The 115,343-nt window shown below is 59.1% G+C and carries 92 protein-coding genes, 1 tRNA gene, 2 pseudogenes and 1 riboswitch (2 of these 96 only partly in view); of the genes and pseudogenes, 45 read left to right on the plus strand and 50 right to left on the minus strand.

Annotated features, from left to right (window positions below; translation table 11 throughout):
• Positions 1 to 69: riboswitch (TPP riboswitch) on the minus strand (it extends 29 nt beyond the left edge of the window).
• A 239-nt stretch (positions 70 to 308) separates the two neighbouring features.
• Complete coding sequence (locus tag ACOI7Z_RS09575) at positions 309 to 2,285, plus strand: alkyl/aryl-sulfatase (RefSeq protein ID WP_023290409.1); 1,977 nt, start codon at positions 309 to 311, stop codon at positions 2,283 to 2,285.
• A gap of 67 nt (positions 2,286 to 2,352) precedes the next feature.
• On the opposite strand, the gene ACOI7Z_RS09580 is transcribed toward ACOI7Z_RS09575, so the two are convergent.
• Positions 2,353 to 2,988, minus strand: coding sequence for a helix-turn-helix domain-containing protein (locus ACOI7Z_RS09580; RefSeq protein ID WP_032453493.1), 636 nt, complete (start codon positions 2,986 to 2,988; stop codon positions 2,353 to 2,355).
• A gap of 201 nt (positions 2,989 to 3,189) precedes the next feature.
• Between ACOI7Z_RS09580 and ACOI7Z_RS09585 the strand changes: the two genes are divergently transcribed.
• Positions 3,190 to 5,166: an alkyl/aryl-sulfatase gene (locus tag ACOI7Z_RS09585; RefSeq protein ID WP_087849501.1), complete on the plus strand. Its 1,977-nt coding sequence runs from the start codon at positions 3,190 to 3,192 to the stop codon at positions 5,164 to 5,166.
• 140 nt (positions 5,167 to 5,306) lie between these two features.
• Positions 5,307 to 5,729, plus strand: coding sequence for a universal stress protein (locus ACOI7Z_RS09590; protein ID WP_087849502.1), 423 nt, complete (start codon positions 5,307 to 5,309; stop codon positions 5,727 to 5,729).
• On the opposite strand, the gene ACOI7Z_RS09595 is transcribed toward ACOI7Z_RS09590, so the two are convergent.
• On the minus strand, positions 5,726 to 6,640 hold the full coding sequence (locus ACOI7Z_RS09595) for a LysR family transcriptional regulator (RefSeq protein ID WP_137916363.1): 915 nt from the start codon (positions 6,638 to 6,640) through the stop codon (positions 5,726 to 5,728). The two genes, ACOI7Z_RS09590 and ACOI7Z_RS09595, sit on opposite strands and share 4 nt — an antisense overlap.
• 120 nt (positions 6,641 to 6,760) lie before the next feature.
• Between ACOI7Z_RS09595 and ACOI7Z_RS09600 the strand changes: the two genes are divergently transcribed.
• Together ACOI7Z_RS09600 and ACOI7Z_RS09605 are read left to right on the plus strand one after the other, a co-directional pair.
• On the plus strand, positions 6,761 to 8,572 hold the full coding sequence (locus ACOI7Z_RS09600; RefSeq protein WP_137916364.1) for an adenine deaminase: 1,812 nt from the start codon (positions 6,761 to 6,763) through the stop codon (positions 8,570 to 8,572).
• 2 nt (positions 8,573 to 8,574) lie between these two features.
• Positions 8,575 to 9,918 carry an NCS2 family permease gene (locus ACOI7Z_RS09605; RefSeq protein ID WP_023290415.1) on the plus strand — a complete coding sequence of 448 codons (1,344 nt, stop codon included), beginning with the start codon at positions 8,575 to 8,577 and terminating at the stop codon, positions 9,916 to 9,918.
• On the opposite strand, the gene ACOI7Z_RS09610 is transcribed toward ACOI7Z_RS09605, so the two are convergent.
• Positions 9,908 to 10,807: a LysR family transcriptional regulator gene (locus tag ACOI7Z_RS09610; RefSeq protein ID WP_032453496.1), complete on the minus strand. Its 900-nt coding sequence runs from the start codon at positions 10,805 to 10,807 to the stop codon at positions 9,908 to 9,910. The genes ACOI7Z_RS09605 and ACOI7Z_RS09610 overlap by 11 nt on opposite strands.
• Positions 10,808 to 10,990: 183 nt before the next feature.
• Here ACOI7Z_RS09610 and ACOI7Z_RS09615 point away from each other — a divergent pair, with 183 nt between their 5' ends.
• Positions 10,991 to 11,308, plus strand: coding sequence for an RcnB family protein (locus ACOI7Z_RS09615; RefSeq protein WP_004201590.1), 318 nt, complete (start codon positions 10,991 to 10,993; stop codon positions 11,306 to 11,308).
• A complete protein-coding gene (locus tag ACOI7Z_RS09620; RefSeq protein WP_087849504.1) occupies positions 11,283 to 11,744 on the plus strand; it encodes a GNAT family N-acetyltransferase in 462 nt (153 codons plus the stop codon). The genes ACOI7Z_RS09615 and ACOI7Z_RS09620 overlap by 26 nt, the downstream gene beginning before the upstream one ends.
• On the opposite strand, the gene apbC is transcribed toward ACOI7Z_RS09620, so the two are convergent.
• Complete coding sequence (apbC, locus tag ACOI7Z_RS09625; protein ID WP_023290418.1) at positions 11,741 to 12,850, minus strand: iron-sulfur cluster carrier protein ApbC; 1,110 nt, start codon at positions 12,848 to 12,850, stop codon at positions 11,741 to 11,743. The genes ACOI7Z_RS09620 and apbC overlap by 4 nt on opposite strands.
• A gap of 153 nt (positions 12,851 to 13,003) precedes the next feature.
• Between apbC and metG the strand changes: the two genes are divergently transcribed.
• Entirely contained in the window at positions 13,004 to 15,037 is a 2,034-nt protein-coding gene (gene metG / locus ACOI7Z_RS09630; protein ID WP_087771690.1) for a methionine--tRNA ligase, read from the plus strand.
• A gap of 110 nt (positions 15,038 to 15,147) precedes the next feature.
• Here the strand turns inward: metG and ACOI7Z_RS09635 are convergent, their stop codons facing one another.
• Genes ACOI7Z_RS09635 through ACOI7Z_RS09645 form a run of 3 tightly spaced genes read right to left on the minus strand, consistent with a single transcriptional unit; the run spans position 15,148 to position 18,067 of the window.
• Positions 15,148 to 15,618, minus strand: coding sequence for a DUF1456 family protein (locus ACOI7Z_RS09635; protein ID WP_023290420.1), 471 nt, complete (start codon positions 15,616 to 15,618; stop codon positions 15,148 to 15,150).
• A 47-nt stretch (positions 15,619 to 15,665) separates the two neighbouring features.
• Positions 15,666 to 16,385, minus strand: a complete 720-nt coding sequence (btsR, locus tag ACOI7Z_RS09640; RefSeq protein WP_087849505.1) for a two-component system response regulator BtsR — start codon at positions 16,383 to 16,385, stop codon at positions 15,666 to 15,668.
• On the minus strand, positions 16,379 to 18,067 hold the full coding sequence (locus tag ACOI7Z_RS09645) for a sensor histidine kinase (RefSeq protein ID WP_004189065.1): 1,689 nt from the start codon (positions 18,065 to 18,067) through the stop codon (positions 16,379 to 16,381). Before ACOI7Z_RS09645 ends, btsR begins: the two co-directional genes overlap by 7 nt.
• A gap of 229 nt (positions 18,068 to 18,296) precedes the next feature.
• Here ACOI7Z_RS09645 and ACOI7Z_RS09650 point away from each other — a divergent pair, with 229 nt between their 5' ends.
• The gene (locus tag ACOI7Z_RS09650; protein ID WP_002912762.1) at positions 18,297 to 18,410 is read left to right on the plus strand and encodes a protein YohO; all 114 of its coding nucleotides are present in this window, start codon (positions 18,297 to 18,299) and stop codon (positions 18,408 to 18,410) included.
• On the opposite strand, the gene ACOI7Z_RS09655 is transcribed toward ACOI7Z_RS09650, so the two are convergent.
• The 5 genes from ACOI7Z_RS09655 to bglX all read right to left on the minus strand — a co-directional run bounded on the left by ACOI7Z_RS09655 (position 18,385) and on the right by bglX (position 24,562).
• The gene (locus ACOI7Z_RS09655) at positions 18,385 to 19,122 is read right to left on the minus strand and encodes an ABC transporter permease (RefSeq protein ID WP_023290422.1); all 738 of its coding nucleotides are present in this window, start codon (positions 19,120 to 19,122) and stop codon (positions 18,385 to 18,387) included. The two genes, ACOI7Z_RS09650 and ACOI7Z_RS09655, sit on opposite strands and share 26 nt — an antisense overlap.
• Positions 19,106 to 20,053 (minus strand): ABC transporter ATP-binding protein, encoded by a 948-nt coding sequence (locus ACOI7Z_RS09660; RefSeq protein ID WP_023290423.1) that lies wholly within the window; start codon positions 20,051 to 20,053, stop codon positions 19,106 to 19,108. Before ACOI7Z_RS09660 ends, ACOI7Z_RS09655 begins: the two co-directional genes overlap by 17 nt.
• Positions 20,046 to 21,203: an ABC transporter permease gene (locus ACOI7Z_RS09665; RefSeq protein ID WP_044524199.1), complete on the minus strand. Its 1,158-nt coding sequence runs from the start codon at positions 21,201 to 21,203 to the stop codon at positions 20,046 to 20,048. Before ACOI7Z_RS09665 ends, ACOI7Z_RS09660 begins: the two co-directional genes overlap by 8 nt.
• A 7-nt stretch (positions 21,204 to 21,210) precedes the next feature.
• Positions 21,211 to 22,128 (minus strand): ABC transporter substrate-binding protein, encoded by a 918-nt coding sequence (gene osmF / locus ACOI7Z_RS09670; RefSeq protein ID WP_023290425.1) that lies wholly within the window; start codon positions 22,126 to 22,128, stop codon positions 21,211 to 21,213.
• A 136-nt stretch (positions 22,129 to 22,264) separates the two neighbouring features.
• Positions 22,265 to 24,562, minus strand: a complete 2,298-nt coding sequence (bglX, locus tag ACOI7Z_RS09675; RefSeq protein ID WP_087849506.1) for a beta-glucosidase BglX — start codon at positions 24,560 to 24,562, stop codon at positions 22,265 to 22,267.
• A 194-nt stretch (positions 24,563 to 24,756) separates the two neighbouring features.
• On the opposite strand from bglX, the gene dld reads away from it, so the two are divergent.
• Both dld and ACOI7Z_RS09685 read left to right on the plus strand, forming a co-directional pair.
• Positions 24,757 to 26,502 (plus strand): D-lactate dehydrogenase, encoded by a 1,746-nt coding sequence (gene dld / locus ACOI7Z_RS09680; protein WP_065812292.1) that lies wholly within the window; start codon positions 24,757 to 24,759, stop codon positions 26,500 to 26,502.
• A gap of 85 nt (positions 26,503 to 26,587) precedes the next feature.
• Positions 26,588 to 27,142 carry a GNAT family N-acetyltransferase gene (locus ACOI7Z_RS09685; RefSeq protein ID WP_002912829.1) on the plus strand — a complete coding sequence of 185 codons (555 nt, stop codon included), beginning with the start codon at positions 26,588 to 26,590 and terminating at the stop codon, positions 27,140 to 27,142.
• A gap of 511 nt (positions 27,143 to 27,653) precedes the next feature.
• Here ACOI7Z_RS09685 and pbpG read toward each other — a convergent pair.
• Together pbpG and ACOI7Z_RS09695 are read right to left on the minus strand one after the other, a co-directional pair.
• Entirely contained in the window at positions 27,654 to 28,604 is a 951-nt protein-coding gene (gene pbpG / locus ACOI7Z_RS09690; RefSeq protein ID WP_168377440.1) for a D-alanyl-D-alanine endopeptidase, read from the minus strand.
• A 188-nt stretch (positions 28,605 to 28,792) separates the two neighbouring features.
• Positions 28,793 to 29,380, minus strand: a complete 588-nt coding sequence (locus ACOI7Z_RS09695) for a Yip1 family protein (RefSeq protein WP_023290429.1) — start codon at positions 29,378 to 29,380, stop codon at positions 28,793 to 28,795.
• A gap of 153 nt (positions 29,381 to 29,533) precedes the next feature.
• Between ACOI7Z_RS09695 and ACOI7Z_RS09700 the strand changes: the two genes are divergently transcribed.
• Positions 29,534 to 30,103: a DedA family protein gene (locus ACOI7Z_RS09700; protein WP_080901713.1), complete on the plus strand. Its 570-nt coding sequence runs from the start codon at positions 29,534 to 29,536 to the stop codon at positions 30,101 to 30,103.
• A 32-nt stretch (positions 30,104 to 30,135) separates the two neighbouring features.
• On the opposite strand, the gene mdtQ is transcribed toward ACOI7Z_RS09700, so the two are convergent.
• Positions 30,136 to 31,575 (minus strand): multidrug resistance outer membrane protein MdtQ, encoded by a 1,440-nt coding sequence (gene mdtQ / locus ACOI7Z_RS09705; RefSeq protein WP_032453513.1) that lies wholly within the window; start codon positions 31,573 to 31,575, stop codon positions 30,136 to 30,138.
• Positions 31,576 to 31,703: 128 nt separating this feature from the next.
• On the opposite strand from mdtQ, the gene ACOI7Z_RS09710 reads away from it, so the two are divergent.
• Complete coding sequence (locus tag ACOI7Z_RS09710; RefSeq protein WP_087849507.1) at positions 31,704 to 32,438, plus strand: class I SAM-dependent methyltransferase; 735 nt, start codon at positions 31,704 to 31,706, stop codon at positions 32,436 to 32,438.
• 33 nt (positions 32,439 to 32,471) lie between these two features.
• Here ACOI7Z_RS09710 and ACOI7Z_RS09715 read toward each other — a convergent pair whose 3' ends face one another.
• The 5 genes and pseudogenes from ACOI7Z_RS09715 to dusC all read right to left on the minus strand — a co-directional run bounded on the left by ACOI7Z_RS09715 (position 32,472) and on the right by dusC (position 39,525).
• Complete coding sequence (locus tag ACOI7Z_RS09715; protein ID WP_080901711.1) at positions 32,472 to 33,866, minus strand: glycoside hydrolase family 1 protein; 1,395 nt, start codon at positions 33,864 to 33,866, stop codon at positions 32,472 to 32,474.
• Between the two features lie 15 nt (positions 33,867 to 33,881).
• A pseudogene (gene bglF, locus ACOI7Z_RS09720) lies at positions 33,882 to 35,853 on the minus strand (PTS beta-glucoside transporter subunit IIABC).
• Positions 35,854 to 35,882: 29 nt separating this feature from the next.
• Complete coding sequence (gene bglG, locus ACOI7Z_RS09725; protein WP_087849509.1) at positions 35,883 to 36,716, minus strand: transcriptional antiterminator BglG; 834 nt, start codon at positions 36,714 to 36,716, stop codon at positions 35,883 to 35,885.
• Between the two features lie 155 nt (positions 36,717 to 36,871).
• Positions 36,872 to 38,236 carry a carbohydrate porin gene (locus ACOI7Z_RS09730; RefSeq protein ID WP_087849510.1) on the minus strand — a complete coding sequence of 455 codons (1,365 nt, stop codon included), beginning with the start codon at positions 38,234 to 38,236 and terminating at the stop codon, positions 36,872 to 36,874.
• Between the two features lie 356 nt (positions 38,237 to 38,592).
• On the minus strand, positions 38,593 to 39,525 hold the full coding sequence (dusC, locus tag ACOI7Z_RS09735) for a tRNA dihydrouridine(16) synthase DusC (protein WP_086075544.1): 933 nt from the start codon (positions 39,523 to 39,525) through the stop codon (positions 38,593 to 38,595).
• A 358-nt stretch (positions 39,526 to 39,883) separates the two neighbouring features.
• Between dusC and ACOI7Z_RS09740 the strand changes: the two genes are divergently transcribed.
• From ACOI7Z_RS09740 to sanA, 4 genes are all read left to right on the plus strand, one after another.
• Positions 39,884 to 40,288, plus strand: coding sequence for a CidA/LrgA family protein (locus ACOI7Z_RS09740; RefSeq protein ID WP_023290438.1), 405 nt, complete (start codon positions 39,884 to 39,886; stop codon positions 40,286 to 40,288).
• Positions 40,278 to 40,973, plus strand: a complete 696-nt coding sequence (locus ACOI7Z_RS09745; RefSeq protein WP_004201621.1) for a CidB/LrgB family autolysis modulator — start codon at positions 40,278 to 40,280, stop codon at positions 40,971 to 40,973. Before ACOI7Z_RS09740 ends, ACOI7Z_RS09745 begins: the two co-directional genes overlap by 11 nt.
• A gap of 128 nt (positions 40,974 to 41,101) precedes the next feature.
• Positions 41,102 to 41,986, plus strand: a complete 885-nt coding sequence (gene cdd, locus ACOI7Z_RS09750) for a cytidine deaminase (protein WP_053810132.1) — start codon at positions 41,102 to 41,104, stop codon at positions 41,984 to 41,986.
• Between the two features lie 345 nt (positions 41,987 to 42,331).
• On the plus strand, positions 42,332 to 43,048 hold the full coding sequence (gene sanA / locus ACOI7Z_RS09755; RefSeq protein ID WP_004201624.1) for an outer membrane permeability protein SanA: 717 nt from the start codon (positions 42,332 to 42,334) through the stop codon (positions 43,046 to 43,048).
• A gap of 70 nt (positions 43,049 to 43,118) precedes the next feature.
• Here sanA and mglC read toward each other — a convergent pair whose 3' ends face one another.
• The 6 genes from mglC to folE all read right to left on the minus strand — a co-directional run bounded on the left by mglC (position 43,119) and on the right by folE (position 50,098).
• On the minus strand, positions 43,119 to 44,129 hold the full coding sequence (gene mglC, locus ACOI7Z_RS09760; RefSeq protein ID WP_002912871.1) for a galactose/methyl galactoside ABC transporter permease MglC: 1,011 nt from the start codon (positions 44,127 to 44,129) through the stop codon (positions 43,119 to 43,121).
• Between the two features lie 15 nt (positions 44,130 to 44,144).
• Positions 44,145 to 45,665 (minus strand): galactose/methyl galactoside ABC transporter ATP-binding protein MglA, encoded by a 1,521-nt coding sequence (mglA, locus tag ACOI7Z_RS09765; RefSeq protein WP_002912876.1) that lies wholly within the window; start codon positions 45,663 to 45,665, stop codon positions 44,145 to 44,147.
• A gap of 118 nt (positions 45,666 to 45,783) precedes the next feature.
• On the minus strand, positions 45,784 to 46,782 hold the full coding sequence (mglB, locus tag ACOI7Z_RS09770; protein WP_023290441.1) for a galactose/glucose ABC transporter substrate-binding protein MglB: 999 nt from the start codon (positions 46,780 to 46,782) through the stop codon (positions 45,784 to 45,786).
• 296 nt (positions 46,783 to 47,078) lie between these two features.
• Positions 47,079 to 48,101, minus strand: a complete 1,023-nt coding sequence (gene galS / locus ACOI7Z_RS09775; protein WP_023290442.1) for an HTH-type transcriptional regulator GalS — start codon at positions 48,099 to 48,101, stop codon at positions 47,079 to 47,081.
• A gap of 155 nt (positions 48,102 to 48,256) precedes the next feature.
• Positions 48,257 to 49,414 carry a DUF418 domain-containing protein YeiB gene (gene yeiB / locus ACOI7Z_RS09780; protein ID WP_087849511.1) on the minus strand — a complete coding sequence of 386 codons (1,158 nt, stop codon included), beginning with the start codon at positions 49,412 to 49,414 and terminating at the stop codon, positions 48,257 to 48,259.
• A gap of 15 nt (positions 49,415 to 49,429) precedes the next feature.
• Positions 49,430 to 50,098, minus strand: a complete 669-nt coding sequence (gene folE, locus ACOI7Z_RS09785) for a GTP cyclohydrolase I FolE (RefSeq protein ID WP_023290444.1) — start codon at positions 50,096 to 50,098, stop codon at positions 49,430 to 49,432.
• Positions 50,099 to 50,458: 360 nt separating this feature from the next.
• Between folE and fghA the strand changes: the two genes are divergently transcribed.
• On the plus strand, positions 50,459 to 51,292 hold the full coding sequence (gene fghA / locus ACOI7Z_RS09790) for an S-formylglutathione hydrolase (protein ID WP_087849512.1): 834 nt from the start codon (positions 50,459 to 50,461) through the stop codon (positions 51,290 to 51,292).
• A 57-nt stretch (positions 51,293 to 51,349) separates the two neighbouring features.
• On the opposite strand, the gene cirA is transcribed toward fghA, so the two are convergent.
• The 3 genes from cirA to yieE form a co-directional block, all read right to left on the minus strand.
• Positions 51,350 to 53,323, minus strand: a complete 1,974-nt coding sequence (cirA, locus tag ACOI7Z_RS09795; RefSeq protein ID WP_121935848.1) for a catecholate siderophore receptor CirA — start codon at positions 53,321 to 53,323, stop codon at positions 51,350 to 51,352.
• 499 nt (positions 53,324 to 53,822) lie between these two features.
• Entirely contained in the window at positions 53,823 to 55,292 is a 1,470-nt protein-coding gene (locus ACOI7Z_RS09800) for an amino acid permease (RefSeq protein WP_023290447.1), read from the minus strand.
• A gap of 179 nt (positions 55,293 to 55,471) precedes the next feature.
• Positions 55,472 to 56,338, minus strand: a complete 867-nt coding sequence (gene yieE / locus ACOI7Z_RS09805; protein WP_004201638.1) for a DNA-binding transcriptional regulator YeiE — start codon at positions 56,336 to 56,338, stop codon at positions 55,472 to 55,474.
• A 265-nt stretch (positions 56,339 to 56,603) separates the two neighbouring features.
• On the opposite strand from yieE, the gene ACOI7Z_RS09810 reads away from it, so the two are divergent.
• Both ACOI7Z_RS09810 and nfo read left to right on the plus strand, forming a co-directional pair.
• The gene (locus ACOI7Z_RS09810) at positions 56,604 to 57,653 is read left to right on the plus strand and encodes a YeiH family protein (protein ID WP_060590045.1); all 1,050 of its coding nucleotides are present in this window, start codon (positions 56,604 to 56,606) and stop codon (positions 57,651 to 57,653) included.
• A 71-nt stretch (positions 57,654 to 57,724) separates the two neighbouring features.
• Positions 57,725 to 58,579, plus strand: coding sequence for a deoxyribonuclease IV (nfo, locus tag ACOI7Z_RS09815; RefSeq protein ID WP_023290450.1), 855 nt, complete (start codon positions 57,725 to 57,727; stop codon positions 58,577 to 58,579).
• 52 nt (positions 58,580 to 58,631) lie between these two features.
• On the opposite strand, the gene fruA is transcribed toward nfo, so the two are convergent.
• Genes fruA through fruB form a run of 3 tightly spaced genes read right to left on the minus strand, consistent with a single transcriptional unit; the run spans position 58,632 to position 62,412 of the window.
• Positions 58,632 to 60,326, minus strand: a complete 1,695-nt coding sequence (gene fruA / locus ACOI7Z_RS09820; protein WP_044524221.1) for a PTS fructose transporter subunit IIBC — start codon at positions 60,324 to 60,326, stop codon at positions 58,632 to 58,634.
• A 16-nt stretch (positions 60,327 to 60,342) separates the two neighbouring features.
• Positions 60,343 to 61,281 (minus strand): 1-phosphofructokinase, encoded by a 939-nt coding sequence (gene fruK / locus ACOI7Z_RS09825; protein WP_002912941.1) that lies wholly within the window; start codon positions 61,279 to 61,281, stop codon positions 60,343 to 60,345.
• Positions 61,282 to 62,412: a fused PTS fructose transporter subunit IIA/HPr protein gene (gene fruB, locus ACOI7Z_RS09830; protein WP_023290452.1), complete on the minus strand. Its 1,131-nt coding sequence runs from the start codon at positions 62,410 to 62,412 to the stop codon at positions 61,282 to 61,284. It abuts the gene before it with no gap.
• A 336-nt stretch (positions 62,413 to 62,748) separates the two neighbouring features.
• Here fruB and setB point away from each other — a divergent pair, with 336 nt between their 5' ends.
• Complete coding sequence (gene setB / locus ACOI7Z_RS09835; RefSeq protein ID WP_137916365.1) at positions 62,749 to 63,930, plus strand: sugar efflux transporter SetB; 1,182 nt, start codon at positions 62,749 to 62,751, stop codon at positions 63,928 to 63,930.
• A 34-nt stretch (positions 63,931 to 63,964) separates the two neighbouring features.
• Here setB and ACOI7Z_RS09840 read toward each other — a convergent pair.
• Together ACOI7Z_RS09840 and ACOI7Z_RS09845 are read right to left on the minus strand one after the other, a co-directional pair.
• Positions 63,965 to 64,057: pseudogene (locus ACOI7Z_RS09840) on the minus strand (hypothetical protein); the annotation flags it as partial.
• Positions 64,058 to 64,091: 34 nt separating this feature from the next.
• Positions 64,092 to 64,346 (minus strand): YkgJ family cysteine cluster protein, encoded by a 255-nt coding sequence (locus ACOI7Z_RS09845; RefSeq protein WP_023290454.1) that lies wholly within the window; start codon positions 64,344 to 64,346, stop codon positions 64,092 to 64,094.
• A gap of 147 nt (positions 64,347 to 64,493) precedes the next feature.
• On the opposite strand from ACOI7Z_RS09845, the gene yeiP reads away from it, so the two are divergent.
• Positions 64,494 to 65,066, plus strand: a complete 573-nt coding sequence (gene yeiP / locus ACOI7Z_RS09850; RefSeq protein ID WP_002912951.1) for an elongation factor P-like protein YeiP — start codon at positions 64,494 to 64,496, stop codon at positions 65,064 to 65,066.
• A gap of 71 nt (positions 65,067 to 65,137) precedes the next feature.
• On the opposite strand, the gene uxuA is transcribed toward yeiP, so the two are convergent.
• A complete protein-coding gene (gene uxuA, locus ACOI7Z_RS09855) occupies positions 65,138 to 66,328 on the minus strand; it encodes a mannonate dehydratase (protein WP_023290455.1) in 1,191 nt (396 codons plus the stop codon).
• A gap of 207 nt (positions 66,329 to 66,535) precedes the next feature.
• On the opposite strand from uxuA, the gene ACOI7Z_RS09860 reads away from it, so the two are divergent.
• From ACOI7Z_RS09860 to yejF, 9 genes are all read left to right on the plus strand, one after another.
• Positions 66,536 to 68,002 (plus strand): mannitol dehydrogenase family protein, encoded by a 1,467-nt coding sequence (locus tag ACOI7Z_RS09860; RefSeq protein WP_137916366.1) that lies wholly within the window; start codon positions 66,536 to 66,538, stop codon positions 68,000 to 68,002.
• Between the two features lie 120 nt (positions 68,003 to 68,122).
• A complete protein-coding gene (locus ACOI7Z_RS09865) occupies positions 68,123 to 69,100 on the plus strand; it encodes a CobW family GTP-binding protein (RefSeq protein ID WP_023290457.1) in 978 nt (325 codons plus the stop codon).
• Between the two features lie 37 nt (positions 69,101 to 69,137).
• Positions 69,138 to 69,851 carry a phosphatase PAP2 family protein gene (locus tag ACOI7Z_RS09870; protein ID WP_420702185.1) on the plus strand — a complete coding sequence of 238 codons (714 nt, stop codon included), beginning with the start codon at positions 69,138 to 69,140 and terminating at the stop codon, positions 69,849 to 69,851.
• Between the two features lie 426 nt (positions 69,852 to 70,277).
• On the plus strand, positions 70,278 to 70,847 hold the full coding sequence (gene mepS, locus ACOI7Z_RS09875) for a bifunctional murein DD-endopeptidase/murein LD-carboxypeptidase (RefSeq protein ID WP_004201653.1): 570 nt from the start codon (positions 70,278 to 70,280) through the stop codon (positions 70,845 to 70,847).
• A gap of 187 nt (positions 70,848 to 71,034) precedes the next feature.
• A complete protein-coding gene (locus ACOI7Z_RS09880) occupies positions 71,035 to 72,597 on the plus strand; it encodes a cyclic di-GMP phosphodiesterase (protein WP_080901701.1) in 1,563 nt (520 codons plus the stop codon).
• 68 nt (positions 72,598 to 72,665) lie between these two features.
• Entirely contained in the window at positions 72,666 to 74,471 is a 1,806-nt protein-coding gene (locus ACOI7Z_RS09885) for an extracellular solute-binding protein (protein WP_137916368.1), read from the plus strand.
• A 9-nt stretch (positions 74,472 to 74,480) separates the two neighbouring features.
• Positions 74,481 to 75,575, plus strand: coding sequence for a microcin C ABC transporter permease YejB (locus tag ACOI7Z_RS09890; RefSeq protein ID WP_137916369.1), 1,095 nt, complete (start codon positions 74,481 to 74,483; stop codon positions 75,573 to 75,575).
• A complete protein-coding gene (locus ACOI7Z_RS09895) occupies positions 75,575 to 76,600 on the plus strand; it encodes a microcin C ABC transporter permease (protein ID WP_023290463.1) in 1,026 nt (341 codons plus the stop codon). Before ACOI7Z_RS09890 ends, ACOI7Z_RS09895 begins: the two co-directional genes overlap by 1 nt.
• A gap of 1 nt (position 76,601) precedes the next feature.
• Positions 76,602 to 78,191 carry a microcin C ABC transporter ATP-binding protein YejF gene (gene yejF / locus ACOI7Z_RS09900; protein WP_049013695.1) on the plus strand — a complete coding sequence of 530 codons (1,590 nt, stop codon included), beginning with the start codon at positions 76,602 to 76,604 and terminating at the stop codon, positions 78,189 to 78,191.
• Positions 78,192 to 78,194: 3 nt separating this feature from the next.
• Here yejF and ACOI7Z_RS09905 read toward each other — a convergent pair whose 3' ends face one another.
• From ACOI7Z_RS09905 to rsuA, 3 genes are all read right to left on the minus strand, one after another.
• Positions 78,195 to 78,539 carry a YejG family protein gene (locus ACOI7Z_RS09905; RefSeq protein ID WP_002912974.1) on the minus strand — a complete coding sequence of 115 codons (345 nt, stop codon included), beginning with the start codon at positions 78,537 to 78,539 and terminating at the stop codon, positions 78,195 to 78,197.
• A 330-nt stretch (positions 78,540 to 78,869) separates the two neighbouring features.
• A complete protein-coding gene (locus ACOI7Z_RS09910; protein ID WP_023290465.1) occupies positions 78,870 to 80,066 on the minus strand; it encodes a Bcr/CflA family multidrug efflux MFS transporter in 1,197 nt (398 codons plus the stop codon).
• Positions 80,063 to 80,782: a 16S rRNA pseudouridine(516) synthase RsuA gene (rsuA, locus tag ACOI7Z_RS09915; RefSeq protein WP_023290466.1), complete on the minus strand. Its 720-nt coding sequence runs from the start codon at positions 80,780 to 80,782 to the stop codon at positions 80,063 to 80,065. Before rsuA ends, ACOI7Z_RS09910 begins: the two co-directional genes overlap by 4 nt.
• Positions 80,783 to 80,929: 147 nt before the next feature.
• Here rsuA and ACOI7Z_RS09920 point away from each other — a divergent pair, with 147 nt between their 5' ends.
• Positions 80,930 to 82,687 (plus strand): DEAD/DEAH box helicase, encoded by a 1,758-nt coding sequence (locus ACOI7Z_RS09920; RefSeq protein ID WP_087849520.1) that lies wholly within the window; start codon positions 80,930 to 80,932, stop codon positions 82,685 to 82,687.
• Between the two features lie 136 nt (positions 82,688 to 82,823).
• On the plus strand, positions 82,824 to 83,108 hold the full coding sequence (gene rplY, locus ACOI7Z_RS09925) for a 50S ribosomal protein L25 (RefSeq protein ID WP_004201664.1): 285 nt from the start codon (positions 82,824 to 82,826) through the stop codon (positions 83,106 to 83,108).
• Between the two features lie 58 nt (positions 83,109 to 83,166).
• On the opposite strand, the gene ACOI7Z_RS09930 is transcribed toward rplY, so the two are convergent.
• Positions 83,167 to 84,054: a LysR family transcriptional regulator gene (locus tag ACOI7Z_RS09930; protein WP_420702188.1), complete on the minus strand. Its 888-nt coding sequence runs from the start codon at positions 84,052 to 84,054 to the stop codon at positions 83,167 to 83,169.
• 103 nt (positions 84,055 to 84,157) lie between these two features.
• Here ACOI7Z_RS09930 and ACOI7Z_RS09935 point away from each other — a divergent pair, with 103 nt between their 5' ends.
• Positions 84,158 to 85,444: a serine hydrolase domain-containing protein gene (locus ACOI7Z_RS09935; RefSeq protein WP_087849521.1), complete on the plus strand. Its 1,287-nt coding sequence runs from the start codon at positions 84,158 to 84,160 to the stop codon at positions 85,442 to 85,444.
• A gap of 20 nt (positions 85,445 to 85,464) precedes the next feature.
• Here the strand turns inward: ACOI7Z_RS09935 and ACOI7Z_RS09940 are convergent, their stop codons facing one another.
• Positions 85,465 to 86,061 (minus strand): NUDIX domain-containing protein, encoded by a 597-nt coding sequence (locus ACOI7Z_RS09940; RefSeq protein ID WP_087849522.1) that lies wholly within the window; start codon positions 86,059 to 86,061, stop codon positions 85,465 to 85,467.
• A gap of 81 nt (positions 86,062 to 86,142) precedes the next feature.
• Between ACOI7Z_RS09940 and ACOI7Z_RS09945 the strand changes: the two genes are divergently transcribed.
• Positions 86,143 to 86,910, plus strand: coding sequence for a DeoR/GlpR family DNA-binding transcription regulator (locus ACOI7Z_RS09945; RefSeq protein WP_049013174.1), 768 nt, complete (start codon positions 86,143 to 86,145; stop codon positions 86,908 to 86,910).
• Positions 86,911 to 86,923: 13 nt separating this feature from the next.
• Here ACOI7Z_RS09945 and yejK read toward each other — a convergent pair whose 3' ends face one another.
• Positions 86,924 to 87,931 (minus strand): nucleoid-associated protein YejK, encoded by a 1,008-nt coding sequence (yejK, locus tag ACOI7Z_RS09950; protein ID WP_004144267.1) that lies wholly within the window; start codon positions 87,929 to 87,931, stop codon positions 86,924 to 86,926.
• A gap of 186 nt (positions 87,932 to 88,117) precedes the next feature.
• Here yejK and ACOI7Z_RS09955 point away from each other — a divergent pair, with 186 nt between their 5' ends.
• The 5 genes from ACOI7Z_RS09955 to eco all read left to right on the plus strand — a co-directional run bounded on the left by ACOI7Z_RS09955 (position 88,118) and on the right by eco (position 92,240).
• Complete coding sequence (locus tag ACOI7Z_RS09955) at positions 88,118 to 88,345, plus strand: YejL family protein (protein WP_004195346.1); 228 nt, start codon at positions 88,118 to 88,120, stop codon at positions 88,343 to 88,345.
• Positions 88,346 to 88,363: 18 nt separating this feature from the next.
• A complete protein-coding gene (gene yejM / locus ACOI7Z_RS09960; RefSeq protein WP_049013176.1) occupies positions 88,364 to 90,124 on the plus strand; it encodes an LPS biosynthesis-modulating metalloenzyme YejM in 1,761 nt (586 codons plus the stop codon).
• 76 nt (positions 90,125 to 90,200) lie between these two features.
• Positions 90,201 to 90,277, plus strand: a tRNA-Pro gene (locus tag ACOI7Z_RS09965).
• A 187-nt stretch (positions 90,278 to 90,464) separates the two neighbouring features.
• Positions 90,465 to 91,574, plus strand: a complete 1,110-nt coding sequence (locus ACOI7Z_RS09970) for an AI-2E family transporter (protein ID WP_087849523.1) — start codon at positions 90,465 to 90,467, stop codon at positions 91,572 to 91,574.
• Positions 91,575 to 91,748: 174 nt separating this feature from the next.
• Complete coding sequence (gene eco / locus ACOI7Z_RS09975; RefSeq protein ID WP_023290474.1) at positions 91,749 to 92,240, plus strand: serine protease inhibitor ecotin; 492 nt, start codon at positions 91,749 to 91,751, stop codon at positions 92,238 to 92,240.
• A 55-nt stretch (positions 92,241 to 92,295) separates the two neighbouring features.
• Here eco and mqo read toward each other — a convergent pair whose 3' ends face one another.
• Positions 92,296 to 93,930, minus strand: coding sequence for a malate dehydrogenase (quinone) (gene mqo, locus ACOI7Z_RS09980; RefSeq protein WP_032453547.1), 1,635 nt, complete (start codon positions 93,928 to 93,930; stop codon positions 92,296 to 92,298).
• 281 nt (positions 93,931 to 94,211) lie between these two features.
• Here mqo and ACOI7Z_RS09985 point away from each other — a divergent pair, with 281 nt between their 5' ends.
• Positions 94,212 to 95,450 carry a SulP family inorganic anion transporter gene (locus ACOI7Z_RS09985; RefSeq protein WP_023290476.1) on the plus strand — a complete coding sequence of 413 codons (1,239 nt, stop codon included), beginning with the start codon at positions 94,212 to 94,214 and terminating at the stop codon, positions 95,448 to 95,450.
• Here the strand turns inward: ACOI7Z_RS09985 and mgtE are convergent.
• The 6 genes from mgtE to ACOI7Z_RS10015 form a co-directional block, all read right to left on the minus strand.
• A complete protein-coding gene (gene mgtE / locus ACOI7Z_RS09990; protein ID WP_080901692.1) occupies positions 95,413 to 96,849 on the minus strand; it encodes a magnesium transporter in 1,437 nt (478 codons plus the stop codon). The genes ACOI7Z_RS09985 and mgtE overlap by 38 nt on opposite strands.
• Positions 96,850 to 96,998: 149 nt before the next feature.
• Complete coding sequence (locus ACOI7Z_RS09995) at positions 96,999 to 98,642, minus strand: multidrug ABC transporter permease/ATP-binding protein (protein WP_087849524.1); 1,644 nt, start codon at positions 98,640 to 98,642, stop codon at positions 96,999 to 97,001.
• A 74-nt stretch (positions 98,643 to 98,716) separates the two neighbouring features.
• Positions 98,717 to 99,370, minus strand: coding sequence for a DNA oxidative demethylase AlkB (alkB, locus tag ACOI7Z_RS10000; RefSeq protein ID WP_087849525.1), 654 nt, complete (start codon positions 99,368 to 99,370; stop codon positions 98,717 to 98,719).
• Positions 99,370 to 100,434: a bifunctional DNA-binding transcriptional regulator/O6-methylguanine-DNA methyltransferase Ada gene (gene ada / locus ACOI7Z_RS10005; protein ID WP_072422099.1), complete on the minus strand. Its 1,065-nt coding sequence runs from the start codon at positions 100,432 to 100,434 to the stop codon at positions 99,370 to 99,372. Before ada ends, alkB begins: the two co-directional genes overlap by 1 nt.
• A 73-nt stretch (positions 100,435 to 100,507) precedes the next feature.
• On the minus strand, positions 100,508 to 101,560 hold the full coding sequence (gene apbE / locus ACOI7Z_RS10010) for an FAD:protein FMN transferase ApbE (protein WP_023290481.1): 1,053 nt from the start codon (positions 101,558 to 101,560) through the stop codon (positions 100,508 to 100,510).
• Between the two features lie 103 nt (positions 101,561 to 101,663).
• Positions 101,664 to 102,776 carry a porin OmpC gene (locus ACOI7Z_RS10015; protein WP_065812277.1) on the minus strand — a complete coding sequence of 371 codons (1,113 nt, stop codon included), beginning with the start codon at positions 102,774 to 102,776 and terminating at the stop codon, positions 101,664 to 101,666.
• Positions 102,777 to 103,547: 771 nt separating this feature from the next.
• Between ACOI7Z_RS10015 and rcsD the strand changes: the two genes are divergently transcribed.
• Both rcsD and rcsB read left to right on the plus strand, forming a co-directional pair.
• Entirely contained in the window at positions 103,548 to 106,205 is a 2,658-nt protein-coding gene (gene rcsD, locus ACOI7Z_RS10020) for a phosphotransferase RcsD (protein WP_087849526.1), read from the plus strand.
• Positions 106,206 to 106,220: 15 nt separating this feature from the next.
• Entirely contained in the window at positions 106,221 to 106,871 is a 651-nt protein-coding gene (rcsB, locus tag ACOI7Z_RS10025; protein ID WP_002913007.1) for a response regulator transcription factor RcsB, read from the plus strand.
• 44 nt (positions 106,872 to 106,915) lie between these two features.
• On the opposite strand, the gene rcsC is transcribed toward rcsB, so the two are convergent.
• Both rcsC and gyrA read right to left on the minus strand, forming a co-directional pair.
• On the minus strand, positions 106,916 to 109,756 hold the full coding sequence (gene rcsC, locus ACOI7Z_RS10030) for a two-component system sensor histidine kinase RcsC (RefSeq protein WP_087849527.1): 2,841 nt from the start codon (positions 109,754 to 109,756) through the stop codon (positions 106,916 to 106,918).
• Between the two features lie 131 nt (positions 109,757 to 109,887).
• The gene (gene gyrA / locus ACOI7Z_RS10035; protein ID WP_004201688.1) at positions 109,888 to 112,521 is read right to left on the minus strand and encodes a DNA topoisomerase (ATP-hydrolyzing) subunit A; all 2,634 of its coding nucleotides are present in this window, start codon (positions 112,519 to 112,521) and stop codon (positions 109,888 to 109,890) included.
• Positions 112,522 to 112,667: 146 nt separating this feature from the next.
• Here gyrA and ubiG point away from each other — a divergent pair, with 146 nt between their 5' ends.
• On the plus strand, positions 112,668 to 113,396 hold the full coding sequence (ubiG, locus tag ACOI7Z_RS10040) for a bifunctional 2-polyprenyl-6-hydroxyphenol methylase/3-demethylubiquinol 3-O-methyltransferase UbiG (RefSeq protein ID WP_064157266.1): 729 nt from the start codon (positions 112,668 to 112,670) through the stop codon (positions 113,394 to 113,396).
• A gap of 344 nt (positions 113,397 to 113,740) precedes the next feature.
• Positions 113,741 to 115,343, plus strand: partial view of a class 1a ribonucleoside-diphosphate reductase subunit alpha gene (gene nrdA / locus ACOI7Z_RS10045; protein ID WP_048297918.1) — the 5' portion only. It continues 683 nt past the right edge of the window; only the first 1,603 of its 2,286 coding nucleotides appear in the window; its start codon is at positions 113,741 to 113,743; the stop codon falls past the right edge of the window.

A 115,343-nucleotide genomic window follows, 5' to 3' on the forward strand; every position in this document is an offset into this window, starting at 1 on the left:
CATTATCCAGATCAGGTGGTACGGGTATTTCTCAGCCTTCATTTAAGAAGGGCACCCCGAGTCATAAAAGCGGTACAACATTTTCCTGAAGCAGGGTACGAAATGTGGCGGTGTAACACAAGCTGACCGGCTTTTTTTCCCCGTTCGCCAGCTAATACAAAAGGCGTAATTTCTGATTAAAAATGTGTTTTTTGCAAGCAAAACTGGATGAATGTAAATGTGTGGTTATATTTAAAAAATCTGTAACAAACAGTCACCTGCGTTAAATCGGTAAAACCGAACGAACCATGCAATAAATGAGGATTGCAATGAAATTAACCCCGATAGTGAAAGGGTTAGCGTTAGCGGGCATGTTAAGTAGTCTCGCTTTCGCCGCCTGGGCAGATACGTCAGCCAAAGAGGCAACCGAAGCGACCAAAAAAGCGAACGATGCCCTCTACAACCAACTCCCCTTCTCCGATAACACCGATTTCACCAATGCGCATAAAGGCTTTATTGCCGCCCTGCCGCCAGAAGTCATCAAAGGCGAACAGGGCAATGTCATCTGGGATCCGGGCCAGTACGCCTTCATTAAAGAAGGGGAAAAAGCGCCAGAAACCGTAAACCCGAGCCTGTGGCGCCAGTCGCAGTTGATCAACATCAGCGGCCTGTTTGAAGTCACCGACGGGGTCTACCAGATCCGCAACCTCGATCTCTCCAATATGACAATCATCGAGGGCAAAGAGGGGATCACCGTCGTAGACCCGCTGGTCTCGGCTGAAACCGCCAAAGTCGGGATGGATCTCTACTATAAAAACCGGGGTAAAAAACCGGTCGTCGCGGTGATCTACACCCACAGCCACGTTGACCATTACGGCGGCGTGCGCGGCGTGGTTGATGAAGCCGACGTCAAAGCGGGTAAAGTCAAAATCTACGCGCCGTCCGGATTTATGGAAGCGGCGGTGGCGGAAAATATCATGGCCGGGAACGTCATGAGCCGCCGCGCCAGCTATATGTACGGCAACCTGCTGAAGCCGGACGCTAAAGGCCAGGTGGGCGCGGGCCTGGGGACTACCACCTCGGCAGGCACCGTCACCCTGATTGCGCCAACCAACATCATTGATAAGGATGGCCAGAAAGAGGTGATCGACGGCCTGACCTATGACTTCATGCTGGCGCCAGGCTCCGAAGCGCCGTCAGAAATGCTGTGGTATATCGAAGAGAAGAAATTGATCGAATCCGCAGAGGATGTCACCCACACCCTGCATAACACCTACTCGCTGCGCGGGGCGAAGATCCGTGAGCCGCTGCCGTGGTCGAAATATATCAACCAGGCGATCGTTCGCTGGGGCGATAAGGCTGAGATCATAATGGCCCAGCACCACTGGCCGACCTGGGGCAACGAGAACGTGGTTAACCTACTGAAGAGTCAGCGTGACCTGTATCGTTACATCAACGACCAGACCCTGCGGATGGCTAACGAAGGCCTGACCCGCGATGAAATCGCCGCTAACTTTAAACTGCCGGACGGCCTCGCCAATACCTGGGCTAACCGCGGCTACTACGGCTCGGTCAGCCACGATGTGAAGGCCACCTACGTGCTGTATCTCGGCTGGTTCGACGGCAACCCGGCCACCCTTGACGAACTGCCGCCAGAAGAAGCGGCGAAGAAGTTCGTCGAGTACATGGGCGGCGCGGATGCCATCCTGAAGAAAGCGAAAGAGGATTACGACCAGGGTAACTACCGCTGGGTTGCCCAGGTGGTGAGCAAAGTCGTTTTCGCCGACCCTAACAACCAGCAGGCGCGTCATCTGGAAGCCGATGCCCTGGAGCAATTAGGCTATCAGGCGGAGTCCGGCCCGTGGCGTAATTTCTACCTTACCGGCGCCCAGGAACTGCGCAATGGCGTGGTGAAAGGTCCGACCCCGAACACCGCCAGCCCGGACACCGTCCGCGCCATGACCCCGGAAATGTTCTTTGATTATCTGGCGGTCCATATCAATGGCGAAAAAGCGGGCAATGCGAAGTCGGTCTTCAATATCGATCTGGGCAATGACGGCGGTAAATATAAACTGGAACTGGAAAATGGCGTGCTGAACCACACCGCCAATGCGCAAGCCAAAGAGGCGGATGCCACCCTGACGCTGGATCGCGCTACCCTGAATAAAATCATTCTCAAAGAAGAGACCCTGAAGCAGGCGGAAGATAAGGGGGAAGTTAAAATCAGCGGTAACGGGGCTAAACTCGATGAAATGTTAGGCTATATGGACCCGTTTGACTTCTGGTTTAACATCGTGACGCCGTAATGATTCGCTGACAGGCGTCGTGGGTAACAAGACAGAGCATTCTGCCTTGTTACCCTCTCCTGCCCGGTCAGTACTCCGCAGGCAGCGGTCGATCGATAGAGATCAGTTTGCCACGTTTCATCGTGATATATCCCCCCGCCTTTAAGTCCGCCAGCACGCGAAACACATGAGTGCGCGAAAGATTGGTACGCCGGATGATAAATAACGCCAGCCCCTCATTTTCACCCTCATGCGTATGCTGCCGATACAAATAGCGATACAGCATCGGACGAATCGTCTGGTAGCTGGTGACCTGGCGACGTTCATTGTGCAGGTCGATGGTAAAGATACTCATGAACACCAACACCTGCGCCAGCGCCTCGACGCGCTGCGGGTGGGTAGCAATAAAAAGGCGATCAAAAGTGGCATAGGAAATTTTACGCAGCGTCACGGTTGCGCTTCCGGTATATTCAAATTTCGCCAGCGGGCAATACCGCTCCATCAGGCCAATAGGCATATGCTCAATAGTATTACCGATATTCAACCCATCATCCGGCATTAATATGGATAGCGAACCCTCGGTGCAAAAATAAATATACCCCGGTTGCGGGCACCATTTTTTATTGGCGGCGAGAATAACCTCTTCACCTTCCACGAGGATATCGGCAAAAAAGTCGGCTATGGCTAACGTCTTATAATAACTATGTATTTCCTGGAAATTCATTCTCTGCCCTCGCCTGCGCCGTTAGCGACAGTATAGCAGTCCTCGCCTGCTAAAGACGAGGGGATCCTTTGGCGGCGCCGCGCCAGTCCCATATGGGACTATTCAGCGGAATATTAGTCTTTAGAATAAACGACAAGCCATTCACTTTTTAAGCGGGAGATATTTTTTATTTCCGCAAAATAAATTACCTGAGAGGTAGTGATGAAATTAAATCAGATAGCCAAAAATCTGGCGCTGGCCGGAATGTTATCGTCTTTGTCGGTAACCGCCTTTGCCGCCGCGCAACAACAGGATGCCACACCGGCCACGCGGGAGGCGAACCAGGCGCTATACCGTAAACTGCCGTTTGCGGATAAAACCGACTTTAACAACGCCCATCAGGGATTTATCGCGCCCCTGCCGCCGGCGATGCTCAAAGGTGACCAGGGAAATATTATCTGGGATCCGGCCAAATATAATTTCGTCAAAGAGGGCGAAAAGGCGCCGGACACCGTCAATCCCAGCCTGTGGCGACAGTCGCAGCTGCTGAATATCGGCGGTCTGTTCAAAGTCACCGACGGCGTTTACCAGATCCGTAATCTCGATCTTTCCAATATGACCATTATTGAAGGCAAAACCGGGATCACCATCATCGACCCGCTGCTAAGCGCCGAACCGGCTAAAGAGGCTCTGGCGCTCTATTTTGCCCACCGGCCGAAAAAACCGGTGGTGGCGGTGCTGTTTACCCACAGCCATGTGGACCACTACGGCGGTATCCGCGGGGTGGTGGATGAAGCCGATGTCAAAGCCGGAAAAGTGAAGATTTACGCCCCGGACGGCTTTATGAAAGAAGCGGTTTCCGAAAATATCATGGCCGGTACCGCGATGAGCCGCCGCGCCAGCTATATGTATGGCAACCTGCTGAAGCCGGACTCCAAAGGTCAGGTTGGCGCCGGTCTCGGCACCACCACCTCGGCGGGTACCGTCACGCTGATCCCGCCGACCAACTACATTACCCATACCGGTCAGCAGGAAGTGATCGACGGCCTGACCTATGACTTTATGATGGCGCCGGGCTCGGAAGCGCCGTCTGAGATGCTGTGGTATGTCAAAGAGAAGAAAATGATCGAGGCGGCAGAGGATGTCACCCATACCCTGCACAACACCTACTCGCTGCGCGGCGCCAAAATCCGCGATCCGCTGGCGTGGTCGAAATACATCAATGCCGCCATCGACCGCTGGGGCAACGATGCGGAAGTGATTATCGCGCAGCACCACTGGCCGACCTGGGGCAACGACAATATCGTTAAGCTGATGAAAGGTCAGCGCGATATGTATCGCTATATCAACGACCAGACTCTGCGGATGGCGAATTTGGGCATGACCCGCGATGAGATCGCCGCCAACTTCAAGCTGCCGGAGTCCCTTGAGAAACAGTGGTCCAGCCGCGGCTACTACGGTTCCGTCAGCCACGATGTGAAAGCGACCTACGTCTTCTACCTCGGCTGGTTCGACGGCAACCCGGCCACCCTCGACGAGCTGCCGCCAGAGCAGGCGGCGAAGAAGTTCGTGGAATATATGGGCGGCGCCGATGCCATCATGCAGAAAGCCAAAGCCGACTACCAGCAGGGGAACTACCGCTGGGTGGCGCAGGTGACCAGCAAAATCGTCTTCGCCGATCCGAACAATCAGCAGGCGCGTCATCTGGAAGCCGACGCCCTGGAGCAGCTCGGGTATCAGGCGGAAGCCGGGACCTGGCGCAACTTCTACCTCACCGGCGCTCAGGAGCTGCGTAACGGCGTGCAGAAACTGCCGACGCCGAACACCGCCAGTCCGGATACCGTGCGGGCGATGACGCCGGAAATGTTCTTCGATTATCTCGGGGTGCATATCAACGGCGAAAAAGCCGGGGCGGCTAAAGCGGTCTTTAACATCGACTTGGGTAAAGACGGCGGCAAGTACAAACTGGAGCTGGAAAACGGCGTGCTTAACCATACCGCCAATGCGGTAGCCGACAACGCAGACGCCAGCATCTCGCTCAGCCGCGACACCCTGAATAAGATCATCCTGAAACAGGAGACGCTGAAGCAGGCTCAGGCTAACGGCGAGGTTAACATTAGCGGCAATGGCGCTAAGCTCGACGAAATGCTGAGCTATATGGACACCTTTGCCTTCTGGTTCAACATCGTCACCCCATAAGCGCCACGCGCCCCACGCTCCCCCGCCGCCCGTCAGGCCGCGGGGGAACTTTATCTTCAGGCAAACGCGCCGAGGGTTTGCCATCCCCCCGCCCGCGGCTCAAAATACGCTGAGGACAACTTTTTTGCGCGGAGGTATTTATGACGCTTTATCACCATGCGCTGGTACTGATTAACAGCAGTCAGGACGGCGTCCCGCTGCTCGAGCATGCCGCCAGAATGGCGGAAGAGAACGGCATGCGCATCACTATCGCCCACATCAGCACCGACTACCGGGCGCTGAACTATGTTTCCGACAGCCTGCGCGACGATCAGGTCTCGCAGGAGGTGATCCAGGCCAAAGCCCTGCTCAACGAGCTGGCCTGCACCGTCTCCCTGCCGGTGGATACCCTCTCGCTGGTGACCACCCGCCGCTTTGAAGATGTCGAAACCTGCGTTCGACAGCGGCAGATCGATTTAATTATTGCCGGGCACCATAACCGGCTGCTGGGCGTCCTCTCCTCACACTCGCTGGAGTACATCAACCACTTAACCATAGACGTGCTGATCAAGCACCTGCGCTAGCGCAAGGCGGCCTGTAGCAGGGAAAAACAGTCTTCGATAAGCGGCGGCAGCGCCTGCGGCCCGCGCATCAGGGCCACCGTGCGGGTCAACGCCGGCTGCTGCAGCTCGGCGACCTTGAGCGCCGGGTCCTGCAGATGGGTGGTGTACAGCTCCGGCAGTATCGCCACCGCTAAGCGCGAGCGCACCAGGCCATACAGGGTTTCGATATAGTCCACCTGGTAGCGGGTGGTCAGCGTCAGGCGATGGCTCTCCACTAATGCCGCCACCAGCCGCTGAATATTGCCCTTCGAGAAGACGGCAATGTCCCGCCCCACCAGCTGTTTCCACGGCAGATGCGCCTGCGCGGCCAGCGGATCGTCGCGGTGCAGCACCGCCACGAAGGGATCGTCGCGCAGCGGATAGATCAGCAGTTCTGTGGGCAGTGAGCTGTCGATCGCCCCGATGCCGAAATCAATCTCGCCGCGCAGCAGCGCCTGGATGAGCGCATCGTTAGTCTGATCGTGAAATTCAATACGCAGGCGGGGAAAGGCCTGGGCCAGGGCCTGCGGCAGCAGCGGAAACAGAAGCGAACTGACCGACGGCACCAGGCCGATGCGCACCGTCCCGTCGCCGCCCGCCTCGACGATCTGCTGCATATCGAAAAAGGCCGCCTGCGCCACGCTGAGGATCCGCTGGGCGTGGGGTAAAATCGCCGCCCCCAGTTCAGTCAGGGTGACCGCCGAAGCGGTGCGGTTGACCAGCTTGCCGCCGAGCACCGTTTCAATCTGCCGCAGAGCGCTGCTCAGCGCCGGCTGGCTAATCGCCAGCCGACTGGCGGTATCGGTAAAATGGCGCAGCTGGGCCAGGGTGACGAAATACTGAAGCTGTTTAAGAGAGAGCGCGGGCAGCCGCTGCCAGGGTTCGTTCATCATCGGGTTCGCTACGGTGGTCCTGCACAATAACCCGAGCTTATCGGGTGATAAATTTATTCATCTGGGCAAACGTTTGCTGTGCCCCTAGAGTATCCGCATTATCCTTGTGCCGGAGTGGTTATGTCCAGCAATGCTCAAGTCCGCCGTCGCGCCGTGCAGGCCGCGCGCGGCGAATCCCCGTTTGATCTGCTGCTGGTCGATGCGCAGATCGTCGATATGGCCACGGGCGAAATCCGCCCGGCTGACGTCGGTATCGTCGGCGAGATGATCGCCAGCGTCCACCCGCGCGGCAGCCGCGTCGACGCCCATGAAGTGCGTTCCCTGTCCGGCGGCTACCTGTCGCCCGGCCTGATGGACACCCACGTGCACCTTGAAAGCTCCCACCTGCCGCCCGAGCGCTACGCCGAAATCGTCCTCACCCAAGGCACCACCGCGGTGTTCTGGGATCCGCATGAGCTGGCTAATGTGCTCGGCGTCGAGGGCGTGCGTTACGCGGTAGACGCCAGCCGCCACCTGCCGCTGCAGGTGATGGTCGCCGCGCCGTCGAGCGTGCCCTCCACCCCCGGCCTCGAAATGTCCGGCGCCGATTTCGCCGGCGCGGAAATGGAGACCATGCTCGGCTGGCCGGAAGTGCGCGGCGTGGCGGAAGTGATGGATATGCATGGCGTGCTGCACGGCAGCGAGCGGATGCAGGAGATTGTCCAGGCCGGTCTCAACAGCGGAAAACTGATCGAAGGCCACGCCCGCGGGCTGAGCGGCGCCGACCTGCAGGCCTACCTCGCCGCCGGCGTCACCTCCGATCATGAACTGACCTCGGCGGACGACGCGCTGGAAAAACTGCGCGCCGGGCTGACGATCGAGATCCGCGGCTCGCACCCCTACCTGCTGCCAGATATCGTGGCTGCGCTGAAAACGCTGCCGCACCTCTCCTCGCAGATCACCGTCTGCACCGATGACGTGCCGCCGGATATGCTGCTGGAGAAAGGCGGGATCATCGCCCTGCTCAACCTGCTGATCGAGCATGGATTACCGGCGGTCGATGCGCTGCGTTTCGCCACCCTCAACGCTGCTATTCGCCTGCAGCGCCACGATCTCGGGCTGATTGCCGCCGGGCGACGCGCCGACCTGGTGGTGTTTGATTCCCTGGAGAAGCTGGCGGCCCGCGAAGTCTACGTTGGCGGGGAACGGCTGGCCCATGCCGGCCGCCTGCTGAAGCCGATCGCCCCGGCGCCGGGCGTGACGCCGCCGCGCGATACCTTGCAGATAGCCCCCCTCGCCGCCGATGACTTTATCCTGCGCATCAAGGGCATTCGCCACGGCGTCGCCCGCCTGCGCCATATCCGCGGCGCGCGCTTCACCCAGTGGGGTGAGGTCGAGGTGCAGATCCGCGACGGCCAGGTCCAGCTGCCCGTCGGCTTCAGCCTGATCTGGGTCAAGCACCGCCACGGCCGCCATCAGGCGACGCCGCAAATCGCCCTGCTTGAAGGCTGGGGCGAGCTGCGCGGCGCCATCGCCACCAGCTATTCCCACGATTCACACAATCTGGTGGTGCTCGGGCGCAATGCTGAGGATATGGCGCTGGCGGCTAACCAGCTTATCGCCTCCGGCGGCGGGATGGCGCTGGCGCAACGGGGCGAGATCCTCGCCCATGTGGCGATGCCGATTGCCGGCATGCTGTCGGATCTCCCGGCCGCCGAGCTGGCGCGTCAGTTCCGCGAGCTGCGCGATCTGAGCAGCAAAGTCGCCGACTGGGAGCCGCCATACCGGGTCTTTAAGGCCATTGAAGGCACCTGTCTTGCCTGTAACGCCGGGCCGCATTTAACCGATTTGGGTCTGACCGACGGCGGCAGCCGCCAGATAGTCGACCCGTTGATAGCCTGCCGGGAAACCCCGGTACCAACGCCTCACAACAATAATCCTCAGGGAGCCTGAGCATGGCCGATAACACACTTCACTCTTCCGCCCGCGATAACTGGCTGGAGCGCCGCTTTGCGCTGCGCTCGCGCGGCGGCACGCTGCGCAGCGAATGCCTGGCCGGGATCACCGGTTTTCTCGCCGCCGCCTATTTACTGGTGGTCATCCCGGGACTGCTGGCGATCGGCGGAATGGACAAAGGCGCCGCCACCACCGGCACCATTCTGGTCTTCGTCGTCGGCTCGCTGCTGATGGCGTTTTACGCCAACCTGCCGTTTATCGTCGGCCCGGGCATTGGCGGCTCAGTGCTGGTGGGGGTCACGCTGGCCGGTAGCGAGGGGATTGGCTGGCAGACAGGCCTCGGGATCGCCTGCTGGTCGGGGGTTCTCTTCTTCCTGCTGACCCGCTTTGGCCTGCGCGAAGTGGTCACCCGCTCGGTGCCGCAGTCGATCAAGCTGGGGCTGACGGCCTCCATCGGCCTGTTCGTCGCCGTCCTCGGCTTTCGCAACGCCGGGCTGGTGCTCGCCAATGCCAAAACCAACGCCCTGATGCTCGGCGACTTCCTCGCCCCCGGCGCGCTGGTAGCGCTGTGCGGCCTGTTCCTGGCGATAGCCCTGCAGGCGCGTAAGGTGCCGGGCGCCATTTTGTGGGCCATTCTGTGCGCTACCCTGGTGGGGATCCCGTTCGGCGTCACGAAACTGCCGACGCATTTTATCGATGTCCCCCACTCGCTGGCCCCGGTGCTGGGAGAGGTTGACCTGCTGGGGGCGTTAAACATCGCCTTCCTGCCGTTCCTGTTCGTCTTTTTCGCTTCTGAGTTTTTCTCCACCATGGGGACGACGCTGGCGGTGGGCGGCGAGGCGGGTCTGCTGGATGAAGAGGGCAACATGCCGCAGATTAATCGCCCGTTTATGGTCGATTCGATTGCCGCGGCGCTCGGCCCGTGGGTAGGTATTCCGGCGGCGACGGCGCTGATTGAGTCCTCGGCGGCGGCGGAAGCCGGGGGCAAAACCGGCCTCACCGCGCTGTCGGCGGCGGTGATGTTCCTGCTGATGCTGCTGTTCACGCCGGTGGCGCTGATGATCCCGAAGGAGGCCACCGCCCCGGCGCTGATCCTGATCGGCCTGAACATGTTCAGCGGCCTGCGCAAAGTGGATCTTGGCAACTTCACCGACGGCCTGCCGGTGCTGATGATGGTGATGATCACCCTCATCGCTAACAGCTTCGGCACCGGCATCGCCGGCGGGCTGCTGTTTTACATTGTGATCAAGGCCATCGCCGGCAAGTGGCGGGAAATCCCGATTGGCCTGTGGGTGCTGGCCGTCCCGCTGGTCTACTACTTCGCGACCTTAGTTAGACATTAAGCCCTTCACAATGTGATTTCACCTCTTCATATAACAAACGCACCGCAGCAGAGAGCTGTTTGCGGTGCGGACAAATCAGGTTCAACGGCACCACATCCCCCTGGTAACGCGGCAGCAGGCGCCGCAGGCGGCCCGCCCGCAGATCGTCGCTGACGTCGAGCATCGATTTATAGGCAATGCCCTCCCCGGCCACCGCCAGCCGGCGGATCACCTCCGCGTCATCGCTCATCACCGTGCCGGAGACCTTCTGCTGCAGGACTTCGCCGTCGAGGCTCAGCGACCAGCGGTCGAACGGGCGGCCGCGCAATATGTAGATCAACGCATTGTGCTGGCCGAGCTCCTCAAGGGTCTGCGGCTCGCCGTGGCGGGCGATCCACTCAGGAGAGGCCACCAGCACCCGACGATTTTCCGGCGCCACCGGCAGCGAAATAAACGAGGCGTCATCGTTATTGCCATAGCGAAACGCGACGTCCACCGGATCTTTAAACACGTCGGTCAGCTGGTCGGAAAAGAGCAGCCGCAGGCGCAGCGCCGGGTGGCGTTGCCGAAAGTCGCGGAACAGGGTCAGGAGCAGGTTACGCCCGAGATCCGACGGCACGGCGATCTGCAGCATGCCGCGAATTTCATCGTCCGGGGTCTGGATCTTCTGCAGGCCGGCCTCGAGGGTATCGAGCATCTGGGTGGCATACGGCAGCCAGGTCTCCCCCTCCGGCGTCAGGCGCAGGCTGCGGGTCGAGCGGGCGAACAGGCGAATATTGAGGATCGTCTCCAGACGCTTAATCGCCGCGCTCACCTGCGCCGGTTGCTGCCCCGCCTCGCGCGCGGCGTCGCTAAAACTGCCCAGTGCCGCGGCGCGGACAAATAAGGTCAGATCTTCCAGCCTGAACATGCCGATACTCCCCTGCTTCAGATTGCTCCCAAAATAGGCATCACCGTCGCTGCAACGCAAGCGGCGCAGGACTTGCGCCGTGTTTTGCTTACACTTTTTAAAAATCCAGTGCTTGCCATTTCAGCAACGCATCAGGAATGATACGAGGCTGCTATTTTGAGTCCAGGTAATATTGAGGAAACTATGCGTAAAACAAAAATGATGCTTCTGGGCGTACTCCTTGCCACCGCCGGCGCCAGCTGGACGGCTTCTGCCGCGGGGATCGATCAGTATGCGCTGAAAGAGTTCACCGCCGACTTCACCCAGTTTCACATTGGCGACACCGTTCCGGCGATGTACCTCACCCCCGAATACAACATCAAAGGGTGGCAGCAGCGTAATCTGCCCGCGCCGGACGCCGGCAGCCACTGGACCTATATGGGCGGTAACTACGTGCTGATCACCGACACCGAAGGCAAAATCCTCAAGGTGTACGATGGCGAGATCTTCTATCATCGCTGATCCGCTTACACTCCGCATCCGCCCCGGCGAACCAGCGGACTTTCCGGCGCTGCGCCAGCTCTTTCTGCGGGCGCGCAGTATGTCGTGGACCTGGCTTCCCTCCACGACGTGGCGGCTGGAAGATTTCGATGCCGCCACCGCGGATGAACAGCTGTGGGTCGCGGAATACGACGGCCTGCCGGTGGGCTTTGCCGCCGTATGGACCGCCGATAACTTTCTTCACCATCTGTTCGTCGACCCGGACTGGCAGGGCAAACATATCGGCAGCGCGCTGCTGGCGCAGGTCGAACAGACCTTTACCGCCAGCGGGACGCTGAAGTGCCTGATGGAAAATAAAAACGCCCTGCGCTTCTACCAGCGTCACGGCTGGACCATCGAAGCACAGGGCGCCTCGCCCGAGGGCGGATACTGGCTGATGCGCTCGCCGCGGCCTTAAACGGCGCGGAAGGCAATCTCACCCGGGATCACTTCTCCCTGCCAGTACATCTGAGCCGCCACCCGACCCGCCAGCTGGCGGTAGATGTCGGTAAATTCGCTTTCCGGACGCGCCACCACCGTCGGCGTGCCGTTATCCAGATCTTCCCGCAGCGTAATATGCAGCGGCAGCTGGCCCAGCAGCTGGGTGTGGTATTTCTCGGCCAGTTTTTGCGCGCCGCCGGTGCCGAAGATCGGCTCATGGTGCCCGCAGTTGCTACAGATATGCATGCTCATGTTTTCCACGATCCCCAGCACCGGCACTTCCACTTTTTCGAACATCACTATGCCTTTTTTGGCGTCGATCAGCGCGATATCCTGCGGCGTGGTGACTACCACCGCGCCGGTGACCGGAATGTTCTGCGCCAGCGTCAGCTGGATGTCGCCAGTGCCCGGCGGCATATCCAGCACCAGGTAGTCGAGATCCGGCCACAGGGTCTCCTGCAGCATCTGCATCAGCGCCTTGCTGGCCATCGGCCCGCGCCACACCATGGCGTTGTCGTCGGTCACCAGGTAGCCGATGGAGTTGGTGGCCAGACCGAACTTCATGATCGGCGCCATATGGGTACCGTCCGGCGAAGTCGGGCGGCTGTCTTCCGCGCCAAGCATGGTCGGAATCGACGGGCCGTAGATATCGGCATCCAGAATGCCCACCTTCGCCCCTTCCGCGGCGAGCGCCAGCGCCAGGTTTACCGCCGTGGAGGATTTACCGACGCCGCCTTTCCCGGAGCTGATGGCGATAATGTTCTTCACGCCGTTGATGCCGGGCTGGTTTTTCACGCGCTTGAGGGTCGCGATGCTGTGGGTCAGCTTCCAGTCGATGGCCTTCGCGCCAGTGATGCGCAACAGCTCGGCGCTGCACTGCTCTTTGAGCGCTTCGAAGGCGCTGCTCCAGACGAACGGCATTTGTAGCTCGATATGAACGGTATCGTCCAGCCAGGCGACATGGTGCAGCGCCTTGAGGGTGGTGAGATTATGCTTCAGGGTTGGGTGCTGGAAATTGGCCAGCGTCCCGGCGACCATCGCGCGGAGGCGCTCGGGGGATTTGGCCTGGGATTGCGAATTCATCCCGACTCCTTTGTTGTTTTGAGATGCTTTCAGTAATCACAGAGTTTATCACAGGAAAGGATTATCCATATATGGGCAGCCATTTATGGCGCACCCACAGCCCTTTTGGTAATATCGGAAGCCCTTTTTACAACAGAAGATGTAATGCTCACTATGACTCAAGTCGCGAAGAAAATTCTGGTAACGTGCGCCCTGCCGTACGCCAACGGCTCCATCCACCTCGGCCACATGCTGGAGCACATCCAGGCTGATGTCTGGGTCCGTTACCAGCGAATGCGCGGCCACGAAGTCAACTTCATCTGCGCCGACGACGCCCACGGCACGCCGATCATGCTCAAGGCGCAACAGCTCGGTATCACTCCGGAGCAGATGATTGGCGAGATGAGTCAGGAGCATCAGACCGATTTTGCCGGCTTCGACATCAGCTATGATAACTATCACTCGACGCACAGCGACGAGAACCGCGAGCTGTCGGAGCTTATCTACACCCGTCTGAAAGAGAACGGTTTTATCAAAAACCGCACCATCTCTCAGCTCTACGATCCGGAAAAAGGCATGTTCCTGCCGGACCGTTTTGTGAAAGGCACCTGTCCGAAGTGTAAATCTCCGGACCAGTACGGCGATAACTGCGAAGTGTGCGGCGCGACCTACAGCCCCACCGAACTGATCGACCCGAAATCGGTGGTCTCCGGCGCCACGCCTGTGATGCGTGACTCCGAACACTTCTTCTTCGACCTGCCGTCGTTCAGCGAAATGCTGCAGGCGTGGACCCGCAGCGGCGCGCTGCAAGAGCAGGTGGCGAACAAAATGCAGGAGTGGTTCGAATCCGGCCTGCAGCAGTGGGACATCTCCCGCGATGCGCCGTACTTCGGCTTCGAAATTCCGAACGCGCCGGGCAAATATTTCTACGTCTGGCTGGACGCGCCGATCGGCTACATGGGCTCTTTCAAGAACCTGTGCGACAAGCGCGGCGACACCACCAGCTTCGACGAATACTGGAAGAAAGACTCCACGGCCGAGCTGTATCACTTTATCGGCAAGGACATCGTCTACTTCCACAGCCTGTTCTGGCCGGCGATGCTGGAAGGCAGCCAGTTCCGTAAACCGACCAACCTGTTCGTGCATGGCTACGTGACGGTCAACGGCGCGAAGATGTCTAAGTCGCGCGGCACCTTCATTAAGGCCAGCACCTGGCTGAAGCACTTTGATGCCGACAGCCTGCGCTACTACTACACCGCCAAGCTCTCTTCGCGCATCGATGATATCGACCTCAACCTGGAAGACTTTATCCAGCGCGTTAACGCCGACATCGTCAACAAGGTGGTTAACCTCGCTTCGCGCAACGCCGGCTTTATCAGCAAGCGTTTTGACGGCGTGCTGGCCGCTGAGCTGGCCGACCCGGCGCTGTACAAAACCTTCACCGACGCGGCGGAAAGCATCGGCGAAGCGTGGGACAGCCGCGAGTTCGGTAAGGCCATCCGCGAAATCATGGCCCTCGCCGACGTGGCCAACCGCTATGTCGATGAGCAGGCGCCGTGGGTGGTGGCGAAACAGGAAGGCCGCGACGCCGACCTGCAGGCCATCTGCACCATGGGCCTGAATATGTTCCGCGTGCTGATGACCTGGCTGAAGCCGGTCCTGCCGCAGCTGGCCGCGCGGGCGGAAGCGTTCCTCAACAGCGAGCTGAGCTGGGACGCCATCCAGCAGCCGCTGCTGGCGCATAAGGTCAATCCGTTTAAGGCGCTGTACAACCGCATCGAGATGAAGCAGGTGGAAGCCCTGGTGGAAGCCTCTAAAGAAGAGGTGAAAGCCACCGCGGCGCCGGTCAGCGGCCCGCTGGCGGACGATCCGATTCAGGATACCATCACCTTTGACGATTTCGCCAAAGTCGACCTGCGCGTGGCGCTGATTGAAAACGCGGAATTCGTCGAGGGCTCCGACAAGCTGCTGCGCCTGACGCTGGATCTTGGCGGCGAGAAGCGTAACGTCTTCTCCGGCATCCGCTCCGCTTATCCGGATCCGCAGCCGCTGATTGGCCGCCTGACGGTGATGGTCGCCAACCTGGCGCCGCGCAAAATGCGCTTCGGCATCTCGGAAGGGATGGTGATGGCCGCCGGCCCTGGCGGGAAGGATATCTTCCTGTTAAGCCCTGACGACGGCGCGAAGCCGGGTCAGCAGGTGAAATAATAAAAAAGCCGGAGAATATCTCCGGCTTTTTTTTGCCCGCCAGCGCTACGCTTGCACGGGCCGACGGGTTTTGTAGGCCGGGTAAGGCGAAGCCGCCCCCCGGCTAACCATCACGCCTTCGGGTTATGCACCCGCTGGGTCAGGCCGCGCAGGAAATTGCGCAGAAACTGGTCGCCGCACTCGCGGTAGTTTTTGTGGTCAGGCGACCGCATCATGGCGGTCACTTCCGGCACCGAGACGCGGTATTTCTGCTCGCTCATGATCGCCACAATATCGTCCGTTTTCAGCGAGAAGGCGATCCGCAGCTTTTTCAGCACCGTATTGTTATTCACCCGGCGCTCCAGCGCCAGCTCCGGCGCTGAATCGTCTTTACCGCGCTTGTCATAGATAAGGCCGTTGAGGAAACCCGACAGGATAATGTCCGGGCAGCGGACAAAGCCCTCTTCATCCTCTTTCGTCGTCCAGGTGTCAAAGCTGGCGGAGGTGGATTCCATATCGGATAGCGCAAGAATGCGCACCATATCGTTATTATTGACTTTCAGGGTGTAGCGCAGGCTACGAAGAATATCATTACTGAGCATGAGTGCCTTTTACTGTCGATGATGCAATGGGGCGCAGTGTAGCAGCTTTACAGGCCAATCGCCTCTTTCAGGCTTTTTAAATAGCGCCGGCTCACCGGCACCGTTTGCCCGGCGCGCATCAGCAGCTCCGCCTGACCATTCTCCTCCAGGCGAATCTCCTTCAGGTGCGCCATATTCACCAGATACTGGCGATGACAGCGCAGCAGCGGCGTGCGGCTCTCAAGGGTGCGCAGGGTTAGCTCGGTAAACCCCTCCTTGCCCTCGCGGTCGGTCACGTAGATCCCGCTCATCCGGCTGCTGACGAAGGCCACATCCTCCATCTGCAGCAGCCAGATACGGCTGTGGCCGGTACAGGGTATGTATTTCAGCGTCTGCCGGGCGTCATCCAGCAGCGACACATCCTGCAGATTACGCTCATGGCGCAGACGGGCGAGGGTTTTCTCCAGCCGGGCAGCTTCAATCGGCTTGAGCAGATAGTCAAAGGCGTGCTCCTCAAAGGCTTTCACCGCGTATTCATCAAAGGCGGTGAGAAACACGATATAGGGGCGGTGCTCCGGGTCGAGCATCCCGACCATCTCCAGGCCGCTGATGCGCGGCATCTGGATGTCGAGAAACAACACGTCGGGACGCAGCTTATGGACCGCGCCAATCGCCTCCACCGCGTTGCCGCATTCGCCGACGATCTCGATATCGCGCTGAGTCTCCAGCAAAATACGCAGGTTTTCCCGCGCCAGCGGCTCATCATCGACGATCAATACTCTCAGCATGCATTCTCCTCCAGGGGCAAACGTAGGGTGACACGGGTAAAGCGCTCCGGTTCGCAGGTGACGCTGATGCCGCAGTCGGCGCCAAAACGCGCCCGAAGCCGCCTGTCCACCAGATTCATCCCCAGCCCGCTGGCCTGAGGGTTGGCCCGGTACAGCCCGGCGTTATCTTCGATATCCAGCTGCAGCCAGCGATCGTCCTGGCTGGCGCGAATGGTAATTTCGCCGACGCCAAGATGTTGCGATGTGCCATGCTTAATGGCGTTCTCCACGATCGGCTGCAGGGTAAAGGCCGGCAGCTGGTGATGCGCCAGCCCTTCCGGCACCGCCATCTGGATCTGCAGGTTAGCCTGAAAGCGGGCCTTCTCAATCTGCAGGTAGGCGTTAACATGCTCGATCTCATCGGCGAGGGTGACGATTTCTGTCGGCCGCTTCAGGTTCTTGCGAAAGAAGGTCGACAGATACTGCACCAGCTGGCCGGCCTGCTCGCTGTCGCGACGGATCACCGCCTTCAGGGTGTTAAGCGCGTTAAACAGGAAGTGCGGGTTGACCTGGGCATGCAGAAGCTTGATTTCGGATTGCGTCAGCAGCGCCTTCTGCCGCTCGTACTGCCCGGCGAGGATCTGCGCCGACAGCAGCTGGGCAATCCCCTCCCCCAGGGTGCGGTTGATCGAACTGAACAGGCGGTTTTTCGCCTCATACAGTTTGATGGTGCCGATCACCCGCTGGTTCTCGCCGCGCAAGGGGATCACCAGCGTCGACCCCAGCTTACAGTGCGGATGAATCGAGCAGCGGTAGGGCACCTCGTTGCCGTCGGCATACACCACCTCGCCAGTCTCAATCGCCCGTTGCGTATACGAGGAGGAGATAGGTTTGCCCGGCAGGTGATGGTCGTCGCCGATGCCGGTAAACGCCAGCAGCTTGTCGCGGTCGGTGATCGCCACCGCGCCGATATCCAGCTCCTGGATCAGCACCTGGGCCACCTTCATGCTGTTCTCTTCGTTGAACCCCTGACGCAGGATCCCCTCGGTGGACGCCGCCACCTTCAGCGCCGTGGCGGAAAAGGCGGAGGTGTACTTCTCGAACATCGCCCGCTTGTCCAGCAGAATGCGCATAAACAGCGCCGCGCCGACGGTATTGGTCACCATCATCGGCGCGGCAATGCTCTGCACCAGATGCAGGGCGTCCTGGAACGGGCGGGCGATCAGCAGAATAATCATCATCTGCACCAGCTCGGCCACGAAGGTGATCGCCCCGGCGGTCAGCGGGCTAAAGACTTTGTCCGGCCGGCCGCGCTTGACCAGCACGCTGTGCACCAGACCGCCCAGCAGCCCCTCGACGATAGTGGAGACCATGCAGCTTAAGGCGGTCATCCCCCCCAGCGAGTAGCGGTGCAGGCCGCCGGTCAGCCCCACCAGCCCGCCGACCACCGGGCCGCCGAGCAGGCCGCCCATCACGGCGCCGATAGCGCGGGTGTTGGCGATAGAGTCTTCGATATGCAGACCAAAATAGGTCCCCATAATGCAGAAAATGGAGAAGGTGACGTAGCACAGCAGCTTGTGCGGCAGGCGAACGGTGACTTGCATCAGGGGGATAAACAGTCGGGTTTTGCTCATCAACCACGCGATGACCAAAAATACGCACATCTGCTGAAGCAGCAGCAACACCAGATCAAACTCGTACATACCCGCAAACCACACATTCCTGAAAGCGCGTACCTTACACTGCCTGGCGGAGACTTTCTTTGAAGCCCTGCATAAAAATGAAAAATGACGGGCAGGATCACACTTTTTTGCGGCGCGTGACGCAGCGAAAGCGGCAAAAAGCCCGGCGCGGCGCGCTAAACCGCAATTAATGTTTCATTAACACCTGTGCTTCACCGTATAATCCCCCTGTTAACATCAGGAGTCTATTATGAAGCCAGCGAAAATCGCGGTCGTCACTCTCTTCTTACTTATGGCCATCGGCGGGATCAGCGGCGTGATGCTGGCCGGCTATTCCTTTATTGTACGTGGCGGTGTCGGCTGAGCCAGCGGGCCAGGCGCTCAAACGCGCGGTCGACAATAATCGCCGCCAGCGCCACCAGCAGCGCCCCCTGCACGATATAGGCGGTATTAAACCCGCTCAGGCCGATGATGATCGGCGTCCCAAGCGTATTGGCCCCCACCGTCGAGGCTATCGTCGCGGTACCAATATTGACGATGACCGAGGTGCGGATCCCCGCCAGGATCACCGGGGCCGCCAGCGGCAGCTCCACCTTGCACAGACGCTGCCAGCCGGTCATGCCCATCCCTTCTGCCACATCTGACACGCCCGACGGTATCGACCCCAGACCGGCCAGAGTCCCTTGCAGCACCGGCAGTATGCCATACAGCGCGAGGGCGATCAGCGCCGGCAGCCAGCCAAAGCCCAGCACCGGCACCGCCATCGCCAGCACCGCCACCGGCGGAAAGGTCTGCCCGATAGCGGCGATGGTCTCCACCAGCGGACGAAACGCGCTACCCGCGGGCCGGGTGACCGCCACCCCTGCCCCCAGCCCGACAGCGGTCGCCGCGAGGCTGGACGCCGCCACCAGCCAGCCGTGATCGACAGTGAGCGCCCAGAAGCTCTCCTGCTGGTAGACCGGCCGCGGCAGTTCCGGAAACAGCCGGCTGAACAACGGCGCGCTGTAGGGCAGCCCCGCCAGCAGGCCGATAAACAGCGCGCTAAGCCACCACAGCGGCTCACGAAGCGCCTTCATGACTCGCCTCCTGGCGCAGCAGATCGGCAAAATGCAGCGTGCCGCAGGGTTGCCCCTCGGCATCCACCACCGGCAGCGCCTCGCAGCGCCGGGCGACAAACTGCGACAGCGCTTCCCGCAGGGTCATGGTGACGGTCAGCCCCTCGCCCGCCAGCCGCTCGTCGGGACGCAGATAGTCCCGCACCTCGCGCAGCGACAGCAGGCGCACGCCCAGCTCGCTGCGGCCAAAAAAGGTTTGCACAAAGCGATTCTCTGGCCGCATGAGCATCTCAAGCGGCGCCCCCTGCTGGACCACCTCGCCGCCGTCCATCAGCACCAGGTGGTCCGCGAGACGCAGCGCTTCGTCAATATCATGGGTCACCAGGACAATCGTCCGCCCCAGCAGGCGATGGATGCGCAGCATCTCCTGCTGCAGCGCCTCACGGGTCACCGGGTCGAGGGCGCCGAAGGGCTCATCCATCAGCAGTACCTCCGGGTCTGCCGCCAGCGCCCGCGCCACCCCGACCCGCTGCTGCTGGCCGCCGGAGAGCTGATGAGGGTAGCGGTCGCGCAGCGTCGCCTCCAGCCCCAGCAGCGCCATCAGCTCGTCGACCCGGTCGGCGATCCTCCCCCGCGGCCATTTTTGCAACTGCGGCACGGTGGCGATATTCTGCGCCACCGTCCAGTGGGGAAACAGGCCGATGGACTGGATGGCATAGCCCATCCGCCGCCGCAGGGTCAGAAGCGGCTGCTGGCGGATGTCTTCGCCGGCAAAGCGAATCATGCCCCGGTCCGGCTCCAGCAGGCGGTTGATCATTTTCAGCGTCGTCGACTTGCCCGAGCCGGAGGTTCCCACCAGCACCGAGAAAGCGCCTTCGCGCAGCTGCAGGGTCAGATCCTTCACCGCCGGGTGACCGGCAAACGCTTTGCTGACCCCTTCAAATTCAATCATTAGCCTCTCCTTTCAGCCAGGCGCCCCACAGGGCGAACAGGGCATCCACGACCACCGCCAGGGCAATGGTCGGCACGACCCCGAGCAGCACCAGATCCAGCGCGCTGCTCAGCAGCCCCTGGAACACCAGCGCGCCAAAGCCGCCGGCGCCGATCAGCGCCGCCACCACCGCCATGCCGACGGTTTGCACGCTGACCACCCGCAGGCTGCGCAACAGCACCGGCATCGCCAGCGGGAGCTGTACCTGACGAAAGCGCTGTCCGGCGCTCATGCCCATCGCCGTCGCGCTCTCCAGCGCATCCCGCGGCACCTGCTGCAGGCCGGTCACCACCCCGCGCACCAGCGGCAGCAGCGCATACAACGTCAGGGCGATCAGGGCCGGCGCCACGCCGGTCCCGGAGACGCCCAGCTCGCCCAGCGCCGGGAAATAGCGCGCCAGACCGGCAAGCGGGGCAATCAGCAGGCCGAACAGCGCCACCGACGGGATAGTCTGGATCACATTGAGCACGGTGAAGGCCGGCGCCTGCCAGCGCGGACGCCGCCAGAGCCATACCCCCAGCGGCAGGCCAATGATCAGGCCCGGCAGCAGGGTGCCAAACAGCAGAAGCAGATGCTGGCGCAGGGCGTCGTCAAACACCTCCTGGCGGTTGGCATACTCCTTCAGCAGCGAGAGCTGATCGAGCGCCCCGGCGGCGAGCAGGATGATGGGCAGAAGCCAGACTTGCGCATTGAGCAGCCAGCGCCACAGCGGCCGGGCGGTAAGATGACGAATGGCCTCGCTGGCCAGCAGCAGGCAGAGCGCCAGCGACAGCCACAAACCGCTGCCGGGCGAGGTGCGCGCCAGCGGCGAGCCGTGCCGGGAGAGCTCAATCGCCGCCTGGCCGCTGCCCCAGATAAGCAGCGGGAAGAGCAGTTCGGCCAGCAGCAGATGGAGAAGCGGCGCAACCCTGCCCGGCAGCCAGCAGAGCAGGATCCCGGCGAGGGCTGCCGCCAGCTGAACGCCGGCGAGCCAGGGCATCACCTGCCACAGCCCGCGCCCTTCCCCGGAGAGTAAGCGATTCGGCGCGTAAGCGATAAACGGCAGCGCCAGCGTAACCAGCAGCAGGCCTGTCAGCAGCAGGCCGACGCGGTGAGTACAGCGAATGGTCACCGGTGGCTTACTTCAGCAGGCCTTTCTGCTGCAGATAATCTGCCGCCACGCGCTTCGCATCCTGGCCTTCCACCGCGATGCGGGCGTTGAGCTGTTGCAGGGTCTTTTCATCGAGGCTGGCGAAGACCGGCTTCAGCCAGTCGGCGATCTGCGGGTAGGCTTTAAGCACCGCCTCGCGCACCACCGGCGTCGGGGCGTAAATCGGCTGCACGCCCTGCGGGTCGCTCAGCGTCTGTAACCCCAGAGCCGCCACCGGGCCGTCGGTGCCGTAGGCCATCGCCGCGTTGACGCCGGAGGTCTGCTGCGCCGCCGCTTTGATGGTCACCGCCGTATCGCCTCCGGCCAGCGACAGCAGCTGGTTCTGGTTGAGTTTGAAGTCATACGCTTTTTCAAACGCCGGCAGCGCGTCCGGGCGTTCAATAAACTCCGCCGAAGCCGCCAGCTTAAATTCGCCGCCCTGCTGCAGATAGCGGCTGAGGTCGGCCAGCGAGGTCAGATGATTTTTCTCCGCCAGCTCCTGGCGCACGGCGATGGTCCAGGTGTTGTTAGCCGGCGCCGGGGTGAGCCATACCAGCTGATGTTTCTCCTGATCCAGGCGTTTCACCTTCTCATAGCCCTGCCGGGCATTCTTCCATGCCGGGTCATTTTCATCTTTAAAGAAGAAAGCGCCATTGCCGGTATACTCCGGGTAGATATCCAGCTCGCCGGCGACAATCGCCCCGCGCACCACCGGCGTGGTACCGAGCTGGATTTTATTAATCGTTTTGACGCCGTGGTTTTCCAGCACTTGCTGGATCATATTGCCCAGCAGCGCCCCTTCGGTATCAATTTTCGAGCCGACCTTCACCGGCTCCGCCGCCTGCAGCGGCACACTTATCAGGGCGGCCAGCGCCAGCGCGCCGGACCATTTCGTCGCCATCTTCATCCCGCTTCCCTCAGTTCTTTTGCGCTTCGCTTACAGAAGCTTAAGAGAAAAGCGTAGTCCATTTGCCAGCGATACGAAAAAGAAAAGGCCGATTAATCGGCCTTTAACGTGTGACGTTGGGCTTAAGGGCTCTGCCTTACAACAGCTCAAACTCGCTCTGCTTCACGCGGGCGGAGTCCACGCCGATAAAGACATTGAATTTGCCCGGCTCAGCGACGTATTTCATCTGCTGGTTCCAGAACTTCAGCGCGTCGACGTCGATCGGGAAGCTGACGGTTTGCGTTTCACCCGGCTTGAGGGTGACCTTTTTAAAGCCGCGCAGCATTTTCACCGGCCGGCTCATGGAGGCGGTGACGTCCTGCAGATACAGCTGAATGACCGTCGCCCCTTCGCGTTTGCCGGTGTTGGTCACCTGCACGCTGGCGGTCACGCTGCCGTCGCGCGGCAGGGTGGCCGACGACATGGTGACATCGGAGACGCTAAAGGTGGTGTAGCTCAGGCCGTAGCCAAACGGGTACAGCGGGCCGTTGGCCTCATCGAAGTAACGCGAGGTGTACTTGTTCGGCTTCTCCGGATTATACGGCCGACCGGTATTGAGGTGGCTGTAGTAGGTTGGGATCTGCCCCACCGAGCGCGGGAAGGACATCGGCAGCTTGCCCGACGGGTTATAGTCGCCAAACAGCACGTCGGAGATGGCATGCCCGCCTTCGGTGCCGGCAAACCAGGTCTCCAGCAGCGCATCGGCTTGCTGATCCTCTTTCACCAGCGCCAGCGGACGGCCGTTCATCAGCACCAGCACCAGCGGTTTGCCGGTGGCTTTGAGGGCGGCAATCAGATTGCGCTGGCTCTGCGGCAGGGTGATGTCGGTCCGGCTGGAGGCCTCATGGGCCATCCCCTGCGCCTCGCCCACTACGGCGACCACCACGTCGGCTTGCTTCGCCGCCGCGACGGCTTCGTCGATCATTTCCTGCGGCGAGCGCGGGTCAACCTGCACTGCTTTCTCATACAGATTGAGGAAATCAACAATGCCTTTGTCGTCGGTAACGTTCGCCCCTTTGGCGTAAATCACTTTGCCGTTATCGCCCAGCGCTTCTTTGATGCCGGTCAGGACGGTCACCGACTGATCGGCCACGCCCGCCGCCGACCAGCTGCCCATCATGTCGCGTTTGCTGTCCGCCAGCGCGCCCACCACCGCGATAGTGCCGGATTTTTTCAGCGGCAGCGTATCGAGAAGGTTTTTCAGCAGCACCAGGCTCTCGCGGGCCACTTCGCGCGCCTCTTTACGATGCAGACGGCTTTCCGCGTTGGTGTCCTGCGGGTCAGAATCTTTTGGTCCCAGGTGGCTGTACGGATCGTTGAACAGCCCCATGTCATATTTGACGTTGAGCACGTGACGGGTGGCGTCATCCAGCTCAGCCATGGTCACCTTGCCGGATTTCACCAGCCCCGGCAGGTATTTGCTGTAATACTCGTCGCTCATGCTCATGTTGATGCCGGACTTCAGCGCCACGCGCACCGCGTCTTCCGGGTCGGAGGCCACGCCGTGCTTGATCAGCTCTTTGATGGCGCCGTGGTCGGAAACCGTGATGCCTTTAAAGCCCCACTGGTCGCGCAGGACATCTTTCAGCAGCCAGGAATCGGCGGTCGCCGGGGTGCCGTTCAGCGAATTCAGGGCCACCATCACCGCGCCGCTGCCGGCATCGAGTCCGGCTTTATACGGCGGCATATAGTCGTTGAACAGACGCTGCGGGCTCATGTCGACCGTGTTGTACTCTTTCCCGCCCTCCACTGCGCCGTAGGCGGCGAAGTGCTTGACGCTGGTCATCACCGAATAGCGATCCGCCGGGCTCTTGCCCTGCATCGACTCCACCATCGCCTGGCCCATCATCGTGGTCAGATACGTGTCTTCCCCGAAGCCTTCGGAAGCGCGTCCCCAGCGCGGGTCGCGGGAGACGTCGACCATCGGCGCCCAGGTCATGTTCAGCCCGTCATCGGCGGCTTCATAAGCTGACACGCGGCCCACGGTTTTCACCGCGTCGAGGTTAAACGACGAGGCCAGACCGAGGCTTATCGGGAAGACAGTGCGCTGACCGTGCAGCACATCGTAGGCAAAGAACAGCGGGATCTTCAGGCGACTAAGCTGCATCACCTGATCCTGCATGACGCGGATATCCGGACGGGTGACGGTGTTAAAAATCGCTCCCACCTGGCCCGCTTTGATCATCTCGCGGATCGCTTCTTTCGGGTTATCCGGGCCGACGCTTATCAGACGCAGCTGGCCGATTTTCTCGTCCACGGTCATTTTTTTCAGCAGGTCGGTAACAAAGGCATCCCGCGCCTGCGGGGTCAGGGGGTGGTTACCAAACAGTTCATCCGCCAGCGCGGGTTGCAGCGCCAGACTCACGGCGACGCCTACAGTGCAGAGCCATTTCATTGTTATCTCGCTTTTTCTCAGACGGGGACTTGGTAAAACATAATAAAAACCGCAGTTTGCCATATATATAAACAACGCGCCCGCAGAATGCTAAGGTTCTTCTCTGATTTTTGCGAAACATTCATGCATCAAATTGTCATACAAAGCGCTATGCTTATCCTCGATATTTCGCGCACCACCACAAGGAGTGGAACATGTCATCTGCACCCACTAACACGCATAAAACGTTTCTGGCTGACCTGGCGCGCCTGGTTGGCCCTGCGCATCTGCTGACCGACCCGGCAAAAACCCAGCGCTACCGCAAAGGCTTCCGCTCCGGCCAGGGCGAAGCGCTGGCGGTTGTCTTTCCCGGCACCCTGCTGGAACTCTGGCGCGTGCTTAACGCCTGCGTCGACGCCGATAAAATCATTTTGATGCAGGCGGCCAACACCGGCCTGACAGAAGGCTCCACCCCCAACGGAAATGATTACGATCGCGAGATCGTGATTATCAGCACCCTGCGCCTGGATAAGCTGCATCTGCTGGACAAAGGCGAGCAGGTGCTGGCCTGGCCCGGCACCACTCTCTATTCACTGGAAAAAGCGCTGAAACCGCTGGGGCGCGAGCCGCACTCGGTGATCGGCTCATCGTGCATCGGCGCGTCGGTGATCGGCGGGATCTGCAACAATTCCGGCGGCTCCCTGGTGCAGCGCGGGCCAGCCTATACCGAGATGTCGCTGTTCGCGCAGATTGACGCCGACGGTAAGCTAAAGCTGGTCAACCATCTGGGCATCGATCTCGGCAGTACGCCGGAGCAGATCCTCAGCCGACTCGACGACGAGCGGATCAGCGATAGCGATGTGCTGCACGACGGCCGCCACGCCCACGATCACGACTATGTTACCCGCGTGCGCGATGTCGATGCCGACACCCCGGCGCGCTACAACGCCGACCCGGACCGCCTGTTCGAATCCTCCGGCTGCGCCGGTAAACTGGCGGTTTTCGCCGCGCGTCTCGATACCTTCCCGGCGGAAAAGCGCCAGCAGGTGTTTTACATTGGCACCAATCAGCCGCAGGTTTTGACCGAGATCCGCCGCCATATCCTCGCCGAGTTCCAGCACCTGCCGGTGGCCGGGGAATATATGCACCGCGATATTTACGATATCGCCGAGAAGTATGGCAAAGACACCTTCCTGATGATCGACAAGCTCGGCACCGACAAAATGCCGTTCTTCTTCACCATGAAGGGGCGCACCGACGCGATGCTGGAGAAAGTGTCGCTGTTTAAGCCGCACTTTACCGACCGCTTTATGCAGAAGCTCGGCCACGTCTTCCCGGCGCATTTACCGGAGCGGATGAAAACCTGGCGCGACAAATATGAACACCATCTGCTGCTGAAGATGGCCGGCGACGGCATCGAAGAAGCGCAGCGCTGGCTGACGGCGTACTTCCAACAGGCCGAGGGGGAGTTCTTCGCCTGCACGCCGGAGGAAGGCAGCAAAGCGTTCCTCCATCGCTTTGCCGCCGCGGGCGCGGCGATCCGCTATCAGGCGGTGCATGCTGACGAGGTGGAAGATATTCTGGCGCTGGATATCGCCCTGCGCCGCAACGATACCGAGTGGTTCGAACATCTGCCGCCGGAGATCGACAGCCAGCTGGTGCATAAGCTCTACTATGGCCACTTTATGTGCCATGTATTCCATCAGGATTACATCGTCAAGAAAGGGGTCGACGCCCATGCGCTGAAGGAGCAGATGCTGGCGTTGCTGAAAGCCCGCGGCGCCCAGTACCCGGCGGAGCATAACGTGGGTCATCTGTATGAAGCGCCGGAGAGCCTGCAGCAGTTCTATCGCCAGAACGATCCGACCAACAGCATGAACCCGGGGATCGGCAAAACCAGCAAGCAGAAATACTGGGGTGAAGCGGCCCCGGCGCCAGTCTCCCCGACAGATCCGCAATAATCGGCGGCAGGACTATTCAGCCTGGCGCTTCTGTATTACGCTGCACGCCGGAGAATGTCTCTCCGGCAGATTCAGGAGCGCCGCCATGCCTGCAGAGGCCCCGTTACTCGACAGTGATTTAGAAATTCGTGAAGCGCTGCCCGACGATGCCCACGCCATCGCCGCGCTGTATGTCTGGCACGTGCTCAATGGCCGCGCCTCCTTCGAAGAGATCCCCCCCACCGTTGACGAAATGCGTAAACGGATCCAGACCGTGCGCGATAACGGGCTGCCCTGGCTGGTAGCGCTGTGGCGCGGGGCTATCGTCGGCTACTGCTACGCCACTTTCTATCGCCCGCGCCCGGCCTATCGCTACACCCTCGAAGAATCGATCTACGTGGAATCCGGAATGGGCGGGCGCGGCATCGGCAGCGCGCTGCTGTCGCGGCTGATCGCCGAATGCGAGAAAGGCCCATGGCGGCAGATGCTGGCGATCATCGGCGATGGCCATAATAATGCCGGCTCGCTGGCGATCCATAAAAAGTTCGGTTTTACCGTGGCAGGTCAGCTGCGCAGCGTCGGCTATAAGATGGGCGACTGGCGGGATACGTTGATTATGCAGCGCGCGCTGGGTGACGGCGACTGGACGCTGCCGGAGTAATATTCGGCGTCACATCCCGCGGCTCGCGGTATAACCCCCCCCAGCCCGATCGCCCGGCGGCGCTGCGCTTGCCGGGCCTACTAAGGGGCGGAACCCGGCGCCAAATAATGTAGGCCGGATAAGGCGTCCGCCGCCATCCGGCACAAACGCGGCACGGTGCCGGGTATATTGCCCGGCGGCGCTGCGCTTGCCGGGCCTGCGAAGAAGGCAAACCCGGCGCCAAATAACGTAGGCCGGATAAGGCGTTAGCCGCCATCCGGCACAAACGCGACACTCGGCGTGATTGCCCGGCGGCGCTGCGCTTGCCGGGCCTGCGAAAGGGGCGGAACCCGGCGCCAAATAATGTAGGCCGGATAAGGCGTCAGCCGCCATCCGGCACAAACGCGGCACTCGGCGTGATTGCCCGGCGGCGCTGCGCTTGCCGGGCCTACAAGCCCTGATAACCCTTTGATATAAATGCATCTTTAGCCCGGATAAGGCGCAATGCGCCGTTATCCGGGGCATATGCAGATTAATCGTTCTGCGCGGTCTGGGCGCCGCCTTTCAGCATCGTCTCCGCCATCTGCGCTTCGCGCTGCTTTTTATAGCTCAGCGCCGAAGCCGGGACCGGCATCACCTTCCCCGTCTCGATCCACGTCCGCAAACGGCTGGCGTCGGCGAAGTGGGTATATTTGCCGAAGGCATCCATCACCACCAGCGCCACCGGACGTTGGTTAATCACCGTGCGCATAATCAGGCAGTGGCCGGCAGCGTTGGTGAAGCCGGTTTTGGTCAGCTGGATGTTCCAGTTGTCGCGATACACCAGATGGTTAGTGTTGCGGAACGGCAGGCTGTAGGCCGGATGGGCAAAGGTGGCGGTCTCTTCTTTGGTGGTGCTCAGCTGGCCAATCAGCGGGTACTGCTCGCTGGCGATCAGCAGTTTGGTCAGATCGCGGGCGGTGGAGACGTTATGCACCGACAGACCGGTGGGCTCCACATAGCGGGTATGGGTCATACCCAGCGCCTGCGCTTTGGCGTTCATCGCGCGAATAAAGGCGTCGTAGCCGCCCGGATAGTGATGCGCCAGGCTGGCGGCCGCGCGGTTCTCGGAAGACATCAGCGCCAGCAGCAACATATCGCGGCGGCTGATCTGGCTATTGAGACGCACGCGGGAGTAAATCCCCTTCATTTCCGGAGTATGGCTGATATCCACCGTCAGCATTTCGTCCAGCGGCAGATGGGCATCGAGTACCACCATGGCGGTCATCACCTTGGTAATCGACGCCATCGGGCGCACCAGATCCGGCTGGCTGGCGTAGATGATTTTTTTAGTGGCCAGATCGACGATCATGGCGCTGCCGGAAGCGATGTCCGGCTGCGAGGCGGTTACCGCCGTCGGGGTTTTTGCTAACGCCTGGGGCGCAAAAGGCACAGCCAGCAGCAAGGTCAGGCTGAGCAAAGAGACTCGGAATTTCGGCATCATGGGCATTCTGAAAAGTATTTTTGCACGTTATGGAACGTACGCCGCGAGGTTAAGTGGGCAACTTCGCTGGCAAACGCCATCATACCGCGCCGTAAGGCCCTGTGCCTAATAAGAATCGTGAAGAAATGCTGCATTGCCGACATAAAATACATATTTGCCGGCAATGCATATTGACCCGTTTCGTCCGATCAGAACAGTCGGTAGCCATACCCCCATAGCACCACGGTGATCGCCAGCAGTACTTCCAGCACCAGCACCCCGATGGCCAGGGTCGAGCTGGCGAAACTGAGCCCCTCTTCCCGGTTAATGCTCAGGAAGGTCGGGATCCCGAGATAGAGCAGATAACCGGTATAGAACAGGGCAACGGTACCGATCAGCGCGCACAGCCAGACCAGCGGATAGAGCGCCACAATCCCGCTCAGGAACAGCGGCGTGGCCACATAGCCGGCAAAGACCATGCAGCGTTTCAGGGAAGGCTGCTGCGGATATTGCCTGGCCATCCACCAGATAACCCGCCCCATGATCGCCACCCCGGCCAGCATCACGGCATAAAACAGGACAGCCAGCGCCAGCCCGGTCCACATCGACAGTTTAATAACGGTGCCGTCGCCGAAGTTCCAGCCCAGCTGCGTGGTGCCGATAAAGGCGCAAACCACCGGAACCGCCGCCATCAACAGCACATGGTGCGTATAGTGATGAGAAATGGTTTCATTCTCGCTCTTTATCACGCTCATCTCCCGGTTGGGATGAGCGAAGAGCCCCCAGACATGGTTCATAGCGTCCCCCTTGTCACGGCTTCGTACTGCACTGATCCAAGTATAATTCACCCTGTAGATTATTTTGTGTACAGCACAAAAAATCTGCGTCGACGCGTTTTGGCCTGCAGGGTGTATGATTAACAGGTGATGAGGTAAGGAGATAAGCTGTTTATGGATATCAATCACCTGATTTCCCAGTATGGCTACGCGGCGCTGATCGTCGGCAGCATGGCGGAAGGTGAGACCATTACCCTGCTGGGCGGCGTCGCGGCGCATCAGGGGCTACTGAAGTTTCCCCTGGTGGTGATCGCTGTCGCCCTCGGCGGGATGATTGGCGATCAGTTGCTCTATCTGCTTGGTCGCCGCTTCGGCGGGCGCATTCTGCGCCGTTTCGCCAGCCAGAAGGCGCGGATCAGGAAAGCCCAGCGCATGATCCAGCACCGGCCGTGGCTGTTTGTCATCGGCACCCGCTTTATGTACGGCTTCCGGGTGATCGGCCCCCTGCTGATCGGCGCCAGCCGCCTGCCGCCGCGCATTTTCCTGCCGCTGAATATTGCCGGGGCGCTGGTGTGGGCTCTGCTGTTTACCACCATAGGCTATCTTGGCGGCGAGGTGGTTGGCCCGTGGCTGCACCACCTCGACGCCCATCTGAAGCACTGGATCTGGCTGATCCTCGCGATGGTGGTGGTCGTGGCCGCCCACTGGTGGTTCAGGCGGCGCGAAGGGAAGAAGAAAGACTGAGCGGCGCGCCCGCTGACGCGCCGGGGGGCCGGTTACTTCACCGCCTGGTGGTAGCCGCCGCCGAGGGCCGAGGTCAGCTGAATGCTGGCGTCAATCCACTGGCCGTGCAGGCGCAAGGCGGTGATACGCTCCTGCAGCGCCGGGAGCTTCGCCATACTGACCCGGGAGCCGGGCAAGATCCCCGCCGCCATTCGGGCCTGCGCCAGGTCCACCACCCGCTGGGCGTCTTTTTCAACCTGCTGCTGCTGTTGGCTCTTGGCCATCAGCGTCTCGACCTGGCTGGCGGTTTTCGCCACCTGGTTGACGGCGTCCACCACCGCTTTGTTGTACTGGGCGATGGACAGGCTGTTCTGCGCGCTGGCGATATCCAGATTGGCATTGAGGCGACCGCTGTCGAAGATCGGCAGCGTCAGTCCGGCGGTGACGCCCATCTGCTGCGCCGAATGGCGGAAAAGATCGCTTAAGTGCAGGGCATCCTGCTGCAGGAACGCCATCAGATTGATGTCCGGGTAAAACGCCGCCTTCGCCGCGTCCACCTCGCTCAGCGACGCCTCAATATACCAGTGAGCGACCTGCAGATCCGGGCGACGCGCCAGCAGCTCATAGCCAAGGGTGTCCGGCAGCTGCGCGCTGACCGTCGGCAGGCTGGCGGGTTTGAGGTTTAGCGACTGGCTCTGGCTGTTGGTCAGGGCCATCAGCCGCGCTTCAATCTCTTTCATCGTGCCCGCCACGTCCGCTAGCTGCTGGTCGGTTTTGCTGACGTTAATATCGTTTTCCGCCCCTTCGGCGGAGTTGGTGATCCCGCGCTGATACAGGGCCTTGTCGACCGTCACGATATTATTTTGCTCGTTTTTCACCTGCTGCAGCACCGCTTTGATCGCCGCTTCCGTCTGCCACTGCCAGTACAGGCGCGCCACGCTGCCGGAGAGCAGCTCGCGGGTCTGAGCCTGCTCGGCCACCTGGGCTTTCAGCTCGCCGATGCGGGCTTTCACTAGCGCACGGTTTTTGCCCCACAGATCGAGATCCCAGCCGGCGGTCAGGCCGAAGGTACCGTTGGTGTACCACGGGCCGGTATTGCCGTCGGTGTCGGTGGCGAACGGCCCCATCAGACCTTCGGCCGACATGCGTTGACGTTCGATGTCAGCGGAGAAATCCATCTCCGGGCCAAGATTCGCCTGCGACATTCTGGCCTGCGCTTCGGCAAGCCTGATGCGCTGTTCGGCAATCTGCATATCCGGCGCGTTGGCGAGCGCGCGCTGAATCAAATTATCCAGTTGGGCATCGTGGTAGTCTTTCCACCAGTCGGTCTGCGGCCAGCCGTTTTTGACGGCGGCGGGGAGATCCATGGCAACGTGGGAAGCCGGAATTTGCTGCTGCGGCGGACGAGCAACCTCATGGGAAGGCGCGCAGCCTACCAGCGCGATGGCCAGGGGCAAGGCCGCCAGCACGCTATTATTTAATCTCAATTTCATTAGACAGGTCAGATAATATAATCAGGTGAGTGATCATAAGTTAATTGAATTAAACGCGTTTAGTAAAGCGTGTGACTAAATTATTAGTTTGCTAAAAATAAACAAACTTATCAATTCAAGGGATGAATATGAGCCAGAATATTTATGACGATCCGCACTTCTTCGCCGGCTATGCAACCCTCGAACGTTCGGTGAAAGGGCTGGATGGCGCACCGGAGTGGCCTGCCCTGCAGCAAATGCTGCCGCCGCTAGCCGGTTTGCGGGTGGTGGATCTCGGCTGCGGCTACGGCTGGTTTTGCCGCTGGGCGCAGCAGCAGGGAGCCAGCCAGATAATGGGTTTTGATATCTCCCGGCGTATGCTGGCGCAGGCACGGGAAATGACCCGCGGGGATGAGATTGACTACCGCTGCGCCGATCTGCAAACCCTGACGCTGCCCGCCAACAGCTGCGATCTGATCTACAGCTCGCTGGCCCTGCATTATTTACCCGACATCGCCCCGCTCTTCTCCACCCTGCAGCAGGCGCTGGTCCCTGGCGGTATCCTGGTCTTTTCTGCCGAACATCCCATCTATACCGCGCCGCTGCAGCAGGGATGGCAGGTGAATGAACAGGGGCAAAAGAGCTGGCCGGTCAGCCACTATCAGCAGGAGGGGGAGCGCGTCAGCAACTGGTTTGCCGAGGGCGTCATTAAACAGCACCGCAAACTCTCGAGCTGGACAAACGCGCTTATCGCCGCCGGTTTTGTGCTGGAGCAGCTGGATGAGTGGGGACCAGGCGCCGAACAGATTGCTCAACAGCCCGCCCTGGATGAAGAGAAAGAGCGGCCGATGATCTTTTTACTGCGCGCGCGTAAACCGGCTTAATCCCCCGCCCGACGATGGCCGGGCGGAGAAGCGTTACGCTTTCAGGCTGGCGCCGCGGCTGGCAATCACCTCTTTATACCAGTCAAAGCTCTTCTTCTTACTGCGCGCCAGGGTGCCGGTGCCGTCATCATGGCGGTCGACATAGATAAAGCCGTAGCGCTTCGACAGCTCCGCCTTCGAGGCGCTCACCAGGTCAATCGGTCCCCAGCTGGTAAAGCCCATCAGCTCAACGCCATCGTCAATGGCCTCCCGCGCCTGCACCAGATGGTCGTTCAGGTAGCTGATGCGGTAGTCATCGTTAATGCTGCCGTCGGCTTCCACCTTATCTTTGGCGCCCAGACCGTTTTCCACGATAAACAGCGGCTTCTGATAGCGATCCCACAGCACGTTCAGCAGCGTACGCAGGCCCAGGGGGTCTATCTGCCAGCCCCACTCCGAGCTCGCCAGGTGCGGGTTCGGCACCATGCTGAGAATATTGCCGCGCGCCTGCTGGTTCAGCGCCTCATCGGCGGTGACGCACCCGGTCATGTAGTAGCTGAAGGAGATAAAATCGACGGTGGTTTTCAGCGTGTCGCGATCGGCCTCGGTGATGTCGAGCGTGATGCCGTTGTCGCGGAAAAAGCGCTGCATATAGCCCGGGTACGCCCCGCGCGCCTGCACGTCGCCGAAGAACTGCCAGCTGCGGTTCTCCTGCAGCGTCTCGAACACATCTTCCGGTTTGCAGCTCAGGGGATACATCAACCCGCCGAGCAGCATATTGCCGATTTTGCCCTCGGGCACCAGCTCGTGACAGGCTTTGACCGCCAGGGCGCTGGCCACCAGCTGGTGGTGAATGGCCTGATATACCTCGCCTTTGCTGCTGCCGGCCGGCAGGCCGACGCCGGTCATCGGGGCATGCAGCGACATATTGATTTCGTTAAAGGTCAGCCACAGTTTGACCCTGTTTTTATAACGGCTGAACACCGTCCGGGCGTAGCGCTCAAAGAAGCCAATCACCTCCCGGCTACCCCAGCCGCCGTAGTTTTTCACCAGCGCCCACGGCATTTCATAATGCGACAGCGTCACCAGCGGGGTGATGTTGTGCTTCGCCATCTCGTCGAACAACTTGTCGTAGAAGGCAAGGCCGGCTTCGTTCGGCTCGGCGTCATCGCCGTTGGGGTAGATACGGGTCCAGGCGATGGACACCCGCAGGCAGTTAAAGCCCATCTCGGCAAACAGGGCAATATCTTCCGGGTAACGATGGTAAAAATCGATCGCCACATCCTTAATCCCGCTGTCGCCGGGTACGCGCTCGACCACTTCGCCGAAGACGCCGTGCGGCTGCACATCAGAGGTGGATAACCCTTTGCCATCTTCCAGGTAAGCCCCTTCCACCTGATTCGCCGCGGTCGCGCCGCCCCATAAAAAATCTGCCGGGAATGTTTTCATCTCTCTCTCCTGTGATTAATGGCTGACTGACAACAGCGGCTGACCGGCTTCGACGGCGCTGGGCGCCACCGTGTCGATCTCACGATAGTCTTCGCTGTTGCTGATAATAATCGGGGTCGCCAGGTCGTAACCGGCGTCCAGAATCGCCTGACGATCGAACTCAATCAGCAGATCGCCGGCCTGTACTCTGTCGCCCTCTTTCACATGCGCGGTAAACGGCACGCCGTCGAGTTTGACCGTGTCGATGCCGACGTGGATCAGCAGCTCAATACCGCTGTCGCTCTGCAGGCCGATGGCGTGTTTGGTCTGAAACAGAGAGGCCACTTCGCCCGTGAACGGGGCGATGACTTTGCCCACCGCCGGGATAATGGCGACCCCATTCCCCAGCAGGCCGCTGGCGAAGGTGCTGTCCGGCACCTGATCGAGGGCGATGACGCTGCCGCTCATCGGCGCCAGAATGTCGTTTGCCGAGACCGGCGCTACCGCCACGGCGCCCGGCGCGGCGCTGGCGCGCGGCAGGCCGGCGAAGAAAGTTAAACCACAGGAGATAATCAACGCCGCGAAGATGCCCACTATGCCGCCCCAAACGGTGCTATCAAGCCCTTGGGGTGGGATCATTTGCGCCACGGTAAAAATGTTCCCGAAGCCGAATGAATAGACGTTAGCGTTACTGAAACCCACAATAGCGCCGCCGATGGCGCCCGCCACGCAGCCGAAGATAAACGGCCGACGCAGCGGCAATGTTAAGCCATAGATAGCGGGCTCGGTAATGCCGAAGATGCCCGCTGAAAACGCAGAACCGGCCAGCACTTTCTGACGGGCATCGCGGGTTTTCAGCAAAATACCCAGCACCGCGCCGACCTGCCCCATAACGGCCGGCAGCAGCATGGGCAGCATGGAATCATGGCCAAGCACCGTCAGATTGTTAATCATCAGCGGAATCAGTCCCCAATGCAGGCCGAAGATCACACAAACCTGCCACAGCGCGCCCATCGCCGCTCCCGCCAGCCACGGCGCCACCGCGTAGATAATCTGATACCCCTGGGCCAACAGATGACTGAGCCAGGTCGCCAGAGGGCCAATCAGCAGAAACGTCAGCGGAACCACAACGGCGAGACAAATCGCCGGCGTAAAAAAGTTTTTCATCGATGACGGCAGCAGCGCGTTGCTCTTGCGCTCCAGCCAGCAGCAGACCCATGAGGCGAGAATAATCGGGATCACCGATGAGCTGTAATTAATAAAGGTTACCGGGATGCCGAGAAAATGCTCCACCGCCGCGCCCGGCGCCTGGCTGGCCTCAAAGGCCTGAATCATCAGCGGGTGGGTTAACGCCCCGCCGATCACCATTGAGACAAACGGGTTACCGCCAAATTTTTTACCGGCGGTGTAGCCGAGAAACAGCGGGAAGAAAAAGAACAGCGCGTCGCTGGCGGCAAACCAGATTTTATAGGTTCCCTGTAGCGGGGTCAGCCAACCGCAGACGACCGCCAGCGCCAGCATCCCTTTCAGGATACCAGAGGCGGCCAGCACGCCGATAAACGGCGTGAAAATTCCCGACACGACATCGATGATCTGCCCCAGCAGCGACCCTTTTTCAACGCTTTCCGCCACCGGCTCGCTGTCGTCGCTTAACCCCGCCTCCTGACGCACCGCCAGCCAGACTTCGTGGACATGGTTGCCAATCACCACCTGAAACTGGCCGCCGCTCTCCACCACCATAATGACGCCCGGGTTGGCCTTCAGCCCTTCGGCATCGGCTTTGCCGTTATCTTTCAGCTTAAAACGCAGACGTGTCGCACAGTGAACCAGACTCACAATGTTCTCTTTGCCGCCGACGCGGCGGAGAATATCCTGCGCGAGTGCTTTATATTCCATGCTCTTTTCCTTACTGCCGCTGCCCGCAGACAACCGGCGACTGAGTAGTAAAAATAAAAAAAACCCGAGAACCACGCCGGTAGGCGTCGCGCTCAGGTTTTGCCTGCATCATGCAGTAACAATCCAGTTTTGTCGGGAGACTTAGCGTCCCTCTTTTCTTACCCGTTCAATATGAATGGCAAGAAACATAATTTCTTCGGTGGTCAGCGCCCGCTGATACTGCCTTTGCAGATGCGTCGCCACCGTTTCAGCGCACTTCCACGCTTTGGCGTAGTTGTCTTTCACCGCGCTGTGCAGCGAGACGTCGTCATCTTCCACCACCGTGCGGGTCAGCATTCGCTGGGCGAAAAACTTCAGATGGGTGACGAAACGCTGATAGCTCAGCGACTCCTCGTCGTAGTTCAGCTGCAGCTGATACTTCACCAGCTGCAGGATCTCCTGCATCACCCGGGTCACGTGCATGACCTCCGGCATTTCGCTGTTGAGCTGCGCCGTCACCAGATGGAGGGCGATAAATCCGGCTTCATCCTCCGCCAGCGCCACGCCGAGCCGTTTGCCAATAATGGCCCTTGCCTCCTGGCCCAGCGCGAACTCCTTCGGATAGAGCCGCTTGATCTCCCACAGCAGCACGTTACGCAGTGCGATGCCCTTTTTCTGCCGCTCGATAGCAAAGTGACAGTGATCCGTTAACGTGATGTACAAACTTTCCTGTAACTTGCCCAACCGCCCGCGCGCCAGGTCGATAATGCGATCGCAGGTGGTCATCACTTCTAACGGAATCTGACTGAGCAGTTCACCTAAGCGGCCAACCAGTTCATCGCTTTGTAAGGCGAAGACTTTTTCAATTTTGCTGTCGTCCAGCGCGTCGCCCGGGCGTTTCTGAAAGGCCAGCCCTCGCCCCATCACCACCTGTTCGCGCTGGTGTTCGTCAAGAACCACCACCACATTGTTATTGAGTACTTTGGCGATTTGCATATTGACCCCAGAAACAAAAAAACCTGACCCCCGACGAAACGCCAGGTAATCAGGTTTTGCCTGCCGCAGCAGTTGCAATCCAACGCCAGCACTGTAACAACTTCTGCTAGGCGCTCAACCTGACAAGTGAAAAAACGTGATTAAGATCGCGACTATCAGAAGGTCACGACGGTTTTCCACTCCACCACCCACGCGTCCTGGGTCTGCGCAACGCCGCCCGGACGGTGCCAGTACTGCAGGCCCGGCTGCAGCTCCAGCCAGGAGACCGGACGGAAGCGATAATAGAGTTCGCCGTTCAGCGAGTGGCCGGCCACCGGCTGCCAGGCCGGATCGTTATCGTCGGCGGCGCCGCTGAGCTGGTTCATATAGCGCTGATTGCGCGCGTAGTGGCTGCTCATGTCGATCCACGTCAGGCCGAAGCCGATCCAGTCCTCCGGACGGGCGTCAAACAGCCCGCGGTAGCGCATCGAGGCGGCGACGGCGGAGTGGATATAATTGCTGCGCTGGTCGCTGAGGCTGCCGCTCAGCGAGACGCTCATTCCCCGCAGCGGATCGTCGGCGTGGCGGGTAATCTGCTGGTTCAGGCCGGCGTACATAAACCAGGTGCTGTCGTGCTCGGCGTAGCCCTGCGGGTCCGTCGCCCCGGCGCCGCCGGATTTGCCGCTGTAAAGGTCGCTTTGCGGCGCGTTAGTCCAGACCACGCCGAGGTTATAGGCTCCCGGCAGGCCATTCATCAGCGGACGGGTTTCGATCTCCATCGGCAGTAAAATGCCTTTGCTGCCCTTCGTCGACCAGCTCCAGGCATGGCTGCGCGCGGTAGCCTGCGGGTTTTGCTCCATCACCCCGCCTTTGAGGGTCACCGTCGGCGTCAGCTTGTACTCCAGGGTGGTGCCCCAGGTGTGGATGTTCCAGTTATTCCAGGTCAGCGAGTTGGCCGATTTGCCGCCGCACTGGGTCAGCAACTGGAAATCGCAGGGAATGATCTGGTCGAAGGTTTGCACCTTGTTCATCATGCCGATGCGCCAGGTCAGGCGACGGTCGTCAAAGCTGCGGGCGAAGGTCAGCCAGCCGAGGCGGGTGATCGACCCGCCGCCCCAGCTCTCCTGCGAAAGATCGTTGAAGCTGACCCGCGGATCCTGCAGCCGTTTCGTGGTGAGGTTATCATCGTGGTTGCGGTTGACGATGTTGCCCTCGAGACGGGCGTCCGGTATGCCGGTCCAGCGCTCCAGATCCTGGGTAAAGGTCAACGATACCTGGTCAATATAGGCCAGATGTTTATCATGGTTATAACCGCCGCCGGCGTTGTAGGCCATCTCGTTAAGATAGCCGAGATTATAATGAAAGCCGTTCTCTTCAAGGATTGGACGAATGCCCAGCATATCGCCCAGCAGCCCTGGCTGTCCGGCTTCAAACCCCAGCACGCTGCCGTTCCACGCCGGGGTTTGCGCCGCGTTCACGACGGGCGCCATCGCCGCCAGCGCCGCGCCGATAAAAAGCTGATTTATTTTTATGTTATACATTGTGATCTCCACCGTGACTGAATAAAAACAAAGGGGATCCCCAGGCTATTTATTTACCTGTTTTCTTTTTTAAAAAATGAATGGCAAGGGGCGTCCTTCGGTAATAAAACCGCGACCGTGCCAGAGAAAAGATGAATGACAATCTCTTGTTTTACGTCATCATTTACCCACCGTTAAATTTTGGCCAAAAAAAAACCTAAGCACTTGCCGCCACGAATGACGGAAGTGCTTAGGTTTTGCCTGCGTTCAGTAGCAATCCTGAATTGATTGACCGCACAGTATCACTTTATTTCACTCATGCCTATCATCAATAGGCAGGTAAGTAATAATATGTGAAGCGAATAACAATATGGCGCTTAATAGCGGGCGATCGCCGCCGCTATTTCAGCAGAGGTTTGCAGGGCGCGAATTTCATTAAACAGCGTCAGCGCCTCGGTATATTCCTTGCGTAAATAGCCCAGCCACTGCTTAATTCTCGCCACATGATACAGGCCGGTATCGCCCTGCTTTTCCAGACGGGTATATTTTTGCAACAGCTGAACCACCTGCGGCCACGGCATGCGCGGTTCGTTGTATTTGATCACCCGGCTGAGGTTCGGTACGTTGAGCGCCCCGCGGCCAATCATCACCGAATCGCAGCCGGTGACGGCCATACAGTCCTGAGCGCTTTGCCAGTCCCAGATTTCGCCGTTGGCGACTACCGGAATGGTCAGGCGCCGGCGGATCTCGCCGATGGCATGCCAGTTGATGCGCTCCGCTTTGTAGCCATCTTCTTTGGTGCGGCCGTGGACCACCAGCTCGCTGGCCCCCGCCTGCTGCACCGCGTCGGCGATTTCAAAGCGCCGTTCGCCGCTGTCCCAGCCGAGACGAACTTTCACCGTCACCGGCAGATGACCGGGCACCGCCTCGCGCATCGCCTTCGCGCCGCGATAGATAAGCTCCGGATCTTTCAGCAGCGTCGCCCCGCCGCCGCTGCCGTTCACCAGCTTCGACGGACAGCCGCAGTTTAAATCGACGCCCCACGAGCCCAGCGCCACCGCGCGGGCGGCGTTTTCCGCCAGCCACTCGGGATATTGCCCCAGCAGCTGGACGCGCACGCGGGTACCGGACGGGGTGCGGCTTTGATGATGCAGTTCCGGGCACAGCCTGTAGAACGATTTAACCGGCAGCAATTGATCCACCACCCGCAGAAACTCGGTGATGCACAGATCGTAATCGTTCACTTCGGTCAGCAGCTCGCGCACCAGCGAATCGAGCACGCCTTCCATCGGCGCCAGTAGTACACGCATATCGTTACCCGGAAAAAAAAGAGGCGCTATGGTAGCGCCTCCGGGCGTTGGTTGAAAGTGCTCAATGCGTCCCGCCTGCCGTACGCCATTCCCCATTCGGCGAATGCGGCAAAGCGAGGAGATAATCTCTATGCTTTACAGGAGTCTGCGGCGTCTCATACCGCCTTCATTTGCCGCTTCTCTTCCAAAAAGGTAGCGTGGGACCCGATATACCCAAAGCTGCGAGCTGTCAGGTCCTGCCGGGAGAGGCTATTGTTCCCGTACGCTATCAGCGCTATGCATAGAATTCATGATGTGATCGGTAGCACATTTTAGGGATTAATTGTATGATGAATGCACTTCATCAAGGGTTATTACCATGAGTAAATCGCTGACTATTATCTGGCACTACCTGCGGGCTTTCGTCCTGATTTACGCCTGCTTATACGCCGGAATATTTATCGCCGGGCTGCTGCCCATCACCATCCCCGGCAGCATCATCGGCATGCTGATCCTCTTCGTGCTGCTGGCGCTGCAAATTATGCCGCCGCAGTGGGTCAACCCCGGCTGCAATATCCTGATCCGCTATATGGCGCTGCTGTTCGTGCCGATCGGCGTCGGCGTGATGCAGTACTGGGATCTGCTGCGCGCCCAGCTGGGGCCGGTCGTCATCTCCTGCGCCATCAGCACGCTGGTGGTGTTTGTGGTGGTGAGCTGGAGCTCTCACCTGGTGCATGGCGAACGCAAAGTGATTGGGCAAAAGGAAAAGAAAAATGATGCATGAAATCTGGTGGTCGCTGCCGCTAACCCTGATCGTCTTTTTCCTCGCCCGCAAACTGGCGGCCCGCTTTAAGTTCCCGCTACTCAACCCGCTGCTGGTGGCGATGGTAGTGATAATCCCGTTTCTGCTGCTGACCGGGATCTCCTATGAGCGTTACTTTGCCGGCAGCAAGATCCTGAACGATCTGCTGCAGCCGGCGGTGGTCGCGCTGGCCTTCCCGCTGTATGAACAGCTGCACCAGATCCGCGCGCGCTGGAAATCGATCATCACCATCTGCTTTATCGGCAGCTGCGTGGCGATGATCACCGGCACCACCGTGGCCCTGCTGATGGGCGCCACACCGCAGATCGCCGCCTCTGTTCTGCCCAAATCGGTGACCACGCCGATTGCCATGGCGGTAAGCGGCAGTATCGGCGGCATCCCGGCCATCAGCGCCGTGTGCGTGATTTTTGTCGGCATCCTTGGCGCGGTATTCGGCCATACCCTGCTCAACCTGATGCGTATTCGCACCAAAGCGTCGCGCGGCCTGTCGATGGGCACCGCCTCGCACGCCCTCGGTACCGCCCGCTGTGCGGAACTGGACTATCAGGAAGGGGCGTTCAGCTCGCTGGCGCTGGTGCTGTGCGGGATCATCACTTCGTTGATGGCGCCGTTTTTGTTCCCGCTGATCCTTGCGGTAGTGGGATGAAATGTGATTCAAATCACATTTATCAATGCAACAATGAAAAGTTGCATTAGCAATGAGACGTAAATCACATTTGAAACCCCTTGACGCCCGTACACTGGTTTCCCATTACACTGTTATGAGGCAACGCTATGCACTCACGTTTTCAAGCTGCTTTGACGACTCTGGCAGCAGACCTGCAGGCGGCCATCGCCCCGATGCTCGCCGACCCGCACTTCCCGGCGCTGCTCGAAGCCGATCAGGTGGCGACGCTGCAACAGGCGACAGGTCTGGACGAAGACGCGCTGGCCTTTGCGCTACTGCCGCTGGCCGCCGCCTGCGCGCGCGCCGACCTTTCCCACTTTAACGTCGGGGCTATCGCCCGCGGCGTCAGCGGCCGCTGGTACTTTGGCGGCAACATGGAGTTTCTCGGCGCCACCATGCAGCAGACCGTCCATGCGGAGCAGAGCGCCATCAGCCACGCCTGGCTGCGCGGTGAAACCTCCCTGCGCGCCATCACGGTGAACTACACGCCGTGCGGCCATTGCCGTCAGTTTATGAACGAACTGAACAGCGGACTGGCGCTGCGCATTCATCTGCCCGGTCGCGAAGCCCATGCGCTGCAGCACTATCTGCCGGATGCCTTCGGCCCAAAAGACCTGGAGATCAAAACCCTGCTGATGGACCACCAGAACCACGGCTTCCCGGTCAGCGGCGATGCCCTGTCTCAGGCGGCGATTGAGGCCGCTAACCGCTGCCACGCACCGTACAGCCACTCGCCTTCCGGCGTAGCGCTGGAGCTGAAAGATGGCACCCTTTTCAGCGGCAGCTATGCGGAAAACGCGGCGTTCAACCCGACGCTGCCGCCGCTGCAGGGGGCGCTGAATCTCCTCAGCCTCAACGGCTATGATTATCCGGACATCCAGCGGGCGATCCTGGCGGAGAAAGCCGATGCGGCGCTGATTCAGTGGGACGCCACCGTCGCCACCCTGAAGGCGCTGGGCTGCCACAATATCGAGCGCGTGCTGTTAGGTTAATCAGCCTGCGCGCCTGAGCAGATGGCCGGATGAGGGTGTCGTCTAATCCGGCCGACCTTTTATGCCGTTATGTTGTCGGGTGGCGCTCCGCTAACCCGACCTACCGTTCGCGCCATTGCGAGCTGAAGATCGCTATGGCTGCTGAAACTGCCGACCTGACGGCCTCAAAGTCGCTGAGACGTTCCCGGAGGGCCGGAGAACAGGTTGCGGCTACGCCTTGCCCGGTCTGGGATCGGCGATCGGCTCATATTGCTGAAAATCCCCGCAATTAAACGCGGGTTTCTTGCGCTTACCCGGCGGGTAAAGTAGCCTGAAGACTCCGTTGTCTATTATTGAGCCAAGTTCATGTTAAAGCGTGTGTTCTACAGCCTGTTAGTCCTGCTCGGCCTGCTGCTGTTGACCGTGCTGGGTCTTGACCGCTGGATGAGCTGGAAAACCGCGCCCTATATCTATGACGAGCTGCAGGACCTCCCCTACCGCCAGGTCGGCGTGGTGCTGGGCACCGCTAAATACTACCGCACCGGGGTGATCAATCAGTATTACCGCTACCGCATCCAGGGCGCGCTCAACGCCTACAACAGCGGCAAGGTCAACTATCTGCTGCTGAGCGGGGATAACGCCCTGCAAAGCTACAATGAACCGATGACTATGCGCCGGGACCTGATTAAAGGTGGCGTCGATCCGGCGGATATCGTGCTGGACTATGCCGGTTTCCGCACGCTCGACTCGATCGTCCGCACCCGCAAAGTGTTCGACACCAACGACTTCATTATCATCACCCAACGCTTCCACTGCGAACGGGCGCTGTTTATCGCCCTGCATATGGGGATCCAGGCTCAGTGCTACGCGGTGCCGTCGCCGAAGGATATGTGGAGCGTGCGGCTGCGTGAATTCGGCGCCCGCTTCGGCGCGCTGGCGGACCTCTACATCTTCAAACGGGAACCGCGCTTCCTCGGTCCTTTAATCCCGATTCCGGCGCAGCAGCACGACGTGCCGGATGACGCCCAGTCCTACCCGGCGGTCACCCCGGAGCAGCTACTGGAGCTGCAGAAAGAAAAGTAGCCTCCATCAACGCATCCGTTTCAGGCATAAAAAAACCCGCGCCAGGCGCGGGTTTTTACTCAGGCAAAAATTACTTCTTACGGGCGTATTTCAGGGAATCCAGCGCCACGGCGAAGATAATGATCGCCCCCTTAATGATGTACTGCCAGTAAGGGTTAACGCCGATATAGGTCAGGCCGTAGTTGATCACGGTGAAGATAATCACCCCGGTCACCACGCCGAATACGGTCCCTACCCCGCCGCTGAACGATACGCCGCCCACCACGCAGGCGGCGATGGCGTCCAGTTCGTACATAAAGCCGAGGTTATTGGTCGCCGAGCCGATACGACCAGCTTCCAGCAGGCCGCCGAAGGCGTAGAACACGCCGGAGAGGGCGTAGATCATCAGCAGGTTCAACGCTACGTTGACCCCGGAGACCTTCGCCGCTTCCGGGTTACCGCCGATAGCGAAGATGTTTTTGCCAAAGCGCGTTTTGTTCCACAGGATCCAGACAAAGAAGACGGCAATCAGCGCGTAGAAGGTGATGTAGGACAGGCGGAACGAGCCCAGCGCCACAAAACCCTGCGCGAAATGGGAGAAATGGCTGTCGAAGCCGGAGATCGGCGACGCGCCCACGAAGTCGTAGTACAGCGAGTTAATGCCGTAGACGATGATCATGGTCCCAAGGGTGGTAATAAACGGCGTCACGTTCAGATAGGCAATGACGATCCCGTTAATCAGGCCGATGACCGCCCCGATGGCGCATACCAGCAGGATGACCAGCGGGATCGGCATGGTCGCCATATCCGGGAACACCTTGTTGGCATTATCCACCGCCTGCAGCATGGTCGCGGCAATCACCGCCGCCAGTCCCACCTGACGGCCGGCGGAGAGGTCGGTGCCCTGCGTGACAATCAGTCCGGCCACCCCGAGGGCAATAATAATACGCACCGAGGACTGGGTCAGAATATTACTCAGGTTGAGCAGACTTAAAAATGTCGGATCCTGGAAAATAATAATGGCCAACAGGACCAGAAGGACGACATATATCCCACCCTCTTTCAGGTAAGTGAGAAAACTCTTTTTATTTAACGCACTCATGTGAAGCCCCTGATCTTAAAGGTGCAATGACGCAAGACGCAGTATTTCGTTTTGCGTGGTGGTTTTAGTCTCAACAATGCCCGCGACCAGGCCGTTGCTCATCACCAGAATGCGGTCGGTAATCCCCAGCAGTTCCGGCATTTCGGAGGAAATAATAATGATCCCTTTATCTTTTTTAGCCAGCTCGGCAATCAGCTGATAGATCTCGAATTTGGCGCCGACGTCGATACCGCGCGTCGGCTCGTCCAGCATCAGGATCTCCGGCTGGGTCAGCAGCCAGCGGCCAATAATGACCTTTTGCTGGTTACCACCGGAAAGCGAACCAATCTGCGTATGCTGGCCGGGGGTTTTAACGCGCATAGAGTCAATGACCCATTGGGTATCGCTCTTCATCCGCGAGTTATCCAGCAAGCCGACGCTGTTTTTATATTTCTTAATATTGGAGATCAGCGAGTTAAAACCGATATCCAGATAGGCGTAAATCCCGGTGGAGCGCCGCTCCTCGGTCACCAGCGCAAAACCGTGGTTAATCGCCTCATTGGCGCTGTGGTTGTTGATCTTCTTCCCGTGCAGGGTGATGGTGCCGCTGGCCTTCTCACGGATCCCGAACAGGGTCTCCACGATGTCGGTACGCTTCGCGCCCACCAGACCGGCGATACCGAGAATTTCGCCCTTATGCAGATCGAAGGAGACATCGCGAATGGACGGCTGGCGCAGGGAGGTGAGATTGCGCACCTGGAGGATCACTTCTCCCGGGGTGTTTTCTCGATCCGGAAAGCGCTGGTTGAGCGAACGCCCGACCATCATGGCGATGATCTTGTCCATATCCAGCCCTTCCAGCGGCTGGGTGGCGATCCACTGGCCGTCGCGAAGGATGGTAATTTCATCGCACAGCTGGAAAATCTCTTCCATTTTGTGCGAGATATAGACGATACCGCAGCCGCGATCTTTCAGCTTGCGGATAATCTTAAACAGATGGTTGACCTCTTTTTCCGTCAGCGACGACGTCGGCTCGTCCATGATGACGATTTTGGCGTCATAGGAAAACGCCTTGGCGATCTCAATCATCTGCATCTGGGATACCGATAAGGTACCGACGCGGGCGCGCGGGTCGATATCAATATCCAGCTCATCAAATATGGCCTTGGTATCCCGGTACATTTTGTCCTGATCGACAAACATACCTTTAGTGGGATAACGCCCGAGCCACATGTTGTCCATGACCGAACGCTGTAAGACCAGGTTTAATTCCTGATGTACCATCGAAATACCGTTTTCCAGGGCTTCTTTCGCCGAATGGAAATCGATCTCTTTTCCCTGAAAAAGAATGCTGCCGGAATCTTTTTGATAGATCCCAAAAAGGCATTTTAATAATGTCGATTTACCGGCGCCGTTCTCACCCATTAACGCATGAATGGAGTGCGGACGAACCTTCAGGTTGACATTATCAAGAGCCTTGACGCCAGGAAACGATTTGTTGATGTTGCTCATTTCCAACAAATATTCGCCTGACCGTTCGCTATTATTGCTGACCATAGTTATACCTGGCTGCGTTCATGCACGCCCCGTCCGGCGCAATAACGCCAGCAGGAGTCTGGTTCTGTATCAGGAATAATCGGGCGTGGATAACCCACGCCCGCAACTCACATCACGATTATTTGCCGGTAAACTGGCTCAGGTTGTCTTTATCGACGCCCACATAGGGGACGCGAACAATCTTGTTGTCAATTTTCCAGTTGGTGCCTGCCGCAGCGTCTTTCCCGTCGGCCAGGTTTTTCGCCAGATCGAAGGTCGCTTTCGCCTGGTTGTTAGCATCGTTCAGCACGGTACCGGCCATCGCGCCGGATTTCACCAGCGCCAGGGCTTCCGGCAGCGCATCCACGCCGAACACCGGAATGCTGCTCTTGTTGTGCGCTTTCAGCGCTTCAACCGCGCCCATCGCCATGGCGTCGTTGTTAGCGATCACCACTTCAATCTTGTTCGCATTCGGGCCGGAGAGCCAGGCGTCCATTTTGTCTTTCGCCTGGGCGGTATCCCACATGGCGGTGTCCATCTGCAGCTGCTGGGTCTTCAGGCCTTTATCATTCAGCTCTTTGATAACGTAGGTGGTACGCGCTTCCGCATCCGGATGGCCCGGCTCGCCTTTCAGCAGGACGTACTGGATCTGGCCGTCTTTATTCAGATCCCAGTTCGGGTTGGCTTTCCAGTGCTTGGCGATCAGATCGCCCTGAATAATCCCGGACTCTTTCGAGTCGGTACCGACGTAATAAGCTTTGTCATAGCTATCCAGCGCTTTACGGGAAGGCTCTTTGTTGAAGAACACCACCGGAATGTTCTGCCCGCGCGCTTTTTCGATGACCGTTCCCGCCGCAGCCGGGTCAACCAGGTTGATCGCCAGGGCTTTCACGCCTTTCGCCAGCAGCACATCAATCTGATCGTTTTGTTTCGATTGGTCGTTCTGCGAGTCATTCATCAGCAGCTGGACGTCAGGCGCGGATTTGCCATCTTTTTCAATCGCCTTACGCACCACCGACATAAAGTTGTCGTCATATTTATAAATCGTCACGCCGATACGGGTATCTGCTGCGTGTGCTGCGGCGCCAAATAACAGACCAGCCATTACAGCAGAGAGGGTAAACACCTTCTTATTCATGGAATCTCCGGTTTTATTATGCAGGGTCATTTTTGTGAAAAAGTGCGGGCGGGATTTGTTGCATTAGTGTTACCGCACAACGCATTTCACGACGAAAATTCGGTCTTCCGTGTTGGGTAACGCTCCAGAAAAATACGACTCTAATACTCGTTTAACGCCTTGTTCCTACTGAAGAAAGTAAGGATTCCCCATCACCTCGCGGTTCAGACTGGTAAACGCTGCCATCATAATCAGGTGAATGTTAATATACTGTGAATTTACTCACAAATTGAAAGCGGTTACATCCCGCCGCCGCTTCAGTTAGTGATCGGCCCCACAGTTTGCCGCTGGGCAACGGAGTGACGGCGCACCAGGGTGGGCATAAAGCAGTGCGTCGCCTCGCGATCCAGCTTGCCGGCCGCCCCCAGCAGCGCCAACTCGGTGGCCAGCTTCGCCATCGACATCACCGGATAGCGCACGGTGGTCAGCTGAGGATCGGTGTAACGGGAAATAGGAATATCATCAAAGCCAATCAGCGACAGATGCTGCGGCACGACAATGCCGTTGTCCTTCAGCGTGGTCAGCGCGCCGGCCGCCATGCTGTCGTTATAGGCGAACACCGCAGTGAGGCCGAGATTCCGCCCCAGCAGTTCGACCATCGCCGCTTCGCCGCCCTGCATGTCCGGGGAGCCGGACCCGACCCAGCTGTCCGGGGCGATGATGCCCTGCTCCTGCAGCGCTTTGCTCCACCCTTCCCGGCGCATATCGTCGTCTTCAATGCCGTGATTAGAGGAGAGATAACCGATGCGCTGGTGGCCGTGATTGAGCAGCATGCGGGTAGCCATCAGCGCGCCGCTAACGTTGTCGAGGCCGACGCAGCGATGGGCAAAGCCCGGCACGATGCGGTTGATCAGCACCATCCCCGGGATATGTTGCATAAAGTCGCTCAGTTCAGCATCGCTGAGCGCTTTAGAATGGACGATCAGCGCCGAGCAGCGCTGGCGGATCAGCACCTCGATGGCATGGCGCTCTTTTTCCGCCTCGTGATAGCTGTTGCCGATCAGCACATACTTATGATGCTGCTGGGCGACGGTATCCACCGCTTTCACCAGCGCGCCGAAGAAGGCATCGGAGACGTCCATCACCACCACGCCGATGGTATCGCTGACCTGGGTGGCCAGCGCCTGGGCGTTGGCGTTGGGCCGGTAGCCCAGCTGGGTCACCGCTTTCATCACCACGTCGCGCGTATCCGGACTCACCAGCGCGCTATTGTTCAGTACCCGCGACACGGTGGCCACGGATACGCCCGCCTGGCGGGCGACATCACGAATGGTGATCATACTCAGCGACCTTAAGAGAATTACAGCACGTCACATTCACCTCCTGTGCTCAGCAAGGAGGCTATTCTGGCAGCGACCCGCGGTCCGCTACGTGAGTGAGGTCACACGGCTGGAAACGTTTACATCCGTTTTGTTAATGATTGTGATCGAGATCGTTATCTGGATGTGTCTTTCAATGATGTCCCTGACGCACGCAGGGTTAACTGACGCCACAGCCATTCCACCGGCCCCTGGCGGAAGCGGCGCAGCCAGAGTGATGATACGAGGAGGTTGACGGCCCAGATGGGGGGAACAAAGGCCAGCAGCTGCAGACGATCGAAGCGCATAAACAGCCCGATATGATAAAACAGGGTGGTGCAGATCAGGGTCTGCAGCAGGTAGTTGCTCAGCGCCATGCGTCCGACGCAGGCGATAGCCCCCACCAGGCGGAAACGGCAGAGCTGCGGCCAGTAGCCCCAGGCCAGCGAGGCATAGCCGATAGCCTGCAGCGGGGCACTCAGTTCACGCGGCGCCTGCAGTAAGAACGCGCACCAGCGATAGTCCCAGGCCAGATACCATTGGGCGACAATAGCCGGCACATTCACCGCCATCCCGGCTAGCACCAGCAGCGCGCCGGTGCGCCGATAGTGACGCTGGCTGAACTGCCCTTTCAGCCAGCCGCTGCGCATCAGCGCCGCGCCTATCAGCATCATCCCCGCCAGCTGCCAGCCATACTGCGCGCCGAGCGCCAACAGATTGTCCGACAGCATATCCGCCCGGTTGCTGACCGCCTCCATGCCGCCGTGCAGCTTCCAGTACTGCTCATACTGCAGATTGGCCGCGTCCGGTACCCAGGAGCGATTCGCGGCCGTCCCCGAGATAATCCCCAGCAGGACCAGCACCGCAATACCGGTGAGGTAGAGCACCACCCCGGTGTTAAACAGCGATTTAACATGCTGCGCCTCGCGCACCATGCGCCAGCTCACCAGCCCCACCAGGGCGTAAGCCAACAGAATATCGCCATCCCAGAAGAAGAGACCGTGAATGAAACCAAGCAGCGCCAGCAGGGTCAGCCGCGACTGGATCCAGCGTTTGCCGCGGGGGAGCAGGAGCTGCAGACCGGCGCCAAACAGCAACGCGAACAGGGTAAGAAACTTCACCTGCGCCAGCAGGTCAAGGATCGCCCAGGTCCAGGCGTCGCTGAGGGTCGCGCTTCCTGACCAGGCCGGATTGAGGTAAGCGGCCTTCGGCAAGCCGAAGGCGCTGATATTGAGAAGCAGGATACCGAGGATGGCGACGCCGCGGACAAAGTCCAGCGTGACATTTCTCTCCATGTACCCTGCTCCGTTTTAGTTGTGGTGACGTACTGCGCGCAGGAATTCCTGGCGGGTATTCTGGCTGGATTTGAACAGGCCACCGAGGGAGGTGGTGGTAGTGGCGCTGGTCGCGTCACGGATGCCGCGCGCTTTCACGCAGTAATGCACCGCGTCAATGGATACCGCCACGTTGCTGGTGCCGAGCAGCGTCTGCAGCGCGATCAGGATCTGCTGCGTGAGACGCTCCTGGACCTGCGGGCGCTGGGCGAAGAACTGCACGATGCGGTTGATTTTCGACAGGCCGATCACCGAATCTTTCGGGATATAGGCTACCGTCGCTTTACCATCGATGGTGACAAAGTGGTGTTCGCAGGTGCTGGTCAGGGTGATATCGCGCACGGTGACCATTTCATCGACCTTCATTTTGTTTTCAATGACGGTGATTTTCGGGAAACGGGAGTAATCCAGTCCGGAGAAGATCTCATCGACATACATTTTGGCGATGCGATGCGGGGTCTCCATCAGACTGTCATCACTCAGATCCAGATTCAGCAGTTGCATAATCTCGGTCATATGACCGGTAATCAAACGCTTGCGTGTTTCGTTATCAATTTCTTGTACTGGCGCACGCATCGGCGTCTCCAGCCCACGAGCGACCAGCGCTTCATGAACGAGGACGGCTTCTTTACTCAGTGATGACATTTGGGTTTCTCCTGCAGGTGTGGCGCTCTTTGCTTTTTCTGGGGGCAAAGTTTGTATTCATTGTGCGTGAGGTGGCGCACAGAATCCAGTAGCCGTAACGATAATTATTGAAATTGGCGCTGCCTTTTATTAAGGCGCGAAGCCACGCCTCAGGCGCGACGCCAAATCCCTATCGCCGAATCCGGAATGATCCAACCGCTGTACGCATCCATAAGCGCCATCGCTACACCGGCATGTTGGCTATAAGTTGCATTAATGATGCAGTAAGTTCTCAAAAGGAGAAAGTGAAAGTTGCTCACCGGCTAATGAAATATCTGTATTATGAACGTTTACGCGCACATCCCTTCCGAGGAGCCTTGCATGGAACTGCTTGAAGAGCATCGCTGTTTTGACGGCCGGCAACAACGCTGGCGTCATCACTCCCCTGTCCTGAACTGCGCCATGACGTTCAGCATTTTTTTACCGCCTGAGCGCGAAGCGCCGCCGCCGGTGCTGTACTGGCTGTCCGGGCTGACCTGTAACGATGAAAACTTTACCACCAAGGCGGGCGCTCAGCGCATTGCCGCCGCGCTGGGCATCGCGCTGGTGATGCCGGATACCAGCCCGCGCGGTGACGAGGTGGCCAACGATGACGGTTACGATCTGGGGCAAGGCGCTGGCTTCTACCTGAACGCCACCGAGGCGCCGTGGTCGGCGCACTACCGGATGTACGATTACCTGCGCGACGAACTGCCCGCGCTTATCCGCAGCGAGTTTACCGTCGGCGAACGCTGCGCCATCAGCGGCCACTCGATGGGCGGTCACGGCGCGCTTATCATGGCGCTCACCAATCCCGGCCGCTACGCCAGCGTCTCCGCCTTCGCGCCAATCGTCAATCCCTCCCAGGTGCCGTGGGGCAAGAAAGCGTTTACCGCCTATCTTGGCGCCGATGAATCGACATGGCGCGCCTGGGACAGCTGCGCCCTGATGCAGGCCAGCCAGCCGGCGGACGCGGTGCCGACGCTTATCGATCAGGGCGATAACGATCCGTTCCTCGCCGGACAGCTGCAGCCCGCGGTGCTGGCGGAGGTCGCGCGGCAGAAGGCCTGGCCGTTAACGCTGCGCATCCAGCCCGGTTACGATCATAGCTACTACTTCATTGCCTCGTTTATCGAAGACCATCTGCGTTTCCACGCGCAGCATCTCTTTAACTAAACGCAACCTGCGCCGCGAATCCACGTCGCGGCGCAGGCCATCGTTAAGCGCCAACGATCAGAAGCGATAATCCACGGCCATAAAGTAGCGACGGCCCTCTTCGGTATAGCTGTAGTCGTCCCGGTTGAGATCTTTATCGCCCACGTTCTGCACCCCGGAGCGCAGTTTCACATTCTTGGTGACCTGCCACGCCGCGCCGACGTCAAACAGGGTATAGCCGCCCGGGGTTTTGCCGGTGGCGCTCACCGCGCGCTGCTGGCCGGTATAGTTGGCCGTCACGTAGAAGGACCAGTCGTCCAGCGGTTTCCAGTCGAGCGTGCCGTTGGCGGTATGGAACGGCAGCGTCTGCAGCGGTTTGTCGCCGCCGTTGCTCAGATCGCGACCATCGTTGTAGGTGTAGTTCACCGTCAGCTTCCACTCATCGCCGAACGGGATCTTCACCTCGGTCTCCACCCCTTTGATGCGCGCTTTGTTGACGTTGAAATAGCGGAAGATCGGCACGCGCTTACCGTTGACGGTTTTCCAGCCGACAAAGTTCGGGTAGCCCGGCGCTTCGCTGGCGCTGGAGGTGCGCAGAACATCAATCATATCGTCGACATTGTTCTGGAAGGTGGTGATGCTGCCTTCAACATCCTGCAGCCAGCCCTCTTCCCCACGATAGTAGAGACCAAGCTCGAAGCTTTCGCTGGTTTCCGGCTTCAGATCCGGGTTACCGATGATGCTGCACGAGCCGCGGCAGGAGTTGGTGGTCCAGTCGGGGTTAAGCTGCAGTAGCGACGGGGCTTTAAACGCCGTCGCCCAGCCGCCTTTGACGGTGACGGTATCGGTGGCGTTATACACCAGATAGGCGCGCGGGCTCCAGTGATCGCCATAGGTCTGATGGTCGTCCATACGAATGCCGGTGGTCAGCGCCAGCGGCTCGATGATGCGCCATTCGTCTTCAATAAACAGGGCGTACTGGCTGGCTGAGGTCGACTGGCCGCCGCTGCTCAGGTTGACCGGATCTTTCAGCTTGTCGTGGCGCCATTCGCCGCCGAAGGTCACCAGCTGGTTAATCATGTCCAGCGGCAGGACATACTTGCCGTCGATGGCATTGCTTTCCGAGGTGATGGTGCCGTTCTGCCCCGGATTTTTGTTATCCACCTTTTCGCCGTAGAACTTGAGCTCGCTGTTGCCCATCTCCCAGCGTCCGTTATGGCTCAGAGAGTAGTTCTCACGCTCAAGGCGGTTGCGGTCAAGGGAATCGGAGTCGCGATCCTGGCGGTCAAAGCCATAGCCCGCGGTGAAATCGTGGTTGTCGTTCGGCGTCCAGGCGAATTCAACATTGCCATCGCGGCTGGTGAAGCCCTCGATGCGCGGCGTTTCGCCGGCGGCATTGCTGGAAGACTGCGGATCGTCCTTGGCGCGCTTCGCCAGGCTGCCGTAGGCCTTCATCCCGAGCACGCCGTCGATCAGCGGGCCGCTGGTGAAGAACTGGCCGTTCCAGGTATCGCCACGGTCGCGGTGTTCCTGAATGGTGGTATCGGCGCTCAGCGTCCCGGTCCATTTCTGGCCGATTTTTTTGGTAATAATGTTGACCACGCCGCCGAGCGCATCGGAGCCGTACAGGGAGGACATCGGGCCGCGCACCACCTCGATACGTTCGATGGCATCCACCGGGATCCAGTTCAGGTCGAAGTCATTGTGGCGGAAGACGGCGTTCCGGGAGTTAACGCGTTTCCCGTCGACAAGGATCAGGGTATAGCTGCTGCTCAGACCGCGAATGCTGACGCCCTTGCGGTTATCCCCTTCGTTGGTGAGCTGGACCCCGGGCACATCGCGCAGTACGTCTTTCAGGTTCTGCACCGGCTTGCGCTGCAAATCCTGCTGGGTGATGACGCTGATGCTCGCCGGTGCGTCTTTGACGCTCTGTTCAGTGGCCGAGGCGGTCACCACCAGCGTTTCTTCATTCACATCGGCCAGGGCCGGAAACGCCAACGATACGACGGACGCAGACAATCCCGCCCGGATAAAAGGGTTTAACCTGAACATTCCAAATCTCCATGAGGTGTACAACCAAACAAACAAAAAGGTGCTGCTCACACGCGCTGGCGGCCTGCCGCTCTGTCGGCGGTAGACTCGCGCTGTTTTCTCGTCGATGTGGCTGGTCGCCCGATGTCAGTCTGTACACATGGCAGAGACGGGGGGAGTGGCTTCATCCGCAATGGTCGGAAATGATAAAGATAATGATTTCTATTATCAATCTAATTATGAAGAATTGTGTCAGGCTGTAACCGTGTGGACATAAAAAAAGCCCTCTTTTCAGAGGGCTTCCGGATGATGCAAACCTGTTTTCGTTATTGTACCCATATGTCTGCCGGGTGGCGGCTTTCGCCTTACTCGGCCTACGAAAAGTTGAAATATCAAACAGTTACGCAAATATCTGTAGGCACGCGTAAGCGCAGCGCCGCCGGGCAATTCCTGAAGATTGCACCTGGCCAGCACGATGAAGCCCTCTTTTCAGAGGGCTTTTATCGCACAATAGCGAAGATTAACGCTTAAAGCGGTCCGGGAAGGTCATTTCGCTGTAGCGAACGAAGCGGGTGCCTTTCGCCAGTTTGTACCCAAACCAGATGACGAGGAACAGCGGAATACCGATGTAGGTCGCCGCCACGCCGCCCCAGTCAATGGTGTCCTTGAGGAACGCTTCGTAGTTCTGTCCGAGGGTGATGATCAGGCACAGCACGAAGGCGAAGATCGGCCCCAGCGGGAAGAACCCGGAACGATACGGCAGATTATTAATATCGTTACCCTGCAGGACGAAGCCACGACGGAAACGATAGTGGCTGATGGCAATCCCCAGCCAGGCGATAAAGCCCGTCATCCCCGAGGTGTTCAGCAGCCACAGGTACACCGTCTGGTTACCGAACATCGAAGTCAGGAAGCACAGCGCCGCGATAACGGTGGTCGCATACAGGGCGTTGCGCGGTACGCCGCCACGCGACAGCTTCGAGAAAATGCGCGGCGCTTTGCCGTCGCAGGCCAGGGTATACAGCATACGCGTAGAGGCGTACATCCCCGAGTTACCCGCCGACAGAACGGCCGTCAGGATAACGGCGTTCATGATCGCCGCCGCCGACAGCAGACCGGCGTGCTGGAAGACCAGCGTGAACGGGCTGACGGAGATATCTTTAACGTCGTTGCGCAGCAGGCTCGGATCGGTATACGGAATGATCAGGCTGATAATCAGGATCGCGAAGACGTAAAACAGCAGGATACGCCAGAAGACCTGGCGCACCGCGCGTGGAATGTTCTTTTCCGGGTTCTCAGACTCACCGGCGGCAATACCGATAAGCTCGGTGCCCTGGAAGGAGAAGCCGACAATCATCGCCACGCCGATCATCGCCGAGAAGCCGCCGGCAAACGGCGCATCCGCGATCCCCCAGTTGCTCCAGCCGGCAGGCTGCGCCCCTTTGAAGATGCCGACAATCATCATCACGCCGACGATGATAAAGATAATGACGGTGGCCACTTTGATCAGCGAGAACCAGTATTCCGCCTCGCCAAAGCCGCGCACCGAGATCCAGTTCAGCAGGAACATAATGCCGAGGAACAAGGCGCTCCAGATCCAGCCTGGGGTGTCAGGGAACCAGTAGCTCATCACCAGCTGCGAGGCCACGAGGTCAACGGCGATCGTTACCGCCCAGTTGTACCAGTAGTTCCAGCCCAGCGCGAAGCCGAAGCCCTCTTCAACATAATTCTGCCCGTAGGTGGCGAAGGAACCGGACACCGGCATAAACGCCGCCAGTTCGCCCAGGCTGGTCATCAGGAAATAGACCATCAGACCGATCAGAATATAAGACAGCAGCGCCCCGCCGGGACCTGCTTGCGAAATCGTTGCGCCAGAGGCAACAAAAAGACCCGTACCGATGGAACCGCCGATGGCGATCATGGTCAAGTGGCGCGCCTTTAGTTCACGACGTAGCGTGGGCGCTTCTGTGGTTTTAGTTTCCGAAACCATGTGATAATGCTATCCATCCAAAAAATGAGGCGCGATTGTAGCAGACGATCGGGGTTCCATCCGGTACAAATGCAAAGTTATAAGAGAGCTTCATGATCGACCGCAAATTATTAGTAAAGCACTAACCTGCGGAATTGCCAGCAAATTCCCCCCCTTTATCAGGCGATAACGCCGGATCGCTACACCTGGCAATACTGTAGAAAACGTTGTAATGCTTTGGAAATATGCTTCTGCCGGTGGTGGATCCGCCACAGCGTGCGCGTCAGCCGGGGCAGCGGCACTTTCAGCTCCGCCAGCGTGCCGGAGGCCAGCTGTTCGGCAATCACCCGCCGCGATAAGCAGCTGATCCCCAGCCCATGGCGCACCGCGTGTTTGATCGCCTCCGAGTTGCCCAGCTCCATCCCCAGATGAAACGCCGGCAGATGCGACAGCAGAACGTAATCGACAATCTCCCGGGTGCCAGACCCATGCTCGCGCAGGATCCACGGCGCCTCGGCCAGCTGCTGCAGGGTCACCTCCCCCGCCAGCAGCGGCGAGTCAGGCGCGGCAAACACCACCAGCTCATCTTCCAGCCACGGTTCGGCGATAATATCGGCGGCATGGCACGGCCCCTCGATCAGCCCGAAATCCACCCGCAGGTCGGCAACGGCGTTGATCACGTCCAGGCTGTTGCCCACGCTCAGCTCAACCGGCAGATCCGGGAAGTCATGGCGATAGCGGGCAATGATCTCCGGCATAATATAGTTGCCGATGGTGCTGCTGGCGTAGACCCGAATCGCCCCGTTGTCGCCGCGAAACAGCTGCTCGATCTCCAGGGCCCGCTCCAGCAACGCCAGGGCGCGCGGATAGAGCAGCCGTCCATGCTCATTGACCACCAGCCGCTTGCCGACGCGGTCGAACAGCTGTACACCAAGCTGCCCTTCCAGATCGGTCAGCGCGGCGCTGACCGCCGATTGCGAAAGCGCCAGCATCTGTGACGCCTGAGTGGTCGACCCACTCTTATGGACTTCGGCGAACACTTCCAGCTGCCGCAGCGTAATATGCATAACCCACCCGTTTAGTAATCCAGTCTGAATAACCTTCCTTACTATGGTGACACAAATCGAGGCGGCTGACGGAAGGAAAATCCCCTTACGTCACAAAATCATCGTCTTGCTGACAAGAGCAGCTCGCTTGCGCGCCTCACTCCCCTGCCCCGTTATCCCCGGCGAAGCGGCCATTAACCACTTATTACGATTGATTATAACCATATAATCAATTTTATATTTAATCCCGCGCGGCGTAACCTTTAGGCAGACAAAGGAGAAGGTTATGACAGCACTCACTTTACCCACCAAACATCGGTCCCTGTGGCATTTTGTCCCAGGCCTGGCGCTGACCGCCGCCCTGACCGGCGCCGCCCTGTGGGCCGGTAGCTTCCCGGCCATCGCCGGGGCGGGCTTCAGCGCCCTGACCCTCGCTATCCTGTTCGGGATGGTCGTCGGTAACACGGTCTATCCGAAAATCTGGCAGCCCTGCGACGGCGGGGTGATCTTCGCCAAACAGCATCTGCTGCGCCTGGGGATCATCCTCTACGGCTTCCGCCTGACGTTCGCCCAGATTGCCGACGTCGGCGTGAGCGGTATTTTGATTGACGTTCTGACGCTCTCCAGCACCTTTTTCATCGCCTGCTTCCTGGGCCAGAAAGTGTTTGGGCTCGATAAGCACACCAGCTGGCTGATCGGCGCCGGCAGCAGCATCTGCGGCGCGGCGGCAGTGCTCGCCAGCGAGCCGGTGGTCAAAGCTGAAGCCAGTAAAGTGACCGTCGCCGTCGCCACGGTGGTGATCTTCGGTACCATCGCCATCTTCCTCTACCCGGCGATGTACCCGCTGCTGGCGCACTGGTTTACCCCGGAGACCTACGGGATCTATATGGGTTCCACCATGCATGAAGTGGCGCAGGTCGTCGCCGCCGGCCATGCGGTTAGCCCGGATGCGGAGAACGCCGCGGTTATCGCTAAAATGCTGCGCGTGATGATGCTGGCCCCGTTCCTGCTGTTCCTGGCGGCGCGTGTTAAACAGCTGACCCCGGCAGGTAACGGCGAGAAAAGCAAAATCACCATTCCGTGGTTTGCCATTATGTTCATCCTGGTGGCGGTGTTTAACTCCTTCCATCTGCTGCCGAAAGCGGTCGTGGAGATGCTGGTGACGCTGGATACCGTCCTGCTGGCGATGGCGATGGCCGCTCTTGGGGTGACCACTCACGTCAGCGCCCTGAAAAAAGCCGGGGCGAAACCGCTGCTGATGGCGCTGATGCTGTTCGTCTGGTTGATTGTCGGCGGCGGGGCCATTAACGTCGCCATCCACAGCCTGATGGCATAAAGCACTACATCTTTCTCCAGTTAAGCCGCTATCATTACCCACCCCCCAGCGGCTTTAACTGGAGTTTTTTTATGAAATACGTAGGAGCGCACGTGAGCGCCTCAGGTGGACTGGCCAATGCCGCCATTCGCGCCGCCGAAATCGAAGCAACCGCCTTCGCCCTCTTCACCAAAAATCAGCGCCAGTGGCGCGCCGCGCCGCTCAGCGACCAGACCATCGCCGAATTCAAAGCCGCCTGTGAAAAGTATCACTTTGGCCCCGGACAGATCCTGCCGCACGACAGCTACCTGATTAACCTCGGCCACCCGGTGGAAGAGGCGCTGGAAAAATCCCGTGACGCCTTCATCGATGAGATGACCCGCTGTCAGCAGCTGGGGCTAACGCTGCTCAACTTCCACCCCGGCAGCCATCTGCAGCAGATCCCGGAGGAAGAGTGTCTGGCGCGCATCGCCGAATCGATCAATATCGCGCTGGCGAAGACCGAAGGCGTCACCGCGGTTATCGAAAATACCGCCGGCCAGGGCAGCAACCTGGGCTTTAAGTTCGAGCACCTCGCGGCCATCATCGACGGCGTGGAAGATAAAACCCGCGTCGGCGTCTGCATCGATACCTGCCACGCCTTCGCCGCCGGCTATGACCTGCGCAGCGCCGAAGCCTGCGAGAAGACCTTTGCCGACTTCGACCGTATCGTCGGCTTTCAGTATCTGCGCGGCATGCATCTCAACGATGCCAAGAGCGCCTTCGGCAGCCGGGTCGACCGTCACCATAGTCTGGGGGAAGGCAACATCGGCCACGATTGCTTCAGCTGGATCATGCAGGACAACCGCTTCGACGGCATTCCGCTGATTCTGGAAACCATCAACCCGGATATCTGGGCGGAAGAGATAGCCTGGCTGCGGGCGCAGCAGATCGCCGAAGTGGCGTAAATAGAGACATAAAAAAAGGCCGAACAGTCGGCCCTTTTTTATTGCGGAGAAATTATGCCGCTTTTTCGACTTCCGCTACCTGCGCTTCCGGGCGTTTCAGCACCGCGTAGGAGAGGCCCGCCACCAGCGTCCCGGCAACAATCGCCAGCAGGTAACCCAGCACTGGCGTAATCGCCCCCGGGATCAGCAGAACAAACAGCCCGCCGTGCGGCGCCATCAGTTTCGCGCCAATCGCCATCGAGATAGCGCCGGTTACCGCGCCGCCGACGATACAGCAAGGCAGCACGCGCATCGGGTCACGGGCGGCAAAAGGAATCGCCCCTTCAGAGATAAAGCACAGGCCGAGAACCAGCGCGGCTTTACCCCCTTCCCGCTGCCCTTTGTCGAACTTATTGCGGGCAACCAGCGTCGCGATACCCATCGCCAGCGGAGGCACCATACCGGCCGCCATGATCGCCGCCATCGGCGCGTAGGTCTGGGTACTCAGCAGGCCAACGCCGAAGGCATAGGCCGCTTTGTTCACCGGGCCGCCCATGTCGGTACACATCATCGCGCCGAGGATCGCGCCCAGCAGAACCGCGTTGGCGGTGCCCATGGTTTGCAGCCAGTGGGTCAGCCAGGCGAGGATACCGGCGACCGGTTTACCAATCAGGTAGATCATCGCCAGGCCCACGATCAGGCTGGAGACCAGCGGAATGATCAGGATCGGCTTCAGCGCTTCCATACTCTGCGGCAGTTTCAGCTTAGTGCTGATGGCTTTCGCCACGTAACCGGCAAGGAAACCGGCAATGATCCCGCCGATAAAGCCGGAGCCGCCGCTGACCGCCAGCATACCGCCGATAAGACCCGGGGTCAGACCCGGACGGTCGGCAATGGAGAAGGCGATAAAGCCCGCCAGCACCGGCACCATCAGCGCGAAGGCCGAGCCGCCGCCGATTTGCATCAGCGCCGCCGCGAGGGTGTCTTTCACTTCAAACGCTTTGATCCCGAAGGCAAAGGAGAGCGCGATACACAGGCCGCCCGCCACCACCATCGGCAGCATGTAGGAGACGCCGGTCAGCAGGTGGCGGTAGGCGCCCGCCGACTCTTTTTTACCTTCGCCAGCAGCCTGAGGTTTACCGGAAGGCTGGTACGGTTTGGCTTCAGCCACCGCTTTGTCCAGCTCCTGGGCGGTTTTCTTCAGCGCCAGACCGGTGGTGGTGCGATACATCGGCTTGCCGGCGAATTTCGCCAGGTCGACTTCGATATCGGCGGCGACGATCACCAGATCCGCCTCGGCCACCTCTTCCGGGGTGATAGCATTGCCCGCGCCGACGGAGCCGCGGGTTTCCACTTTCACCCACCAGCCGCGTTTTTTCGCTTCGGTTTCAATGGCTTCAGCCGCCATAAAGGTATGGGCAACGCCGGTCGGACAGGCGGTGACCGCGACAATACGTTTCGGTCCGCCGGTGGCCGCCGGGACTGCCGCGGCGGCAGGCGCCGCGTACGGCGTCGCGTGGCCTTTAGCTTCGCTGAGGAACAGCTCCGGGTGCGCCACGGCGCGATTAATATCGCCGAGGTAGACCTGTTTGCCGTTCAGCGCGCTGTCAGTGGGCAGCGCCGACCCGAGAACAATCACCAGTTCGGCGTCGTTCGGATTATCAATCAGTTCAAGGTGCGCTTTTGGCGCTGCGGCACCCAGCAGGGTTTTCGCCATATAGGCGCGCGCCTGTCCGAGTCCGGCATCAATAATCAGCAGCGTTTTCATTATGCCTCTCCTGCTGTCAATTAAAGGGTTGTAAGTCGACGCGCGCCATCATCGCGGCCAACTGGGTACGGTCGGTGATCCCGACGTTGCTCTGGCTGACGGCCAGGGCAGCGACGGCGGTCGCCAGGCGCAAGGTATGCTCGCTGGATTCACGCATCAGCAGGCCGTAAATCAGGCCGCCGACCATCGAATCGCCGGCGCCAACGGTGCTGACCACTTCGACTGAAGGCGGTTTGGCAATCCACTCGCCGGAGGCGTTCACCCACAGCGCGCCCTCTTCGCCCAGGGAAATCACCACGTGGGCGATCCCCTGCTCGCGCAGCGCATGGGCGGCGTCGATAACGTCTTTCATCTCCGGCAGCTTACGGCCAGCCCAGATCTCCAGCTCGCGACGGTTCGGTTTCACCAGCCACGGCGCCGCTTTCAGTCCGGCAACCAGCGCTTCGCGGCTGCTGTCGAAAATGATGCACGGGCACTGGCTGCGCAGACGGGTCATCCAGTCGGTAAAGGCTTCCGGGCTGACGCCGGACGGCAGGCTGCCGCTGACGCAGACCATATCGAACTGCCCCAGCCAGCTCAGGGAGTCGTTGACGAAGCGTTCCCAGTCGCCTGGGGTCACTTCAAAGCCGGAGAAGTTGAAATCGGTCACTTCGCCATCTTTTTCCGTCAGCTTAACGTTGATGCGGGTCCGCCCCTGCACCACCTGGAAACGGTTGGCGATCCCCAGCTCGCTGAACAGCTGCTGAAAGCCATCCTGGTTGTCTTTCCCCAGGAAGCCGCCGACGGTGACGTCAATGCCAAGATCTTTCAGCACTTTCGCCACGTTGATGCCTTTCCCGGCGGCGTGCAGGCCGGTGGTACGCACCAGGTTCACTTCACCGCGCTCGATCTCCGGGGTGAAGCCCACCAGATCGTACGCCGGGTTTAAAGTAATGGTTGCTACACGTCTGCTCATTTATGCGCCCTCCCCAAGGCCTGCGGCGATCGCTTCGCCAATCGCATCCAGCGCTTGTTGCGCATCCTCACCCTGCGCGGTAAAGCGCAGACGGTGACCTTTTTTCACACCCAGCGCCACGACCTTCATCAGGCTGCGGCCGTTGGCCGGCTTGCCGGAACCGTCGAGGTTAGTGACGGTGACGTCGCTGGAAAATTGTTTAATGGTGTTGACCAGCATGGTGCCCGGACGGGCATGCAGGCCGTGCTCATTGCGCACCACGAATTCGGCGCTCAGCACATCTTCGGCAATCGCGTCGTCGCTGGTCAGCAGCGCCAGCACGGTGGCGGCGTCGGCTTTCAGCAGATGGTCAGCTTTCTTGTCCAGCAGCAGCTTGCTCAGGCGGTTCAGCACCGCGGTTGGCTGATCGTCGGTCATCGCCACCGTAACCAACAGGGAAACCGGCTGGTCGTCGCGGGTGAAGGCGGTGGCGGCGCGGCTGACCGCCACGGCGCTGCGCAGATTGCCTTCGGCGCTGTCGTTCAGCCAGATGCCCTGACCGAGGTTCAGCGGCGTATCGTTAATGACGTGGCTAACGAAGGCGGAATCCACAGCGCCTGCTTCTTTCAGACGCGCGGCGTTCAGCGCCTGCAGGGTCAGCAGATCGCTGGCCGCGACGTCGAGACTCAGGGTCTCGTTGTCCAGCTTCAGCGCTTCGCTCTGCTTCTCCCCCATCAGCAGCGCCCGCAGCTCTTCCGCGGTGGTGGCGGACTGCAGCTGGGCGGCGACCGCGTCATCGCTCAGCACATGGGTCAGCTGACGCAGCAGGCCGAGGTGTTCATCTGAGCTGGCGGCAATCCCGATCGCCACATAGGCGGTCTGCCCTTCGCCCCAGGTGACGCCCTGCGGGAACTGAAACACCTGAACGCCGGTCTTCAGCACCTGGTCACGCGTATCCGTCGTGCCGTGCGGGATCGCGATCCCGTTGCCGAGGAAGGTCGAGGTCTGCTGCTCGCGCGCCAGCATGCCGTTCACGTAGCCATCGGCCACGTTGCCGGCGCTGACCAGCGCGGCGGCGACCTGCCGGATGGCCTCTTCTTTATTACCGGCCTGCTGGCCGGGATGAATATCCTGCACAGATAACTGGAACATGGTTCTCCTCTCCTGCTGAATTGAATCGTTTCAGCTAACTTGAGAAAAAAGGCGCCATCTGACGGTGAACGATATGCCGAATGACGCTGAAACGTTTCAAGAATTCTGTACCTTTCTTGCTCAACGCGCAAGGTACGTCAGCGACTTGATTGCAGAACTTAGAGGTACTGCACACTTTTGCTGAAGCCCTGGCGCCTGGCCGCGGTAAACGTCAGCTTTTTGCTGAACCCTCTATTTTGAAACGCCTTTTTAATTATTCGTGCCATACTACTGTTTATTTTCAGCCAGCAGGCGTAAACTCCGCGCCGTCTCCTGAAACTACAGAAAACCAAACACATGGAAAACCGAAGCGCCGCCCTCCCCCGACGCGGGTTCGATGTCACCTCTTCCGCCTTCCTGATCGTCGCCTTTCTGACGGGCATTGCCGGGGCGTTGCAGACGCCGACCCTGAGCCTGTTTCTAACCAATGAAGTGCATGTCCGCCCGGCGATGGTGGGTTTCTTTTTTACCGGCAGCGCCGTCATCGGCATTCTGGTCAGCCAGTTCCTCGCCGGACGTTCTGACCGTCAGGGCGATCGCAAGCAGCTGATTGTCGTCTGCTGCCTGCTGGGGGTGCTGGCCTGCGTGCTGTTTGCCTGGAACCGGAACTATTTCATTTTGCTGTTCATCGGCGTATTCCTTAGCAGCTTTGGTTCGACCGCCAACCCGCAGATGTTCGCCCTCGCGCGCGAGCATGCCGACAAAACCGGCCGCGAAGCGGTGATGTTCAGCTCCATTTTGCGCGCCCAGGTCTCGCTGGCATGGGTGATTGGTCCCCCGCTGGCCTATGCCCTGGCGATGGGGTTTGGCTTTACCGCGATGTACCTCAGCGCCGCGGCGGCGTTTATCGTCTGCGGGATCATGGTCTGGCTGTTCTTGCCCAGCATGCGCAAAGCGAAGGCGGTGGCGACTGGCCGGCTGGAAGCCCCGCGCACGCACCGCCGCGATGCGCTGCTGCTGTTCAGCATCTGCACGCTGATGTGGGGCACCAACAGCCTGTACATCATTAATATGCCGCTGTTTATCATTAACGAGCTGCATCTGCCGGAGAAGCTGGCCGGCCTGATGATGGGGACCGCCGCCGGGCTGGAAATTCCCACCATGCTGATTGCCGGTTACTACGCCCGGCGCTTCGGTAAACGCTTTCTGATGCGCCTTTCCGCGGTGGCTGGAGTGCTGTTTTATGTGGGCATGCTGACGGTGCATACGCCGGCGCTGCTGCTGGCGATGCAGGTGCTGAACGCCATCTATATCGGGATCCTCGCCGGGATTGGCATGCTTTATTTCCAGGATTTGATGCCCGGGCAGGCGGGCGCGGCCACCACCCTCTACACCAATACCACCCGCGTCGGCTGGATCATCGCCGGCTCACTGGCGGGCGTGGTGGCAGAGATCTGGAGCTATCATGCGGTGTTCTGGATAGCGCTGGTTATGGGGATCGCCACCCAGGCCTGCATGTGGCGGATCAGAGACGTATAGATAAGGTTGCCCGGCCGGAGCCGGGCAGTGGAGATTAGTGATCCAGATAGAGATAATGCAGCCAGCTGGTCATGCGCAGCAGCACCTTGCGCATAATCGACACATGGGCAAAATAATCGGTATACACATATCAAAAACCTGTCTCATTTGCTGCTTTAAGCTCAGGGCGCGGTGGCCAGCTCAAGCTCCAGCAGCCAGGTGATGGCGTCATCACGATGAGTAAAGCACATCTCCGGCGAGGGCTGCAGGCTGGCACACACCTTCGGACGCAGTGGGGAGCCGAAAATCAGGCACAGATTGTGCTCGGAGAGCTGAATACAGCGGGTATTGGCCGGCTTGCCCTGCGGCATGCCGGGGATCGGCGAGGATATAGAGGGGGCGATGCAACATGCGCCACAATCAGTACGACATTCCACAACCCAGCTCCCAAACGCTCATTTTGCGCCACAGCCTAAACGTTTTGCCAGAAGATAGCAAAACTCGCGAATTCCACTTGCCTGAACGCCCGGGCGCGAGTAGTTTTACGCGATATTTTTGACTCGTTAAGTGACAGGATTACTGCAATGCCAAGAGCGAATGAAATTAAAAAAGGTATGGTGCTGAATTACAACGGCAAGCTGCTGATTGTAAAAAATATCGATATTCAGTCACCCAGCGCCCGCGGTGCTGCGACACTGTATAAAATGCGCTTCTCCGATGTGCGTACCGGCCTGAAAGTAGAAGAGCGCTTCAAAGGCGACGATATCGTCGATACCGTGACCCTGACCCGCCGTTTCGTTGACTTCTCCTATGTCGATGGCAACGAATACGTGTTCATGGATAAAGAAGACTACACCCCTTACACCTTCACGAAAGAGCAGATCGAAGAAGAGCTGCAGTTTATTCCGGAAGGCGGCATGCCGGATATGCAGGTGTTGACCTGGGACGGCCAGCTGCTGGCGCTTGAGCTGCCGCAGACCGTGGACCTGGAAATTATCGAAACCGCGCCGGGTATTAAAGGGGCATCCGCCAGCTCCCGCACCAAGCCCGCCACCATGAGCACCGGCCTGGTGATTCAGGTGCCGGAATACCTGACCACCGGTGAGAAAATCCGCATTCATATCGAAGAGTGCCGCTATATGGGCCGCGCGGATTAATTTTCCGTGACGAGTTGACCAGAAAAAAGGACAGCCGCTGGCTGTCCTTTTTGTTATCCCCGTTGCCGCGATTACAGCAGTTCAGGGTATTTGGTCATCTTCAGCGCCAGCTCCACGCCGCGCACTTCCGCCATCCCCTTGAGACGGCCAATCGCCGAATAGCCTGGGTTGGTTTTCTTGCGCAGATCGTCCAGCATCTGATGACCATGATCCGGACGGAACGGGATCGGGCGCAGATCGCCGGCCTGTTTACGCCGCTGCTCTTCACGCAGAATCGCATCCACCACCGCCACCATATTGACGTCGCCGCTAAGGTGCGCCGCCTCGTGGAAGGTTTTCGGGTTCGCCTCGCGGCAGGTGGCGCGCAGATGGGTAAAGTGGATGCGATCGCCAAAGGTTTCCACCATCTTCACCAGATCGTTATCGGCGCGGACGCCATAGGATCCGGTGCACATGGTAAAGCCGTTATTGATGCTGTCCACTGTCTCTTTCAGCCACTGCATATCTTCGATGGTCGACACGATACGCGGCAGGCCCAGGATCGGCCGCGGCGGATCGTCCGGATGCACTGCCAGTCGGATCCCCACCTCTTCGCACACCGGTACGATGGCCCGCAGGAAATAGGCCATATTTTCGCGCAGCTGCGCTTTATCGATGTGGTCATATTCCGCCAGGCGCGCGCGGAACTGGTCGAGGGTGTAGCCCTCTTCCGCCCCCGGCAGGCCGGCGATGATATTGCGGGTCAGTTTCTCAATGTCCGCTTCGCTCATCGCCTTGTAATACGCCTCGGCCTGGCGCTGCTCTTCTTCGCTGTAATCCGCTTCCGCCCCCGGGCGTTTGAGGATATGCAGTTCAAAGGCGGCGAAGGCGATCTGATCGAAACGCAGCGCCCGGGAGCCGTCCGGCAGCTCATATTCCAGATCGGTGCGCGTCCAGTCGAGGATCGGCATAAAGTTGTAGCAGACGGTATCGATGCCGCAGGCCGCGAGGTTGCGGATGCTCTGCTGATAGTTGGCAATCCAGGTCGCATACTGCCCGCTGTGGGTTTTAATATCCTCGTGCACCGGAATGCTTTCGACCACCGACCAGGTCAGCCCTTTCGCCGCTAACAGCGCCTGACGCTCTTTAATCTCGTCGACCGGCCAGACCTGACCGTTTGCAATATGGTGCAGCGCAGTGACGACCCCGGTCGCCCCCGCCTGTCGTACATCATCAAGCGATACCGGATCGTTCGGCCCATACCACCGCCAGGTTTGCTCCATCGCTATGCCCTCACAAAAGTTGTTATACCAATAATGGCGACAATCATGACGACTACCATACATGTTTCTCGTCAGGCTGCAAACAGAGCCGGCGCATTGATTGATCCAGCTCACAGTCAGCGGATAATTTCGGCTTACCAATTTAATTTCCTGTCATATAACTTTAGACTGGCAATGTTAATAAGCAGTTAAACAGGTGTGTAAAGAATGACAACAATTGCAACCGCTACGCTACCGGAAAACGTGCAATGTCCTCAGTACGATCGCAGCCAGCTCCGCTCGCGTATTGTCCATTTCGGCTTTGGCGCGTTTCATCGCGCGCACCAGGCGCTGCTGACCGATCGCGTGCTGAATAACATCGGCGGCGACTGGGGGATCTGCGAAATCAGTCTGTTCAGCGGCGATACGCTGATGAGCCAGCTTCGCGAACAGGACCACCTGTTTACCGTACTGGAAAAAGGCGCCGACGGTAATCAGCCCATTGTTATCGGCGCGGTGCACGAATGCCTGAACGCCAGGCTCGATTCGCTGGCGGCGATTATCGAGAAATTTTGCGAGCCGCAGGTAGCGATTGTCTCGCTGACCATCACGGAAAAAGGCTATTGCATCGATCCGGCGACCGGCAAGCTGGATCCGACGCATCCGCGTATCGTTCACGATCTGGAAAATCCGACGCTGCCGCAGTCGGCTCCCGGTATTTTAGTTGAAGCGCTGGCCCGCCGCCGGGAACGGGGCCTGCCGCCCTTTACCGTGCTCTCCTGCGATAACATTCCCGACAACGGCCACGTGGTGAAAAATGCCGTCCTCGGCATGGCGGAAAAACGCAGTCCGGCGCTGGCGAGCTGGATCGCCGACAACGTCAGCTTCCCGGGCACCATGGTGGATCGCATTGTTCCCGCCGCCACCGCGGAGTCGCTGGCGGAAATCGCCGCCGTGCTGGGGGTGGAAGATCCCTGCGCCATCAGCTGCGAACCCTTCATTCAGTGGGTGGTCGAAGACCACTTTGTCGCCGGGCGCCCCGCCTGGGAGACGGCGGGCGTGCAGATGACCGACGACGTGCTGCCCTGGGAGCAGATGAAGCTGCGGATGCTCAACGGCAGCCACTCTTTCCTCGCCTGGCTTGGCTATCTGGCAGGTCATGCGCACGTCAGCGACTGCATGCAGGATGAGGTCTTCCGCCGCGCCGCCCGCCAGCTGATGCTTGACGAACAGGCCCCGACGCTGACCATTACCGGCGTCGATCTGGCGGCCTATGCCGACAGCCTGATCGCGCGCTTCAGCAACCCGGCGCTCAAACACCGTACCTGGCAAATCGCCATGGACGGCAGCCAGAAGCTGCCCCAGCGTATGCTCGACGGTATTCGCGTGCATCTTGAGCGCGGCAGCCGCTGGCCGCTGCTGGCCCTCGGCGTAGCCGGCTGGATGCGCTACGTCAGCGGTACGGACGATGCCGGTCAGGCCATCGACGTCCGCGATCCGCTGGTGGACAAGATCCAGCAGCGGGTGGCGCAGAGCGATGAGCAGCAGCGCGTTGACGCCCTGCTGGGTCTGGAGGAAATATTTGGCCGCGACCTGCCGCGCAACGCGCAGTTTGTCGCCGGGATCCGCGCCGCCTGGCAGCAGCTGGCGATGCACGGCGCCCGCGAGGCGGTTGCCCGCGCGCTCAATTCTTAACAATATTTGCGCTTATGCGGACAGAATTTCCTTCTGTCCGCCTCAGGACTTCTCTTTTCCCTCTTTTTTCGTCAGGATAGACGTAACTGTTACAACATTACATTTATCCTGGAGAAAAGAGTGACCAGAACCAATTTGATCACCGGCTTTCTCGGCAGCGGTAAGACGACCTCGATTCTTCATCTGCTGGCGCAGAAGCCTGCGGATGAAAAATGGGCCGTACTGGTTAACGAGTTTGGCGAAGTCGGGATAGACGGCGCCCTGCTGGCCGACAGCGGCGCCCTGCTCAAGGAGATCCCCGGCGGCTGCATGTGCTGTGTCAATGGCCTGCCGATGCAGGTCGGGCTGAATACCCTGCTGCGCCAGGGGAAACCCGATCGTCTGTTGATTGAGCCCACCGGACTTGGCCATCCAAAGCAGATCCTCGATATCCTCACCGCGGCGGTGTATGAACCCTGGATCGATCTGCGCGCGACCCTGTGCATTCTCGATCCGCGTCAGCTACTGGACGAGAAAGCGGTCAACAACGACAACTTTCGCGACCAGCTGGCGGCGGCGGATATCATCGTGGCCAATAAAAGCGATCGGGAAACGCCCGAAAGCGCTCAGGCGTTTGTCGACTGGTGGCAACGCTGGGGCGGCGATCGCCGCCAGGTGTCGGCGACCCAGGGTAATATCGACCTGGCCCTGCTTGATGAACCGCGGCGCAATACCGCCCCGCTGCCGGCGAGCGCGGAGCACGCCCACCGCCATCCCCCCACAGCCGGTCTCGCCGCCCTTAGTCTGGCGGAACACCAGCGCTGGCGCCGCCATCTTAACAGCGGCCAGGGCTATCAGGCCTGCGGCTGGATCTTCGACGCGGAAACGGTCTTTGACACCATCGCCCTGCTGGAGTGGGCCCGGCTGGCGCCGGTGGCGCGCGTCAAAGGTGTGCTGCGCATTGCCGAAGGGGCGGTGCGGATCAACCGCCAGGGCGAGGATCTGCATATCGAGACCCTTAGCGTCGCCCCGCCCGATAGCCGCATCGAGCTTATCTCCGCCCATGAAGCCGACTGGAACGCGCTCCAGACCTCATTGTTGAGGCTTCGTTTAAGTTAAGGCGGCTAAGGTTGCCGCCGACTGTCACAAAATCGCAATGGCTATGATGAAAAACCGAATTCCTTTAATCCTGCTGCTTAACTTCGCGGGTGTGGCGCTATTTTGCTCCTGGTATCTGCCAGCCAACCACGGCGCGTGGGCGCCGGTAGACGCCGCGATCTTCCATTTCTTTAACCATGGCGTCAGCGTCAGACGCGCTTACGCCTGGCTGCTGGCGATCATCAACAATCGCGCCTTCGACGCCTGCTCGCTGCTGGCGATGGGTTGCCTGATGCTCAGCTACTGGCTCAAGGCGCCGGCGGCAGGCCGTCGTCAGATCGCTATTATGGGCGTGGTAATGCTGCTGGCGGCGGTGATCATCAACCAGCTGGCGCAGCACCTGATGCCGGTTCAGCGCGCCAGTCCGTCGCTGTTTTTTAACGGTGTCACCCGCGTCAGCGACGTCGTTAACTTCCCCACTAAGGATGCTTCCAAGGACAGCTTCCCCGGCGATCATGGGATGATGCTGCTGATCTTCGCGAGCTTTATGTGGCGCTATTTTGGCCGCCGCGCGCTGGCCGTGGCGCTGGTGATATTTGTGGTCTTTGCTTTCCCGCGGGTGATGATTGGCGCCCACTGGTTCAGCGATATTGCTGTCGGCTCTCTGACCGCCGTGCTGATTGGCGCGCCCTGGGTATTGATGACGCCGCTGAGCGATAAACTGATCGCCTTTTTCGATCGCTACTTACCCGGCGGATTATCGGCCAAATAAAGCCGTGGGCAGCCGCCAGGGGCATTATCTATAAGGGGACCTTTTGGGTCCCTTTTTTCAATTTTCCTTTTTTTCAACATCGCGTTCATCTTCTGGTCACATTAATCCCGTGACAAATGAAGGAATTGTCTGTTTTTTGCCCGGAATTGCCGCAATTTTGACCTTTCCCGATGATTCACTTTTTGTCACCAAAATACTTATAAGAAATCGCGCAAAACCGCTCGCCATGCGGCGTTTGATAGGGTAATCTCGTTCTCGTTTTGCCTTTTCCGCAACATTAATTCAGGCCCTGAATAAAATTGTGCGTGACTGCACAAATTTAAGCTTAAGGAATTGTCTCATTGCGGATGGGTATTTAGGCTCTAACACGTTTGGCATTTTTTATAACGACATTGTCGTTAAGGACAACAAGGGAAAATAAACAGCATGGTCAAATCTCAGCCGATTTTGAGATACATCTTGCGGGTAGCCCCCGCGATTGCAGTAGCGGTTCTGCTTTCCGCGTGTAGTTCAACAAGTACCGCCAGGAATATGCATTCTGAGACGCATGCTGTGGGTAGTGGCGATTTATCATCACTGCAAGCCTCTCAGGATGAATTTGAAACGATGGTCCGTAACCTGGACGTGAAGTCCCGTTTAATGGATCAGTATGCCAGCTGGAAAGGCGTGCGTTACCGCCTCGGCGGCAGCACTCGCAAAGGTATCGACTGCTCGGCGTTCGTGCAGCGCACCTTCCGCGAACAATTTGGTCTGGAACTGCCGCGTTCAACTTCTGAACAGCAGGAAACCGGAAAATCGATTTCCCGTACCCAGCTGCGTACTGGCGATCTGGTTCTGTTCCGCGCCGGCTCTACCGGCCGCCATGTCGGGATCTACCTCGGCAACAACCAGTTTGTTCACGCCTCTACCAGCAGCGGAGTGACCATCTCCAGCATGGATGAGCCATACTGGAAAAAGCGCTACAACGAAGCGCGTCGAGTCCTGAGCCGCTCGTAAACTGTCCTCTACCGCCGCCGGTTATCCCTTGGCTGGAAGCGGGATAAAAAACACTGCCCCGGCAGTGTTTTTTTTTGCCACCTGATTCTGAACGACGCAAAATAAGCTATGTCTTTTAAGTGGGAATGAGAAAAACGACGACTGACAACCCGTTGCTGCGCATCAATAACACGGAAAGACTATAGCTATGCTGACTCGCTACTTTTCGCCCCAGCGTAAAACCTGGCTAACCAGCCTGTGCGTGGGCATTATCGTCGCGCTACTGGCTGGCAGCATTCAGTTTATGGTGATTTACCATAACCGGGCCGAGCGTTTCGACGCCATTATCAACAATGTTAATACCTATCTGAAAAGCTATTTTCACGACCTGCGCCAGACCATTGACGGCCTGCAGCCGCTCGTGGACCAGCCCTGCGAGAATATTGACTCCGGGCTCACCTCCCACGCCGCGTTCAGCCCTAACGTCCGCGCTTTTCTGCTGGTCAAAAACGGCGTGGCCTTTTGCTCCTCGGCAACCGGCGCCATGAATACCCCCCTCACCCAGCTGATCCCGGCCATTGATATCCGCAAACCCCTTGATATGGCGATTTTGCCAGGCACGCCGATGATGCCGAAGAGCGCGGCGCTGGCACTATGGGTAGGCAAACCCGGTGATGAAAACAGCGGCATTTTCGTGTCGATTAACGCCAATCTCACGCCGTATATCCTCTATTCCGCACGGCAGAATGATTTCAGCGGTATTGCGCTGGTCATCGGCCACACCGCTATCTCCACCTTCAGTAACCGGCTGGTGGATCCGCAAACGCTGCATAATGTGCCGATCCGCGAAGTGCAGATCGACGGTTTCCCCCTCAAGGTCTACCTGTATGCCAACAGCTGGCTGGCGGAAAATACGCAGTTTGCTCTGCTGCTCGGGGTGGTGTGCGGCCTGCTGGCGGGGCTGCTCTGCTATTACGTGCTGTCGATCAAATCCGATCCGCGAAAATCCATTCTGCTGGGGATCAAAAACAACCAGTTCTACGTCGTCTATCAGCCGGTGGTGAATGCCCAGACTCTGCGTATCAGCGGCGTGGAGGTCCTGATGCGCTGGCGCCATCCGGTGGTAGGCGAAATTCCGCCTGACGTCTTTATTAACCTCGCGGAAACCCAGCAGATGATCGTGCCGCTGACCGATCACCTGCTGGCGCTGATCGCCCGCGACGCGCCGGCGCTGAAGCGTATTCTGCCGCACGGCGTCAAGCTGGGGCTCAATATTTCCCCAGCCCATCTTCAGGCCGACAGCTTCCGCGACGATATGCTGCGCTTCGCCGCCGCGCTGCCCGCCGGCCATTTTCACGTGGTGCTGGAGGTCACAGAGCGGGCGATGATTGACAAAGAAAAATCGGTCGCTAACTTCGCCTGGCTGCACCAGCACGGTTTTGAAATCGCGATCGATGATTTTGGCACCGGGCATAGCGCGTTGATCTATCTCGAACGCTATAACTTCGATTATCTGAAGATCGATCGCGGCTTTGTGCAGGCGATCGGCACCGAAACCGTCACCTCGCCAGTGCTGGATGCGGTGCTGACCCTCAGCCGCCGGCTGAAATTGATGACCGTTGCCGAAGGGGTGGAGACCCAGGAGCAGGCGGAGTGGCTCCGCGCTCAGGGAGTGCATTTCCTGCAGGGGTACTGGATCAGCCGGCCGCTGTCGCTGGCGGCGCTAGTGGCCGCGCACGATGAACCCGCGAATTATTTCACAACGCGTTAAGTCTCACTTATGATGCGGGAACAGAAGTCGGCCACGGGGGCCGGCTATGACAGGGTATTTTGCCGCCTATGTATGCGCGACTTTTTCTGCTTCTGCTTGCTCTGTTTAGCCTGAGCGCTAAAGCGCAATCCATTCAGGAAAACGTCGCCTTCGCGATTATCGGCGAACCCAAATACGCCGCCGGTTTCAGCCATTTTGATTATGTTAATCCACAGGCGCCGAAAGGCGGCACCCTCACCCTGGCGGCGATTGGCACCTTTGACAACTTCAACCGCTACGCGCTGCGCGGCAATCCCGCGGTACGCACTGAGGCGCTCTACGATCCCCTGTTCACCACCTCGGATGATGAGCCCGGCAGCTACTATCCGTTGATTGCCGAACGGGCGCGCTACGCCGGGGACTATTCATGGATGGAGATCGCCCTCAACCCGCGCGCCCGTTTTCACGACGGCACGCCAATCACCGCCCGCGATGTCGCTTTTACCTTCAATAAGTTTATGACCGAAGGGGTGCCGCAGTTCCGCCTCTTTTATAAAGGCACCACCGTGAAGGCCATCGCGCCGTTGACCGTGCGTATCGACCTCGGCCAGCCCGGTAAAGAGAACATGCTGAGCCTGCTGAGCCTGCCGGTGATGCCCGAGGCGTTCTGGCGTCATCACAAACTCAGCGACCCGTTGTCAAAGCCGCCGCTGGCCAGCGGGCCCTACCGCATCAGCGCCTGGCGGATGGGACAGTATATTACCTATTCCCGGGTCGCCGATTACTGGGCGGCCGACCTGCCGGTCAACCGCGGTCGCTGGAACTTCGATACGCTGCGCTATGACTATTATCTTGACGACAACGTCGCTTTCGAAGCCTTTAAAGCCGGGGCCGTCGACCGCCGGGAAGAGACGGTCGCCAAAAACTGGGCCACCCGCTACGTCGGCCGCAACTTCAGCCGCGGCTACATCATTAAAGAGGAGTATGCCAACACCTCGGCGCAGGATACCCAGTGGCTGGCGTTCAATATTCAGCGCCCGGTATTCGCCGATCGCCGGGTGCGGGAGGCCATTACCCTGGCGTTTGATTTTGAATGGATGAACAAGGCGCTTTTTTACAGCGCGTATCAGCGCGCCAACAGCTATTTCCAGAACACCGAATATGCCGCCCGCAGCCTGCCCGACGCGGCCGAGCTGGCCCTGCTGACGCCAATTAAAAACGAACTGCCCCCCGAGCTCTTCAGCCAGGTTTACCAGCCGCCGGTCTCCCGCGGCGATGGCTTCGACCGCGCCAACTTACTCAAAGCCGACGCCCTGCTTAACGCGGCGGGCTGGACGGTGAAGAACCAGCGCCGGGTTAACGCCGCCACCGGCAAGCCGCTGCGTTTTGAACTGCTGATGCCGGCCGGAAGCAATGACCGCTGGGTGCTGCCGTTTCAGCACAACCTGCAGCGCCTGGGGATCGTCATGGATATTCGTCAGGTGGATAACTCGCAGTACAGCAACCGCCGCCGCAGCCGCGATTACGACATGATGCCGAGCCTGTGGCGCGCCATGCCCTGGCCGGGGACTGACCTGCAAATCTCCTGGGCGTCGGACTATATTCACTCCAGCTACAACGCGCCGGGGGTGCAAAGTCCGGTGGTGGATAAACTGATTGCGCAGATCCTGCAGTGGCAGGGTAATAAGCAGAAGCTGATCCCCCTTGGCCGGGCGCTGGACCGCGTCCTCACCTGGAACCACTACATGTTGCCGATGTGGTATATGGCGCAGGACCGCACCGCGTGGTGGAATAAATTCTCGTTCCCCCAAACCCGCCCCATTTATTCGTCCGGCCTTGATACCTGGTGGTATGACGCGAACAAAGCAGCCACCCTCCCCGCGGACAGACGCTAAGGACATACCATGGGCAGCTACCTGATCCGCCGTTTGCTGTTAGTGATCCCCACCCTGTGGGCCATCATTACCATTAACTTTTTTATTGTACAGATCGCTCCCGGCGGCCCGGTCGACCAGGCCATCGCCGCCATCGAATTTGGTCAGCACGGTGGAATGCCAGGCGCCGGCGACGGCGGGATGGGTGCCAGCCATGCCCGCACCGGCGCCGGCAATATCAGCGAGGGTCACTATCGCGGGGGGCGCGGCCTCGATCCGGAAGTCATCGCCGAGATCACCCACCGCTACGGCTTCGACAAACCGCTGCACGAGCGCTACCTGAAGATGCTGAGCGATTATCTGCGCTTTGATTTTGGCGACAGCCTGTTTCGCAGCGCCTCCGTGCTGCAGCTGATTAAAGACAGCCTGCCGGTCTCGGTGAGCCTCGGGCTGTGGAGCACGCTGATCATCTATCTGGTCTCCATTCCGCTGGGCATCCGCAAAGCCGTCAGCAACGGCAGCCGCTTTGACATCTGGAGCAGTACGCTGATTATCATTGGCTATGCGATCCCCGCCTTTCTGTTCGCCATCCTGCTGATCGTGATTTTCGCCGGCGGCAGCTATTTCGACCTCTTCCCGCTACGCGGTCTGGTCTCGCCAAACTTCGACACCCTCCCGTGGTATGAAAAGATCCTCGACTATCTGTGGCACATCACCCTGCCGGTGCTGGCGACGGTGATCGGCGGCTTTGCCGCCCTGACCATGCTGACTAAAAACAGCTTCCTTGACGAGATCCGCAAACAGTATGTGGTCACCGCCCGCGCCAAAGGCGTCGGTGAGAAACAGATCCTCTGGGGACATGTGTTCCGCAACGCCATGCTGCTGGTGATCGCCGGTTTCCCGGCCACCTTTATCAGTATGTTCTTTACCGGCTCGCTGCTGATCGAAGTGATGTTCTCCCTGAATGGTCTGGGGCTGCTGGGCTATGAAGCGACGGTCTCCCGCGACTATCCGGTGATGTTCGGCACGCTCTATATTTTCACCCTGATCGGCCTGCTGCTGAATATCGTCAGCGATATCAGCTATACGCTGGTCGACCCGCGTATTGATTTTGAGGGCCGCTAATGTCGTTCTTCAGTCCCGTTAATCAGGCCCGCTGGGCGCGCTTTCGCCACAACCGCCGCGGTTACTGGTCGCTGTGGCTGTTTTTAATCCTCTTCCTCTGCAGCCTGGGGGCTGAGCTGCTGGCCAACGATCGGCCGCTGCTGGTGCAGTACCGGGGCCAGCTGTACGTCCCGGTGTTAAAAAACTATACCGAGCAGACCTTCGGCGGCGCATTCGCCACCGCCGCCGACTATCAGGATCCCTGGCTGCAGCAGCAGCTGGCCAGCCACGGCTGGGCGCTTTGGCCGCCGGTGCGCTTCGGCGCGACGACGATCAATTTTGCCAGCACGGTTCCTTTTCCATCGCCGCCCTCGGCCAGCAACTGGCTCGGCACCGACGCCAACGGCGGCGATGTGCTGGCGCGGATCCTTTATGGGACGCGCATCTCGGTACTGTTTGGTCTGCTGCTGACGCTGTTCTCCAGCGTGCTGGGGGTGCTGGCCGGTGCGATACAAGGATATTACGGCGGTAAAATCGACCTCTGGGGGCAGCGTTTTATCGAAGTCTGGTCCGGTATGCCGACGCTGTTTCTGATCATCCTGCTCTCCAGCGTCGTGCAGCCGGGCTTCTGGTGGCTGCTGGCGATCACTGTCCTGTTTGGCTGGATGACGCTGGTGGGCGTGGTGCGCGCTGAATTTCTCCGCACCCGCAACTACGACTACATCCGGGCGGCGCAGGCGTTAGGGGTCAGCGACCGGCAGATCATCCTGCGGCATATGCTGCCCAACGCGATGGTGGCGACCCTCACCTTCCTGCCGTTTATTCTCTGCAGCTCTATTACCACCCTGACGTCGCTGGATTTTCTCGGCTTCGGCCTGCCGCTCGGCTCGCCCTCCCTCGGCGAGCTGCTCCTGCAGGGCAAAAACAACCTGCAGGCACCCTGGCTGGGCATTGCCGCGTTTCTCTCTGTCGCCGTGCTGCTGACGCTGCTGATTTTCATCGGTGAAGCGGTGCGCGACGCCTTTGACCCCAGTAAGGCGGTGTAATATGACCCACCCGCTGTTAGCTATCGACAATCTCTCTATCGCCTTTCGCCAGCAGGGGGAGACGCAGACCGTCGTGCATAATCTGTCGCTCGAGGTGGCGGCCGGCGAAACGCTGGCCCTGGTGGGGGAATCCGGCTCCGGTAAGAGCATCTCCGCCCTGTCGGTGCTGCGGCTGCTCCCTACCCCGCCGGCCAGCTACCCCAGCGGCGATATCCGTTTTCATGGCCAGTCGCTGCTGCATGCGGATGAGGCGACCCTGCGCGGCGTGCGCGGCAACCGGATCGCGATGATCTTTCAGGAGCCGATGGTGTCGCTCAATCCCCTCCATACCCTGGAAAAACAGCTCTACGAGGTGCTGTCGTTACACCGGGGAATGCGCAAAGAGGCGGCGCGCGGAGAGATCCTCGACTGCCTGGAGCGCGTCGGGATCCGTCAGGCGCCGCGGCGGCTGGCGGACTATCCGCACCAGCTCTCGGGCGGCGAGCGCCAGCGGGTGATGATCGCTATGGCGCTGCTGACTCGCCCGGAGCTGTTGATCGCCGACGAGCCGACCACCGCCCTCGATGTGTCAGTGCAGGCGCAAATTCTGCAGCTGCTGCGCGAGCTAAAGCGGGAGCTGAACATGGGGATGCTGTTTATCACCCATAACCTGAGCATCGTCCGCCAGCTGGCTGACCGGGTGGCGGTGATGCAGAACGGCCGCTGCGTGGAGCACAATCACTGTCGGGCGCTGTTTAGCGCGCCGGCCCATCCTTACACCCAACGCCTGCTGGATAGCGAACCGGACGGCGAGCCGGTGCCGCTGGCCGCCGATGCCCCGGTGCTGCTGCAGGCGGAGGCGTTACAGGTGGCGTTCCCCATTCGCCGGGGGATCCTGCGTCGGGTGGTCGATCACCATCGGGTGGTCAATGATCTCCATTTCCAGCTACGGGCCGGCGAGACGCTGGGTCTGGTGGGAGAATCGGGTTCCGGCAAAAGCACGACCGGTCTGGCGCTGCTGCGCCTGATCCCCTCCGAGGGCAAGATAACCTTTGCCGGGCAGCCGATTCAGGGACGCGGTCGCCGACAGCTGCTGCCGCTGCGCCGACAGATGCAGGTGGTTTTTCAGGATCCGAACTCGTCGCTCAATCCGCGCCTGACGGCGCAGCAGATCATTGAGGAGGGCCTGCGCGTCCACCAGCCGACGCTGACGGCGGCTGAACGCGAACAGGCGGTGATCCTTGCCATGCAGGAGGTCGGCCTCGACCCGGCCAGCCGCCAGCGCTACCCGGCGGCTTTCTCCGGCGGCCAGCGCCAGCGTATCGCCATCGCCAGAGCGTTAATCGTCAAGCCGCAGCTGATCGTCCTCGACGAGCCGACTTCCTCGCTGGATAAAACCGTTCAGGCGCAGATCCTGAATCTGCTGAAAGCGTTACAGCTGAAGCATCAGCTGGCCTATATTTTTATCAGCCATGATTTAGGCGTGGTGCGCGCGCTGTGTCACCAGGTGATGGTGCTGCGGCAGGGAGTGGTGGTCGAGCAGGGCGAGTGCCAGTCCGTCTTCAGCGCGCCCCGGCATGAGTATACCCGCCAGCTGCTGGCGCTAAGCTGACGGTCAGAAAGGGTTATTGCCGGAGAAGGGCTCGGCGATCGCCACGCCAAAGTTTTTCAGACGACAGGTGGCGGCAAACTCATCCTGCAGATTAACGAACAGACAGGGCTCGCCTTCGCACTCAAGAACGGAACAGTCGACTTCGATGTCGCTTAACGCCTGGCTGAGCTTATGCATCACCGGCCAGGCTTTTTCACCGTCCGGACTCAGCAGCTTCAGGGCGACGAGACTGTTTTCGTTCTGCGCGCCGTTTTGCGGAATCGGTTCAACTCTGGAACCCGCAAAACCGGCCAGCCAGCGATAGCTCTGCGGCAGACGGTGTACGATAGAGAGTTGTTGTGTATTCACGTGGTTTCCCCGGAAGCAAAAGGCTTCACAATAAATTTACATCAATATTAACACACTGTTGACAAATAGTCCTGCTCAGACGCAGAAAACGTTTACAGCCGCGGCGGCCCAGGGTTAAGCGCTTATATTCCAGCGTGTTATTTTTTAACCCGGCAAGCCGATTGGCGCTATATGTACCCGTTTCTGTGATCCAAAACAACTTTTTTATCGCAACAATGCGACTTTTTACACTAATTGATTTTACATAAAGGAAACAAATCGCAGAACCCTGAAGCCCATTGCGGTTGACGTGCATCAAGAAAGGGGCGATTTCGCCCCTGAAAATGTGACCTAGCGTGCGATTTTTCGCCGGCGGGAAGCGTAAAGGGAGAAGAAAATAGAGCTGGTGGCGCAGAAGGCGATGGAGATCAGCATCGGCCAGGCGGTGGTAAAGGTGGCCATCGACAGCAGCGCGCCGATAATCGCCCCGATACCAAAGCGGAAAGTCCCCGCCAGCGACGAAGCGGTGCCCGCCATATGCGGAAACTCATCGAGGATCACCGCCATCGCGTTCGACGATACCATCGATACGCAGCCAACGAAGGCCGCCACGCCGATGACCAGCGACCAGAAGCCGACGTCGAGCAGCGCGCAAACCACCATCCACACCGCCATGGCAAACTGGATCCACAGCCCGGCGCGGAACATGCGCAACGCCCCTACCCGCCGCACAAACCGGCTGTTGAACATGGTCATCAGGAACAGAAAGACAATGTTCAGCGCAAAATAGTAGCCAAAGTGCTGAGGCGCGACGTGGTTAATATTGATATAGACGAAAGGCCCGGCGCTAAGGAAAGAGAACATGCCCGCGAAGCTGAAGCCGCTCGCCAGCATATAGCTCAGGACCCGCTTATGGCGGAACAGGGTGGCAAAGTTACCCATCGTGGTGCGCAGGTGGAACGGCTGACGCCTTTCAGCCGGCAGCGTTTCGCGGATAAACAGGCCGATCATCAGCGACGCCAGCAGGGCCGCCAGGGCGAGGATCCAGAAGATGGCATGCCAGCTGAACCAGACCAGCACCGCCCCACCGACCATCGGCGCCACCAGCGGCGCAATGGTCGTCACCAGCATGACAAACGACATCATCCGCGAAAACTCATCTTTCGGATAGATATCGCGCATCAGGGCGTTGATCACCACGCTAGCCGCCGCGGCCGCCAGACCGTGGAAGAAGCGCATGGCGATCAGCATCTCGATGGTCTGCGACAGGGCGCAGGCCACCGCCGCCGCGGCGAAGACCAGCGTTCCGCCGAGGATCACCGGCTTGCGGCCGAGGCTGTCAGCCATCGGACCGTACAGCAGCTGCCCCAGCGCAAAGCCGAGGATATAGGTGCTGAGGGTCATCTGCGCGCTGCCGTCCGGCACGTGGTACTGGGCAGCGATCACCGGCAGGGCCGGGAGATACATATCGATCGACAGCGGCATCAGCATGGCCAGCAGGCCAAGGATAAAGACAATCCCCAGAGACGAATTTTGCTTCAGCGTCACGTTTTGCTCCGTGGCTGCGGGGCGCCCACGCTGGCGATTTCCGCTTCCGTCAGCGGACGATATTCACCCGGCGCCAGAGATTCATCCAGCAGGATGTCGCCGATGCGTTCCCGATGCAGGCCAACCACGTGGTTGCCCACGGCGGCGAACATGCGTTTCACCTGATGGTAGCGGCCTTCGCTAATGGTGAGGCGCACTTCGGTCGGAGTGATAACTTCCAGCACCGCCGGTTTGGTGAGATCTTTTTCGTTATGCAGCTGGACGCCTTTGGCAAACAGCTCCGCGGTCCCTTCCGCCAGCGGGCTTTCCAGCGCTACCAGATAGGTTTTTTCACAGTGGTGTCGCGGCGAGGTAATGCGGTGCGACCATTGGCCGTCATCGGTCATCAGCACCAGTCCGGTGGTGTCGATATCCAGCCGACCGGCGGCATGCAGCTTATGCGCCACCGGCTCGTCGAGGAAATAGAGGATAGTCGGATGATCGGGATCGTCGGTGGAACAGACGTACCCCTGCGGCTTGTTGAGCATAAAATAGCGCGGGCCGTTCTGCTGGGTCAGCGTGTTCCCGTCATACTCCACCTCGTGCTCCGGCTGAAGCTTAAAGGAAGCATCTTTTACAATGTCGCCGTCCACGGTAACGCGGCTGCCGCGGATTTCACGCCCGGCAATAGCCCGGCTGACGCCAAGCTGCTGAGCGATAAACTTATCAAGTCGCATGAGATTTTTTTAGCCTGTCAAAGTGCTGGAGCGGGCAAATCGCCCGAAAAAGAAGAAATTCACTGGCTAGTATAACGGGCTCTTAACACCACTCAAGGGAAAAGATTCATGGCATACTATTCGCGAGTTAATTAGCCCCGTGAATTCATGACTTTTACATTACGTCCCTACCAACAAGAAGCCGTCGATGCCACCCTCGCCTGGTTTCGTCGCCATACCGAGCCGGCGGCGATTGTCCTGCCCACCGGCGCGGGCAAAAGCCTGGTGATCGCCGAGCTTGCCCGACTGGCCCGCGGCCGCGTGCTGGTGCTGGCCCACGTCAAAGAGCTGGTGGCGCAGAATCATGCTAAATACTGCGCCCTTGGCCTCGAGGCGGATATCTTTGCCGCCGGACTGCAGCGTAAAGAGAGCCACGGCAAAGTGGTGTTCGGCAGCGTGCAGTCGGTGGCGCGTAATCTGGCGCAATTTCGCAGCGAGTTTTCGCTGCTGATCGTCGATGAATGCCACCGCATCAGCGATGATGACGACAGCCAGTATCAGCAGATCATCAGCCACCTGCGGCAGGTCAACCCGCAGCTCCGGCTGCTCGGCCTGACGGCGACCCCGTTCCGCCTCGGTAAGGGGTGGATCTATCAGTTCCACTACCACGGGATGGTGCGTGGCGATGAAAAAGCGCTGTTCCGCGACTGCATCTATGAGCTGCCGCTGCGCTATATGATTAAGCACGGCTACCTGACGCCGCCGGAACGCCTCGATATGCCGGTGGTACAGTACGATTTCAGTCGCCTGCAGGCGCAAAGCAACGGCCTGTTCAGCGAAGCCGATCTTAACCATGAGCTGAAAAAACAGCAGCGTATCACCCCACATATCGTCAGCCAGATCGTGGAGTTCGCCGAAAGCCGCAAAGGGGTGATGATCTTCGCCGCCACCGTGGAGCACGCCCGGGAAGTGACCGGCCTGCTGCCGGCAGGCCAGGCGGCGCTGATCACCGGGGAAACCCCGGGTCCGGAACGAGATCGCATCATCGAGGCGTTTAAAGCGCAGGAGTATCGCTATCTGGTGAACGTCGCGGTGCTGACCACCGGCTTCGACGCCCCGCACGTCGACCTGATCGCCATCCTCCGCCCCACCGAGTCGGTGAGTCTTTACCAACAGATCGTTGGCCGCGGCCTGCGCCTGGCGCCGGGAAAAACCGACTGTCTGATCCTCGACTACGCCGGCAACCCGCACGACCTGTACGCCCCGGAAGTGGGGACGCCGAAGGGCAAAAGCGACAACGTGCCGGTGCAGGTCTTCTGCCCGGCCTGCGGCTTCGCCAACACCTTCTGGGGCAAAACCACCGCCGACGGCACCTTGATTGAGCATTTTGGCCGCCGCTGCCAGGGATGGTTCGAAGATGACGACGGCCACCGCGAACAGTGCGACTTCCGCTTTCGTTTCAAAAACTGCCCGCAGTGCAACGCGGAAAACGATATCGCCGCCCGCCGCTGCCGGGAGTGCGACACCATTCTGGTTGACCCGGACGACATGCTGAAGGCGGCGCTGAAGCTGAAGGACGCGCTGGTGCTGCGCTGCAGCGGCATGGCCCTGCAGCACGGTAGCGACGAGAAAGGCCCGTGGCTGAAAATCACCTACTACGATGAGGACGGCGCCGACGTCAGTGAGCGCTTCCGTCTGCAAACGCCCGCCCAGCGTACCGCCTTCGAACAACTATTTATTCGCCCGCATACCCGCACCCCCGGGGTGCCGCTGCGCTGGATAACGCCGGCGGATATCGTGGCCCAGCAGGCGCTGCTGCGCCATCCGGACTTTGTCGTCGCCCGCATGAAAGGCCAGTACTGGCAGGTGCGGGAAAAAGTGTTCGATTATCAGGGGCGTTTTCGCCGCGCCAACGAGCTGCGTTAATCACCCGAAAGCTGAGGTTTTGATTGCCCGTGTGTCGTTTGGCGGCTATAATGCCGCCCGCTTTTGCATTCGCAAAGCAGATAATCCGCCTGTTGCTGGGTCGCCTGTAGCAGGCTTTATATATAGAGAGACATCAATGTTTACTATCAACGCAGAAGTACGTAAAGAGCAGGGTAAGGGTGCGAGCCGCCGCCTGCGCGCAGCTAACAAGTTCCCGGCAATCATCTACGGTGGCGAAGCTGCTCCGGTTGCTATCGAACTGGACCACGACAAAGTTTGGAACATGCAGGACAAAGCTGAGTTTTACGGCGAAGTTCTGACCGTCGTGGTTGATGGCAAAGAAGAAAAAGTCAAAGTTCAGGCTGTTCAGCGCCACGCGTTCAAGCCGAAACTGACTCACATCGACTTCGTTCGCGCGTAATCGCCGATAGCAAGTTGTATGGCAAGCGCCCCGGGGTCTTCGGCTCCGGGGCGTTTTGTTATCCGCGCCGCCAAAGCGCCGGCGCCTCGTCCACGATGTCGCTCAGCAGCCGGTGCTTATTCATTCCGGGCAGCCAGAGCATCACCATGGTGACGTTCAGCCCCTGACTGCCGACCTCCGTCGCGATTTCACCGACTCCCTGCCACTCGCCTGGCCGCAAATGGTCCGGTAAAAACCCCCAGCCCCTCCCCTGCTCCATCGCATGGCGCAGCAGGGTAATTTCGTTCATATACAGCGTATGGCCGGAGATCTGCAGCCGGCGGGCAATCTGATCGTCGCTGCGCCGGTGCATCACCAGCTGCGGCGTTAACGAGAGATTGAGCAGCGTCAGCGGCCGCGCGGCATCCCGGAACAGGCGGTCCGCCGCGTAGAAACGCAGATCCACGGTGCCGAGCGCCCGCCACTCCATTTCGCTGCCCAGCGTGCGGTTGTTGGCCTGGCACATCGCCATATCCGCCACGCCATCGCTCAGCGCCTGCTCGGCTTCGCGCCGCGAGGCGCTCCAGCAGCTTAACCGGATCTGCCGCCGGGCCAGCGTATCGGCCAGCGCGCAGAGAAAATCACGTGGGATAAAGGGATCGTATACCAGACGCAGCGCCTGCCCGGCGGTTTGCGGCAGCGTTTGCGCAAAAGACTCGAAAGCCTGCGCCTGGCGCAACAGCAGATGCGCCTGACGAAAAAGCTGCTCCCCTTCGGAGGTTAAGGTCAGGGTACGCCCTTCCCGGCTGAACAGCCGATAGCCCAGCGCATCTTCCAGATAGTCCAGCAGATCGCGCAGCGTGGTTCGGTCTTTACCTAACCGAATGGCCGCCCGCGACAGGCTTCCGGTCTCGGCGATGGTGGCGAATGCTTCAATCTGCGCGAAAGAATATTGCAGGGTTTTCATCCTTCTCTCCCTTACGGGGGAAAATCCCCCCTGTGCTGATTTTAGCCGGCGCGCGCCGATTTATATACTGCGCAGCGAATCTATGGCAAACGAGGAAAGGAAGATGATAAGAAAACCACTGGCCCTGGCGTTAATCCTGGCGGCGCTGCCGGCGGCGGCAATGGCGCAAAACTGCGGCGGCCTGACGCTGGATGTCTGCCCAACGCCTTACGATCAAACGCTACCCGCGGCCAAAGACATGCTCAGCTGGGATCAGACTTCACGCGTGATTGGCTTTCGCAATGACTATCGCAACTATGCCGGGGATGTCTTCCGCCACGGCGCCTCAGTGCCGCTGGAACGCGCTGAAAAACAATTGACCGATGCCCGCTATACCCTTAACGGCCACACCTGGACCCTGCAGGATTACCTGAAGCGCGAGAACGTCAGCGGTATGCTGGTGCTGAAAGACGGCAAAGTCGCCTGGAAATATCTTGGCGACGGCAACACCGATACCACCCTGTGGACCTCACGCTCGGTGGGAAAATCGGTGGTCTCGACGCTGGTGGGCATCGCCATTCAACAGGGTAAGATCCACTCCCTCGATGATCTGATTACCGTTTATGAACCCGAACTGAAAGGCACCGCCTGGGACGGCGTGACGCTGAAGCAGTTGATGCAGCACACCAGCGGTGTGGAATGGAATGAAGACTACACCGACCCGCAGTCGCACTTCGCCCGCCTGACCCAGTGCGAGGCGCAGCCCGGGGCCTATGCCTGCGTGCGCAAGATCGTCACCGGCCTGGCGCGCAAACATCCGGCGGGCGAGCAGTGGTCCTACTCTTCCGGCGGCGCCTGGCTGCTGGGCGATATCCTGGAGCGCGCCACCGGCATGTCGCTGGCCGCCTGGCTTGAGCAGTCGCTGTGGCGGCCCGCCGGGATGGCCCACGACGGCGTATGGCATGCTTATCAGCAAGGGAAGCACGATGTCGGCGCCCACGGCTTTAACGCCACCCTTGAAGACTGGGGCCGCTTCGGCGAATTCGTCGCCCGCGATGGTCGGTTAAGCAACGGCAAACAGCTGGTGCCGGCGGGCTGGTTCGATCAGGCCGCAAGCTGGACCACTGCGCTAAACTCGGTCTCGGCGGCGCATCCGCAAGGTATCTACGGCTATCAGTGGTGGAATAACGCCATTCCGGCGAATGCGCAAAACGTCCAGCCGACGCCGCAGGAAGGGCTGAAAGACTCGCTGTGGGCGCTGGGTATCTACGGCCAGGTGATCATGGTGAACCGCGCGGAACACCTGGTGATCGTCCAGTGGTCGACCTGGCCGCAGGCGGAACCCTCCTTTAACGCCCAGCCGCTGGAAGCGGCGCTGATGTACAGCGCCATTGCCCGCGAGCTGCGTTAACCCCCCCAGCTCCTTGCCGCTCAGCCGGCGAGGAGCGTGTCGGCATTCAGCGCCAGGTGCTGCAGCAGGATAATGGTTTTGGCATCCATGATCTCGCCATCGCGAATGGCCTGCAGCGCCCGCGCCAGGGGCCACTCCAGCACTTCAATGTCCTCACCTTCCGCCGCCAGCCCGCCGCCGTCTCCCTGCCGGTCATCGGCCTGATATTCGGCGATAAAAAAGTAGAGTTTTTCGGTGACAGAGCCGGGGCTCATAAAGACGGTGAAGAGGGGCTCGATGCGCGTCACCCGAAAGCCGGTCTCTTCTTCCGCTTCGGCAACGATCCGCGCCTCCGGCAAGGCGTTATCCAACAGCCCTGCCGCCGCTTCAATGAGATATCCGTCGTGACCGTGAGTAAACACCGGAAAACGGAACTGACGGGTCAGGACCACCGTCCGCTTTTCCCGGTTGTAGAGTAAAATGACCGCGCCGTTGCCGCGATCGTAGGCCTCGCGGCTCTGCTCCTGCCAGCGTCCGTCCCGGCGCTGCAGTTCAAAGGTATATTTTTTCAGCGTGTACCAGTTATCAGAGAGCAGCGTCTCGCGAACGTGTCGGACGTGCGGTGCGTGAGTTTGCATGTTATATCCCCTTTCAGATGACAGCAGGCACCATAACATGCATAATCGTGCATAAACAAGATCACTCGTGAAGGAAAAATCATGCTCGCCAGTCAACGAAAACAGCAAATCCTGCAGATCCTTGCGGAGGAAAAACAGGTGATGTCCGGGGAGCTGAGCCAACGGTTTAACGTCTCTGAGGACTCCATTCGCCGCGATCTGCGCGAGCTGGCGGCGGAAGGAAAACTGCAGCGAGTCCACGGCGGGGCGCTGCCGGTCTCTGCCGCCATCGCTCCTATTGAAACACGCAAAAGCGTGCAAATCGCCTCCAAACAGGCGGTGGCGCGCGCTGCCGCCGGCCTGATCCAGCCTGGACAGGTGGTGATTGTCGATGGCGGCACCACCACCGCGGCGATGATCGGCTTATTACCCGCCGACCTCAGCTGCACGGTGGTCACTCACAGCCCCGGCATCGCCGTGGCGCTGGTCGATCACCCGCGAATCGAGGTGATCCTGCTCGGCGGCAAAGTGTTTAAGCATTCGGTTGTCGCCGTCGGCCCCGAAACGCTGGAAGCAATGGCGCGGATCAACGCCGATGTGTTCTTTATGGGGGTGACCGGCGTCCACCCGCGAGCGGGTTTTACCACCGGTGATTATGAAGAGGCAGGCATCAAGCGCGCGCTGGCGGCCAGGGCCGCGGAAACCGTGGTGATGGCCTCCCGGGAAAAGCTCAACGCCGCGTCGGCCTTTGCCATCGGCGAGCTGAACCTCGCCAGTACGCTTATCGTCGATGGGGAGCCCGACGCCGCGCTGCGCCAGCGGCTGGTGCAGAGCGGCGTGGAGATCGTCCCCGTTCAGCGGTCGCGCTGACGGGGCGTGGCGCTTAGTTGCCGCCGGACGTCCGGCGCTGCAGCTGGTCGCGCAGGTTCGGCGGGGTGCCCTTAATGGTCAGGGTATCGGTGGCGGGATCCCAGAATACGCGTTCGCCCAGCAGCATCGCGTCGAAGTTAATGGTCAAACCGCCGCCGCTGCCGGCAAACTTGGTCAGCTGACGTAAGGTGCTGCGATCCGCCGGGAAGCTCTCTTCCAGCTCGTAGCCCTGCTCGGCGGTGAATTCCTGGAAGCTCTTTTCGCTGACGCCGGCGAGCTCTTTGGACAGCGACTCCAGCTCAATCTCTTCCCCGGCCTGCAGCTGTTCATTGCAGTAAGCATAGACCTGCTGACGCACATTCTGTCGCTCGGATTTATCAAGCTGCGCGTCGGCGGCAAAGTCATCCACCGCCTGCAGCAGGCCGCGGTTCTGCGCTTTGGCGTTGAGACCTTCGCTGGCGCCGAGGAAATCCATGAAGAAATCGGCCACTTTGCGCCCCACCCGCCCTTTCAGGAAGGTCAGGTAGCGGGTCGACTCCGGGTTGGTTTCCCACTCGGTCAGATCGATGCGCGCGACGATATCGGCATGGTTAATATCCAGATAATGGGTCGAGCGGATATCCAGCTCTTCGTTGACGCGCATGCTGCTCAGGTTATTGAGCACCGCCACCAGCAGATACTCGACCGCCAGGTAACGATACTGACAGAAGAGGACAATGCCCCCTTCGGCGAACGGGTATTTCGCCAGCTCATCGCGCAGGCGGCCGGTCGCCGCACGGCTGAACGCCAGAAACTCCTCTTCCCCCTGACGCTGCAGGCGCAGCGCCTGCGCCAGTTCGCTCTCTTCATTGAACAAGCCATAGGCTTTGCTTTTGGCGCTATAAACCCGGTGCAGTTCAGCCATCATCTCGACGACCGTCGCGTTCGGCTCCAGCAGTGACTCGCGCAGCACCAGCTCCAGATTTTGTTCATCACGTTTGATTAACTGATGCAGGGCAATCTGGTCGATATCCAGACTCATGTTAAACTCTCCTTTTAGACCGGGCGGTATTCAACCACCGCCGGGTTGCCGACGCAACTGGCACCACACATTTCGACGTCATGACTGACGATCGGTGCGCTTTTGCGCCGCGGCGAAAAAATGCGGAAAAAAAGCTGCTGCTACGGTAATATGTTGCCCTTTCACGAACAAACAGATTTTGAGTTTATGCCGCAAATTTCCCGCTATAGCGATCAACAGGTCGAACAGTTGCTCAGCGAGCTGACGAACGTCCTGGAATCACACAAAGCCCCGGTTGACCTTTCACTGATGGTGTTAGGCAATATGGTGACCAACCTGATCAACAGTAGCGTCGCGCCGGCGCAGCGTCAGGCCATCGCCCGTTCTTTCGCGCAGGCTTTGCAATCTTCGATTAACGACGATCCAGCGCATTAAGGATAACAGCAACAGTATATGGTGACTCTACGTCAGCCCTACCGAGAAAAAGTCTCCCAGATGGTTAGCTGGGGGCACTGGTTCGCCCTGTTCAACATGTTGTTGGCCATGGTGCTCGGCAGCCGCTACCTTTTTGTCGCCGACTGGCCGACGACGCTTGCCGGACGACTCTTTTCGTACGTCAGTCTCGTCGGGCACTTCAGCTTCCTGGTGTTTACCAGCTATGTGCTGATCCTCTTTCCGTTGACCTTTATCGTGGTCTCGCAGCGCCTGATGCGCTTCCTGTCGGTGATCCTTGCCACCGCCGGGATGACGCTGCTGCTGATAGACAGCGAGGTCTTTACCCGCTTTCATCTTCATTTAAACCCGGTGGTCTGGGAGCTGGTCATCAACCCTGACCAGAATGAGATGGCGCGCGACTGGCAGCTGATGTTTATCAGCGTCCCGGTCATCTTTTTGATTGAAATGCTCTTCGCCACCTGGAGCTGGCAAAAGCTGCGCAGCCTGACGCGTCGCCGCCATTATGCCCGCCCGGTCGCCTGGTTCTTCTTTTTGTCGTTCATCAGCAGCCACCTGGTCTATATCTGGGCGGATGCCAATTTTTATCGCCCGATCACCATGCAGCGAGCGAATCTACCGCTTTCTTATCCGATGACCGCCCGACGTTTCCTTGAGAAACATGGCCTGCTCGACGCCCAGGATTATCAGCGTCGCCTGGTGGAGCAAGGGGCGCCGGAGGCGGTATCGGTCCAGTATCCGCTCAGTAACCTGCGCTACCGCGACCTCGGCGCGGGCTATAACGTGCTACTGATCACCGTCGACAACCTGAACTACTCGCGGTTTGAAAAAACGATGCCGGCGCTGGCGGCGTTTGCCAAAGAAAACGTGAATTTTACCCAGCATATGAGCTCGGGCAATACCGCCGACAGCGGCCTGTTTGGCCTGTTCTACGGCATTTCGCCAGGCTATATGGACGGTGTCCTCTCGGCGCGTATTCCCGCGGCGCTGATCACCGCTCTCAACCAGCAGGGCTACCAGCTGGGCCTGTTCTCTTCCGATGGGTTTAGCAGCCCGCTGTATCGCCAGGCGCTGCTCTCCGACTTCTCGCTGCCGAGCGCGAAGACCCAGAGCGACGAGCAGACCGCCAATCAGTGGATCGGCTGGCTGGACCGTTACGCGCAGGATGAGAATCGCTGGTTCTCGTGGGTCTCGCTCAATGGCACCACCCTCGACGATACGCAGCAGCAGGGCTTTGTCCGCCGTTATAGCAAGGCGGCAGGCGACGTTGATGCCCAGATCGATCGGGTGCTGACCGCGCTGCGCGAAGCCGGCAAGCTCGATAATACGGTGGTCATTATCACCGGCGGCCACGGCAAGCCGCTTAACGTCAAACACGACCCGTTCGACTGGTCGCGCGAGCAGCTGCAGGTGCCGCTGGTTATTCACTGGCCGGGCACGCCGGCCCAGGAAATTGCCACCCTGACCGATAACAAAGATGTGATGACCACGCTGATGCAGCGCCTGCTTCACGTGTCGACGCCGGCCAATGAGTATTCGCAGGGGGAAGATCTGTTCAGCGCCGCGCGGCGTCGGAACTGGGTCACCGCGGCCAACGGCGATACGCTGGCCATTACCACCCCGGCTATCACCGTGGTCCTCAACCATAACGGCACCTATACCACCTGGAGCCGCGACGGCGAGAAAATCAAAGATCAGAAACCGCAGCTCAGCCTGTTGCTGCAGGTCCTGACCGATGAAAAACGCTTTATCGCTAACTGATTGATTAATTATGAATCAATCGCGCGCGACCCGCTTGCATTCGCCTGGGGAACGGGTAATATTGTTCCCCACGCGTCGGCACGTAGCGCAGCCTGGTAGCGCACCGTCATGGGGTGTCGGGGGTCGGAGGTTCAAATCCTCTCGTGCCGACCAAAAATCCCTGAGAAACCAGCCTTTTAAGGCTGGTTTTTTTATGCCCCTCTTTTACGCCTGTTCCCCTCAGCTCGTTGAATTTGTGCCCTTTCCGCGCCACAGCGTATAGAGTACGACTATCCTGATGGTAAATTACGTCGTAGCATCTATTATTCGACCGTATGACTCATAAGCAGGAGCGGATGACATGAGAGTTAATGGACTTACCAAAGGATTTTTCATCCTTATCGTCTTCATTGTAACCCTGGCCTTTTTTGATGTTCTCTCACCCTATTATTCCGCCATCCTCTGGGCCGCCATCCTCGCGGTGATTTTCAATCCGGTCAAAAACAAGATGCGCACCCGCCTCGGCGAACGTAACGGCCTTGCGGCGCTGATGACCATCGTCATTATCTGCCTTATCGTGTTCACGCCGCTGGCGATTATCTTGTCGTCACTAGCCTACGAGCTGGACGTGGTGTACAGCAAACTGCAGCATAACGATACCCAGTTCCCGACGGTGGTCGCCAGCCTGATCGCCCACCTCCCCGGCTGGGCCAGAAGCTTCCTCGCCGAACATAACCTGGATAGCGCGCAGCAGATCCAGCAGCAGCTCTCCGATGTCGCCCTGAAAGGCGGCCAGTATCTGGCCGGCAGCGCGTTTCTGATTGGTAAAGGCACCTTTGGCTTCACCGTCAGCTTCGGCATTATGCTCTACCTGCTGTTCTTCCTGCTGAAGGATGGCCCTCACCTTGTGCTGTTGATCCTCGAATCTCTGCCGTTATCCAGCTACGTGAAGCAGCACCTGTTCGCTAAGTTCGCCGCGGTGGCTCGCGCCACGGTAAAAGGCACCGTCGCCGTGGCGCTGGCGCAGGGGGCGCTGGGCGGCTTTGCCTTCTGGATCGCCGGTCTGGACGGCAGCATTCTCTGGGGCGCGCTGATGGCGTTCCTGTCGCTTATCCCGGCGGTAGGCTCGGCCATTATCTGGGTGCCGGCGGCGATTTACCTGTTTGCCACCGGCCAGCTGTGGCAGGGCGCCTTTATCGTCGGCTTCTTTGTCATTGTGATTGGCCTGGTGGACAACATTCTGCGTCCGCTGCTGGTGGGCAAAGATACCAGGATGCCGGACTATCTGATCCTCATCGCCACCCTCGGCGGCATGGAGATCTACGGTATTAACGGCTTTGTTATCGGCCCGCTGATCGCCGCCTTGTTTATCGCCTGCTGGAATTTGCTGTCGGGGCGGGAACACGCTGGCAACACCGATGAAATCGATGAAGAATTTATTGAGGAAGCGAAAAATAGCCGTAATGAATAATTTCACCGGCAGGCCTCTGGCGGCCTGCCAGCGCCCCTGTTGCGCTCTGCGCGGCCGACGTCTTACCAGTAGATAACACTATTCATTTTGCAAAAATTGGTAAATAAATCTTAACATTTAGCAAAGTGATGATAGGCTATCTCTGTCAGGAACGAAAATAAAGGATGATCAACCGTGAAAAAAATCACTACGCTAGCCGTTTCTCTGCTGACCGCCGCCTGCATGTCTGCCGGCGCCCTGGCCGCAGACCAGCCGCTGGAAAAAGTCGCGCCGTTCCCGAAAGCGGAAAAAGGCATGAAGCGTCAGGTTATTCAGCTGCCGCAGCAGCAGGATGAATCGGCGCTGAAGGTTGAGCTGATGATCGGCCAGACGCTGGAAGTTGACTGCAACCACCATCGTCTTGGCGGGGAGCTGGAAAGCAAAACCCTGGAAGGCTGGGGTTATGACTACTATGTTTTTGATAAGCTGAGCGGCCCGGTATCCACCATGATGGCCTGCCCGGACGGCAAGAAAACGAAGAAATTTGTGACTGCCGGCCTCGGCGATGACGCCATGCTGCGCTACAACAGCAAGCTGCCGATCGTCGTCTACACGCCGACCAATGTCGATGTGAAATATCGCATCTGGCGCGCGGAGGAGACTATCGGTAACGCCGAGGTCCGCTAAGGCGCGCCATTAAAACGGCAATAAAAAAACGGCAGCCCGCAGGCTGCCGTTTTTGTCAGAGCGCGATATCCGCTATCGGCTTGCCGCCGCTCAGCGGCTTCAGCTCCGCCTGCGGGGCTTCATCCATCGCCGCGGCTGGCTCATATTTCAGCTCCAGCACTTCACTGGTCCACGCCAGCGCTTTCTCAATCTCCGCCGGGTTGCCATCAAGGCGAATACCGTAGGTCGGGATGATCGCCTTGAGCCTGGCCTGCCATTCCGGCGAATTAACTTTGTCCTTAAACACTTTTTCCATCAGCTGCAGCATGATAGGCGCCGCGGTGGAGGCGCCTGGCGATGCGCCGAGCAGCGCCGCGACGGTGCCTTCGTCATCGCTGACCACTTCGGTGCCCAGGCGGAGCACCCCGCCCTTCTTCGCATCGCGCTTGATGATCTGCACGCGCTGACCGGCCTGCCACAACCGCCAGTCCTCTTTCCGCGCTTCCGGATAGTATTCGCACAGCGCGGCCAGACGATCTTTGTCTTTCTGCATCACCTGGCTAATCAGATATTTCACCAGATCGAAGTTGTCCAGGCCGACGTTGAGCATCGGCAGGATATTCGAGGTATTGGTCGAGGCCAGCAGATCCCACAGCGAACCGTTCTTCAGGAAGCGGGTCGAGAAGGTCGCAAACGGCCCGAACAGCACCACGCGTTTACCGTCGATAATACGGGTATCGATATGCGGCACCGACATCGGCGGCGCGCCCACTTCGGCCTGGCCGTAAACCTTCGCCAGATGGTGGTTTACCACCTCCGGATTTTCGCAGACCAGGAACTGGCCGCCGACCGGGAAGCCCGCATACTCTTTGGCCTGCGGAATGCCGGTTTCCTGCAGCAGGGTCAGCGCCGCACCGCCGGCGCCGATAAAGATAAATTTGGCTTTAATAACCCGCTTCTGACGACGGTTGTCGGCATCCGCGAGGGTGACCGTCCAGCTCTTGTCGGCGTTGCGCTTGAAGCGACGCACCACGGTGCCCAACTGGAGGGAGAAATTATCATGCTTTTGCAGGCTGGCGATCAGCTGGCGGGTGATTTCGCCATAGTTGACGTCGGTTCCCACTTCCGTACGGGTGGCGGCCACTTTTTGCAGCGGGTCGCGACCTTCCATCACCAGCGGCGCCCAGGCTTTGATCTGCTGATGGTCTTCAGAGTAACGAATGCCACGGAACAGTTCGCTCTGCTGCAGCGCCGCATAGCGCGCGCGCAGGAAGTTGACGTTATCTTCGCCCCACACAAAGCTCATGTGCGGCACGCTGTTAATGAATGATTTTGGTTTGTTCAGGACGCCGCGCGTCACCTGATGCGCCCAGAACTGACGCGAGATGTGGAAGGCTTCGTTGATGTCGACCGCTTTGTCGATATTGATGCCGTTGGCGGTCTGCGGCGTGTAGTTCAGCTCCATCAGCGCCGCGTGGCCGGTCCCCGCATTGTTCCACCCGTTTGAGCTCTCTTCCGCCACGCTGGACATCTGCTCAACCATGGTAATAGACCAGTCTGGCTCAAGCTCCTGCAGCCAGGTTCCCAGTGTGGCGCTCATAATGCCGCCGCCAATCAACAATACATCCGTCTCTTGCTCATGGCGGGTGTTGGTCCGAGTGCTGTTGGGACCAACCGCCTGTGAGCGTGGTACGGCCATCTTTTTATTCATCGGATTTGAGCCTTACTTTACTCGCTGTTTTTATTTAGCGCAGGTGATACGATTCTCACCCCTCACGTTACCACCGAAGCTCAAAAATTTAAATATTGTTTAAATTTTAAGTTCTGTTTTGAGATCCGTTATAAAAATGTTTAATAAATGTATACAGCAAATCACTTTTTGTACTGGTGCGCTGGTAGATTCCGCGCTATCATCCCTGGTTTTGTGACAGACCGCACGGAAGCTGGGTCTGACGCCGCTCCTCCTTTTTTTATAAGCTGCGAACTTTTTTTATGCCTCCAGTTTCTGACTCCGCCGCTTCCGGCAACCTGCGCACCATCCTCCGTTCTCCGTCGCTGCTGACGCGCGAAGCCCTGGCCGGCGTGCTCACCGCCCTGGCGTTAATCCCGGAAGTGATTTCGTTTTCTGTCATCGCCGGCGTTGACCCGCAGGTGAGCCTGATTGCTTCCGTGGTGCTCTGTCTGGCGATGTCGCTACTCGGCGGACGTCCGGCGATGGTCACCGCCGCCGCGGGCTCAGTGGCGCTGGTCATTGGCCCGATGGTGCATCAGCACGGCGTGGGTTACATTCTGCCAGCCGTCATTCTGGCGGGTATTATTCAAATTTTGTTTGGTCTGTGCGGCATGGCGCGCCTGATGCGCTTTATCCCCCCAGCGGTGATGACCGGGTTCGTCAACGCCCTCGGGATCCTGATTTTCTTTGCCCAGGTGCCGCACTTCTGGAGCCGCCAGCCGCTCATCGTCGGCCTGTTTGTCCTGACGCTGCTTATCGTCCTGTGGGCGCCGCGCTTTATTAAGGCTATCCCGGCGCCGCTAATCGCCATCGTCGCGCTCACTCTCTATACCGTCACCACCGGCCAGCTGCTGCCGACCGTCGGCGATGAAGGCTCGATGAGCGGCGGCCTGCCGGGATTCACCGCCCTGACCGTTCCCCTCAATCTTGCCACGCTGCAGATTATCTGGCCGTGCGCCCTCAGCATCGCCTTTGTCGGCCTGATGGAGTCTTTGCTGACGGCTAAGCTGGTGGATGACCTGACCCATACGCCGTCGAATAAATCGCGGGAGAGCGCCGGGCTGGGTATCGCCAACATCCTCGCCGGCTGTTATGGCGGTATCGCGGGCTGCGCGATGATCGGCCAGACCATCGTTAACGTGGAAATGGGTAAAGCCCGCAGCCGTCTCTCTACGGCGATCGCCGGCCTGGTGCTGCTCCTGCTGGTGACAGCGCTCAGCCAGGTGATGGCGAAGATCCCGATGGCGGTCCTGGCCGGGGTGATGGTGATCGTGGCGGTGAAGACCTTTAGCTGGCACAGCATTCGCCCGGGCGAGCTGGCGCGCAATCCGTGGCCGGAAACGCTGGTGATGCTGGTGACCGTCGCCGCGACGGTAGGAACCAGCAATCTGGCGATTGGCGTGCTGGCGGGGATCGTCGCGATGGCGATCATCCCCCGCCGCCTGCGGGCAAAAGCGCAGGCTACATCAGAAACAGCGTCGCCAGCCCCAGAAAAATAAAGAAGCCGCCGGTGTCGGTGATAGCGGTGATCATCACGCTGGAGCCGACCGCCGGGTCGCGCCCCAGCTTCACCATGACCATCGGGATTATGACGCCCATCATCGCCGCCATCAGCAGGTTGAGCATCATGGCCAGCGTCATCACTCCGCCAAGCTGCGGATCGTCATACAGCCACCAGGTGATGGCCCCCATGATCCCGCCCCACACCAGGCCATTAATCAGCGCAACGCCCATTTCACGCAGGATCAGGAAGGTAAAGCTGCCGGGCTGGATCTGCTGCAGCGCCATCGCCCGGACGATCATGGTGATCGTCTGGTTGCCGGTATTGCCGCCGATCCCGGCGACGATCGGCATCAGCGAGGCCAGCGCCACCAGCTGTGAAATGGTGTGTTCGAAGCCGTCGATGACCCTGGAAGCGATAAACGCCGTACACAGGTTGACCGCCAGCCACGCCCAGCGCGTTTTCACCGCCTTGCTGACCGGGGCGAAGACATCTTCTTCATCGCTCAGACCGCCCATCCGCCGCAGATCGTTGTCGGTCTCTTCATAGACCACATCGACGATCTCATCGATGGTCAGACGGCCGATCAGCTTACCATCGGCATCGATAACGGCGGCGCTGAGCAAGTCATCACGTTCGAAGGTGCGCGCCACCTTCTCCGCCTCTTCGTGCGGCTGAAAGGTGACCGGATCGCCCTCCATCACCTCCCCCACCCGCTTCTGCGCATCGTTAAGCAGAATGGTCTGCAGCTCCAGCTCGCCGAGCAGCAGCTTATTGCGGGTGGTGACAAACAGTTTGTCGGTGTTCTCCGGCATTTTACCGAGACGCCGCAAATAGCGCTGGACCGCCGCCAGGGTGGCCTCCGGCCGCACCGTAATGACCTCAAACTCCATGATCGACCCGACGCTGTTGTCGGCGTAGCGCATGATCTGGCGAATACGGGCGCGCTTCTCGGCCGGCAGGGTCGCCAGCAACCGTCCGGTCAGGTTGCGCGGCAGATGCTGCAGCAGGTAAACCTGTTCATCGATATCCAGCGGCTGCATCGCCTGCAGCAGCTCGTGGTCGCTCATCTTATCGATGAGGTCGCCCCAGACGTTTTCTGAGGCTTCCAGCAGCACTTCGCCGCGTTTATCGTCGGGCACCTGGCACCACAGCGCGGTGCGGGCGTCATAGGGGAGCGCTTCCAGCGCATCGGCGAGATCCGGCGGCGGCAGATGCGAGACCAGGATTTCCACTTCGGCCAGGTCATCGGCGAGCGTACCTTCATCGTAACGTTCTGCCAGCGTCAGTTTGCCCAGCAGCGCAGAGGTCACCGCTTTATCGGTGCTCAACAGCCAAATCAGACGGGCGCGCTCTTCGTCACGCAAGCGGGCGCTTTTTTTATGCAAAACGGACATCGGTCGGGCAATCCTTTTGAGAATAGTGAGCCGGCCTGCAGGCCGGAAGCCTTAAGCATAGCGCGAGGAGGGGGAAATAATAACCGTCAGCAATGTAGACGCTGAAAATTTCAGCAGCGCCCGGGCTTTCCCCGGGCGCGCAGCGTGAATCAGGCCGTGCGGGCCACCGCATCGCGGGAGGCCTGCGCCCGCTCTTCGCCGGTGAGCTCTGACAGCTGCCCGGCACGCATCTCCAGCAGGCGATCGGCGTGCTGGAAGTAGTGATCGTCATGGCTGATGGCGAACACGGTTTTCCCCATCTGCTTCATCAACGGCAGCAGGACCTGGTAGAACTCGCGGCGGAAATGCGGATCCTGATCCGCCGCCCATTCATCCAGCAGAATGATATCCCGGGACTCGGCCAGCGCCAGCAGGAGCGCCACGCGCTTCTTCTGCCCTTTCGACAGCCGCAGGTCGCCGATCTTACCGTTATCCAGCTGCAGCTTGTGGGCCATTTGCAGACGCTCCAGCCACGTTGCCACCAGCGCCGGATCGGCCTCCTCGCCCTGCGGCCCGAGCAGACGGTCGAACAGCCAGACGTCGGTAAACACGGCGGAGAACAGTTTGCGGTACGCCTCCGGTTTATCCGCCGCCAGCGGCTGGCCGTCCACCAGAATCTGACCGGAAACCGGCTGATACAGGCCGGTCAGGAGCATCGCCAGGGTTGACTTGCCGCTGCCGTTGCCGCCGATCAGAAACACCAGTTCGCCGCGTTTTAGCGTCAGATTAAGCGGCCCTACCGCAAAGCGATGGTCCGGATAATGGAAAGTGACATCGCGCAGCTCCAGCGTCTGCCAGTCAGCCTGCGGCTGCGGCCGGGGGAAATCGGCCCGGTAAGGGGCGAGGGAGAACTGGCGCAGCTTGTTGAACGCCACCTGGGCGCTCAGCAGCGTGGGCAGCGCGCCGACGGCGGAGAGCAGCGGCGTGCGCAAAAACAGCAGCGTCAGGGAGTAGGTCGCCGCCACGGCGGTATCGGCCCAGCCGAGGCTGTTGGCCATCCAGAACACCAGCCCGATGGCGCCAAGCATCATAATATTCGACCAGTTGACCGCGCTGAGGTGGAAGGTATCGGCGCGAACGATGTGGTGCCGGTATTCACGGGCGTCCGGGAGGTAGAGCTGATTAAACACATACTCCGCGCGCTCGCGGTTGAGGGTTAGCTCTTTGCGCCCTTCCAGCACCGTCTGGTAGTCGTGATAGAGCTTATCTTCCGTTTCGCGCAGGCTGGCCATATGTCTGTAGACCCGCGACACCAGCACAAAACCGCCCCAGATGGTGAGCGCCATCCACAGGGCCGTCACCAGCATCATTTTTCCTGACAGCCAGGCCAGATAAGCGGCGGAGCCGAAGGTGAGAATGATCCCCTGCACCAGCTCAGGGAGGCGTACAAAGGCGATGGTAATATTGCGGATATCGCTGGTCAGCCCGGCAAGCAGCGACGCGCTGCCGATCTTCTCCACCTGTTCAATCTGGGTATCGAGGATGCGTTTCACAAACTCGCCGCGCAGGCGATAAACAAAATGATGGCCGAGGGTGGTCAACGCCAGCTGCGAGCCCAGGGTCACCGCCATCAACAGCCCCAGCAGGCCAAGAAATTCCGGCAGCACCCGCAGCGAGGTATCGACAGTGGCGATCAGGCGCAGGTTAATAAAGGCGATTAAGCCGATACCCAGCGCGGCGCTGAGCAGGCTGAGGGCAATAACGCCCAGAAACGGCCAGCGATACTGGCGCCAGACGAGAGAAAGAAGTTCCATAACAGGCTATCCGGAAAAGCAAAACAGCCAGCAGTTTAAACGGCTCGCCGGTGACATCAAGAATAATTCTTATTTTAATCGCCGGGACGGCCCGCCTGCCGAAAGGTGAGGTTATATCGACAGTCTCCGGTCTCGGGATGATGGCCCGCTTTCAGCGGCTGAACGCCATGATAAAACAGGCGCGACTCCCCGCCCCAGACCACCACATCGCCATGCTCCAGCAGCAGCCGCTGCAGCGGGTCGCTGCGCTGCAACCCGCCAAACTGAAAGATGGCCGGCACGCCCAACGAGACCGAGATGATCGGCGCCCGCAGATCCTGTTCATCTTTATCCTGATGCAACGACAGCTTTGCGCCGGGCTGGTAGCGGTTCATCAGACAGGCGTCGGGGGAAAACCCCGGATAGCCGCCGGCCGCGGCTGCCGCCAGCGCCAGTTCACGGAATACGGCCGGCATCGGCGGCCAGGTATGATGAGTTACCGGGTCGACCGGGGCGTAGAGGTAGCCGTGGCGATCGGTGGTCCAGCCCAGCCGGCCGCAGTTGGTCATCGCCACCGACATGGTGTACCCGCCCGGCGTGACCATCTGGCGAAACGGCGACTGACGGGCGACGTCGGCAATCGCCTGCAGCAGCCCCGGAGCGCGCTCACGGGCAAAGCGCCGAAGGACCACCGCGCCGGGGGCCAGCGGCTCCTGCCACGGCGGGGTATCGCTAAACAGATCGAGCATTACTCCTCCTCTCGTTGCGCCTCGCGCGCCAGCAGCTGCGCTTTTCGCGCGGTTCCCCAGCGATAACCGGACAGCGCGCCATTCTCACGCACCACCCGATGGCAGGGAACGATCACCGCCAGCGAATTCGCCGCGCAGGCGCCGGCCACGGCTCTTACCGCCCGCGGCTGGCCAATATGCTCCGCCACCTGGCGGTAGCTGCGGGTCTCGCCCGCCGGGATCTGCCGCAGCGCCTGCCAGACCTGCAGCTGGAACGCGGTGCCCTGCAGATCCAGCGGCAGCGACACCGGCCGCCGGCTGTCGTCGAGGTGGGCGAAAATCTCCGCCATCTGACGACGAAACTCAGGGTCGCCCTGGCGCAGCTCGGCGCGGGGAAAGCGCTGGCGCAGATCGTCGAGCAATGCAGCATCGTTATCACCCGGCAGCACGGCGCATACGCCGCGTTCGCTTTGCGCCACCAGGCAGCGGCCCAGCGCGCAGTCGCCCGTCGTCCAGGTCACCACGGCGGCGGCGCCGCCGCGGCGAAACTGGCTGGCGGTCATCCCTAAGGCGGCATCGGCCTGGCGATAATAGCTGCTACTGTCGGGGAAGCCGGCCGCCAGCGCGGCGCGGGTCACCGGTTTCCCCTGCTCCAGCGCCTCGCGCAGGCGTCGCGCGCGCCACGCCTGCTGCCAGGCTTTGGGGGTCATACCGGTCACGGATTTGAATAAACGGTGGAAATGAAACGGGCTAACCGCCAGCTCGCGCGCCAGCGCCTCGAGGGTCAGGGGCGCCTCCTGCTCCAGCAAGCGACAGGCCTGCGCCACTTTATCGATCCTTTGCTGCTGCGGGCAGGCTTTATCCGGCTGGCAGCGTTTGCAGGGGCGGAATCCCGCCGCCACGGCAGCAGCGACGTCAGCAAAAAAGCGCACGTTTTCCCGCCGCGCGCGCCGCGAGCGGCAGGAGGGACGGCAGCAGATGCCGGTGGTCAGTACCGCAAAGACGAACTGACCATCGGCCCGGGTATCACGCTCACAGACCGCCTGCCAGCGGCGGTCATCGGTATCGGCAACTATCGGTTTCATCACGGGTCTCCTGCTGTAAGTGTATCCTCAGTCTGCGGTAAAGCCCGCCGCAAAAAACCCGCAATCTTGCTTTTTAATTTTTTTCGCCGACGAGGAAGGTACGGAACTGCGGCGACATCCAGGTTTTAAAGCCCTCCCCCTCTTTGACGATCATGTAGACCGCCAGCCCCTGCTCGCGCACCACCTGCTGCGCTTTTTCCGGCCCCAGCACCATCAGCCCGGTATCCCAGCCGTCCGCCTCCAGCGCCGTTGGCGCAATAACGGTCACCGAGACCAGCTTATGGGTTATCGGCTGCCCGGTCTGCGGGTCGATGACGTGTGAGATACGTTTCCCGTCGAGTTCATAGTAGTTGCGATAGCTGCCGGAGGTGCTGATGCCGTGGCCATTGATGTCGACAATCGCCTGAACGGCGTTTTCCCGGTCGGTCGGTTTCTGGATCGCCACCCGCCAGGGCTTGCCTTCGCCATTCATCCCGCGGCTGACCAGCGCCCCGCCCACCGACACCAGATAGCGGGAGATCCCCTCCTGCTCCATCAAGCGCGCAAGGTGGTCGGCGGCATAGCCTTCCCCCACGGTGGAGAGGTCGACAAACAGATCGGGAATATCTTTTTGCAGGAACTGCCTGCCGCTCTGATTGATAACCTGCAGATGCTGCAGGCCGGTGCGCGCTTTCGCAGCGGCGATCGCCTGCGCATCCGGGGTGGCGACCGGCTGTTTATCCGGGCCAAAGCCCCACAGATTGACCAGCGGCCCCACGGTGATGTCCATCGCGCCGTCCGTTTTGGCGCCAATCCGCAGCGACAGGGTCACGATGTCCGCCATCGCTTCGCTCACCGGCCAGGGCCGGGTATCCGCCGCGTGGTTGAAACGCATCAGCGCCGAGTCGTTTTTCCAGGTCGACAGCAGGCGATCGTCGGCGTCCAGCTGGGCCTGAACCTTGGCGCGCAGCGCCTGGGCCTTTGCCTCATCCACACCGATAACGCTGACCCGCCAGAAGGTGCCCATCGTTTTACCATCCAGTACGGTGGCCGTTGAAGCGGGTGTCGCGGGAGTGGTGGCTGAATCGCAGCCAGAGAACAGTACGCAGGCGCCCAACAGCGCGGCGCGAAAGAAAGTCATATCCATTAATCGAGGCTCCTCTTACCAGGGCGACAAGAGTATACCAGCGAGGTTAAACCAGACATAAAAAAAGGCGCCAGAGGCGCCTTTTTGTTATACAGCTTGCAACTTAGAACTGGTAAACCAGGCCCAGGGCAACCACGTCGTCGGTAGAGATACCGGCTTTACGAGTGAAGTCGTTTTCATCCAGCAGGTTGATTTTGTAGTCAACATAGGTGGACATGTTTTTGTTAAAGTAGTAGGTCGCGCCCACGTCAACATATTTCAGGATGTCCTGGTCGCCGTAGTTTACACCTGTGAAGTTATTCTGCAGGTTTTTACCTTTAGACTGCAGGTAAGCGACGGACGGACGCAGACCGAAGTCGAACTGGTACTGAGCAACCACTTCGAAGTTCTGCGCTTTGTCAGCAAAGCCCAGGGAACCAGCGCGAGTTGCGTTGTAGGTCTGGGTGTACTGAGTGGCCAGGTAGATGTTGTTCGCGTCGTATTTCAGGCCGCCGGTGTAGGTTTCAGCGTTGTCGCCACGACCCAGTGCCGGAACACTATTCTGCTCGTCGGTACGTTTGGAGTGAGAGTACGCGAAACCAGCGCTGATGCCATCAAAGATGTCATAGGTCAGAGAGGTGCCGAAGCCGTCGCCGTTCTGTTTGCTCCAACCACGACCGTTGTTGGTCGCGCCTTCGCCGCTGACGCTGCCGTTTTTACCCTGGTACTGCAGAGCAAAGTTCAGGCCGTCAACCAGACCGAAGAAGTCAGAGTTACGGTAGGTTGCAACGCCGTTAGCACGGGACTGCAGGAAGTTGTCAGAACCGTAGGTGTCGCCGCCGAATTCCGGCAGAACGTCAGTCCAGGACGTTACGTCGTATACTACGCCGTAGTTACGACCGTAGTCGAAAGAGCCCGCGTCGCCAAATTTCAGACCGGCGAATGCCAGACGAGTCCAGGCCTGATCGCTGGAGCTTTCAGTGTTGTTCGCCTGAACGTTGTATTCCCACTGGCCGTAACCGGTCAGCTGGTCGTTGATCTGAGTTTCACCTTTCACGCCTACACGCATGTAGGTCTGGTCGCCGTCGACGCTCTTGTCGTCAGAGAAGTAGTGCAGACCGTCAATTTTACCGTACAGGTCTAATTTGTTGCCGTCTTTGTTATAAATTTCAGCCGCATTTGCTGCGCCTGCTACCAGCAGAGCCGGTACCAGGAGGGACAGTACTTTAACTTTCATGTTATTAACCCTCTGTTTGTTATATGCCTTTTATTATGCCACTGCTTACTGATTACCCTTCTAATCAGTCGGCTATTTCATTGTGCTGCAAAATGCAGAATAATCCAACAAGAATATGATACTAAAACTTCTAAGATGTTTCAAAGTTCCCACAAGATGTTTCAATTTGTAAATTCAGCGGAACTTTTTTTCACGCCAAAATGGCCAGGGAAATACGCACTTATAATCAAAAAAATTATTTAACCATTCAAAATCAATATGATATACAAAACCAAGCCTATAGCACTGAATGGTAAAACAAAATGATCATTGGTGACTAAAATAAGAGTCGCTATCATCATTAACTTTATTTATTACCGTCATTCAGTTCTGAATGTCTGTTTACCCCTATTTCAACCGGATGCCTCGCATCCGGTTTTTTTTACCCTTCTTTACACAACTTTAATTTATCTGTGCTACCGCCAATGATTCCCTAACGACTATTAATCAATCAATTAGGCCGCTTTTCGTGCTTATTCTGTCAATGTCTTGTTATTTCGTGCGATTCTTCGCTTTGTTTCTGCCAATATCGTCAGCTGCCAGCCTTGCGGACGCGGTTTCATTTACGCTTCGTTTCTAAGATAATTCCTGGGCGGTATCGCGCCGCTGGCGCCAATCTGTAGTATGGATTTACGCCATTAGCCTTTATACTGCCTGCAGCATCTGCTTTGTTGCCAGTTACTCTGGCGCTACATCCTGTTTACAAACAATGATGAGTCGTTCAGCCACAAGATGACCCCGAAAAAATTCTCTCTGATCCCCGGCAACATCAGCCGCTTCTTCATTTTGATGGTTATTGTCCTGCTGGCGACGATGGGGGTGATGATTCAAAGCGCCGTCAATGCCTGGCTGAAAGAGAAGAGCTATCAGGTGGTTGATGTCTCTCATGCCCTGCACCAGCGCATTGATACCTGGCGCTATGCCACCTGGCAAATCTACGACAATATCGCCGCCACCTCTTCCAACACCGCCAGCGGCGGCCTGCAGGAGACGCGTTTAAAGCAGGACGTTTACTATCTGGAGAAGCCCCGACGTAAAACCGAAGCCCTGATCTTTGGCTCCCACGACAGCTCGACCCTCGAGATGACGCAGAAAATGTCCGATTATCTGGATATTTTGTGGGGTGCGGAGACCATTCCGTGGTCGATGTACTATCTCAATGGTCTGGATAATAGCCTGATTCTCATCTCCACCCTGCCGTTGAAGGACCTCTCCTCAAGCTTTAAAGAGTCAACCATCAGCAGCGTGGTGGAATCCCGGCGCGCGGAAATGCTGCTGCAGGCCAACACCCTTGATGAGCGCGAGACCTTCTCGCCGCTGCGCCATCTTGCCTGGCAGAACGCGCACTACTTTACGTTACGTACTACCTTCAATCAGCCAGGACACCTGGCGACAGTGGTCGCCTTCGACCTGCCGATTAACGATCTGATCCCGCCGGGCATGGCGCTGGACAGCTTCCGTATCGAGCCTGATCCCTCGCAAAATGTTGCCGCCAGCCCCGAGAAAGAGGCTAGCGATCATATCGGGATCACCTTCAACGGCATGCAGATTGACATCGCCACCGGCATCAGCACCACCGGTATGCAGGTGCTGTGGACGGTCCCGATGAGCACCATGCTGCTGGAGTCCCTGCAGAACATTCTTCTGCCGCTCCTGCTTAACATCGGCCTGCTGGCGCTGGCCCTGTTCGGTTTCACCACCTTTCGGCATTATAAAGGACGCAGCAGCGCCTCGGGCGCCGGGCTCCCCTCCGCCGCCAATAGCGAACTGCGTTTACTGCGCGCCATTAATGAAGAAATTGTGTCTTTGCTGCCGCTGGGGCTGCTCGTCCACGATCAGGAAGCCAACCGAACGGTGATCAGCAACCCGATTGCCGACCATCTGCTTCCGCACCTGAACCTGCAGAACATCACCAACATGGCGGACCAGCATCAGGGGGTGATCCAGGCCACCGTCAACAACGAACAGTATGAGATCCGCCAGTATCGCAGCCAGGTAGCGCCGCGCACGCAGATCCTGATTATCCGAGACCAGGACCGCGAAGTGCTGGTCAATAAAAAGCTTAAACAAGCCCAGCGCTTGTATGAAAAAAACCAGCAGGGCCGGGCGGCCTTTATGCAGCATATCGGCAGCGCCCTGAAGCAGCCCGCCCTGAACCTGGCGGCCGAGGCAGCGGCGCTCGACGGCGCGGAGAACCGCACGCTGGCGCAGCATGCCGATGAGCTGGTCACACTGATCGATGACATTCAGCTGGCTAACCTGCTGGAAAGCGATGCCTGGAAAACCAGCCAGTCGCTGTTCTCGGTGCAGGAGCTGATCGACGACGTCGTACCGGAGGTGCTGCCGGCGATGAAGCGCAAGGGGCTGCAGTTGCTTATCAATAACGCGCTGCCTGCCGGCGAGCAACGCTATGGCGACCGTGAAGCGCTGCGGCGCACGCTGGTGCTGCTGATCCAGTATTCCGTCACCACCACGCCGATCGGCAAGATCACCCTCGACGTCTGCCAGGAAGAGTCGGCCAGCGATCGCCTGACCTTCCGCATTCTCGATACCGGCAACGGGGTCTCGGCTAACGAGATCGACAATATGCACTTCCCGTATCTCAATGAGACCCAGAGCGATCTGTACGGCAAAGCGAACGCCCTCACCTTCTGGTTATGTGACCGCATGACGCGCAAGCTGGGCGGGCAGTTGACCATCAAAGCGCGGGAGTCGCTGGGGACTCGCTATAGCCTGCATCTGAAAATGCCGGCCAGCGAAGAGGCGCCAGAGGCGGGAGAACATCTGCTGGATGACGTTATCGTCCTGCTGGATGTGACCTCCAGCGAAGTGCGGCGGATTGTCACCCGCCAGCTGGAGAGCTGGGGGGCGTCCTGCATCACGCCGGACGATCGGGCGACAAGTCAAGCGTTCGATCTGTATTTAACGGATAATCCGTCTAATCTTACTGCTTCGGGCTTGCTTTTAAGCGATGATGAGGTTGGGATACGCAAAATCGGCCCGGGCCAACTGCGGGTCAACTTTAATATTAGCACGGCGATGCAGGAGGCTATCCTGCAGCTTATTGAGCAGCAGCTGGCGGAGGAGGCGGTTCAGCCCGCCACCTCAGGAAACGAGAGTAACGCCGAACTCCATGCCAGCGGCTATTACGCACTGTTTGCCGATACGGTACCGGATGATGTTCAGAGATTGTATACTGAAATCGAAGCGGGCGATTTTGCTGCTCTGGCACAAACCGCCCACCGCCTCAAAGGGGCATTTGCTATGCTTAATCTGATACCCGGCAAACAGTTATGTGAAACGCTTGAGCATCTGATTCGCGAAAAGGATGCGCAAGGCATAGAAAAATATATCAGCGACATTGACGCTTACGTCAAGAGCTTGCTGTAGAAGGTAGCCTTATACATGAACACTATGAACGTAATTATTGCCGATGACCATCCGATCGTACTGTTCGGTATTCGTAAGTCACTTGAGCAAATTGAGTGGGTGAACGTCGTTGGCGAGTTTGAAGACTCCACGGCCCTTATCAACAATCTTCCGAAGCTGGACGCCCATGTGCTGATCACCGATCTGTCCATGCCCGGTGATAAATACGGCGACGGGATCACGCTGATTAAATACATCAAGCGCCACTTCCCGGATCTGTCGATCATTGTTCTGACCATGAACAACAACCCGGCGATCCTCAGCGCGGTGCTGGATCTGGATATCGAAGGGATCGTCCTCAAGCAGGGGGCGCCGACCGATCTGCCAAAAGCGCTGGCCGCGCTGCAGAAAGGGAAGAAATTCACCCCGGAAAGCGTCTCTCGTCTGCTGGAAAAAATCAGCGCCAGCGGCTATGGCGATAAACGCCTGTCGCCGAAGGAGAGCGAAGTGCTGCGTCTCTTCGCCGAAGGCTTCCTGGTGACCGAGATCGCCAAAAAGCTTAACCGCAGCATCAAAACCATCAGTAGCCAGAAAAAGTCGGCGATGATGAAGCTGGGCGTCGAAAACGACATCGCCCTGCTGAACTACCTCTCCTCCGTCTCGCTGAGCGCGACGGACAAAGAGTAATATTATGCTCTCTCCGTCTCGCCCCGGCGAGACGGAGTTCCCCGTTATTCCCGCCCTTTACGTACCCGCGCCGCATATACCGTCAGCGTTTGCTTCAGCACGTCAAGCGTCACCGGCTTGGACAGACAGCTGTCCATCCCCGATTCCAGACAGCGCTGCTTCTCTTCCGCCAGGGCATTGGCCGTGACGCCAATCACCGGCAGCGTCAGGCCAAGCTGACGAATGCGCTGCGTCAGGCGATAACCATCCATATTAGGCATGTTGACGTCGCTGAGCACGATATCGATGTGCTGCTTGCTGAGGACGTTGAGCGCGTCGACCCCGTCGTTCGCAGTCACGCACTGGTAGCCGAGCGATCCCAGCTGATCCGCCAGCAGGCGCCGGTTGATCGGATGATCGTCGACCACGAGGATCATCATGTCGTCGTTATTGCCGGCCTGCGCCTCCGGCGCCATCAGCGCCCGGCTATTGTCCGCACTGGCCTGCGCGATGTGGAAAATACGCCCCAACAGCGGCAGCAGTTCATGCGGCGTCGTCACGCTATGCAGCCACTCGCCGGCGGCCCGTTCCTGCGGAATACCGATATGACGACGGCAGAAGATGACCATCGCCCTTCCCTGCCAGCCGCTCAGCGCTTCATCGTCAGTGAGTAAGACATCCTCGGCGTCCGGGGTTTCTCCGGCATGACGACGTACCGTAAGGCCGTGATAGCTGAGCAGCGAGGTGACGAACATCGCCAGCGAGGTGTTGTGGATGGCCAGCCAGCAGGTCTTGCCAGCGAAACCGTTCGCCGTCATCTGCGGCGTGTTCTGCACGCCATACAGCGGGATGCGGATGGTAAAGCGGCTGCCCATTCCCGGCTCCGTTTCCACGGCGATATCGCCATCCATCATGCTGATCAGTTTTTCACAGATCGCCAGGCCAAGGCCGGTGCCCTGGAAGTTGCGCTGCACGCCGGTCCCCACCTGGAAGAAGGGGTCGAAGAGGCGCAATACCTCTTTCGCCGGGATCCCCTCCCCGGTGTCGCGGACGCTAATCTGCAGATAATCCCCCGCGCACTGGACGTGCAGGATAATGCAGCCGGTGTCGGTGAACTTGATCGCATTGCTCAGCAGGTTGGAGATCACCTGCTGCAGGCGCATCGGGTCGCCGGACATCTGTTCCGGAACGTCCGGTTCGATAAAGCAGTACAGACCCAGCTGCTTGCGCACCACCAGCGGCAGATAGTTGGCGGAGATATGGTTCATGACCTCGCGCGGGGAAAATTCCCGCGGCTCGATCTTCAACTGCTCGGACTCGATTTTGGAGAAATCGAGAATATCGCTGATGATTTTCAACAGCAGGCTTGAGGAGTTGTTCATCGCCGTCACCAGGCGATCGACGCCCTTCGGCAACGCTTTGGTCTGCAGCAGATCGAGGTTGCCGATGATGCCATACAACGGAGTACGCAGCTCATGGCTGACGGTGGCAAGGAACATCGATTTCGACTGGCTGGCCTGCTCCGCCGCCTGGGCCATCTCCTGCAGCGACTCTTCCATCTTCACGCGGGCGGAAACGTCCACCAGCACGCAAATCGCCACGTTTTCGTTGCGATAGCGCGAGTGGACAAAGCTAATCTGCAGATTGGTATGGTTGCTGGTCAGCACATCGACAAAGTTGACCTGCTGGCCGCAGATGATCTGCGTCAGCCGCTGGCGGTCCTCATGGGTCAGCATGTTCAGATAGTTGTGCGCCAGCTCGTTACTGAGAATGTTGGTCCCGTCGAGGGTGCGCAGAATACAGATGCCCACCGGGGCGGAGGCCACGATTTTGCGGTTGAACTGCTCATGCTCTTCCAGCCGCTGAGCGTCATTTTCCGCAGGGATAAAAATGCGCCGCTCATACATCCGCGCCAGCGCAAACAGCATCGCGCCGCTGATGATATTGAGAACGATGGCGTTGATGATCAGCATACGGATCCGCTCCAGCACCTGGTCTACCGAGACGGAATAGACGATGCTCAGGGAGGACGGCGCAAGGCTTTTCTTCAGCACCAGCTCGCGGAAACCCGCGCTGTAGCCAAACCACATCCGCTCCTGCATCCATTTCGCTTCGCTCTGGATTTTGCTTTCCGCGCCGGCCAGGGAGATCAGCGGCTGGCCGTTATCGTCGAAGATAGTCACGCTCATCGGCAGGCTGCCCGGCGTAAAGAAGCTTTCCATGCGGATGGTCTGCTCAACGCCGAGCATCGCCTGCAGGCGATTGGCCATATAGATCGGCGTCAGGGCGTAAAAATAGCCCACCCCGGGGCGCATGCCCTGGCTTATCCAGAACAGGTTGTTGCCGCGCTCGTTTTGCGGCGCATTGCGGTATTGCTCAATGCGTTGATGCAGGACTTTCAGCGCCTGATCGCGCTCAATCGGCACGTCACGCAGGCCAAAGTTGGCCATACAGAGGTTATCGCTGCCGATGAGAAAGATGCGGTTAAGGTCGTAGGCGGCGGTGAAATTATCCCGCCAGTAGCGCATAAACCACGCCAGCGATTGGAGCGAATTACGCCAGGCGCTACTCATCGCGCTGCAGTCGGAGTCAGGATACAGGGGTTCAAAGCTGGGGATCGCAATATCGCCGCTTTGCCCTTGCGCTACCGCATCCCCTGCCGAAAGCCGGTTACCGGCGACGTACTTCAGCTCTTTAATCACATCCGCCGTACGCTGAATGTAGCGCTGGGCCTGATCGGCGTTGAGATTGAGCTCCTGATGGATCTCGGCTTCCCGCTCGTGCAGCGCGTTGACGATATAAAACACAGAGACAAACGCAATCAGCAGCCACAGCAATACCGCCAGCGCTCTGAACAGATAACGTGAAACCTTCAGGGTTGTGTGAAAAGAGGCAAGATATTTCAATGTGGCGATGCTCGGCCGTCAGGGACTCAACAGAATGGGGTTAAAGTAGCGGTAAACCGGCTTTGCCGCAATGTTAATGCAAAAAGGGCCGGGAGAATACCCGGCCCTTTCAGAACATTTACCTGGGACGATTACTCTTCGTCTTCGGCGATGTCGTCATCGGTATCCGCTTCCGGGGCGATATCGTCATCGCCTTCCGCCGCGCTACCGTCGATGGCGTCCAGTTCTTCGTCGTCTACCGGCTCAGCGACGCGCTGCAGCCCCACCACGTTTTCATCTTCCGCGGTGCGGATGAGGATCACGCCCTGGGTGTTACGGCCCACGATGCTCACTTCGGAAACGCGGGTACGCACCAGCGTCCCGGCGTCGGTGATCATCATGATCTGATCGCAATCATCCACCTGTACGGCGCCGACCACGGAACCGTTACGCTCGGTGACTTTGATCGAGATAACGCCCTGGGTGGCACGCGACTTGGTCGGATACTCAGCCGCGGCGGTACGTTTACCGTAACCGTTTTGCGTCACCGTCAGGATCGCGCCTTCACCGCGCGGAATAATCAGCGAGACGACGCTGTCGTTTTCCGCCAGCTTAATGCCGCGTACGCCGGTGGCGGTACGGCCCATGGCGCGAACGGCATCTTCTTTGAAGCGCACGACCTTGCCGGCCGCGGAGAACAGCATCACTTCGTCCTGACCAGAGGTCAGATCGACGCCGATCAGCTCATCGCCTTCGTTCAGGTTCACCGCGATAATGCCGGCGGAACGCGGACGACTGAACTCGGTCAGCGCGGTTTTCTTCACGGTACCGCTGGCGGTGGCCATAAAGACGTTGACGCCCTCTTCATACTCGCGGACCGGCAGGATAGCGGTGATACGCTCATCGGCTTCCAGCGGCAGCAGGTTAACGATCGGACGACCGCGCGCGCCGCGGCTGGCCTCCGGCAATTGATAGACCTTCATCCAGTACAGACGACCGCGGCTTGAGAAGCAGAGGATGGTGTCATGGGTGTTGGCCACCAGCAGGCGGTCAATAAAGTCTTCTTCTTTAATGCGCGCTGCCGATTTGCCTTTACCGCCACGACGCTGTGCTTCGTAGTCGGTCAGCGGCTGATACTTCACATAGCCCTGATGCGATAGGGTGACCACCACGTCTTCCTGGTTGATCAGATCTTCAATGTTGATATCAGCGCTGTTGGCGGTGATTTCGGTACGACGTTCGTCGCCGAACTGGTCGCGGATCAGCTCCAGCTCTTCGCGAATCACTTCCATCAGACGGTCGGCGCTGCCGAGGATGTGCAGCAGTTCCGCGATCTGTTCCAGCAGCTCTTTATACTCGTCGAGCAGTTTTTCATGCTCAAGGCCGGTCAGTTTCTGCAGACGCAGATCCAGAATCGCCTGGGCCTGCTGCTCGGTCAGGTAGTATTTACCCTCGCGCACGCCGAACTCGGGCTCCAGCCATTCCGGACGCGCGGCGTCATCACCGGCACGCTCCAGCATCGCCGCGACGTTACCGAGATCCCACGCCTGGGCAACCAGCGCTGCTTTCGCTTCAGCCGGGGTCGGCGCGCGACGGATCAGTTCGATAATCGGGTCGATATTGGCCAGCGCCACGGCCAGCGCTTCGAGGATATGCGCGCGGTCACGGGCTTTACGCAGCTCGAAAATGGTGCGACGGGTCACCACTTCGCGGCGGTGGCGCACGAAGGCGGCGATGATGTCTTTCAGGTTCATGATCTTCGGCTGGCCATGGTGCAGCGCAACCATGTTGATGCCGAAGGAGACCTGCAGCTGGGTCTGGGAATAGAGGTTGTTGAGCACCACTTCCCCTACCGCGTCGCGCTTCACTTCAATCACGATGCGCATCCCGTCTTTATCAGACTCGTCACGCAGCGCGCTGATGCCTTCCACGCGTTTTTCTTTTACCAGCTCGGCGATTTTCTCAATCAGGCGCGCTTTGTTCACCTGATAGGGAATTTCATGCACGATGATGGTTTCGCGGCCGGATTTCGCGTCCACTTCCACTTCCGCGCGCGCGCGGATGTAGACTTTACCGCGACCGGTGCGGTAGGCCTCTTCAATGCCGCGACGGCCGTTGATAATGGCGGCGGTCGGGAAATCAGGGCCAGGAATATGCGCCATCAGCCCTTCAATGCTGATGTCTTCATCGTCGACATAGGCCAGACAGCCGTTGATCACTTCCGTCAGGTTATGCGGCGGTATGTTGGTAGCCATCCCGACGGCGATCCCGGAGGCGCCGTTTACCAGCAGGTTAGGAATTTTGGTCGGCATGACGTCCGGAATACGCTCCGTGCCGTCATAGTTGTCAACGAAATCGACCGTCTCTTTTTCAAGATCGGCCATCAGCTCATGAGCGATTTTCGCCAGACGAATTTCGGTATAACGCATCGCCGCGGCGGAGTCGCCGTCGATGGAACCAAAGTTACCCTGGCCGTCCACCAGCATGTAACGCAGCGAGAACGGCTGCGCCATACGCACGATGGTGTCGTATACCGCGGAGTCGCCGTGCGGGTGGTATTTACCGATTACGTCACCAACGACACGGGCTGATTTTTTATAGGCTTTGTTCCAGTCATTGCCCAATACGTTCATGGCGTAAAGTACGCGACGGTGTACCGGCTTCAGGCCATCTCGGACATCCGGCAGCGCACGGCCAACAATGACCGACATCGCATAATCCAGATAAGAGTTCTTAAGCTCTTCCTCAATGTTGACCGGTGTAATTTCTCTCGCAAGGTCGCTCATCTAACCGCTATCCCTCTACTGTATCCCGGATTCAAAGGTCGCAAATTATAACACAGCCGCGCTAAGAGAGGTAAAGCAATACGGTTTATTCATGGCGCGCTGCTGATATACTCGCAGGTCTGAACAGAAAAGGAGTAAAAGCGCCCATGAATGCCGAAAAAACGTCGGTAGCCCCTAACGTCGATCATGCTGAAATCGCCAAATTCGAAGCCGTCGCCTCGCGCTGGTGGGATCTGGAGGGCGAGTTCAAACCGCTCCACCGCATTAACCCCCTGCGGCTGGGCTATATCGCCGAACGCTCTGGCGGCCTGTTCGGTAAAAAAGTCCTCGATGTCGGCTGCGGCGGCGGCATCCTCGCCGAGAGCATGGCGCGCGAAGGCGCGACGGTCACCGGGCTGGACATGGGCGCCGAGCCGCTGCAGGTGGCGAAACTGCACGCCCTGGAGAGCGGAATTCAGGTGGAGTATGTTCAGGAAACGGTTGAAGAACATGCCGCGAAGCATCCGCAGCAGTATGACGTCGTCACCTGCATGGAGATGCTGGAGCACGTCCCTGACCCACAGTCGGTCGTCCACGCCTGCGCGCGGCTGGTGAAGCCTGGCGGCCAGGTCTTCTTCTCCACCATCAACCGTAACGGTAAAGCGTGGCTGATGGCAGTGGTCGGCGCGGAATATGTCATGAAAATGGTGCCCAAAGGCACTCATGATGTGAAAAAGTTTATCAAGCCGGCCGAACTGCTGGGCTGGGTAGATCAGACTACTCTGAAAGAGCAGCATATCATCGGCCTGCATTACAATCCGTTGACCAACACCTTCAAGTTGGCGCCGGGGGTTGATGTTAACTATATGTTGCATACCAGCGCCAAAAAAGCGTGACGTCAGCACCTGCGCTTATGATGATTGCGCGGCATCAAGCCGCGTGATTATTTCTTCCGATGAAGAAATCAGCACTCGATCAAATTTTCATTTTTTTTTCTGTTTTATTGACTTCTTCTCCAGGCCTTATGCGACGTGGACTTGCGGATTATTACCCTTCCGCAACCTCAATTTAACGTCAAAATCAACCCTTGTACTCAAAAGATTCCTTACTAAAATACTCACCATATAGCGTTCCTTTTATCGACAACCCCCTACATATAGTATTTATCCACAGAGTTAGTCACAATGGCCTTCTGTGGATAAACGGGGGATATTTTCTTTCACGGACAGGTAAAATCCACATGAATCAGAGTCTGCTGGTGACAAAGCGCGACGGAACCACCGAGCGCATCAATCTCGACAAAATCCATCGCGTACTGGATTGGGCGGCAGAAGGACTGAATAACGTTTCGATTTCCCAGGTAGAGCTGCGCTCGCATATCCAGTTCTATGACGGCATTAAAACCGCGGACATCCACGAAACCATTATCAAAGCCGCTGCGGATCTGATCTCCCGCGAGGCGCCGGATTACCAGTACCTCGCCGCGCGTCTGGCGATTTTCCATTTGCGTAAAAAAGCCTTCGGCCAGTTTGAGCCGCCGGCGCTTTACGATCACGTGGTGAAGATGGTCGAGAAGGGTAAATACGATCATCATCTGCTGGAAGACTACACGGAAGAAGAGTTCCAGCAGATGGACGGTTTCCTCGACCACTGGCGCGACATGAACTTCTCCTACGCTGCCGTTAAGCAGCTGGAAGGCAAGTATCTGGTACAAAACCGCGTCACCGGCGAAATTTATGAGAGCGCGCAGTTCCTCTATATTCTGGTGGCTGCCTGCCTGTTCTCTAACTACCCGCGCGAAACGCGTCTGGACTACATCAAGCGTTTCTACGACGCGGTGTCGACCTTTAAAATCTCGCTGCCGACGCCGATCATGTCCGGCGTGCGTACCCCAACCCGTCAGTTCAGCTCCTGCGTGCTGATCGAGTGCGGCGACAGCCTGGACTCCATCAACGCTACCTCCAGCGCGATTGTGAAATACGTTTCCCAGCGCGCCGGCATCGGCATCAACGCCGGCCGCATTCGCGCGCTGGGCAGCCCGATCCGCGGCGGCGAAGCCTTCCACACCGGCTGCATTCCGTTCTACAAACATTTCCAGACCGCGGTGAAGTCCTGCTCGCAGGGCGGCGTACGCGGCGGCGCAGCGACCCTCTTCTACCCAATGTGGCATCTGGAAGTGGAAAGCCTGCTGGTGCTGAAAAACAACCGCGGGACCGACGCCAACCGCGTTCGTCACATGGACTACGGGGTGCAGATCAACAAGCTGATGTACACCCGTCTGCTGAAGGGCGGCGACATTACCCTGTTCAGCCCTTCCGACGTCCCGGGCCTGTATGACGCTTTCTTCGCCGATCAGGACGAATTTGAGCGCCTGTACACCCAGTACGAGCAGGACGACAGCATTCGCAAGCAGCGCATTAAAGCGGTTGAGCTGTTCTCGCTGATGATGCAGGAGCGCGCCTCCACCGGCCGCATCTACATCCAGAACGTCGACCACTGCAACACCCACAGCCCGTTCGATCCGGTGGTCGCCCCGGTGCGCCAGTCTAACCTGTGCCTGGAGATCGCCCTGCCGACTAAACCGCTGGAAGACGTCAACGACGAAAACGGCGAAATCGCGCTGTGCACCCTGTCGGCCTTCAACCTCGGGGCTATCGACAGCCTCGACGAGCTGGAAGAGCTGGCGGTGCTGGCGGTGCGTGCCCTGGACGCGCTGCTCGACTATCAGGATTACCCCATCCCGGCCGCCAAACGCGGCGCAATGGGCCGCCGTACGCTGGGCATCGGCGTGATCAACTTCGCTTACTATCTGGCGAAGCATGGCAAACGCTACTCCGACGGCA

This window comes from Klebsiella sp. C283 (assembly GCF_048822555.1).
GTDB classification, from domain to species: Bacteria; Pseudomonadota; Gammaproteobacteria; order Enterobacterales; family Enterobacteriaceae; genus Klebsiella; species Klebsiella quasipneumoniae.

What these genes read in the sequence shown, in the direction of transcription:
- ACOI7Z_RS09575 (WP_023290409.1), top strand. Translation starts at nt 309, where the DNA reads ATGAAATTAACCCCGATAGTGAAAGGGTTAGCGTTAGCGGGCATGTTA.
- ACOI7Z_RS09580 (WP_032453493.1), bottom strand. Translation starts at nt 2,988, where the DNA reads ATGAATTTCCAGGAAATACATAGTTATTATAAGACGTTAGCCATAGCC.
- ACOI7Z_RS09585 (WP_087849501.1), top strand. Translation starts at nt 3,190, where the DNA reads ATGAAATTAAATCAGATAGCCAAAAATCTGGCGCTGGCCGGAATGTTA.
- ACOI7Z_RS09590 (WP_087849502.1), top strand. Translation starts at nt 5,307, where the DNA reads ATGACGCTTTATCACCATGCGCTGGTACTGATTAACAGCAGTCAGGAC.
- ACOI7Z_RS09595 (WP_137916363.1), bottom strand. Translation starts at nt 6,640, where the DNA reads ATGATGAACGAACCCTGGCAGCGGCTGCCCGCGCTCTCTCTTAAACAG.
- ACOI7Z_RS09600 (WP_137916364.1), top strand. Translation starts at nt 6,761, where the DNA reads ATGTCCAGCAATGCTCAAGTCCGCCGTCGCGCCGTGCAGGCCGCGCGC.
- ACOI7Z_RS09605 (WP_023290415.1), top strand. Translation starts at nt 8,575, where the DNA reads ATGGCCGATAACACACTTCACTCTTCCGCCCGCGATAACTGGCTGGAG.
- ACOI7Z_RS09610 (WP_032453496.1), bottom strand. Translation starts at nt 10,807, where the DNA reads ATGTTCAGGCTGGAAGATCTGACCTTATTTGTCCGCGCCGCGGCACTG.
- ACOI7Z_RS09615 (WP_004201590.1), top strand. Translation starts at nt 10,991, where the DNA reads ATGCGTAAAACAAAAATGATGCTTCTGGGCGTACTCCTTGCCACCGCC.
- ACOI7Z_RS09620 (WP_087849504.1), top strand. Translation starts at nt 11,283, where the DNA reads ATGGCGAGATCTTCTATCATCGCTGATCCGCTTACACTCCGCATCCGC.
- apbC (WP_023290418.1), bottom strand. Translation starts at nt 12,850, where the DNA reads ATGAATTCGCAATCCCAGGCCAAATCCCCCGAGCGCCTCCGCGCGATG.
- metG (WP_087771690.1), top strand. Translation starts at nt 13,004, where the DNA reads ATGACTCAAGTCGCGAAGAAAATTCTGGTAACGTGCGCCCTGCCGTAC.
- ACOI7Z_RS09635 (WP_023290420.1), bottom strand. Translation starts at nt 15,618, where the DNA reads ATGCTCAGTAATGATATTCTTCGTAGCCTGCGCTACACCCTGAAAGTC.
- btsR (WP_087849505.1), bottom strand. Translation starts at nt 16,385, where the DNA reads ATGCTGAGAGTATTGATCGTCGATGATGAGCCGCTGGCGCGGGAAAAC.
- ACOI7Z_RS09645 (WP_004189065.1), bottom strand. Translation starts at nt 18,067, where the DNA reads ATGTACGAGTTTGATCTGGTGTTGCTGCTGCTTCAGCAGATGTGCGTA.
- ACOI7Z_RS09650 (WP_002912762.1), top strand. Translation starts at nt 18,297, where the DNA reads ATGAAGCCAGCGAAAATCGCGGTCGTCACTCTCTTCTTACTTATGGCC.
- ACOI7Z_RS09655 (WP_023290422.1), bottom strand. Translation starts at nt 19,122, where the DNA reads ATGAAGGCGCTTCGTGAGCCGCTGTGGTGGCTTAGCGCGCTGTTTATC.
- ACOI7Z_RS09660 (WP_023290423.1), bottom strand. Translation starts at nt 20,053, where the DNA reads ATGATTGAATTTGAAGGGGTCAGCAAAGCGTTTGCCGGTCACCCGGCG.
- osmF (WP_023290425.1), bottom strand. Translation starts at nt 22,128, where the DNA reads ATGAAGATGGCGACGAAATGGTCCGGCGCGCTGGCGCTGGCCGCCCTG.
- bglX (WP_087849506.1), bottom strand. Translation starts at nt 24,562, where the DNA reads ATGAAATGGCTCTGCACTGTAGGCGTCGCCGTGAGTCTGGCGCTGCAA.
- dld (WP_065812292.1), top strand. Translation starts at nt 24,757, where the DNA reads ATGTCATCTGCACCCACTAACACGCATAAAACGTTTCTGGCTGACCTG.
- ACOI7Z_RS09685 (WP_002912829.1), top strand. Translation starts at nt 26,588, where the DNA reads ATGCCTGCAGAGGCCCCGTTACTCGACAGTGATTTAGAAATTCGTGAA.
- pbpG (WP_168377440.1), bottom strand. Translation starts at nt 28,604, where the DNA reads ATGATGCCGAAATTCCGAGTCTCTTTGCTCAGCCTGACCTTGCTGCTG.
- ACOI7Z_RS09695 (WP_023290429.1), bottom strand. Translation starts at nt 29,380, where the DNA reads ATGAACCATGTCTGGGGGCTCTTCGCTCATCCCAACCGGGAGATGAGC.
- ACOI7Z_RS09700 (WP_080901713.1), top strand. Translation starts at nt 29,534, where the DNA reads ATGGATATCAATCACCTGATTTCCCAGTATGGCTACGCGGCGCTGATC.
- mdtQ (WP_032453513.1), bottom strand. Translation starts at nt 31,575, where the DNA reads ATGAAATTGAGATTAAATAATAGCGTGCTGGCGGCCTTGCCCCTGGCC.
- ACOI7Z_RS09710 (WP_087849507.1), top strand. Translation starts at nt 31,704, where the DNA reads ATGAGCCAGAATATTTATGACGATCCGCACTTCTTCGCCGGCTATGCA.
- ACOI7Z_RS09715 (WP_080901711.1), bottom strand. Translation starts at nt 33,866, where the DNA reads ATGAAAACATTCCCGGCAGATTTTTTATGGGGCGGCGCGACCGCGGCG.
- bglG (WP_087849509.1), bottom strand. Translation starts at nt 36,716, where the DNA reads ATGCAAATCGCCAAAGTACTCAATAACAATGTGGTGGTGGTTCTTGAC.
- ACOI7Z_RS09730 (WP_087849510.1), bottom strand. Translation starts at nt 38,236, where the DNA reads ATGTATAACATAAAAATAAATCAGCTTTTTATCGGCGCGGCGCTGGCG.
- dusC (WP_086075544.1), bottom strand. Translation starts at nt 39,525, where the DNA reads ATGCGTGTACTACTGGCGCCGATGGAAGGCGTGCTCGATTCGCTGGTG.
- ACOI7Z_RS09740 (WP_023290438.1), top strand. Translation starts at nt 39,884, where the DNA reads ATGAGTAAATCGCTGACTATTATCTGGCACTACCTGCGGGCTTTCGTC.
- ACOI7Z_RS09745 (WP_004201621.1), top strand. Translation starts at nt 40,278, where the DNA reads ATGATGCATGAAATCTGGTGGTCGCTGCCGCTAACCCTGATCGTCTTT.
- cdd (WP_053810132.1), top strand. Translation starts at nt 41,102, where the DNA reads ATGCACTCACGTTTTCAAGCTGCTTTGACGACTCTGGCAGCAGACCTG.
- sanA (WP_004201624.1), top strand. Translation starts at nt 42,332, where the DNA reads ATGTTAAAGCGTGTGTTCTACAGCCTGTTAGTCCTGCTCGGCCTGCTG.
- mglC (WP_002912871.1), bottom strand. Translation starts at nt 44,129, where the DNA reads ATGAGTGCGTTAAATAAAAAGAGTTTTCTCACTTACCTGAAAGAGGGT.
- mglA (WP_002912876.1), bottom strand. Translation starts at nt 45,665, where the DNA reads ATGGTCAGCAATAATAGCGAACGGTCAGGCGAATATTTGTTGGAAATG.
- mglB (WP_023290441.1), bottom strand. Translation starts at nt 46,782, where the DNA reads ATGAATAAGAAGGTGTTTACCCTCTCTGCTGTAATGGCTGGTCTGTTA.
- galS (WP_023290442.1), bottom strand. Translation starts at nt 48,101, where the DNA reads ATGATCACCATTCGTGATGTCGCCCGCCAGGCGGGCGTATCCGTGGCC.
- yeiB (WP_087849511.1), bottom strand. Translation starts at nt 49,414, where the DNA reads ATGGAGAGAAATGTCACGCTGGACTTTGTCCGCGGCGTCGCCATCCTC.
- folE (WP_023290444.1), bottom strand. Translation starts at nt 50,098, where the DNA reads ATGTCATCACTGAGTAAAGAAGCCGTCCTCGTTCATGAAGCGCTGGTC.
- fghA (WP_087849512.1), top strand. Translation starts at nt 50,459, where the DNA reads ATGGAACTGCTTGAAGAGCATCGCTGTTTTGACGGCCGGCAACAACGC.
- cirA (WP_121935848.1), bottom strand. Translation starts at nt 53,323, where the DNA reads ATGTTCAGGTTAAACCCTTTTATCCGGGCGGGATTGTCTGCGTCCGTC.
- ACOI7Z_RS09800 (WP_023290447.1), bottom strand. Translation starts at nt 55,292, where the DNA reads ATGGTTTCGGAAACTAAAACCACAGAAGCGCCCACGCTACGTCGTGAA.
- yieE (WP_004201638.1), bottom strand. Translation starts at nt 56,338, where the DNA reads ATGCATATTACGCTGCGGCAGCTGGAAGTGTTCGCCGAAGTCCATAAG.
- ACOI7Z_RS09810 (WP_060590045.1), top strand. Translation starts at nt 56,604, where the DNA reads ATGACAGCACTCACTTTACCCACCAAACATCGGTCCCTGTGGCATTTT.
- nfo (WP_023290450.1), top strand. Translation starts at nt 57,725, where the DNA reads ATGAAATACGTAGGAGCGCACGTGAGCGCCTCAGGTGGACTGGCCAAT.
- fruA (WP_044524221.1), bottom strand. Translation starts at nt 60,326, where the DNA reads ATGAAAACGCTGCTGATTATTGATGCCGGACTCGGACAGGCGCGCGCC.
- fruK (WP_002912941.1), bottom strand. Translation starts at nt 61,281, where the DNA reads ATGAGCAGACGTGTAGCAACCATTACTTTAAACCCGGCGTACGATCTG.
- fruB (WP_023290452.1), bottom strand. Translation starts at nt 62,412, where the DNA reads ATGTTCCAGTTATCTGTGCAGGATATTCATCCCGGCCAGCAGGCCGGT.
- setB (WP_137916365.1), top strand. Translation starts at nt 62,749, where the DNA reads ATGGAAAACCGAAGCGCCGCCCTCCCCCGACGCGGGTTCGATGTCACC.
- yeiP (WP_002912951.1), top strand. Translation starts at nt 64,494, where the DNA reads ATGCCAAGAGCGAATGAAATTAAAAAAGGTATGGTGCTGAATTACAAC.
- uxuA (WP_023290455.1), bottom strand. Translation starts at nt 66,328, where the DNA reads ATGGAGCAAACCTGGCGGTGGTATGGGCCGAACGATCCGGTATCGCTT.
- ACOI7Z_RS09860 (WP_137916366.1), top strand. Translation starts at nt 66,536, where the DNA reads ATGACAACAATTGCAACCGCTACGCTACCGGAAAACGTGCAATGTCCT.
- ACOI7Z_RS09870 (WP_420702185.1), top strand. Translation starts at nt 69,138, where the DNA reads ATGGCTATGATGAAAAACCGAATTCCTTTAATCCTGCTGCTTAACTTC.
- mepS (WP_004201653.1), top strand. Translation starts at nt 70,278, where the DNA reads ATGGTCAAATCTCAGCCGATTTTGAGATACATCTTGCGGGTAGCCCCC.
- ACOI7Z_RS09880 (WP_080901701.1), top strand. Translation starts at nt 71,035, where the DNA reads ATGCTGACTCGCTACTTTTCGCCCCAGCGTAAAACCTGGCTAACCAGC.
- ACOI7Z_RS09885 (WP_137916368.1), top strand. Translation starts at nt 72,666, where the DNA reads ATGTATGCGCGACTTTTTCTGCTTCTGCTTGCTCTGTTTAGCCTGAGC.
- ACOI7Z_RS09890 (WP_137916369.1), top strand. Translation starts at nt 74,481, where the DNA reads ATGGGCAGCTACCTGATCCGCCGTTTGCTGTTAGTGATCCCCACCCTG.
- ACOI7Z_RS09895 (WP_023290463.1), top strand. Translation starts at nt 75,575, where the DNA reads ATGTCGTTCTTCAGTCCCGTTAATCAGGCCCGCTGGGCGCGCTTTCGC.
- yejF (WP_049013695.1), top strand. Translation starts at nt 76,602, where the DNA reads ATGACCCACCCGCTGTTAGCTATCGACAATCTCTCTATCGCCTTTCGC.
- rsuA (WP_023290466.1), bottom strand. Translation starts at nt 80,782, where the DNA reads ATGCGACTTGATAAGTTTATCGCTCAGCAGCTTGGCGTCAGCCGGGCT.
- ACOI7Z_RS09920 (WP_087849520.1), top strand. Translation starts at nt 80,930, where the DNA reads ATGACTTTTACATTACGTCCCTACCAACAAGAAGCCGTCGATGCCACC.
- rplY (WP_004201664.1), top strand. Translation starts at nt 82,824, where the DNA reads ATGTTTACTATCAACGCAGAAGTACGTAAAGAGCAGGGTAAGGGTGCG.
- ACOI7Z_RS09930 (WP_420702188.1), bottom strand. Translation starts at nt 84,054, where the DNA reads ATGAAAACCCTGCAATATTCTTTCGCGCAGATTGAAGCATTCGCCACC.
- ACOI7Z_RS09935 (WP_087849521.1), top strand. Translation starts at nt 84,158, where the DNA reads ATGATAAGAAAACCACTGGCCCTGGCGTTAATCCTGGCGGCGCTGCCG.
- ACOI7Z_RS09940 (WP_087849522.1), bottom strand. Translation starts at nt 86,061, where the DNA reads ATGCAAACTCACGCACCGCACGTCCGACACGTTCGCGAGACGCTGCTC.
- ACOI7Z_RS09945 (WP_049013174.1), top strand. Translation starts at nt 86,143, where the DNA reads ATGCTCGCCAGTCAACGAAAACAGCAAATCCTGCAGATCCTTGCGGAG.
- yejK (WP_004144267.1), bottom strand. Translation starts at nt 87,931, where the DNA reads ATGAGTCTGGATATCGACCAGATTGCCCTGCATCAGTTAATCAAACGT.
- ACOI7Z_RS09955 (WP_004195346.1), top strand. Translation starts at nt 88,118, where the DNA reads ATGCCGCAAATTTCCCGCTATAGCGATCAACAGGTCGAACAGTTGCTC.
- yejM (WP_049013176.1), top strand. Translation starts at nt 88,364, where the DNA reads ATGGTGACTCTACGTCAGCCCTACCGAGAAAAAGTCTCCCAGATGGTT.
- ACOI7Z_RS09970 (WP_087849523.1), top strand. Translation starts at nt 90,465, where the DNA reads ATGAGAGTTAATGGACTTACCAAAGGATTTTTCATCCTTATCGTCTTC.
- mqo (WP_032453547.1), bottom strand. Translation starts at nt 93,930, where the DNA reads ATGAATAAAAAGATGGCCGTACCACGCTCACAGGCGGTTGGTCCCAAC.
- ACOI7Z_RS09985 (WP_023290476.1), top strand. Translation starts at nt 94,212, where the DNA reads ATGCCTCCAGTTTCTGACTCCGCCGCTTCCGGCAACCTGCGCACCATC.
- mgtE (WP_080901692.1), bottom strand. Translation starts at nt 96,849, where the DNA reads ATGTCCGTTTTGCATAAAAAAAGCGCCCGCTTGCGTGACGAAGAGCGC.
- ACOI7Z_RS09995 (WP_087849524.1), bottom strand. Translation starts at nt 98,642, where the DNA reads ATGGAACTTCTTTCTCTCGTCTGGCGCCAGTATCGCTGGCCGTTTCTG.
- alkB (WP_087849525.1), bottom strand. Translation starts at nt 99,370, where the DNA reads ATGCTCGATCTGTTTAGCGATACCCCGCCGTGGCAGGAGCCGCTGGCC.
- ada (WP_072422099.1), bottom strand. Translation starts at nt 100,434, where the DNA reads ATGAAACCGATAGTTGCCGATACCGATGACCGCCGCTGGCAGGCGGTC.
- apbE (WP_023290481.1), bottom strand. Translation starts at nt 101,560, where the DNA reads ATGGATATGACTTTCTTTCGCGCCGCGCTGTTGGGCGCCTGCGTACTG.
- ACOI7Z_RS10015 (WP_065812277.1), bottom strand. Translation starts at nt 102,776, where the DNA reads ATGAAAGTTAAAGTACTGTCCCTCCTGGTACCGGCTCTGCTGGTAGCA.
- rcsD (WP_087849526.1), top strand. Translation starts at nt 103,548, where the DNA reads ATGACCCCGAAAAAATTCTCTCTGATCCCCGGCAACATCAGCCGCTTC.
- rcsB (WP_002913007.1), top strand. Translation starts at nt 106,221, where the DNA reads ATGAACACTATGAACGTAATTATTGCCGATGACCATCCGATCGTACTG.
- gyrA (WP_004201688.1), bottom strand. Translation starts at nt 112,521, where the DNA reads ATGAGCGACCTTGCGAGAGAAATTACACCGGTCAACATTGAGGAAGAG.
- ubiG (WP_064157266.1), top strand. Translation starts at nt 112,668, where the DNA reads ATGAATGCCGAAAAAACGTCGGTAGCCCCTAACGTCGATCATGCTGAA.